Raw genomic sequence first — 115343 nt, 5'->3', positions numbered from 1 at the left:
GGCTCCCTGGTCCAGTGCCACGTTGAAGGTGGTGGCCGGGGCTGTCCCGGAGAGGGTCAGGGTGACGTCCTTGACCACGTCTTCGATGGTGTTGGAGGGCCGGTGGATTCCCTGGACCCCGTCCACGGAGATGATGGCATCCTTGGCTTCCTGGGTCACGGAAAAGGCCTTGTCTCCGGCTCCTTCCCCTTCTTCGTCTCCGTAGGCCACCAGGGCGGAGAGCCCGGCGTTATCCCCTGTGTCCCCGTCTTCGTCTTCGATCACGTCAACGGAGATGGTGTTGGCCGCTCCGGTGTCGTTGGCCGACAGGGTCAGGAAATGATGGGTGCCGTCAAAGATCACCCCGGCCGTCACAGCGCCTTTTTCGGCGTTGATGGCGTTGGCCAGGTCGTGGAGGGAGAAGTTGGCCCCTGCTGTGATCTCCATGGGATCGCCGTCGCCCACCTGGATGCTCAGGGTCCCGCCACCGGGAAGCGCGTCTTCCGTGAAGGGCCCGGCAGCCAGCTTCTGGCTCGTGGCCAGCTGATGGACTTCCAGGCTGTAGGTACCGGTCCGGGCAAAGGATCCGGCGGAGACGGTGTAGCTCTCGGGGTCGGGGCTGGTGGCCGTGCGGGCGGTGTAGGCGCTGGGGTACCGGAGGGAGCGGGCAGCGTTGCTGAGGCCGGAGAGCTCCTTCGACAGGTTGGCGTAGGCGGAGATCAGGACCTTGAAGTCCTCTTTCTTCGCTTCCAACGCTTTGACGGGTCTCTTTTCCACTTCGGTAATCTGTTCGACGATGCCGTCGAGATCGATCCCCGAAACGATGCCGCCTACCGACACTCCCATGATCCTGCTCCTTTGGCATCCGCCGTGGGGCGGCCCGATGCCTTTGTGAACGTTTTTCGGTGAACACGGTTCCTGCAAAAGCTGTCGGGAAAGCCCCCGGGCGATTGGGATCGCCCAGGGGCTTATTTGACTATGCAGGTTCCCTGTGCACTCGTTTTATCCTGAACAACCGGATAAAGGCAAACCTTCTCTTACTGAGGGTGAGACGGTTCCTTATTGTTACCCGATCAGGCTGAGAACGGACTGCGGCAGCTGGTTCGCCTGTGCAAGCATGGCGGTACCGGCCTGCTGCATGACCTGGAGTTTGGTCATGTTGGCCGTCTCGGAGGCGAAGTCCGTATCAAGGATACGGGAACGTGACGCACTCAGGTTCTCAGAAACGTTGGAGAGGTTCTGGATGGTGGAGTCAAAACGGTTCTGGACCGCACCCAGGTTGGCGCGCATGTCGTCCACCTGGCGGATGGCACTGTCCACAGACTTGATGGTTTCGTTGGCCGCTTCCACCGTGGAGACGTCGGCGTTGGCAATGGAGCCCTTGGCCTGGACGTTGTCCTCGGAGAGGGTTGCGAAACCGGCGTCCGTGGCGTTGGTGCCGGACAGGCTCAGGGTGTCTGAGGCCGTCAGGGAGACAGAACCGGTGATGCGCAGGTCGTTGAAGTTAGAGTCAAAGGAGGTGGACTTCACGCCGCCGCCGAAGACGAGGTTGGTGACTTCCGCGTTGGTGGTGCTCAGCACGATGTCACGGCCGTCGTCGGCAGACAGGGTCAGCTCGCCGTCGTCATCCACGCTTGCGGTAACACCGGTGAGGTGACTCTTGGCGTTGATGGCGTTGGTGAGGCTGCCGTCGGCGTCGTTCTCTTTGAAGTCTGCAGGGCCCACGCCCACACCGTTGATCATCAGGTCGCTGTTGCCGATGCGGCCGACGCCGACGTTGCTGGGGCCATCCCCTGCCACGGCAGAGCCGGAGTAGTCAGCGGCGTCCATGTCGGATGCCTGGAAGCTGGTGGATGCCTTGGCGTATACGCCCTCAAGGCTGGTGCCTTCCATGCCTTCGCCGGGATCTTCCTCGTTCATCTCGCGGATGTTGTTGATTCGATCGGCAATGGCCTTTGCACTACCGCTGCCGTAGTTGGCTGCGTTGGTGTCCTTGAGGTCGGCCGTGGAGGCGGAGGTGATGTCGCCGCCGTACTTGGCCTGGGCAATGTCCACAGAGGAGGCACCGTCCACCTGGACGCTGACGTCCCCGGCGGTGAGGGTGCTGCCTACGGCCCCTTCCTGGATACCGATGCTGCCGGCGTCGGCGGCGTCGTTGGTCAGGGAGACGCGGGAGGCGGTGGACTGTACGATGCCGGGCTGCTGACCCAGGGCGTTGGCCTTGACGTTGACCAGGTCCACACCAATGGTCTCGTTGGCGTTGGCGCCCACCTGGAAGGTGAAGGTGCCGGAGCTGCCGTTGAGGATGTTTTTGTTGTTGAAGGTGGTGGCTTCTGCGATTCGGTCGATCTCGGAAACCAGCTGGTCGATCTCGAGCTGGATGGATGCCCGGTCTTCAGCGGTGTTGGTGTCGTTGGCCGCCTGTACGGACAGTTCGCGGATTCGCTGGAGTCCGTTGGTGGTCTCCTGGAGGGCCCCTTCAGCGGTCTGGGCCAGGGAGATACCGTCGTTGGCGTTTCGAACCGCCTGGTTCAGACCACGGATCTGGGAGGTCATACGGTCGGTAATGGCCAGGCCGGCGGCGTCGTCTTTTGCAGAGTTGATTCTCAGGCCGGAAGAGAGTCGCTGGAGCGATTTATTGAGGCCTGACGCGGTGTTACCCAGGTTACGCTGGGCGGTGAGAGAGGTGACGTTGGTGTTGATTGAAAGTGCCATGTGATTTCCTCCGTGAAATAAACTTTCAATGGTCGGCATCCGTGCCGTGAAGTCAACTTGTCGTATACCGTTTGGGGCGCCCTGTGTGGTTTTGGAAAATCCTTTTTCCAAAGGCTGGTGCCGGGTCACCTGCGGTATAAAAAACATATCGGAGGATTTTTCGTATTCTTTAAATAAAAATGACGATGGGCTGTTGAAAAACAAGGAAGGAATAGGGCGGGATGACGGGGCTGGGATCCGAAAGAATAGAAATTCAATGTTTTGGGGCGCCCCGGTCCTGTTGGGCCGGGGCATTTTTTTGGGCCCTTATTGACTTAAGAGTGTGGGATATCTGCGGGGCGATCCGGCTTTTTCGTGGGAGTGGAGAGCTCTTTGAGGTTGCGGATCAGCCAGCTTACCTCGTTGATGGGGTCGATGCCGAGGCCCGAGTGGCTGATGGAGAGGCGGTCAATCATGTAACCGAACAGGGCCGAAAGGTCGGTACCGTCCTCTCCCTGGGAGGGGGCGTGTTCCCGTGCCTCCTTGAGGTGGTTTAGGATCTTGACCACGGTGGAGATGTTTTTTTTCTGGTCCTCGGCTCCGCTGCAACGGGCAAGGGTGAGGTGGTCCATGGCGTCGTCGTACATGCGGACAAGCTCTTCCCGCCCAAGGGGCGAAGAGGGGTCGGGGGTTCGGTACAGGGGATGGGTGGATGGCATGGTGTCCTCCCTAATATAAGAAAACGATCAGATCTTGCGATCAACGGGTTGTTCGGGGGGTGCTGGTGTTCGGGCGGTGCGTCAGCGGGCAAGGGGGTGCGGGGAAGGGCTCCGTCCAGGGAGAGTGGGAACGATGTCAGAATGTGTTTCGATGCGGCGTTTTAGTAAACAACGTACTGATATAGATAATACAACAGCTTGTATGTAAAAGCCATTACAAATAAACAACAGGTACATGCGGTCATCTCTGTTCAGATTGCACGGAAGCGTGGCTCATGTTTCGGATCATTGTCTTTTGTGCGCATAAATCGATCATGGAAATGCGTGTTTGAGGTGGCTCACCTCGCCGTCGGAGGCACGGACTTTGGCCATGGAAGGCTGCTATTGACGATGGGCCCTGAAGTGCCATATCGTCGGGGGTATACGTTTATTGTAAATGAAAACCTGCGCCCCTTGGCGTTGCTTCGGGTTATGCCGCGGTGCAGGCAATGTTTAAGAGCGGGGAGAGTTGTGCATCGTTTATCGGCATTGACGGAAGATCAGGTTGTCGCCTTGAGCGTGCTGGCGTTTGTGAGGTCCCATATCCATGAGTCCGTTCTTGCCGAATGGACGGGGAGCACCATCCGGGAGACGTCCCTTGCCCTTCGGGGGCTCCACGGGGCCGGGCTCGCACACGCCTGTGGGTCAGCGTGCTGGCAGCTGGACCCGGATGGGCTGGGTCGAGCTGAGATCAGGGCCCACCTCCCGACCCTGGAGGCCCGGGCCTACCGAGGAGGGCTTCTCTCCGAGATAGACCGGCTCCGCGGCCCTGACGAGATCGCTGTGTTTGAAGCCCTGGTGGCCGATATCTCCAACCGGCTGGAGGTATCGGTCACGGCCGGGCTCCGGGTGCTCCTCACCGAGACTCTGGAGCAGATGCTGGCTTTCTGCGACGAAGAGCGCACCCTGGAAAAATCCCGGGAAGAACTCTCCCGGTTTCTGGAGCTTGCCATTGCCATTCTCGGGCTCAGCCTTTATCTGGCCCGGAACCTCTCCCTTTCCATTCGCCTCTTCTTCTTTGCCAACGAAATCGCCATCCGCATCGGCGACATGCGCAAGCGCATTATCCTCAAGCTCAGCGAGGTCCTTCTGGATCACTTTACCGGGCGCTCTTCCCTCCAGGCCCTGCCGTCGCTCATGGAGAGCCAGGAGGCCATTGACGAGCTCGGGGACAACGATATCCTCTGTATCGCCGCCATGTTTCTCTCCTCCCTGCACTTCAATCAGGGGGACATGAAAAAGACCCTGCACTACTACAACGAGGTGGATCCGGCCTCCTATGTCTGGAACCTTAGGTACTACAAGGATCTTTCCGGCATTTACCCCTCGTCGGCGGCCCATTTTCTGGGGAAATTTCACCTGGCCATCGGCATTGCCAAATCCGCGTGCCGCACGGCTCACCTGAAGGGCAACGAGCTTACCGAAGGGTGGTGGTGCCTCCAGCTCACCATGGTTCTGGGGGACGCAGGTTGTGATCGCGGTGAGGTGGAAAAGTACCTGAACCGGGCCAGGAGTCTTCTGGATCCCCGGCTCCACGAGATGGCCTATGTCTTTTATCTCCATGTGACGGCCTGTACCCACAGCCGCTACGGTGAGATGGACAAGGCCTATGAAGCCCTGAAGGCGTACCATGCATTTTTCACGTCCTGTGAATTTGAGCAGACCCTCTTTGGTCGCTCCCGCAGCTACGAGCTCAGTGTTGATTTTTTCAGGCGGGGGTATCCCCCCATCCCTTCGGTGGATGTGGAGGCAGAGACCCGGAAGAACCTCAACGGCGGGGACAAGATGATGCGCGGAGCCGCCCTGCGCCAGAAGGCCCTGCTGGCCTATGACGCCGGAAAACCCCTGCCCGTTGTGCGGCAGCTGCTTACGGAGAGCATGGCGGTGTTCCATGAGGCGGGTGGGGCCATTCGTATTCCCCAAACCCGGCAGCTCCTGGAGCGGGTGGGGTGCCTGGAAAAAGAGGGCGCGGGCGGGCAGCGGCCTCCACTGTTCCTGGAAGAGATTGCCTGGCCCCAGGCAAAGACCTCGGACCCGGAGCCGGGTGCCGGAAGCCTGACGCAGCGGTGCACCCGGCGGTTCAAGAAGCTCACGTCCCATAAGGACCCGTCGATTTTCTACCGCCAGCTTGTCACCATTATTCAAGAGGAGTTTGAGGCCGAGCGGGTCATACTGGTTCAGGGGGGCGACGAGGGGGCGGTGACCGGCATCGCCGCATGCAATGTCTCCCGGGAGGAGCTGGACCACGGGGTGTGTACCTCCCTTCTTCCCCTGGCATCCCAGGCCATTGAGCCCAGGGTGAACCTGGAGTCCTTTGCCGCGGTTGCCATTCCCGTGAGCGTCCAGGGGGCGTCCACCTGGGTTCTGTATGCCGAGAGCCAGGAGACCTCCGGGCGGCTGGGGCGCCTGCTCGGGGAGATGGATGAACACCTGGCCCTGCTCATCACATCGGAGGTCCGCTCGGCGGTGATCCTGGAGGCTTCGCAGCAGCAGCCCCGGTATTACCCCGTGCCCGGAGAGTCCTCCCACGAGCCTTTTTACGGCGTCTCCATGGCACCCCTGTTGAAGAAGTCGGCCCAGGCGGCCCGCACCGATGCCACCATCCTCATCCTGGGGGAGACCGGGGTGGGCAAGGAGCTTTTTGCCCGGCACATCCACTCGGAGAGCGGGCGCAAGGGCCCGTTTATCCCAGTGCACCCGGCGAGCATGGCAGAGTCTCTCATCGAAAGTGAGCTCTTTGGTCACGAAAAAGGGGCCTTTACCGGGGCGACCTCCCAGAAGGTGGGCTTTTTTGAGCTGGCCAACCAGGGGACCCTTTTTATCGATGAGGTGGGGGAGATCTCCCTGTCCCTTCAGGTCAAGCTCTTGCGGGTGCTCCAGAACCACAAGTTCACCCGGGTGGGGGGGACCAAGGAACACCTCTCCGATTTCCGGCTGATAGCCGCCACAAACAGGGATTTGAAACAGGACGTCATCGACGGAACCTTCCGGGAAGACCTTTTCTATCGCCTCTTTGTCCTGCCCTTTACCATTCCCCCTTTAAGGGAACGCTCAGAAGACATTGTCTATCTTGCCCAGATGTTTTTGACCCATTTTGCCAGGCGCTACGGAAAAACAGTGCTGAGTCTCACCCCGGGACAGATCGCCGACCTTCAGTCCCGCCCCTGGCAGGGGAACATCCGGGAGCTGAAAGGGATTATGGAAAGGGCCGTGATCCTCTCCTCCGGGGACCGGCTTGAGCTGTTCCCCGAGGCCCATGAGTCGTCTCCGTCTTTGCCTGCCCCTGTGGCAGGACCCGGTACGGAGCTCTTTGAGGGGCTGCCGACCTTAAAAGAGCTGGAAAAAAAGTACCTCGCCTATGTTCTGGGGCTTACGGACGGCAAGGTGGCCGGTCCCGACGGCCTGGAAGGGGTGCTGCAAACCAAGCGCTCCACCATCTACGCAAAGCTCAAGCGCCACGGCCTGATTTGAATGCCATGGGTCGGCACCCTCTCTTTTGGGTGGCGTCTAAAAATCAAGACATGTGCTCATGGGCGTCCCGTTTTTTGGATCCAAAAAACGGGACGCTTCTTCCTCTTGTCCGGGCCTCCTCGCCGCGCCATGCCTGCTTTCCTCCCGCTGAGCTGTTCCGTGTCTTTTCTGCTTGATACCAAATATAGATGATGTGCCGCAGTGTTTGCACATGATGTGGTGTGTCTGGCCCGCGTGTGTCGATGGGGCCCGAGGGGCCTTGTCCGGCATGTGGCATGGTTTGTGCCTTGATACCACGGCAAGAACAGGCCTTCGGTGGCCAATTCTCTGTGGAAGAATGATGTCAATATGATGATCCCAGACTTTGTTAGGAGGAAACGTGATGAAGAAAGTGGCTTTATGTGTGGCGATGCTGTTTCTGATGGCGGCGTTCAGTGCTCCGGCCTCAGCCAAGGTGGTCATGAACCTGGGGTGGCAGACAGCCGATGACAGCGCTTACGGCGAGCTGGTCACCATCTTTTCCGGGCTGGTGGATGAGTACACCGGGGGCGAGGTGGTGGTCAAGCGTCGTTGCTGCGGACAGATCGGGGGGGAGGAAGACGGGTTTAAATCCCTTCAGATCGGCATCGTGGACGGGTTTATCATCACCATGAACAACGTCTCTCCCCACTACCCCCTCATGGACGTGTTTGTCCTGCCGTATATCTTCAACAGCCTTGAGCATGCCTCCCAGGTGCTGGAAGGTCCCATCGGGGACCGGTTCCGGGATCAGCTCTACGCCAAGACCGGCGTCTACCTTCTCTCCTACAACGCGGTGGAGCCCCGGGACATGTACAACACCAAGCGCCCCATTCGCAGCATGGAGGACATGAAGGGGCTCAAGCTCAGGGTTCCCAAGAACAAGATCATGATCAGCACCTTCCAGGCCTTCGGCGCAGAGCCTGTGCCCCTGGCGTGGTCGGAAATGTCCACGGCCCTTCAGACCGGCACGGTGGAAGGGGGCGACAACGGCACCTTCGTCATCCGCTCCCAGAAGTTTTTCGACTTGGCCGACAACCTCACCATCCTGGATCACTTCACCTCTTTTTCTCCTCTTTTCTGCAGCAAGCGGTTCCTGGGGAAACTCACCGATGCCCAGCGTGAGGCCGTGATCAAGGCAGGCCGTGACGCCGGAAGGATTCACCGGGCCAACATGCTCAAGAAGATCGAAGAGTGCCGCACCTACCTTGAGGCAAACGGGATGAAGATCACCCGACCGGACCGCACGCCGTTTATCGAAGCGGCTCGTAAGCTCCAGGATGAAATCCTCTCCAAACGATCGGCCGAGTTCCGGGAGATTGTCGATCAGATCCGCGCGTCCTCCGGCAGCAAAACCGACGCATAGCCCCTCGCCAGGGCAATGATCGCGTCCACCTGCTGTTACCCGCTGCCCCGGGCCTTCCTGAACGCCCGGGGTAGCCCTTGAATTAAAAAATCCGGCTCTGTGCCATGAGTCAAGGAGCGTTTGATGTCCCCGTCAACCCTGATGCGCTGGTTCAACACGAAGTTCGAAAGCACCTTGTGCGTGATCTCCCTTGTGGTGATGTCCTGCTGTGTCTTTCTTCAGGTGATCCTGCGATACGTTTTTCATCAGTCTGCCCCGTGGGCAGAGGAGCTGGCCATTTACGGCATGGTGTTTTCCGTTTACTTCGGCACGGCCCTGGCCGTCACCGAAAAGAGCCATGTGCGTATCCTGAACCTGGTCCAGCTGTTCCCCAGAAAAATCGCCGTGGGCCTTATCGTGGCAGGCGATGCCGTCTGGTGCGCGTTTAATGTTTTTATGGTGTTTCACGGCGTGGAGTACGTGAAGGTCCTCTGGGGCACCCATTTTATCTCCCCGTCCCTGGGCATCGAGCAGCGGTGGCCCCAGGCCGTGGTGCCCTTTTGTTTTGCGCTGATGACTTTCCGGATCCTTCAGTTCTATTACCGATGGCTCCGCACCGGGACCTGTGAGCTGACCTGCGTCCTGCCCGGTGACGAACCCGTAAAGTGAGGTCCGTCCGGGCGGCATGAAAAAAAAAGACCACGCGCACCCCTTCGTGCATGATGTTTTAAGGAGTATGAATTATGAACGGACCTTTGTGGATGTCCATCGCCTTTGTGGGCTGCATGCTCATCGGCGTGCCCATTCCCTGGGCGGCCGGTGTCGCCACCGTCATCGGCCTGCACATTATCGATATCCCCTTTGCCCTGCTCAGCCAGACCGCTTACAATGCCTTTGAATCCTTTCCCCTGATGACCATCCCGCTGTTTGTGCTGGCCGGAAAGCTCATGGAAAAGGGGGGGATGTCCGAGCACCTCATCCACATCGCCCGTAAGATGGTCGGTTCCCTTCGGGGCGGGACCTCCCTTGTGACCATCGTGAGTTGCGGGCTCTTTGCTTCCCTTACGGGGTCCGGCCCCGCCACCACGGCGGCCATCGGCTCCATCACCATTCCGGCCATGGTGGACGAGGGGTACCCGAAAAAATTCGCCTCGGGGATCTCCGCCTCATCCGGGGCCCTGGGAAGCATCATCCCTCCCAGCAATCTGTTGATCATTTATGCCCTCATTGCCGAGGAGTCGGTGCCCAAGCTGTTCCTGGCCGGCTTGGTGCCGGGGTTTATGGTGATCCTTTTTCTGATCCTGACCTCCACCACCGTCTGCCGCGTGAGCGGGTTTGGCGGGAGGGTGGACGGCGACTTTTCCTTTGCCCCTCTCTTTCGGGCCCTCTGGGAAGGGAAGTGGGCCATCGGCGCGCCCCTGATCATCCTCAGCAGTCTGCCCGGCGGACACTACCCCCACCGAGGCCTCGGCCGTGGCGGTGTTTTACGGGCTCTTCGTGGGCACCGTGATCTACAGGAAGCTTACGGTGGGCCACGTCATCGAGAGCCTGAAGTTCACCACGACCATGGTGGGCACGGTGCTGGTGATCCTGGGCTCCACCAAGGCCTTTGGCCAGCTGGTAGCCTTTTATGACATTCCCCTTGCGGTCCAGGCCTTTTTTACCGGGTTTACCGACAATCCCTTCCTTGTGCTGATGATGATCAGCTTCCTTTACATCCTGGCCGGGATGTGGATGGAGTCCATCCCCCAGGTGGTTATCTTTACAGCCGTTCTTCTGCCCGTGGTGAAAAGCATGGGGGTGGACCCCATCTTTTTCGGGGTGTTGACCGTTTTGACGTGTGAGGTGGGCTTTCTGACACCGCCCATCGGGGTCAACCTGTTTGTCTCCTCACGCATTGCGGGGATCTCGTTGGAAGAGTCCTCTGTTGGGGTGCTTCCCTTTGTTGTCCCGTACCTGGCCACCATCACCATCCTGTGTGCCATGCCCTGGCTGACCACGGGCGTGGTGGACATGTTTTTTAAGTAGCCGTTCACCTGATGATCTAACGGAGTGTAACCATGATTGACGTACTCATTAAAAACGGCGTGGTGATTGACGGAGAGGGCGGAGCGTCCTTTAAAGCGGATGTGGCGGTCAAAGACAGCTGCATACTTCCAGCAGTAGCGATTCGAGGGCGACAAAGCCGCCCTGGTCATCGACGCCCGGGGGCAGATGGTCTGCCCGGGGTTCATCGACCTGCATACCCATTCGGATTTTACCTTTCTGGTGGACGGCAGGGCCCAGAGCTCTCTGCATCAGGGGGTCACCACCGAGGTGGTGGGGCAGTGCGGCTACAGCTGCGCCCCGTGTACCAATGCTTCGGACCTCAAGGGGCTCCTGGGCTACCAGCCGGGGGTGGCCGTGGACTGGCGCAGCGCCGGCGAGTACCTGGACCGCCTGAAGCGGGGCGGTGTTGGCGTGAACGTGGCGGCCCTTGTGGGCCACGGGTCCCTTCGGCGTTGCGTGATCCCCGAGGGCAGGGGCCAGGCCACGGACGAGCAGCTCCAGGCCATGTGTGCCCTGCTGGATGACTCCATGGCGCAAGGGTTCCACGGCCTCTCCCTGGGGCTGGAGTATGAGCCGGGCATCCATGCCGATACCCGGGAGCTGGTGGCCCTGGCCAGGGTGGTGGCCGACCGGGGCGGGATCCTGTCGGCCCATGTGCGGAACCGGGACGTGCACTACGACATGGCCTTCAGCGAGGTCCTGTCTGTGGCCCGCATTACCGGGGTGCGCCTCCAGATCTCCCATATCAGCCCCAAGTTCGGAGCCCCGGACGATGCCGTGGCAAACAGTCTGGCCATGATCGACCGGCTCAACGCCACCGGTGGGGACGTGGCCTTTGACCTGATCCCCGACAACTGGGGACCGACCCTCATGGCCTCGGTGCTTCCCTCCTGGGCACATGTGGGTGGGATCGAGGCCACCCTGGGCTATCTTTCCGACCCGGAGGCCAGGGCAAAGATGAAGGCTTCTCCCAACCCCATCTGGCAGCTGGTGCTCCAGAAACGCTGGGACCTCATCACTCTGTTCTTTTCTCCGACACACCCGGAGCTGGTGGGGAAAACCATGGCGGAGATCGGAACCATCATGGGGTGCGATCCCCATGACGCCGCCTTTGACCTCCTGCGCGCCTCGGGGCAGGAGATGGCCCAGGTGATCTGGGCCGGGTGGAACTTTGACGAGTCCATGCAGCGGGAGCTTCTGGCCCACCGGCTGTGCGGGGTGATCTCCGATGCCCAGACGGTGGCCCCGGACGGCCCCCTGTCCGGCAACACCGGCGCGCCCACCGTCTACGGATGGGTGGGGCAGTTCTTCCAGCGCTACGTGAAGCAGGCGGGGCTCCTCTCCTGGGAGGAGGCGGTGAGGCGGATCACCAGCCTTCCGGCCGACCGCATGCGCATGGCGGACCGGGGACGCATCCACCCCGGACTGAAGGCGGATATCACGGTGATGTCTCCTGGAGCCATCGCCTGCCGGGCCACCCTCCATGAACCCAACAGGTACCCGGACGGCATCTGCCATGTGCTGGTCAACGGTGAGGTTGTCATCGAAGGCGGAAAACGGGTTACCGGGAACCATGGCTGGGTGATCCGGCACCGGGAGCCCTGAATGGGTTAAAAACCATGGTCCGGGGACGTTCCCCCGGGCCATGCTCCATGGTTGTCAGGCGCAAGGGTGGGGGAACCGGCTCCGTGGTCATTGGCCGGGGTGTTGTTTGGGGAAACGGTTCTGGCGACGTCCTGATGAAAACCCCGGCTTTGTTTTCGGCTGTGCTGCAAAAACGTTCCATGTGGTCATTCGTTTGACCTCGGCTGGCGAATCGGCTATGACATAGCGATATATTGCAGGCGTTTTTCCATGCAACCTCCTGAAGGCTATGGAGAATAACGCACGTGCTGCCGTTTTACGGGCCAGCCGCAACCCACCACCCGCCCTGCGGGTGTCTTTGTTGGTGGCTGCCGTAAGGGCTCATCGGTGCCTTGACGGCACCGGGTCTGTTTGAGGACAGGCCGGAGGGGGGCGACGGCGCGCGGGGGGGAAATGCCGAAACCAATGAGATCAGGAGATACTGCTTGAAGATCGTTATTGTAGGAGCCGGTGAGGTGGGTTTTCACATCGCCAGTCGCCTCTCCCTTGAAAATAAAGATGTCGTGGTGGTGGACACCAGTGACGAGGCCCTGAAACGGGTCTCTGAGAATCTGGACGTGCAGGTTGTGAAGGGGTCGGGCAGCAGCCCCGAGGTCCTCATTGACGCCGGAGTGAAAAAGGCGGATATCATGCTGGCGGTTACCGACAGCGATGAGACCAACCTGGTGGCCTGCCTTACCTGCGATATCCTTTCGCCCGCCACCAAAAAACTGGCCCGTATCCGCCTGGGCGATTACGACGCCTACCATGAGCACTTCAGGACCAGTGCGCCCCATATCGACACCATCATTAACCCCGAGATCGAGGTGGTGAAGACCATCTATCGCCTGATGCGGGTGCCCGGGGCCGTGGACGTGGGTGAGTTCGAAGGCGGCCGGGTGAAGATCGTGGGCATGCGGCTGGAGGAGGGGAGCCCCCTGGACGGCCTCAGGCTGGCCGAGTTTTCTTCCCGGCTCGGAGGCGTGCGTCCTCTGATTGCCGCCATCGTGCGCAAGGGGCAACTCATTGTGCCCCACGGCAACGATGTCCTCCAAGTGGGGGACCTGGTCTATTTTATCAGTGAAGACACCAAGCTCAATGATGTCCTGCGATTTTTCAACCGCCGTATGAAACCCGTGAATCGGGTGCTTATCGTGGGGGGCGGGCTCATCGGGACGCGCCTGGCCGACCTCCTGGAGAGCAAGAACATCCACACCAAGATCGTGGAGAGGAGCCCGGAGCGCTGCCGGTACCTTGCCGAGCGCATGAACCGCGCCGTGGTCCTCTGTGGGGATGGCTCCGATCAGAGCCTGCTCCTGGAAGAAAACATCAAGGACATGGACTTTGTGGTCTCCCTGACCGACGACGAAGAGACCAACATCCTTGTCTCTCTGCTTGCCCGGAGCGTGGGGGCGGACAACACCATCACCAAGATCAGCCGGTTCAGCTATATGCCACTCATGGCAAGCATCGGCGTGGAGCAGGTGGTGAGCCCGCGGCTCTCGGCCATTAACTCCATTCTGCAGCATATCCGAAAAGGCAAGGTGCTTTCGGCCATGAGCGTTCATGGCGAGCAGGCCGAGGTCATCGAGGCCGTTGCCCTGCAGACCTCGGACATCGTGGACACCCCCATCAGCAAGGTCTCCTTCCCCCGGGGCGCGCTACTTATCTGTATCATCCGCGACGACGAGGTGATCATTCCGTCCGGGGACAGCGTCATCAAGCCCGAAGACCGGGTGATTATCTTTGCCACGCGCGAAGCCGTTCCCCGCATTGAAAAAATGCTCACCGTCAAGCTGGAGTTCTTCTGATGCGCTGGCCTGTCGTGACCTACATTACCGGGTTCCTTCTCTTTGCGCTGGGGCTCTGCATGCTCCTGCCCGTGATCTGTTCCGTGATTTACGGAGGCGGGGACCTTGCCGCCCTGGCAGTCTCCGCGGGCTTTACCACCGTCTCTGGTGCCATTGCCATCCTGATTTGCCGGGACACCAGCTTCGACAACATCAGCCAGCGGGAAGGCATGGCCATCGTGGCCGTGGGCTGGACCGTGGTGGGGCTTTACGGGGCTCTTCCCTTTTATATAAGCGGGGCCTTTCCCCATTTTGTGGATGCCTTTTTCGAGTCGGTGTCCGGTTTCACCACCACGGGTTCATCCGTGCTGACCAACATCGAGGCGGTGCCCAAGGGGCTCCTCTTCTGGAGGAGCCTGATCCAGTGGCTCGGCGGCATGGGGATTATCGTCCTCTCCCTGGCCATCCTTCCGTTTCTGGGGGTGGGGGGGATGCAGCTTTACAAGGCTGAGGTGCCGAGCCCGGTGCCGGATAAGCTGAAACCCCGGCTCTCGGAGACCGCCTCCATCCTCTGGAAGGTGTATGCCATGATCTCCGTGGTGGAGGTGGTGCTTCTTCTCTTCGGGGGTATGGATCTCTATGACGCCCTCTGCCACACTTTCACCACCATGCCCACGGGGGGGTTTTCCACGAAGAACGCCTCGGTGGCGGGCTTTAACAGCGCCTATCTCGACGGGGTGATCATCGTCTTTATGGTGCTTGCCGGGATCAACTTTTCCCTTCATTACCAGATGCTGCGGGGGCGGACCCTGATCTTCTGGCGGGATTCCGAATGCCGATGGTTCCTTATTATTGTGCTGGGGCTTTCGGTTGCGGTGACCTTCGATATCTACGGCACCGTCTATCAGAGCCTTCCCGAGGCCTTTCGTTACGGCTCCTTTCAGGTGGTCTCCATCATCACCACCACGGGCTATGCCACCGCCGATTACGAGCTCTGGCCGGGCCTGAGCCAGGTGCTGATCTTTCTGTGTATGTTCATCGGGGCCTCGGCAGGGTCCACCGGGGGCGGCATGAAGATCGTGCGGGTGATGCTTTGCCTGAAGTACTGCTATCGGGAGCTTTACATGCTGATCCATCCCCGGGCCGTGGCCACCATCAAGCTGGGTGGCAAGGCGGTCTCCGAGGACGTCATGCGCAGCATCATCGGCTTTGTGTGCATCTATGTGGGCCTGTTTGCCCTCTGCTCTGCGGTGCTGGCGGGCATGGGCGTGGATTTTGTCACGGCGTTTACCGCTGTGGGTTCCTGCATCGGTAACATCGGGCCCGGTTTCGGCCTGGTGGGGCCTGCGGAAAACTTCGCCCTGATCCCCCAGGGGGGGAAGTGGCTCCTTATCTGGTGCATGCTCCTTGGGCGCCTTGAAATCTATACGGTCATCATTTTTCTGGTGCCGGAGTTCTGGCGCAAATAAAAGGGGTGTGCCTCTATCTGGGGTGAATGCACCGGTTTAGACCGGTGCTGTGTCGCGTGCCTGCACGAATCGTCATTTTTATGTGACTTTCGGCTTGACACCTGCGTCACAAGTTGAGTATAAGCTTCGAGTCTTTGAGACGCAGCGGGTCGTTAACTCAGTCGGTAGAGTATCTGCCTTTTAAGCAGAGAGTCACTGGTTCGAGCCCAGTACGACCCACCATGCGTCCCCATCGTCTAGCCTGGTCCAGGACACCGGCCTTTCACGCCGGCGACAGGGGTTCAAATCCCCTTGGGGACGCCACACTGCATTTTAGAGTCTTTTAAGGCGCATTACGGGTCGTTAACTCAGTCGGTAGAGTATCTGCCTTTTAAGCAGAGAGTCACTGGTTCGAGCCCAGTACGACCCACCATGTGTCCCCATCGTCTAGCCTGGTCCAGGACACCGGCCTTTCACGCCGGCGACAGGGGTTCAAATCCCCTTGGGGACGCCATTTCGCCTTAAGACCCGATCAAAGAACATATGGGTCGTTAACTCAGTTGGTAGAGTATCTGCCTTTTAAGCAGAGAGTCACTGGTTCGAGCCCAGTACGACCCACCACGATGTCCCCATCGTCTAGCCTGGTCCAGGACACCGGCCTTTCACGCCGGCGACAGGGGTTCAAATCCCCTTGGGGACGCCACTTGATTTCACGAGGGGCTGACTGAAAATCCAGTCAGCCCCTTTTTTGTGTGGGGAAAACCGGGTTGGGCAGCTCCTTTCCAGTTGGAAAAGGGTGACATGTTCCATGCAACCCTGTATGTTCAATTCAGGCGCCCGCGCCGGTACCCTCCCAGATTAATTCCATACGGACAAGACCCATGAAACCCATCGTCGCCATCATTGGACGCCCCAATGTGGGCAAATCCACCCTGTTCAACCGCATCACACGAAGCCGGACGGCCCTCGTGGACAACATGCCCGGTGTCACCCGGGACCGCCACTACGGCGAAGCCCTCTGGAACGACGCCCCGTTTCTGCTGGTGGACACGGGCGGATACCTCATCGACGACGAAGACGCCTTTGCGGGCGCCATTCGGGACCAGGTGACCCAGGCTGTGGCCGAGGCCGACGCCGTGGTCATGGTCCTGGACGGAAAAGGGGGAATCTCTCCTTACGACCGCGACCTGGTGACCATCCTTCGGGAGTCCCATCCCAAGGTGTTTTATGTGGTCAACAAGATCGACGGAGAGAAGCAGGAGGAGAACCTCTACGACTTCTATTCTCTGGGCATCGACCATCCCTATCCGGTTTCCGGCGAGCATGGCTACGGCGTGCCTGATTTCCTCGACGACCTGGTGGCCTCCTTTCCCGAGGCGGCAGCCTACCCCAAAGAGGAAGAGGAGATCGTCAACGTGGCCGTGGTGGGACGCCCCAACGCCGGGAAATCATCCCTTATCAACCGCCTCACCGGGCAGAAGCGCCTGGTGGTGAGCGACGTGGCCGGTACTACCCGGGATGCCGTGGACACCATGCTCAAGCGCGACGGCCAGCTCTACCGGTTCATCGACACCGCGGGCATCCGGAGAAAAGGCAAGGTCAAGGACAAGCTGGAGAAGTTCTCCGTCTTAAAGGCCATCAAGAGCATGGACCGCTGTGACGTGGCCTTGATCCTCATCGACTCCTCCGAAGGGGTCACCGACCAGGATGTCACCGTGGCCGGATACGCCCATGAAAAAGGGTGCGGGGTGATCTTCGTCTTCAACAAGTGGGACCTGGTTCCCGAGCGGGAGAAGAACCCCAAACTGTTCAAGGAACGCCTGGACATGGGCGCCAAGTTCCTCTCCTTTGCCCCCTTTACCACCATCTCGGCCCTCACCGGCCAGCGCGTGGAGAAGATCTTCGGGCAGATCCGAAGCGTGTACGATCAGTACAACACCCGCGTCTCCACCGGGGACGCAAACCGCATCATCGAGTGGGCAACAGAGCGGACCCCGCCCCCCCTTCACAAGGGCAAGCGGCTGAAGTTCTTCTACAACACCCAGGTGTCTGTGAAGCCCCCCACCTTTGTCTCCTTTGTGAACTACCCGGACGCGGTGCACTTCTCGTACCGCCGGTTCCTCATGGAACCAGATTCGTGATTTCCTCTGCCGCCCATCAAACACATCTTCCGGGAAAAGACCGGGCGCATGGAGTTCGGGCCCAAGCCCGAGGAGAACACCAACACTCGGAACAAAGGGCACAAGGACAAGGAGAGCCGCAACAAGATCCAGAAGAAAAAAGAGCGGGAAAAGCAACGGCTCAAGAAATTGAAACGCGACGGGCAGTGATAAGCCCTTTGTCCCCTCGGTTTCCGCTTTTACGGCGGAAGCTGCGAGGGGCCCGGCGGTGGTGCCGCCGATATAGCCCGGATATTTCATGAGAAAACAACCAGTCAAAAAGAAAACATCATTATGTCGAATGGCTACAATAAAAAAACAGCTATTTTGAAAATGCAAAATGTAAATCGACGTTTGCGGTTTGATTTGCGCAGCGCACCCATCTTCTGCGTTATCAGAGCTTTGAGGTAAACAACTACATCTGCAGCTCTGATGCCTTGAATATGGGTGCACTCGACTCGTGAAATATCCGGGATAGGGGTTTCAGGTGCCCCCTCCTGGTCGCCGAGGAGAGGCCGGTTAAACCTGATAAGCAACGGGTTACGATAACGAGTCCTAACCCTTCAGGGCTTGTCGTGTCGCTCGTATAAACCACCAGCATATGTTTCGGGCGAAGCCCGAGCCGAAGGCCGTTGCGATTTGGCCCGAGGAACGAGGGGCAAAGCGCAGCGGCAATAAGCTTTCGAGGTGGCTCACCTCGCCGCCGGAGGCATTCGTTTTCTTGCGACTTTGGCCATAGAAGGCATACTTCTAACGAAAAACACGTCCGACATCGGGAAAGCCATTTGGGTGGGTATGGATCTGTTTGAATACAGAAATGAGGAACACGGCAACTTAAACGCGCCGCTGGCCGAGCGCATGCGTCCCCGGACCCTTGCGGCAGTCGTCTTGGCGGAGGAGCATCCCCCGACGGGGCAGGCTTATATTTCAAGCGCCCTTGCCACGGACCACATCTTCCCCATGATCATGTGGGGCCCTCCCGGCTGCGGTAAAACCACCCTGGCCTCCATCATTGCCTCGGAGACCAAGTGCCGCTTCATCAAGATCTCGGCGGTACTCTCCGGTGTCAAGGACGTGCGGGCTGTGATCGACGAGGCCAAGAAGGAGCGCAATCTCAAAGGGCGTCAGACCGTTCTGTTCGTGGACGAGATCCACCGATTCAACAAAGCCCAGCAGGACGCCTTTCTCTACCATGTGGAGAGCGGGCTCATCACCTTGCTGGGCGCCACCACGGAAAATCCTTCCTTTGAAGTGATCCCCGCCCTTTTGTCCCGTGTCCGCGTGGTGACCCTGAAACCCTTGTCCCACGAGACCATCTTCAAGGTGCTGAAACGTGCCATGGAGGACAAGGACCGCGGGTTGGCCCGCATGGACGTGGCCGTGGACGACGAGGCCCTGGACCACCTGGTGCGCATGGCCGACGGCGATGTACGAACGGCCCTCAACACCCTGGAGATCATGGTGGAGCAAAGGCGCATGGAGGCGGGTAAAGGCTGCCGTGTGGTGCTGGCCGACGCCGAGACCCTCCTGGAGCGCAAGGCCGTCCGCTACGACAAGAGCGGCGACGAGCACTACAACCTCATCTCCGCTTTCCACAAGAGCCTGCGGGGCAGCGACCCGGATGCGGCCCTCTACTGGATGGTGCGCATGCTCAAGGCCGGGGAAGATCCCTTCTATATCGCCCGTCGCATGGCTGCCGTGGCCACCGAAGACATCGGCATGGCCGACCCTGCCGCCCTGTCCATGGCCCTGCACGCCATGGAAGCCTACAAATTTTTGGGTGCCGCCGAAGGGGAGCGCGCCCTGGCCCAGGCCGCGGTCTACCTTGCCACCGCTCCCAAGAGCAACAGCGTCTACACCGCCCTTGCCGCCGTGCGGGAAGAGGTGGACAGAGGCGGCTCCCTTCCCGTTCCCAAGCACATCCGCAACGCCCCCACCCAACTCATGAAGAACCTGGGCTACAAAGAGGGCTATCGCTACGCCCACGACTACCCCGGAGGCTTCGTCCCCCAGCAGTACCTCCCCGACGAGATCAGCGATAAGAGCTGGTACACCCCCACCGATCGAGGCTATGAGTCCGTGGTCGGTCCCCGCCTTTCCGCCTGGAAAGAGATGATTTCAAGGACAAAAAAGAAACGCTAAGAGAAGATGCCTTCTATGGTTAAAGTGACCGGTAAAAAGCGTGCCTCCGGCGGCGAGGTGAGCCACCTCGAAAGCATATAGCCCTTGCGCTTTGTCCCTCGTTCCTCGGGCCAAAGCGCAAGGGCCTTCGGCTCGGGCTTCGCCCGACATAAACGCCGATGGTTTATGCTGGCTGGTTCACAAGCTTCGACGTAACAGGATACGTTGTTGCCACTTGTCCCTTGTGGATTTAACCGCATTGCCGGCGGCAAGGTGTGCCACCTTGAAAGCAGGTTGCAAATGCGCTTTCCCCTTCGTTCCTCAGGGAAAATCACATTCGCCATTGTTTCAACGGTTAGCCCTCGGTGCCCTTTTTTGTCTGAGAGACCCATGTCTGTTTTTCGAAGAATAAAAAAGGTCTCTTTTCGCCACCCTCGCCGCCGGAGTCATTCCGCTTAAAGTCAAGCAAACCCCAAAGTTCTTCATCGTGTTTTTAGAAGAATGAAATGGGCCTCTCTTGCAACGGCGGTTGCTGGATGTCACACATCACGCGAATGCCCCGATAACGCAAGCTGAATGGCTGCCTTCATGCATTCGCCATAGGGTTTCCAGGTGCCCCCACCTGGCCGCCGGAGGCTTGCATTTTTCTTATACCGAGAACTGAAACCGTCGCTCGCCGTTGATGTCGGCGGGACCGGCGGGGGTGTAGGTGCGCTCCGTGGCAGTGAGGGTGCGGTCTGTGTCCAGGGTGACAAGGCAGCTGGAGCGGGTGCCGTAGACCTCGCTGTGGATGAACAGGGGCCCTAAGATGCGTTCCCATTCCAGGGTCATGCCGGTGTCGGGGAGGAGGGCGTCCTCGGGCACGGCCTGGTCGGCAAGAAGGGAAAAGAGGGCCTCTTCGTCTGGGTGTTCAAGGGCGCCCAGCTCTTTTTTTCCGGTCTGCACCTTGGGCCAGGGGGTGTTGAGCAGGGCGTTGCTGACGCCGTGGACCCCGGGGGGCAGCTCGGTGAGGGTGTCGGAGATATTGCTGTAGTGGTAGAGGCGGTCCACGGTGCCGAAGAGGAGGTTGAAACCGTTGTAGTTTTGCCGGGTCCGGCTCAGGGCTTCGGCAAAGGCCGGTGCGTCGTCTGTCCCTTTCAGGAACTCGGAGACGATCCAGCCCCTGGAGGCTGCGTCCGGCTTGATGCGGGAGGGGTCCCGGTGGTTGGTGAGGGCTGCGAAACGGCCGGTCTCGGTAACCCCCATCCAGGTGCCTCCCTCTTTGAGGTCGGTGCCGCAGAGGACGGGCGGAGCACTGTCGTGCCAGGCCATGGGGGCGGTTTCGCGTGCATAGAACTCATCGCGGTTGGCGGCGATAATAAGAGGAAAGGACGGGTGGCTCTTTAGAGAAACAAGGATCAGGCACATGACGTATGTTGTCTTTTGTTAGCGGTTCTGTTACATCTTGGTGCGATAAAACAGGCCGTTGCGACGCTTGTTTTCGCACGTGATCATCAAGCTTTTCATCATAGCAGAAACGTTCGCAGAGTCATGACAAAATATACAAACGGGAGGAATCCATGAAAAATGTTGTGATTGTCAGCGGTTCACGGACCGCCGTCGGCACCTTTGGTGCCGGACTCAAGAGTGTCGGTGTGGCCGATCTGGGGGCCGTGGTCATGAAAGAGACCCTGAAGAAGGCGGGCCTCCGCCCCGACCTGAGCGATGAGATGCGCGCAGCCTGTCCCGACGCGTTGAAAGATCAGGGCATCACGGAACTGGAAGCCAAGGGTCGCGACTGGGATGAGTCCGCCACCCCGGTTGTGGTGGACGAGGTGATCATGGGCAATGTACTCCAGGCGGGCCAGGGGCAGAACCCTGCGCGCCAGTCCATGATCCGTGCCGGGTTTCCCAAGGAGACCCCCACCTTTTCCCTGAACAAGGTATGCGGCTCCGGCCTGAAGGCCATTGCCCTTGCTGCCCAGTCCATCATGTGCGGCCAGGCCGAGGTGGTGCTGGCAGGCGGCATGGAGTCCATGAGCAACGCCCCCATGGCCCTGCCCAAGGCGCGATGGGGTCATCGCATGGAGCTCACCGGCGTGGGCCAGGTTACGGACCTCATGGTCTTTGACGGCCTCTACGAGATCTTCTACGGCTACCACATGGGAATCACGGCCGAGAACATCGTTGAAAAATACGGCATCACCCGCCAGGAGCAGGACGAGCTGGCCCTGCTCTCCCACAACAGGGCCCTGGGCGCCATCAAGACCGGCGTGTTCAAACCCGAGATCGCCGATGTGGTCATCAAGGGCCGCAAGGGGGACACGATTTTCAACGTGGACGAGCGGCCCATGGAGACCTCCATGGAAAAACTGGCCCGCATGCGCCCTGCCTTTAAAAAAGACGGGTCGGTCACAGCGGGCAACGCCTCGGGCATCAACGACGGCGCGGCATCGGTTCTTCTGATGACCGAAGAGAAGGCAAAAGAGCTTGAGCTCACCCCCATCGTCAGGATCAAGGGGTTTGCCTCCGGCGGCCTTGATCCCGCGTACATGGGCCTGGGGCCCATCCCGGCTGTAAGGAAGGTCATGGGGCGCCTGGGTATGAGCGTTTCCGACATCGAGATGATTGAACTCAACGAGGCCTTTGCCTCCCAGGCCATCGGCTGCATGCGGGAGCTGAACATTCCCGTGGACAAGCCCAATCAGCTGGGCAGCGGTATTTCCCTGGGGCACCCCATCGGAGCCACCGGGGCCCGCCAGATGGTCACCGGCATGTACCAGATGCAGAGGGAAAATCTTGCCACCGGCATGATCTCCATGTGCATCGGCGGCGGCATGGGCATGGCCATGGTGATCGAGCGGTAAGTTCGTGAGCAACAAAAATCGCCCTGGCGTTCTGTGCACTGCGGTGCGGCGCTCGGCCTGCTTCACAGGCCGGACGCGCCCCGGCGTTTGTGTGTGGGCGTCCCTGCAGGTATCTGCCCTTTTTTTCAGGCGGTTTTCTTGTGTGTCAGCGGCCGCTGGCCGTCGGCAAGGGATGCGCACCCCTTTTTGCCCTTCTGACATCTCGTCAAGATCCCTTGCCCGGGGCTTTTTTGCTTTACTTGGGAGGGCGTTGTTGTTACATGTAAATCACTCGATTTAAGGGAAAATCGATTGATTTTGCGATATGCTGCTTAAACCAAGGAGGCTTTTGATACGATGGACAAGGCACAGAAGGCTGGTATCATGATCTTTTCCGGTGTTCCCGCCATTATGGGCGGCGGCATCGTCTTTGCCCTTTTCGGTCACGCATTACTTCCCGTTGTGATCTATGAAACCCTGCTCTTTGCGGGTGTGTTCTCGATCCTTCGGAAGTAGCCCATTTCAGCCGGGGGGCGGCAAGGCCGGATATGTCGGCCCCGCCCCTTTTCGGCCCATGACACCCCGATGAGCCCTTTAGCCGGGGCCATGCCCGGGGGTGTGGATCTTTATTTCTATGCTGGACAAAACACCCCGCGACCTGATTCTCTGGTTTTTCCTGATCCTTTTTCTTATTTCGCTGTTTCTGCTTGGAAAACTGCTCTGGCCCTTTGTCTCCGTGCTTGTCATGGGGGCCGTGGTCAGCGGTATTTTTTTTCCCGTGTACACCCTTTTCAAACGCCGGGTGCCTCCCGGGTACGCCTCGTTTTTTACCTGTGTTCTTATTTTTCTGGTGCTGTTTGTCCCCATCGTGTTGTTCGTGGGGGTTCTGGCCAACGAGGTCCACAACTTTTATATCAGGGCCGTGAGCCCGGAGGTGGTGGATGCGGTCAAGCAGTTTTTCGTTTCCCGGAACATCCTGGGGCGGATCAACAGCATCCTGGCCAACTTCGACCTGAGCCTCACCTTTGACGAGCTCATCCAGCCCATCACGGACATGGGCAAGTCCGTGGGGCTGACGCTTTTGAACCAGGCCAACGCCGTTGCTTCCAACCTGTTGAAGTTCGTCATCAATTTTATCCTGATGCTGATCATCATCTATTACCTGCTTCTGGACGGTCACCGTCTGCTTCAGTACATCATCGACCTGTCTCCGCTGCCCGACGACCAGGACACCAAATTGTTCGTGAAGTTCAAGGACATGGCAGGGGCCGTGCTGGTGGTCAACGGTATCAGCGGCATGATCCAGGGCGTGGTCGGGGGGGTGGTGTTTGCGTTTCTGGGCTTTCGCTCCCCGGTTCTCTGGGGCGTGCTCATGGCCTTTTTCGCCTTTCTGCCCATCGTGGGCATCGGGATCATCTTTCTGCCCGTGGCTGTCTGGCTCATGGTCATAGGGCGCATGGGGGCGGGGATTGCCGTCCTGGTGATCTACGGGGTTCTCTCCGGGGGGGTGGAGTACCTGTTTAAACCGGCGGTGGTGGGCAAGCGCATCAAGATGCATACCCTCCTGGTCTTTCTGGGGATTATCGGCGGACTCCAGCTTTTCGGGATTCTCGGGATCATCTACGGCCCTCTTGTGGTCACCTTTTTTTTGACCTTATCGGATATATATAATAAGAGTTACAAAAGCCTTGTGGAGCCCGAGGGACAAACCCGGATCCACCTTGATGAGGTCTCGGAAGAAAACCTTGACGAGTAGCCATCCCCCACAGGATGGCTTCTTCCTGTATAGCCCGTGAAACCGGGCGCTTCGGGTCCCCGAGGCGATGAATTTTAAATGCAAGGGACTTCAGGAAAAAAACGGGTCGGCCATTCGTGACGTGTGCCGGCCAGGCGGGCAGGGGTGTACTCTCCGGCCCGACATACACCGATCAGCGGGCCGGCCCCAAAGGCCGGTTTCCCTGCATGGGGTTTTTTCCCGAAGGTCCCCAACGTTTGCGAGGCCGTCACGAATTTCCGATTGTCGGTTTTTTCGGATACAGGTGCCATTGCGACTTTGGACATGCACGTTAGCAGATGAAGGTAGTGAACCCTATGACTCAACTGGAAAGCTCTCCTCATATCAGCCTCGAGACCGAGACGACTCAGATTTGAGTATGCCATGAGCGTCATCATCGGCCGGGCCCTTCCCGATGTCCGGGATGGACTCAAACCGGTACACCGCAGGTCTCTGTTTGCCATGCGGGAGTTGAAAAACGACTGGAACAAGCCTTACAAGAAATCGGCGCGTATCGTCGGTGATGTCATCGGTAAGTATCACCCCCACGGCGATACGGCCGTGTATGACACCATCGTACGTATGGCCCAGGACTTTTCCCTTCGGTACACCCTGGTGGACGGCCAGGGCAACTTCGGCAGCATCGACGGCGACTCGGCCGCGGCCATGCGATACACGGAAGTGCGCATGCGGCAGATTGCCCATGAGATGCTGGCGGATCTCGACAAAGAGACCGTGGACTGGGTTCCCAACTACGACGAATCCCTTCTTGAACCCGCGGTGCTTCCCGCCAAGTTTCCCAACCTTCTGGTGAACGGCTCCTCAGGGATTGCCGTGGGCATGACCACCAACATCCCCCCCCACAACCTGGGGGAGGTGATCGACGGTGTGTGTGCCTTAATCGAAAACCCGGCGCTCACCAGCGAAGAGCTCATGGAGTATATCCCCGGGCCGGACTTTCCCACCCGCGGTATTATCTACGGCCGCAAGGGGATCCGCGAAGCCTACACAAACGGCAAGGGGATCATCAAGATCCGCGCCAAGGTGGAGATTGAAAAGGCCAAGAAAGACGACAGCGAGACCATCGTTGTCCACGAGCTTCCCTACCAGGTGAACAAGGCGCGCCTTATCGAAAAGATCGCCGAGCTGGTGAAGGCCAAGGTCATCGAAGGCATCCGCTATGTGCGGGACGAGTCCGACCGAAAGGGCATGCGCATCGCCATGGGGGTCAAGCGGGACCACATGGGAGAGGTGGTGATCAACCAGCTCTTCAAACACACCCAGATGCAGAGCAGCTTCGGGGTGATCATGCTGGCGGTTGTGAACAACCGGCCCGAGCTCCTCACCCTTCGCGAGCTCCTCGATCACTTCCTGCTGCACCGAAAAGAGGTGGTGGTCCGAAGGACGGTCTACGACCTTCGGAAAGCAGAAGCCCGCGCCCATATATTAGAAGGCCTCAAGATCGCCCTGGATAACCTTGACGAGGTGGTGGCCCTGATCCGCAAGTCCAAGAACCCGGTGGAAGCCAAAGAGGGGCTGAAAAGCCGCTTCGGCCTTTCCGACCTCCAGGCCCAGGCCATTTTGGACATGCGACTGCAGCGCCTTACCGGTCTGGAGCGCGAAAAGATCCTGGAAGAGTACGAAGGGGTCTTGAAGGACATCGCCTGGTTCAAGGAGATCCTGGGCAGCGAGCGCATCGTGCTCAACATCATCAAAGACGAGCTGACCACCATCCGGGAAGAGTTTGCCGACGAACGCCGCACCAAGATCGTGGAAGCCACCGGCGATATTTCCCTGGAAGACCTCATCGAAGAAGAGGACATGGTGGTGACCGTCTCCACCCGCGGGTACATCAAGCGAACGCCCATCAGTGTTTACGAGAGCCAGCGCCGGGGCGGCAAGGGCCGCGTGGGCATGGCCACCCGTGATGACGATTTCGTGGAGAAGCTCTTTGTGGCTTCCACCCACCATATGTTCCTTTTCTTCACCAACCTCGGCCGGGTCTACTGGAGCAAGGTCTACGAGCTTCCCCAGGCGAGCCGGACGAGCAAGGGGCGGGCCATCGTCAACTTCCTCAACTTTGTGGAAGGCGAGAGGCTCACCACGGTGCTTGCCGTGCCCGAGTTCAAAGATGGCCAGTTTGTGGTGGTCGCCACCCGCAACGGCACGGTGAAGAAGACCGACCTCATGGCCTACAGCCGTCCCCGACAGGGGGGCATCATTGCCGTGGGCCTTGCCGACGGCGACGAACTGGTCTCTGCCCGTCTCTCCGACGGTGCCATGGATGTTCTCATGGCCACCCGTGAGGGCAAGGCGGTGCGGTTCAAAGAGACCGATGTTCGCGCCTCCGGTCGAAGCGCCAAGGGTGTCCGCGGGGTGCGGCTCGTGGATGACGACTACCTGGTGAGCATGGAGGTCCTCCATCCCGGGGAGAAGGTGCTGATGGTCACGGAAAACGGCTACGGAAAGCGTACGCCCGTCGAGGAGTACCCCTTGAGGGGCCGAGGCGGCAAAGGGGTTATCTCCATTAAGACCTCCGCGCGGAACGGTAACGTGGCCTCCCTCCTCCTCGTGGACGACGAGGACGACGTCATGATGATGACCAACAGCGGCAAACTCATCCGCATCAAGGTCAAAGACGTCTCCGTGGTGGGCCGAAACACCCAGGGTGTCAAGCTCTTCCGTCTGGACGACGGGGAGCATGTGGCCGGGGCGGTTCGCCTGCCGTGGCAGGAAGAGGAAGAAGAAGACGAGGCCGAGGCCCTAGAGGGGGCCGGGGGCGAAGCCCCCGAGGCCGATGCTTCCGAGGAGGGCTCGCCCCACGAGCCCGATGCCCCGGAAGAGGATTCGGGGGAGGCCCAAGGGCCCACCGATGATGCATAGATTATGATAAAGATGGCGGGGCTTGCCCCGCCATTTTTCGTTTAAGGACATTTTTTCTTTAACCATCCTGCGAACTGTTCGTAAACCATCATGGGCACCAAAGCCCTCCGGCCACCGCACCACGGCTGGCTTTTTGGATGCCCCGTCCGCATGAAAACGCGGGCGACGACGGGTCGACGGGACGATACAAGCAACAGACAAGGATTGTATGGACAACAAGACAATGAAGATCGGGGTTGTCGGCGGCGGAAGCTGGGGAACGGCCCTGGCGTTTCTGCTGGCGGAAAATGGATTTGAGCTGGACCTCTGGGTGTTTGAAGAGGAGGTGAGTACGGTATCTGAACGGGCATCCGGTGAGAACAAGGTGTTCCTGCCCGGTGCCACGCTTCCCGACATCATCACCCCCACCTGCGACCTCAAGCAGGCCGTGGGCGGCAAGGACCTGGTCCTTGTGGTGGTGCCCTCCCATCACATGCGGAACATCGCCACGGAGATGGCGCCCTTCATGGATGAAAAGACCATTGTGGTGAGCGCCTCCAAGGGCATTGAGAACAAGACCCACCTCACCATGACAGGGGTTCTGGCCGAGTGCCTCCCCCAGATCCCCGAAGGGCAGATCACCGTGCTTTCCGGCCCCAGCTTTGCCAAAGAGGTGGCCGCCAAGGTTCCCACGGTGGTGGCCGTGGCCGGTAAGGACCCCGAGGTGGCTCGGACTGTCCAGAGCGTTTTTGCCTCCCCCGTGTTCCGGGTCTACGCCAACAACGACCCCATCGGCGTGGAGATCGGCGGGGCCATGAAGAACATCATCGCCATTGCCGCGGGCATGTGCGACGGCATGGACGCAGGCCTGAACCCCCGGGCCGCCCTGATCACCCGGGGGCTCACCGAGATGAAGCGCCTGGGCCTGACCATGGGTGCCGAGCCCCTGACCTTTTCCGGCCTTGCCGGGGTGGGGGACCTGATCCTCACCTGCACGGGGAATCTCAGCCGTAACCACACCGTGGGCATGAAGATCGCCCAGGGCATGAGCCTGGACCAGATCCTGGATGAGATGCGCATGGTGGCCGAAGGGGTGAAGACCACCCGTTCGGTCTACAACCTCTCCCACAAACTGGGGGTGGAGCTGCCCATCTGCAACGAGGTGTACCATATCCTCTTTGACGGCCGGGATCCGGCGGAGTCCATCCGTCGCCTCATGACCCGGGACCTGAAAAACGAGATGGATCTGTAAGACGATGCCTTTGGCTGCAAGGTGAGCCACCTTTAAAGCAGAATCCATTCGAAACGGATGTTGAAACCTGTTTGTTAAACTTTTTAAAAGTTGAGCCCCCGGCAGGGCCGCCGGAGGCTTACACGGGCGCAGCCCGTCAGCACATGTGACAAGCCCAAGGGACGAGAGCCCTTGAGCATGTGCGGACTTGAGGAGGGGTTTAAGATGGCGACGGGGGAGACGGATGACCGGCAGGGGCATCGGCAGAGGTTGCGGGAGCGCTTTCTTGCAGGTGGCCTTGAAGGCTTTCACGACTACGAGGTGGTGGAGCTGCTTCTGACCCTGGCAACGCCCCGGAGGGACTGCAAGGGGCCTGCCAAGGCGGCCCTTACGCGCTTCGGGTCCCTTCAGGCGGTGTTCGAGGCCGAGGACAGGGAGCTCATGGAGATACCCGGCATCGGTGCCACGAACCTCTTCGGCCTGCGCCTCATCAAGGAGGTGGCGGGCCGTTACCTGGAGGAGCGGATGGTCCACCAGCCCCGGATTCTCAACTCCCGGGAGCTCATGGACTACCTGACCCTTACCATCGGTCATCGGCGGCGGGAGTGTTTTGTGGCGGTGTACCTGAACGCCAAGAACCGCGTGGTGGCATCGGACGTGCTCTTTGAAGGGAGCCTTACTTCCAGCGCGGTCTACCCGCGGGAGGTGGTGAGCTCGGCCCTTTCCCACAAAGCGGCGGCCGTGATCTTCGCCCACAATCATCCCTCCGGGGAGCCGGACCCGTCCGGCGAAGACATCCGCGTGACCAAAAAGCTGGTGGGCGCCTTGCAGGTCATGGGCATCACGGTCCATGAACACCTGGTCATCGGCGCTTCCGGCCATTACAGTTTTGCCGAACACGGCTACATTGACCGCTTCGTCCGTGAGGCCGAGGCGGTGGCCTCCGGGCCCTGAACCATAAGGAGTTGCCTGTAGTGAGCGACGAACCCAAAAAGCCGGTGTGTTACGGGGTGATGGAGGAGGTGTTTCCCCTTAGCGAGGACGGCCTGCGCCACTCCCCGGAGCGCTGCATGGCCTGCCCCCATAAAACCCAGTGCCTGCGGTCTGCCCTGTCGTCCGACCCTGATGCGGACACCGTGCGTGAAGAGCGCATCGACAGGGCCTACGATGCGGGGAACCTCTCCTTTCTGGCGCGTTGGTCCAGGAAGAAGGCCCTGGCCGGTAAAGGGAAAAAAGGAAAAGTATAAAGCACCTTTTCGGCGACGCAACGGTTCGCCGGGTCGTTTTTCCACTCAATTTCTATTTAAGGACAAAAATCGATGAAGACAATCAAGGAACTGGACATTACAGGAAAACGGGTCTTTATCCGTGTGGATTTTAACGTGCCCATGGACGCTGGGCTGAACATCACCGACGACATCCGCGTGCGCACCTCCCTGCCCACCATCACCTACGCCCTGGAGCAGGGTGCCAAGGTGATCCTGGCCTCCCACCTCGGCCGTCCCAAGGGCAAGCGCGTTCCCGAGATGAGCCTGGCTCCTGTGGCCAAGCACCTCTCCGGCCTTCTGGGTCGTGAGGTGACCATGGCCCCGGATTGCGTGGGAGACGAGGTGGAGTCCATGGTGGCGTCCATGAAGGGCGGTGAGGTGCTGCTCCTTGAAAACCTGCGCTACTACGACGAAGAGCAGGCCAACGACGCGGCCTTTGCCGCCAAGCTCGCCCGCCTTTGCGATGTGTATATCAACAATGGTTTTTCTGTCTCCCACAGGGTCCATGCTTCGGTGGCCGCCATCACCGAGCAGGTGGCCGAGAAGGCCGCAGGTCTCCTTCTGGAAAAGGAGATTGATTTCTACAACAAAGCCATGGGGGAGCCGGTGCGTCCCCTGGTGGCCATCATCGGCGGTGCCAAGATTTCCAGCAAGCTGGGGGCCCTCACCAACATGCTCAACGTTGTGGACAAGGTGATCGTCGGCGGTGCCATGGCCAACACCTTCCTCAAGGCCCAGGGCCTCTCCGTGGGCAACTCCCTGGTGGGGAGCGAGATGCTGGAAAATGCCCGCGCCGTCGCCTGGCGAGGGGATTCCTCTGTACCTGCCCGAGGATGGTCGTACGAGTTCAGCGCCGAGGCCGACTTCGAGGCGGTGCCTGTGGATTCCATCCCCGACGGCACCATGATGCTGGACATTGGTCCGGAAACCGTCAAAACCTACGCCCAGGTGGTGGCCCAGGCCAAGACCATCGTCTGGAACGGTCCCATGGGGGCCTTTGAGATGGCGCCCTTCAGCAAGGGGACCCTGGGGCTGGTGGCCGCTGTTGCCGAGGCTGAAGCTCTTACCGTGGTGGGCGGGGGGGATACCGACGTGGCCCTTCACATGGCCGGTGCCGTGGATAAGGTCTCCTATGTCTCCACCGGTGGCGGTGCTTTTTTGACCCTTATGGAGGGCAAGCCCCTGCCCGGCGTGACCTACCTTGAGGGATAAAGGTGGCATTTGTCTGCCATGTCTGTCGCTGAAAAACACCATTTTTAAGCGATAATGCGCGAAAATAAACGGTCCCGATGCTTCCTTGCTGAAGCCGGGGCCGTTTTTGTTGGACGGAAAGGGCTTTAAAACACGCTGAAATAGCAGCCTATACGTTCAGTTCTGTGCGCAATCCGGTTGACCCTCCCCAGGAAACATGGTACAAGATGTTGTGATGTGTCCAGCCATGAACCGCTAAAACTTCGGATCACAGGACTTGCTCCGGCACTTCAAGGGCTCTGAACGCGCGTTGCGTACCTGCAGGGGCTTCCCTACACAGAAAGAATTCAGCAGGTTAGGCCAGGGGGCAACAGACGCGCCGAGTGGGCGATCTGCCTTTTCGCCTCCCTTGCGTTCCCTTCGTTTCCGGCCTCTTAGTCTGCCGTGTTGACAAGTCGCTGACACCACTGCCACCTCAATTATGCTTATGCGTCCGGGGACGTGTCCGTTTCGCTTTGCCGAGTCACAGGCGTTCGGACAACACGTTGTCGCGGATCACTACATGAACGACGCTCACCCTGCAACGAGGCGGGGTCGGGCGATACACCTTTGACGGGGGGTCCTTTGGGATACTGGGGCTACAGGGAAGAGCTCAGCCGCGCCCATAAACTGAGGCGCGTCTATTACGAAGTGCTGCGGGACGATCTGGATGAGTTTGTCCTGCAATACGGCTTGGTGGAGTCGTACGATAATTTTAAGAAAAACAACATGGATTACCCCTTTGTCGAGCGGCGAGAGCTCAAACCGAGGGCGCGTATTCCCGGCCAGGAGTATGAGGAGCACAACGCTTTTCTCATCATCTTCATCGAGGACACCCTTCCCGCGTCCTATAAAAAGTACATCCGGTTTTTCGATGTCAACAAGACGGTGAAGAGCAACCTCATCGCCTCGGGGGTCCTGGACCTTTCGGACGAGTTCGACCGCGGCTGGAAGTACCTGGACTCCATCGGATTCAGCGGGTTTCTTCGCAAGATGCTCCCCGTGGATTATGCCCTGCTTATCCAAAGGGACCCGGTCTCCCGTGCCACGGACCGGTACGCCCTTTCCCACTACCACGTGCGCATCGACTGGCCCATTTCCGAGGCTGCCGAAGAGATGGGCAAGGACCTACGCTATATCATCAAGGATCTGTACGAGCGCGGCGACAAGACCGCCGAGGATATCCAGAAGAAGTTTTTTGAGATGTACGGCCTGCCCATCATGGCGGGTGGGCGGCGTACGGCGGCCAGTGTGGCGGCCCAGTACCTGAAGCGGCTCAACTCCATCTCAACGGTTTACGTCTCCAGCAGCGAGTCACGCTCCGTGCTGCGATTCTCCGAGCGGGGTATTTCCCGGTACATTCTGGTGCGGTTCACCCTCCAGGAGATGCTCGAGGTGTCCGAAGAGAACTCCATGAACCTGGAGACCTTCACCAGCAATTATGTCATCGATTACGAGGAGAAGGACGGGGTCTGCATCCTCCGCGTGGACTACGACCACACACCGCCGGCCAGGCCTCCCCAGGACGGAAAGATCCGTGCCATCAAGGCGGAGACGGCCTGGACCACCATCTGCAATCAGCTGATCATGCCCAAGCCCGGTGTGTGGAAATATCCCCTGTTGAGTGTGAACGTCAGTTACACCTGATCCAGCCGAAAAGGTTCGGTTTCCGACACCCACAAACAAAAAACGCCCCGTTGACAAAGGTTGTCGACGGGGCGTTTTTTTTTGTTTTATAGAAAACGGCTTCTTGCTGCCGGTTTTAAATCAGGTGGCGGCGCATGGCGATCTCATCGCAGTCCGGGAACTTCACGCAGGTGATGCAGTCACTCCAGATTTTTAAGGGAAGTTCCGATCGGTCGATGATGCCGAAACCCATCTTTTCAAAGAATCCCGGTCGGTAGGTGAGGGTGAAGATATCCTTGATACCGAAGGCCACGGCCTCGTCCAGAGCACTCTGGGCCAGCATCTTGCCGATGCCCTTGCCGGTGTGATCGGGGTGGACGGCAAGGGAGCGCACCTCGGCGAGGTCTTCCCAGCAGAACTGCAGGGCCCCGCATCCGATGATTCCCGCTTCCCGGTCCTCGTACACAAAAAAATCCCTCACATGGTCGTAGAGCTCGCTCAAGGGGCGGGAGAGGAGTTCCCCGCGGTTTCCGTATTCCGAGAGGAGGGCGTGAATCTGTTTGATGTCCTGAATGGTGGCTTTTCGTATCATGGGTCGCTATCCAAGGATAATAAAGGTGGTGCGCTGATCCAAAAACGTGTCGGGGCGCGTAAACAAAGCGTTGGGAAGGGGGGCGGTCTCTATGGAAACGTCCCCGGGTTCCTGTCCGCTTCTGCGGCGCGGTGCCATGGCCTTAAGGGGTGTCGAAGACTGGGCTTCGGGTCCCTTTTGCCCCGGGTCCTACGCTGGCAACAGGTTGAATGTATAACCGATGGAGCCTCCAAAGGCAATACGCATGCGCGCATAAAAAATCAGCCGGAATCCCTATCCCGGGCCTTGGGTGTGCCCCAGGGGCCAATCAGTCCGGACTAGCCCCGTGACTCCCGGAAGGTTTGGCATGGTTTCCTGTCTGCCGGGGGACCTTGGATGGGTCCTTTTTTCGAGACTTTTTCCGGGCGGTGCCGTGGCGGATTGATGGGGTGTGTGATTTTAAAGGTCTGTTTTCTTATGGTGTTTGTTGGATGTGTGGGCGGGTGGCACCATGCTTGCATAGGCTCTCGTTAATGCCTTTGGGAGGATGACTCCGTACGATTCCCCCCTCGGAGCCCGAGGGCTGGTTGAAGGCAATGGCCCCAAGGCTTATTTACGACAACCCGCAGACGAAAAGGACGCTTTATGGACACATGGATGCTTTATTTCTCCGTGGGGCTTTTTACCCTGGGCTGCATGCACCGGGTCTCGGCCTGGTTTACCCGTGATGTCTGGTTCCTTTCACGGGCAAGGGACGATGGCTCGGGGCCGTTTGCGCGCCTCAAGACCTTTGCCAGGGGTGTCGGCGGGCTCAGGAGGGGGCGGGTTCTGCTCCAGGTGATCTGGCAGTGCCTCAGGCACGGGGTGATGCAGCTCCAGGTCCTCAAGGCCGATGGGTACCGGTGGTCCATGCACATGCTTATTTTCGTCGGATTCATGGGGCTGACCCTGATGCACGGCTTTGAAGAGGCCGTCAGTGAGCGCTTTTTTCCGGACTACTATGCCACGGTGAACCCCTACTTTTTCCTGCGGGATGCCTTCGGGCTCCTGGTGCTGGCAGGGCTTGCCATGGCCGTGGGACGCCGGGTGATGATGCGCCGCAAGGGGCTGGTTTCAAACGGCATGGACTACGGTGCCATTGCAATTCTTGCGGGTATCGTTGTTTCGGGGATGCTCCTTGAGGCAGTGAAGATCTCGTCCCACACCGTGTTCGGAGAGATGGTGGATGAGTACGGCATGCTGGACGATGAGCAGGACATTGCCGCCCTTGAGGCCTATTGGGAGAAAGAGTTCGGTGTGGCTGTTCCCGGGCACAGGGGGGCCCCGGATCCCTTGCAGCTTGAGCGAGGGCAGGCCATTCACGAAGAGAGCTGCATGGAGTGCCATGCAGACTCAAGGTGGGCGGTGGCCGGCTATCCCCTGGCCACGGGCCTCGGCACGGAGACGGCCGTTCGCCTGGACCGGGCCGGAGCCGTGACCTTTTTCTGGTGGGTTCATTACGTAAGCTGCGTGCTCTTTCTGGCATGGATTCCCTACGGAAAGATGTTCCATATGTTTTCCACGCCCATGGCGCTTATCGTCAACGCCGTCACCGGAAAAAAGGGCGGCAAAGAGGCCCTTGCCATCCGGCGGGCCCTGGCCCTGGATGCCTGCACCCGGTGCGGCACCTGCAGCCAGCACTGCTCGGTGCGCCCGGCCTATGAGATCACGGGCAACCCCCTGGTGCTCCCTTCTGAGAAACTTGCCTTTTTCAAGGGCCGGGCCGGGCACAGAGAGCTCTCCGGGGAGGAGTTTGACCGGGCACGGCAGGGGGTAACCCTCTGTACGGACTGCGGCAACTGCGGTCGGGTCTGCACCGCAGGCATTGATCTGCCGAGTCTCTGGCAGCACATGAAAGGGGACCTGCTCCACGCGGGCAAGGGCGACCCCATGTTTCTCTCCCCCCTGGCCTTTGGCTCCTGCATGGAAGAGGGCGGGGTGGACAGCCAACAGCTTGAACCGACCAAAAAGCGCCTTGCCGGTCGATTTGAGGACCTTGCGAACCCGGCCCGGGTGATCCGTGTGGGGGGACAGCCCGCGGACCGGTCCCTGGCCTCCTTTGGTATTGACGCCTGCTTTCAGTGCGGGGGCTGCTCCAGCGTCTGCCCTGTGGCCGGTGCGGTGGCAGACCCCCGCAAGGAGCTGGGGTTGTTGCCTCACCAGGTGGTGCAGGCCTTGAAACTCGGGGAGGAGGAGATGGCCGAAGGGGCGCCCATGCTCTGGAATTGCCTCACCTGTTACGAGTGCCAGGAGTCGTGTCCCCAGGGGGTTTGCGTGACGGACCTTTTTTATGAATTGAAAAACCGGGCCTACCGGCGAACCGGCGAGGGCCGGTCCCTTGCGTCGGGCCATCGCTCGGGTTTGAGGAGATAGAGAATCATGGGCTATGCACTTTTTTCGGGATGCACCATCCCTTCACGCCTACCCGAATATCGGGACGCCACCATAGCGGTCCTGGATGCCTTTGGTGTGGACTATACCGACTCTGCGGGGTTCAACTGCTGCGGGTACCCGCTTCGCAACACCGACAGGGAGATCTACCTGTTGTCCTCGGCACGGAACCTGGCCCTGGCGGAGAAGGCGGGACGCGATATCCTGGTGATGTGCAAGTGCTGCTACGGCAGCTTCAAGCATGCCCAGAACGCCTTGAATCAGGACCTGCGCTTAAGGGACGAGGTCAACGCTATTTTGCGGCGTGAGGGGCTGGTCTATCGGGGCGTGGTGCGCGTTTCTCACCTTCTCTCCTTTTTGCGCCACGAGGTGGGACTGGATGCCATTCGCCAGCGGGTGGTTGCTCCCCTCACCGGGGTACGGGCAGGGGTTCAGTACGGGTGCCACCTGCTGAGGCCGAGCAACATCAATGAGTTCAACGAAACCGGTGTGCCGGAGTTTTTTGATCTGCTTGTCAAGGCCATTGGCATGGAGAGCGTCGATTACGCGAGGAAGTACGACTGTTGCGGCGCCCCCCTCAACGGGATCAACTCGGCTCTCTCCATAAAAATGACGGTGAACAAGCTCCGGGCCATCGGCGAGGCGAAGGGTGAACTCGTTGCCACGGGGTGCCCGTATTGCCACCTGCAGTTTGCCGGAGCGGCCGACGCGGAAGAGGGGCTGCCCCGTCCGGTGGTCTATCCCCAGCTGCTGGGGCTGGCCATGGGGCTGTCCCCGGAAACGCTGGGCATGGCTGCCGATGACAGCCTGATCCTGGCCCGGGCATGTCACGGGTCGAGGGTGCCTTCAATGGCCATACCGGGTAACGCCCGTATCCCGGTGGGACGGGGTGGCAGAGGGCATGCCGGGGATACCCGAATGATCGATCTCTCTTGAAATAACCTGTCTCATATGCCATACCTTTTCAGGTAAGTTTTCTTTGATCAGCGTCCGCAGGGCAGGCGGATCCTTCCGGGGTCTGCATGTCAACACACCTCCTGTGAACGAGCTTTGCTGCCGCGTACCGCGTGACGGGCAGGCGTCTGACCACGCCATGGGCAGAACTGCGGACGCGTGAGTGACTTTCCGATGTTCCCATCGTTTCTTTTTCGTGTCCGGCGGAGGTGTGGCCGGGTTGCCTGGGATGGTCAATGTTCATGGGTCGGTGCCTTCGCACGCTTTTATGAAACTGGTTGTTCTCCCGGGGTTCCGGTGCCTTCCGGAATTCAGCTAAAACAGTGGCTGCATGAAAGTAAATCCCATTACCCTTACATTTTCCGGCGAGGACGCCCAGCTTGAAGAGGCTTACCTGGCCAGGGATCACGAGAAGTACATCTGGCAGGTTCGCATTGTCCTGGTCCTTGCCGCCATCTTCTATATCCTCTTCGGGTTTATGGATGTGGTGCAGGTGCCGGAGCTGCTGCCGACGTTTCTCATGATCCGGTTTGCGTTTTTTCTGCCGGTGGTGGTGCTGGTGCTCTGTGTCTCCTTTACCCGGCTTTTTGCACGCATTCAGCAGCCGCTCCTGGTGGCGGTTCTCCTGACCGGGGGCACGGGAATCATCATGATGCTGATCCGGGCCCCTTCCCCGGTGGGGTACACCTACTTCCCCGGCTTGATCCTGGTTTTCATGTTCGGTTACGGCTTCGGCCGCCTTTCGTTTTTCTGGGCCAGCCTCTCCTGCTGGTTCCTCACGGGGCGTACACGGCAGCCGCCCTCTTCTTTTCGGATGTCCCGGTCAAAGTGGTGATCAACAACAACTTTTTTTTCGTCACCGCCAATGTTGTGGGGATGGCCTCCAGCTACATGTTCGAGTACTTCAACCGCAAGAACTTCTGCATCTCCTGCCAGCTTGAAAACGAACGATGGAAGGCGCGTCAGGCCAATCTGGAGCTGGAGCACCGGGTCCAGGAGCGCACCGCCCAGCTGGCCACCATCAACAAAAACCTTCGCGCCGAGATCGAGGAACGGAAAAAGGTGGCCCGGGAACTCCGGGAGATCCACGGCGAGCTTGAGCTTCGGGTGGACGCCAGGACCCGGGAGCTTGTTCGCATGAACGACGAACTCTCCCAGGCCAAGGAGGCGGCGGACCAGTCCGCCCGGGTGAAGACCGAGTTCCTGGCCAACATGAGCCATGAGATACGGACCCCCATGAACGCCATCATCGGCATGAGCGACCTGGCGCTGAACGAAGAGATCACCCGGGACCAGCGGCGTGAGTACCTGGATATCATCCGCACCTCGGCCCGCTCGCTTTTGGGGATCATCAACGACATCCTCGACCTGTCCAAGATCGAGGCGGGCAAGCTGGACCTTGAAGCCACTCCCTTTGATATCAGCAGCCTGGTGGAGAACATCTCCTCCATGTTCCTGGACCAGATCAATGAAAAGGGGCTCGAGTTCATCATCGACCTCGGTGAAGGGCTTCCCGATCGCCTGGTGGGGGATCCCCTTCGTCTTCAGCAGGTGCTGGTGAACCTCACCAGCAACGCCGTGAAGTTCACCGAAGAAGGGGAGATCACCCTGCGCATCACCGTGACCCGGGAGAGCGAGACGGAGGTGACCCTGATTTTTGAGGTGGCCGACACGGGCATCGGCCTGGACGCAGGGACCAGCGCGGTCCTCTTCGACGCCTTTGCCCAGGCAGACGGCTCCACCACCCGGAAGTACGGGGGCACGGGCCTGGGGTTGGCCATCTGCAAGCGCCTCGTGGAGATGATGGGGGGAAGCATCAAGGTTGCCAGCACCCCGGGGGAGGGCAGCTCCTTTGCCTTTACGGCTCCCATGGCCCGGGATACGTCCGCGCCCGCGGCATCCTCCTTTGACATGCCGAGCCACCTTCAGACCATGCAGGTGCTGGTGGCCGAAGGCAACATGACCTTGAAAGGGGTGCTGGAGCGGATGCTGGGCTCCTTCGGGTTCGGGGTGGAGAGCTGTGAGACCGGCGAGGAGACCCTCAGTCGACTGGGGGGCACCCACGGTATCGATCTTCTCATCGTGGACATGAACCTGCCCGATACGGACGGGGTGGCCCTGGCCCGGACCCTGGCCCGCCAGGAAGGCAGGCGTCCCCGGGTGATTCTTCTCGATGCCTTCAGTGTCGGGGCCAGCCTTGACGGAAAAATCCGGTACGGCATCGACCGGGTGGTGACCAAGCCCCTGAGGCCTTCCACCCTGTTTGACGCCATCATGGAGACCTTTGGGGAGGCCGTGGTCTCCCGCAACCTCTCCTTTGCCGAGTCATCGGGGCTCTCCGGTCACTTCGGTGGGGTGGAAGGGGCCACGGTCCTTTTGGTGGAGGACAACCGCATCAACCAGATGGTGGCCACCGAGATCCTCACCTTTTCCGGTATCCGGGTGGAGATCGCCGAAAACGGCCTCCAGGCCATCGAACGGGTCAAGGAGAAGACCTACGACGCCATCCTCATGGATATGCAGATGCCCCAGCTTGACGGCATGGAGGCCACGCGGATCATCCGCAACGAGCTTAAGTTTACACGGGTGCCCATCATCGCCATGACCGCCCATGCCATGGAGGGGGACCGTGAAGCGTGCCTGGAGGCGGGCATGGACGATTACATTCCCAAGCCCATCGACCGGGAGCGGTTGATGGAGGTCCTCTCCCTGCACATGAACCGTGCCTCCGGTGACGCGGTGCACGAGGCCGTCTCGTCCTATGACCCCACGCCTCAAAAGGCTTCCGGGACTTCCGGGGACACGGGTTCCCTGCCGGTCCTGAATGTCGAAGAGGGGGTTGAGCGCATCGGCGGCAGCCATGAGATCTATCGCTCCATCGTGGAGAAGTTCGTGGCCCTCTACACCGACCGTCTGGTGGAGATCCGTGCCATGGTCAGCACCGGGGATTACTCCCGGGCCGCCCATGAAGTGCATGCCATCAAGGGGGCGTCGTCCAACATCTCCGCCACCTTTCTGTTCGCCATGGCCCGGGAGCTGGAGTTTGTCCTGAAGACGGGCCATGAAGCCGAGGCCCTTGCGGGGGTGGATGCCCTGGAGGAGGCTTTTCTGGGGGTTCGGGAGGCCGTGGACGGGCTCTGATACCTGGGGACGCTCGACCCACGGGTCGGTTTCAAGGTACTGAAAAAATCGAAGAATCTTTTGTGACCCCGGTTGGGGTATGGTATACTTTCTTCCATAGAGGCAGGTGTGCGACAGGACAGACACATCCCCTTTTCTATGGGTTTGATCCCGCCTGATTCACTTACGTTACATATGACGGTTTTCCCCTGGCTTTGTTTTTTCCGGCAGGTCCCCCACGATGATCCCTTGACCCTGCGTGTGCGCGTTTCCCATGCGCTCCTATCATGATGTCGCACCCTATGCGACTTCCCATGCACGTCGAACACGGCGGGGACCCTTACGCCCACTCGGGATAAGGTGACCACGGCAGATGATGCGACGGATGAAAAATCCCTGCATTCGGCCGTTATGCATGGAGTACAGGTGTGATGGATACGGTCTGCAGCGTTAAGCCCGGCCCGCAGAGGTTGCGGGCGAAGACGGTCCCCACTGACGGCGACTCCCCTTGCTGTCCGGTATACCTGCCTTTTCTATGAGGAGGACGGAGGTGTTGTATGAATGTCTTCACGGATGAGAGGCACAACAAACGCATGCACATTCCAGGAACGATTCAGTACTCCAGGCCCCCGGCCGGTGACTACATGGATGCCGATCTTCTGGACTGCACGGACAGGGGGCTCTGCTTTCGGAGCACCTGCCCCTACCTTCCCGAGACGCCCCTGGTGATTCGGTCAACCAACCGGAAGGCCCCACAGATGCAGAACGCCAAGGTGGTGGACAGCCGTGAGTGAAGAACCACTCGGGAGAACCCCGCATACAGCGTGGGGGTGATCTTTACCAGCTGACCTGTGAGACGGTTGGTTTTACGGCAAGGATGAAAAAAGGCCCGCGGACCCGAGGAAGGCTCCCGGCCCCATGCCCCTTGAACGGGGGAGACGATGAAAGACGGCTTGTGATATGAAGATCGGCCCGCCGCCCGCTGCAAGGGAGGCGGGGCTTTTTTTTATCGGTCAGGACACGGTCTGGACGAATTCCCTGTTCAGGTCCGCGTGGATTTTTTCCGGCGTCTTGGTTTTGTATTTTTTCAGCAGGCGGCTGTATTTTTTCATGTCCGGCTCTCCGCCCTGGCTTTTGCCTTCCAGGATCAGGGGGAAGAAGACGGCGCACAAGAGGTGCTGGATGGTGTGCTCGTCGAGCCCCTGTTTTTTCATGGCGTTGGTGAACGCAACGATTTCCAACGGGTCCTTGCGGACCACCTGGACCTGAACAAGGCCGTGGAGGAGGATGTGAAGGTAGGGGTTCACGCCCTGGCCCGGTTGGTACTCATGGGTCTCGGGGTGATCCACCCCGTCCACCTCCTTGGCGAACATTGCTTCGTGATCCCGGATGATCTCGGCATAGAAGCGTTTCATGCCGGTGAGTTCATCGAGCCTCTCGTCTTTGACCAGCGCCCAGAGGGCGCACATCTCTTCCCGCGAGGGTTGGAAATCCTCGGTGCCTGCCTGTGTCGTGTCCATCTGTCACCTCAATTGCCGGAGTCGGGTTTGCGGCTGTTTTAGACCGAATGTAAAAAAAGGCAGGCTACCTTGTTTGCTCAAGCCGTGTCAACCGGGGAGTCGCCACGTGGAGGAGACCGGTGTCCGCGGCCCGCAGGCAAGATGGATGCCTGCGGGCACCGTTTCCTGCCCATGCTCCGGGCCGTGGGGTGGTGAGGGGCCTTAGGCGCTTTTGGCGATGATGCCGTATTTGTCGATTTTTTTGTAGAGAAGGGTGCGGTGGATTCCCAGGCGACGGGCGGCCTTTGCCTTGTTAAAGCTCTCCTCCCGCAGGGTGGCGGAGATGATGTTTTTTTCCGCGTCGTTTAAGGCCTCTTTCAGGGAGGAGTGGCGCAGGGTCTCTTTGCGCTCGCTGTACTGCTGCATGCAGAAGGGCAGGTCGTCCTCGGTGAGAGAGCGCTCCCCATGGAGGCCACGGCACGTTCCAGGCAGTTGGAGAGTTCCCGCACGTTGCCCGGCCAGGTGTAGCCGGAGAGGAGCTTTTCAGCGTCCGGCGAGAGGTTCACGCCGTGGAGGCCTTCCTTGTCGGCGATGATGGCCAGCAGGTGGCGGCTGAGCAGGGGGATGTCTTCACGCCGCTTGCGCAAAGGGGGCAGATGCAGGTGGATAGTGGGTTGGATCCGGTAGTAGAGATCGCTTCGGAAGCTTCCGTCGCTGACCATCTGGGCCAGGTTGCGGTTGGTGGCGGCGATGAGCCGGAAGTCCGAGCGGATCACCCGGGTGCCCCCCACGCGTTCGAACTCTTTTTCCTCTAAGACCCGCAGCAGCTTGGGCTGCATCTCAAGGGGAAGCTCCCCGATCTCGTCAAGGAAAATGGTGCCCCGGTGGGCCATCTCGAATTTTCCGGGCTTGCCGTCGTTGCGGGCCCCGGTAAAGGCCCCTTTCTCGTAGCCGAAGAGTTCGGACTCCATGAGCTCCCGGGGGATGGCCGCGCAGTTGATGCGTATAAAAGGGTGGACGCTTCGCCTGCTCTCATGGTGGATGGCTTGGGCGAAGATCTCTTTGCCGGTGCCGCTCTCCCCTGTGATGAGCACTGGGAAACTGTTGGAGGTGGCGGTCAAGGCTTCTTTTTTAATGCGGTGCATGGGCTTGCTCTCCCCCACGATACTCTCAAAGGAGTAGCGGGTGGAGCGCAGGTGGCGAAGCTCCTGCTCGTAGTGCTTTACCTTGGACTCCAGAAGGGAGTACTTGCGGGCAAGGCTTGCGATCTGGCGGATGTCCTCAAAGATGACCTGCCCCACGGCAGCCACCACTTTGCCGTCTCGTTTGACGGGGATGCGCCGTGCCAGAACCTGCTGGTTGTTGATGGTCTGGACCTGGTTCATCTCGGCTTTGCCGGTCTGGGCGACGATATGCAGGCGGGAATCCCCCAGGATCTTGGTGCAGTGGGTCCCGATGATGGCGTCGTAGGACACGTCCAGGAAATCCAGATAGGGCTTGTTGATGTCGATGATGTAGCCGTCCGGGTCCACCACCACGGTGGCACCGTAGGTGTAATCGAAAATCAGCTGGTAGTGGTCGATCTCTTCCTGGAGCTCTTCAATGATTCGGTCGTTATCGCGTTGCATAGGCCTTTCAAACCTTGTGGGGACCCTTGCCGGATCCCATCTGTATCTTTTTTACGACACTTTTGGGTGTATCATGGATGCTATATGTCGCATTTTTGATACAGTGTAAAGCTCTTTTTCCTGTTATGATGCCATGGGCGGGGTTAACTGCCCGGTATTGCGTCTGTTCCCGGTGTGTTGTGCCTTTCGGGAGGCGCCGGTTCCCCCCATGGGGCAGGGGACGATGTTTTTCGAAGAATCATCGGGTTTTACCACAGGCGAGGGAAGGATACCACAGGAATTCGCTGATTTTACTGGCGTATCGGTGTCTTTGTGAGGATTGTCCTGTGGTATCGATGGGTTGATACGTGGTATCGCCGTCGCTACAGGCCCATGATAGCGGGGAATTCGTGTATTCTATGGAAAATTGCGTTAAGTAATTGATAACACGGCCGAGGGGAGGAAGTTTGGCTGATATGGCACGACAATTGCTTTGACCTCAGGACTGTAATGCACGTGCGCCGGCCGGGGGGAAGACCCCGAAGGTACCCGGCGGGGAGGAGCTGCTCCCCGGCCAATTGTCAGGCCAGGTCGCACGGGTGGTTCGGGACGCAACGGAGCGCCCCGGACAGATATTCGCACCATGGCCCCCTTGGACGGCCCGTGCGGATGCGAGGCATAGAATCATTCGTACACGGTGATGTGCACTGGCGCTTTTGTTTTCCGGACTCCCACGTGCCGGCGAAAGCAGCAGGGCGCATGCGTCACATCAGGTGGCAGCCGGTGCGGATCCAGTGATGGCCCCTTATTTTTGCGAAAGCGGTGGGGTGCCATGTAAGGAGTAAGTGAGATTTATGAAAAACGCAGTGATTGTTTGTGGAGCGCGTTCCGCTGTCGGGACCTTCGGTGCCGGTCTCAAGAGTGTCAAGGTTGCCGATCTCGGAGCCGCGGTCATGAAAGACCTGTTCAAGAAGGCGGGGCTTCGTCCGGTTGCCAGTGATGAGATGCGGGCCTGTTGTCCTGATGCGCTGAAGGATCAGGGGTTCACCGAACTGGAAGCCAAAGGGTGTGACTGGGACGAGGGTGCTATTCCCGTTGAGGTGGACGAAGTGATCATGGGTAACGTGCTCCAGGCCGCCCAGGGGCAGAACCCTGCGCGCCAGGCCATGATTCGCGCCGGATTTCCCAAGGAGATTCCCACCTTCTCCCTGAACAAGGTGTGCGGTTCAGGCCTCAAGGCCATCGCCCTTGCCGCCCAGTCCATCATGACCGGTCAGGCCGATGTGGTCATGGCAGGCGGCATGGAGTCCATGAGCAACGCCCCCCTGGCCCTTCCCAAAGCTCGCTGGGGACACCGCATGGAGCTCACCGGCGTCGGTGAAGTGACCGACCTCATGGTCTTTGACGGGCTGTATGAGATTTTTTACGGCTACCACATGGGGATTACTGCTGAAAATATCGTGGAGAAATACGGGATCACCCGTAAAGAGCAGGATGAGCTTGCTCTTCTCTCCCATAACCGTGCCCGCAAGGCCATCAAGGACGGGGTCTTCAAAGACGAGATCACCGACATCGTGATCAAGTCCCGCAAAGGAGATACCATCTTCAATGTGGATGAACGACCCATGGAGACGTCCATGGAGGTTCTCTCCAAGATGCGCCCCGCCTTCAAGAAGGACGGCACGGTCACCGCAGGCAACGCCTCGGGAATCAACGACGGCGCGGCTGCCGTCCTCGTCATGAGCGAGGAGAAAGCCAAGGAACTGGGGCTCACCCCCATCGTCAAAATCAAGGGATTTGCCTCCGGCGGCCTCGACCCGGCGTACATGGGCTTAGGGCCCATCCCCGCCGTAAGAAAGGCTCTCGGCCGCCTGAACATGGGCATTGCCGATATTGACATGATTGAACTCAACGAAGCATTTGCTTCCCAGGCCATCGCCTGCATGAGAGAGCTGAACATTCCCATTGAAAAGCCCAACCAGCTGGGCAGCGGGATCTCTCTCGGGCACCCCATCGGGTGCACAGGCGCCCGTCAGATGGTCACCGGTATGAACCTCATGAAGAGGGAAGGTCTGTCCACGGGCCTGATCTCCATGTGTATCGGTGGCGGCATGGGCATGGCCATGGTGATTGAATCGTAACAAGTCATACGTTCGTGTTGGGATCGGGTGTGTTGACGCAGGCACCCCCGGTTAGCCCGGCAGGAGAAGCTTGGCCCCCCGCTCCGAGCGACGGGTCCCTTTGGGGACCCGACGCAAGGGGTGGGGGCCACAGCCTTACGAACACGTGATCTGACCCGGACAGTTCGCACTGAAATAACGCAGTCGGTGGTTCAATTTCCGGTGACACAATTATTCGATTTAGATTGGGTGAGATTATGAAGATTATGGTTATTGGCGCCGGTACCATGGGCGCAGAAATTGCTCAGGCTTTTGCACAGAAAAACTTTGACGTGGTGTTAAGGGATATCAACGAAGAGGCCGTCGCCAAAGGGCTCGCAGGCATGACCAAGCGCCTTGATCGCCTGGTGTCCAAGGGCAAGATCGAGGCCTCTTTCAAAGACGAGGTGCTCTCCAGGGTGACGGGCTCTGTGGATATCGCAGACGCCGCCTCCTGCGGCCTCATCGTGGAAGCGGCCGTGGAGAACATGGAGATCAAAAAGGCGATCTTCAAGGAGTTGGACGGGGTCTGCCCGGCAGAGACCATCTTTGCCACCAACACCTCGTCGCTCTCCATCACCGAGGTCGCCTCTGCCACGGGACGGCCCGACAAGGTGATCGGGATGCACTTTTTCAACCCCGCCACCATCATGAAGCTGGTGGAGATCATCCGGGGCATGACCACCTCCGATGAGACCTATGCCATCATCAAGGAGGTGACCGAAAAGATCGGCAAGACTCCGGTGGAGGTTGCCGAAGCCCCCGGGTTTGTGGTGAACCGCATCCTGATCCCCATGATCAACGAAGCCATCGGGATCTACGCAGAGGGCGTGGCCTCCGTTGAGGACATTGACAGCGCCATGAAGCTCGGGGCGAATCATCCCATGGGGCCCCTGGCCCTTGGTGACCTTATCGGTCTGGATGTCTGCCTGGCCATCATGGATGTCCTGACGGTTGAAACCGGCGATCCCAAATACCGTGCTCACACCCTGCTCAAGAAGTATGTGCGTGCCGGCTGGCTGGGACGAAAGAGCGGGCGCGGCTTTTACGACTAGGCGAGAGCACCACCCGCAAGGGCATAGGCAAGCTGTCGACGGCCTGTACGGCGGGCTGGGTTTCCCCCGTATAAGGCACCATGGACCGTGTTGTGTCGCTTTTGCAGGCGGGCATCCTTTTGCTTGGTGGGCAAGGGCGGCATAGCTCCATGGATTGTTAGAAAAAATAGAGGTGTAACCATAGAAAAGGCTTGAATTCTATGAGTAAACCGTGATAAAAGACCTTCTCTACAAGCAGTAACGCTCACAACGATGTGTGGCGCTGTAAAGGCGATGAAGCTTGCTGAAGGGACTTAAGACTGACGATTCCTTCTGCGGGCTTTTTTTGTCTTGATATATACCGGTGGGGAAACTCTCCTCCACGCTTTGGGAAGGGCGTGGGGAGGCGGTTCCGACGTCACCGAAGACGGACGACTGAAAAGACCAGAACAAAAAAAGTGATCCTTCGCATGCGATGCATCGGCGATGCACCGAGAGGTGGCGTTCGTCCTGAATGGGGTGAAGGTAGAAATTAAGCGGTGCAGGCCGGCGCCTTATCCGACGGGAAGCTTCGGAGACGGTATTTCGCGACGATTTTTGGTCGCGTGACAGCCGCCCCGGGGAAAGGGGTAAGATGCTGAACATGTTGGATGCGGGCCTTTGTCAGCCTGCAAGGAAGGGACAATCCAATGCAAGGTTCCGGCTCCGTTCGGCCGGTCCCCGTAAGGTGACGCTTCGGGGCGCTTTGTTGGGTTGAGAATCACAGGTCCGGTGTTCCCGGTCGAGATGGGAAATCGCCCTTGGGCGCTTTCAATGGAGCATTCGGATAAAAATACGAGCACCGTCGGGGCAAGGGTCCCGGGTGCTGCCAGATACTCGGGGGGTCGTGCCTGGCATGATGTTTCGGGAAAAGAGGTCAGCAACGATGAACAGTACAGAACCCATTCGCATAGAGGCGGGCTTCATGAATGAAGTCACGGAAAGAAGTGGACAGATGTTCAGCTCCTGCTTTCAATGCCGCAGCTGTTCGGGTGGATGTCCCATGGCTGAGGAGATGGATTACCTGCCCAACGAAATCATTCGCATGGTCCAGTTGGGTTTGAAGCAAGAGGTCCTGGAGAGCCGGTCGGTATGGCTCTGCGTCGGGTGCCTTGCCTGTGTGTCCGAATGCCCCAACGGGATCAGTCTTCCGGAAATGATGGATACCCTGCGCCAGATCGCCCTTGAAGAAAAGGCGGAGGTCAGGGAGCCCGAAGTCGTTGCGTTTCATCAGGAGTTTCTTGGTCAGGTCAAGCGCTACGGCAGGTTGTACGAGCTGGGCTTCATGGCGCGCTACCGCATGAAATCTTTGCCGGCCTTACGGGATATCCCCAACTATATGAAGTTTATGTTTTCAGGGCGCTTGAGCCTTCTGCCCGAGCGTATCCACAAGCGCGTGGACATGAAAAAACTCAATGAGGTGTGTCATGTCTAAGGCGGTTAAGCGCACGATTCCCGTGGGGAAAAGACGGATCTGTATCTACCCGGGCTGTTCTCTGACGGCCAGCTCCCGGGACTTTGCCGACGCCCTGTTCCAGATGGCCAAAATGGCCGGGATGTGGGTTGAGGAGCTCAAGGACTGGAACTGCTGCGGCGCTTCACCTGCCCACAGCGTCAATCCCGAGTACGCCACCCTTCTGTCCGGTCGTAACCTCATCCTTGCCCAGAAGCAGGGGGTGGAAGACCTGTATGTGGTGTGTCCCAGCTGTTACATCCGACTCAAGGAGTCCATGCACAAGCTGGCCAACGACGAAGCCCTGCGCGACAAGCTCTTTCAAGCCTACGGAACCCGGTACACCGGCGAGGTAAGGGTGCGCTTTTTCCTTGAGGCCCTGGAGCCCGGGGACGAAGCCATCTTCAAAGACCGGATGAACCACTCCCTGGAGGGGCTCAACGCCGTCATCTACTACGGCTGCCTCATGTCCCGCCCCGAGCGTGTCACCGGCTTCGACCTCAAGACCTACGAGTCCAGCATCATCAAGTTCGTTGAAAACACCGGGGCCAAGGTGCAGGACTGGGGCGCTTCCAGCCGCTGCTGCGGGTCTCACCTGGCCGTCTCCCGGCCGGACCTGGCCGATCGCCTCGTGGACCGCATCCTGGAGCAGGCCAACCAGGCCAAGGCCAACTGCGTGGTGACATTCTGTCCCCTGTGCCAGGTCAACCTGGAGATGCGCGGCACCGCCAAGAACAGGCTCCCTGTCTTTTTTATCCCCGAACTGGCCGGATTTGCCTCGGGGGAGGAAAAAGCGGAAAAATGGGCCCGTCGCCACCTGGTGAACCCCATGCCCCTGCTCAAGACCAACCGGATCCTCTGATCCGGCGTGAAACATAACTCTGAAAGAAGATGCCGCCTGCGCGGCACCTTCTTTTAGGTGCTCTGGTTTGAAAGAGACAGACTAAGGAACGCTCGTGCCTTGTTCGGATGCCGCCAGGGCTCCGGAAGGCCTCTTGCGATTTTCTCACCCACCCACGCATGCAGCGCCTTTGTCTGTTTTTTTTAAAAAAGCCCCCGGTTTTTTACCGGGGGCTTTTTTGCGTTTGGGCCAAGGGTGTGACGGTTCCATGGTGGCGTTGTATGTGGCCTGAATAAGAGAGGGTTTTACTTGTGCGATAAGCGGTTAAATGTTGCGAAACTGTGATACCGCTCAGAAAACATCGATGAATTACAAGGGGATTTGCCGGTTTTTGATGCTGCTTGTTCTTAATGCTCAGTATTAAGTTTTGCGGCGCGATGCCGATACATAAGACATACGACGGGTTTGTTGACGACGACGCAGTGTTTACTGTCCCCGTTTCATTTTTCTGTGATCGATGTTGTGGTGCCTGAACGGTGGTTCAGTGCGGAGTGCGCGCGTTGACAGGGGCATCAGGAGACCGGTGATGCGCCGTCAGCCGACAACCCACCTTGAGAACGCTGCAATGGAGGATCGTGGATGTTTGTGACAGTCGGGCTTAAGAAGAAGTTGATGGCAGGGTTTACGCTGGTTGTCGGGGTGCTGCTGCTGGTGGGCCTCACGGGGTATTTCAGTTTGAACCGGGTGATCCACAAGGCGCGTGAAGGGAGCATGACCCTGGAACTGGATGTGGCCATGAATGCCCTGAGCGGCAAGCAGAGTGCCTATACGGCAGAGGGCAGCCCCGAACAGTACGATGCCCTGAGTCGGGGGATCGAAAACACCGGGGAAAAGGTGTCCGAGCTGGAGGAGGCTCTCGGCCAGACAGAAGCGGTCAAAAATCTCAAGGACGGCGGGGATGCCTACGTCGCCCATCTTGCGTCCCTGAAAAAGGCCAAGGAGACCAAGGCGGCCCTGCTCCTGGAGCTCCAGAAGAGTGCCGGTGAGGTCCACGCCGTGGTCACCGATGAGGCGGTGGCTGCCCAGGAAGCCATCCGGAAGGAGGTGCTGGAGAGCAGCTCGTATTATCTGAAAAAAATGGCCTTCTCGTCGGTGCGAAACCTGGTGGACGTGGCCCACGGGGCCGTGGAAAACATGCTTATTTCGGGTCGTCCCAAAAAAGAGGCCCTGGCCATGATCCGCAACATGCGCTTTGACGGCAACAACTATTTTTTCGTTGTGGACTCCTCGTACACCCTGGTCACCCACGGGGGCAACCGGGCCCTGGAGGGCATGGACTACTCCAAGATTACCGATCCAAAGACCGGCAAGGCCTTTGTGGTGACCTCCGTGGACGGGGCCGTGGAAAAAGGGGTTTCGGTAACCGAGTACCATTTCACAAAGCCTGGCATGGGGGAGGCGGTGTTTCCCAAGGTGACGGTGGCCAAATATTTTAAGCCCTGGGACATCGTGATCTGCGCCGGGGTGTACGTGGACGACATCGAGACCGCCGGAAAAGAGCTGGGCGGGGTCATTGGCGATGGCTTTCAAAAGCTCCAGGAGATCGACCGGGTGGGATCCGTGCTCAACGAGGCGCGCCTGGCCGTTCTTTACTATATCGTGGGCGGTGGGTCTGCCGACAGGGTCAATGCGCTTCTCTCGGAACTCACGGGGCTTCCTTCGGCCACGGAGCTCATGAAAACCGCGGTGCAGGGCTACATGGCGCACTGGGACGATTATGTGGCGGAAGATCATCTGGAGGCAACGGTGGGCAGTGACGCCCGGGACGTCATCGAAGAGCTCTCGGACAAGATGGGCGCCATGGCTGCGGAGGCCGGAACCGATTTTGCGGACACGGCCGCCAGGGGCAAGATGGTCATCGCGTTGTTCATCGTCCTGGGGGTGGGCCTGGCCGTGGGGGCAGCCGCGTTTCTCATCGTATCCATCACCACCCCGTTGCGACAGGCCAGCGCCATGCTGCGGGATATCGCCGAAGGGGAAGGGGACCTCACCCAGCGCCTCTCCGTTTCAAGTAACGATGAGCTGGGAGACATGGCCCACTGGTTCAACGCCTTTGTGTCCCGGCTTCAGGCCATGATCGGAGAGGTGGCCGCCAACTCCGGAACCCTGGCACTCTCTTCCGAGAGCCTGACGGGCCTGGCTGCCCAGATGGCAGGGGGTGCCGAAGCCACCTCCGGGAAGTCCCACGCCGTGGCCGCGGCCGCCGAGCAGATGAGCGCCAACATGGAAGATGTCTCCAGGGAGACCGTGCAGTCCGCCTCGGCCATCAACTCCATGGCCTCGGCAACCGAGGAGATGACCTCCACCATCGGAGAAATCGCCCAGAACTCGGAGTCGGCCCGCACCATCACCGGAGAGGCCGTTACCCAGGCCAGGCGAACCAAAGAGAAGGTCGGGGCGTTAGGGGAGGCGGCCCTGGAAATCGGCAAGGTCACCGAGGCCATCGCCGAGATCTCCGAGCAGATCAATTTGCTGGCCTTGAACGCCACCATTGAGGCGGCCCGGGCAGGGGAGGCGGGCAAGGGCTTTGCCGTGGTGGCCGACGAGATCAAGGAGCTGGCACGGCAGACCGCCGCCTCCAGCCAGGAGATCAAGGAGCGCATCGGCGGGGTCCAGGCCTCCACCGACGACACGGTGAACGAGATCGACGCCATCGCAGGGGTCATCGACAGCGTCAACCAGATCGTCATCACCATCGCCGCGGCCATTGAAGAGCAGTCCGCCACCACCGTGGAGATCTCGGGCAACGTCAACCAGACCTCCACCGGCATCCAGGCCATGACCGAGAAGGTGCAGGAGAGCTCCGGCGTGTCCCGGGACATGGCCCGTGAGATCGCCGAGGTCAACCACACCGCAGGCGAGATGACCGAGGTGAGCGCCAGGGTCAACACCAACGCCGAAGAGCTCAAGGGGCTTTCTGATGAGCTGAAGGCACTGGTGGGGCGGTTTAAGGTGTGATGTAAGGGGGAGGCTTAAAGGCTAAAGGGCTAAAGGCAAAAGGCTGAAGGGCAAAAGGCGAAGGGATGCTCTTCGCCTTTTGCTTTTTGGGAAAAACAGTTGACCCGTGAGGGACCTTGAAAATAAAGTGGCTGCCATGGGATGAAGCATGGCGAAACAGCCTGTATATAAGGGGATGTTTCACCTGATAGCGATGATATGGAAGCGGAGTGATAGCGATAACGATGGGTTCGATGTTAACACTGGCCGTCATGCCCGACGGGGGGCTTCTCCCGGAGTGGGCCGAGGCGAAACGATCTGTCCCCAAGGCCGTGGAACGGTTCCAGAAGGACCTTTACCGGCGCTTTGTCGAGGCAAAGGAGAGCTGGCTCTTTACACTGGGGTGCCTTGAGGTCCCGGCCGGCGCCGACCCCTCCCTTTCCTGGGGGGCTGCCGTGGCCAAAGATTATGTGGGAGGGCTGGTGCGCCTCTCCGATCTGGAGACTCTCCGCGGCTCGGCCCGGGTCCCCGCAGAGGCCCATCGCATGGCCGCCCACCTTGCCTCGGTTCCCATGATGGTGGGGGCGGACCGGGTGGACGGCGACCTGCTGGCGTCCATGTGGGACGAGCTGGAGACCGGTTTTTCCTCACTGATGGCTGATCACAAGGGAAGCGTGGCAGAGTTGTTCGCGACCCTCAACCCCGGGATTCATCTTGCCGGACGGGTCTTTTTCCACCTTGTGGAGAACCGCAATGGCGACGAACCCTTTGCCTTTATGGCCACCTATTCCCAGGCCGGTGAAAACGGCACCCGCCACCTGCCCATGTCCCGCGCCCTGGATGAGTTCGAGGACGACGAACTGGTCTCCCTTCTGACAACCGTCTACCGGGCCTCGGACAAAAGCGAGCTGGTGGCGGACCTCGTGGACAGCGGGGAGCTTTTTTACCCCCTGGCCTGGGGACCGGACGAGGCTTTCGCGTTTTTAAAAGAGGTCCCCGTATGCGAATCCTGCGGGGTGATCTGCCGCATCCCGGACTGGTGGAAGCCGTCGTCGTCCCGCGTGGGGGTTCGCCTCTCCCTGGGGGACAAGGCCCCGCCCATGGTAGGGAAGGGGGCGCTCCTTGCCTTTTCACCGGGCATCATGATGGGCGAGCTTGCCCTCACCGAGGAGGAGGCACGGGAGATCCTCGCCGAGAGCGAAGGCCTGGCTTTCTTGAAAAACCGCTGGGTGGCCGTGGATCATGCCAGGCTGGCCCAGGCCATTGACGCCTGCGAGCGTGCCCGGGACCTCGTGGAGAGCGGGCTCACCATGTCCGAGGCCATGCGCCTCCAGCTTCGGCCCGACAGCCTCCTGGGCGACGCCCTGGGCCAGGTGCCCTGCGAGGTCTCCCGGGGGGAGTGGCTGGACGCCACCCTGACCAGGTTGGAACATCCGGGCCGGGCCCCTGAGACCCCGGTGGCCAATGGGTTCAAAGCCACCTTGAGGGGCTACCAGCAGCAGGGCCTCAACTGGCTGGGGTTTCTGGATCAGCTTGCCTTTGGCGCCTGCCTTGCCGATGACATGGGCCTGGGAAAGACGGTTCAGCTCCTGGCCTTTCTGAGCAGCCGAAAAGAGAAAACCGGGCCGTCTCTCCTTGTGCTTCCAGCCTCCCTTGTCACCAACTGGCTGAACGAGATCCGCACCTTTGCCCCGGACCTCCGGGTGTTCACGGCCCACCCCGATTACGTAACCGCGCAGGAGGGCCGCACCCTGGCCTCCGAGAAAAAACGGCTGGCCGCAGAAGGACCGGAGGCTCTCAACGGCCTGGACCTTGTGATCACCACCTACACCCTGGTGCAGAAGTATGCCTGGCTCAAAGAGCACGCCTGGGACTGCCTGATTTTAGACGAGGCCCAGGCCATCAAGAACCCGGCCACCCGTCAGACCCGGTCCGTCAAAGAGCTCAACGCCCGCCAGCGCGTGGCCATGACCGGTACCCCGGTGGAGAACCGCCTGGGGGATCTCTGGTCCCTCTTTGATTTTTTGAACCCCGGCCTTTTGGGTACGCGCACCGAGTTCGCCGAGTTTTCCAAAAGCCTGAAATCAGACCCCGAGGGCTACGCCCGGCTGAGAAAGCTTATTTCCCCCTTTGTCCTGCGCCGCCTCAAGACCGATACCTCCATTATCTCTGACCTTCCCGACAAGGTGGTGATGAAGAGCTACGCAGGTCTTTCCAAAAAACAGGTGGTGCTCTATCGCAAACGCGTGGCGGATCTGGCCCATCACCTGGAGACAGCCACGGGCATCGCCAAGCGAGGCCTGGTGCTCTCTTCCCTCATGAAATTCAAGCAGCTCTGCAACCACCCGGACCAGTACGTGGGCGAGGGGGCCTTTAAGGAGAGCGAGAGTGGCAAGTTCCAGCGGCTCCGTGAGATCTGCGAGACCATCCTGGAGAAGCGGGAGCGGGTGCTGGTCTTTACCCAGTTCAAAGAGATGACCGAACCCCTTCGGGCCTTTTTGGAAGGGGTCTTCGGCCATCCGGGCCTGGTGCTCCACGGCGGGGTGCCCGTGGGCAGGCGGGCCGAGCTCATCGACACCTTCCAGGCCGACGCCTACTGCCCCTTTATGGTGCTCTCCCTCAAAGCCGGGGGCGTGGGCCTTAACCTTACCCGGGCCAACCACGTGGTCCACTTTGATCGGTGGTGGAACCCGGCCGTGGAGAACCAGGCCACAGACAGAGCCTTCCGCATCGGCCAGACCAAAAAGGTGGTGGTGCACACCTTTGTCACCAAAGGCACCGTGGAAGAGAAAATCGACGCCATGCTTGAAGCCAAGCGCGACCTCGCGGATCAGGTGGTCTCTGCGTCGGGCGAGGCCCTGGTGACGGAGATGTCCCGCGAGGAGCTGGTGGCGCTTTTTACATTGGCATCGTAATCTGAACAAAATGGGTACAAGGCAGCTACTCAGCTTGCCTTCTATGGCTAACGCAGGGTTAAGAGGGCTCAGGAAAAACAAAAACAATGCCTCCGGCGGCGAGGTGCCCGCTTCGAAAGCAGGTTGCGAATGTGATGAAACCGAACTTGTTCTTGAAGCCTGTTTATTGAACTTTTTAAGGGCTTAGCCCCCGGCAGGGACGCCGGAGGCAACAGTGACGTGAATAATTACACAAGGGGTCCCCATGGGATACTACGGATTTCCAAAATACGTGTCGGTGGCCGAGAAACGGGCCAAGGCCGAAAAGAAACTCAAGCAGCTGAAGCGCAAGCATCCGGATATCTCCCCTGTGGTCATTCAAGGAAAGGCCCTGGCGTCGAGCTGGTGGGGCAAGGCGTGGAACCAAAACCTGGAAGGGTACGCCGACTTTGCCAATCGCCTGGGGCGAGGCAGGAGCTACGCTCGGCACGGGGCGGTACTGGACCTAAAGGTTGAGGCCGGCAAGGTGACGGCCCTGGTCATCGGCAGCGAGCCCTATCCGTATAAAGTGAGCGTCCGTATTCGGGCCATCTCCGTGCCGAACTGGCTGGCCCTGAAGGAGGCCGCCGTGGGCACCATGGACTCGGTGCAGGACCTCATGGCAGGGCGCATGCCAAAGGCTGTAGGGGAACTGCTCACCCAGAAGGGCAAAGGGCTTTTTCCCACCCCCAAAGAGATCTCCTTTACCTGCAGCTGCCCGGACAGCGCCTCCATGTGCAAGCATGTGGCCGCCTGCCTCTACGGGGTAGGGGCTCGCCTGGACGAGGATCCTTCCCTTTTGTTTCTGCTCAGAAAGGTGGAGCTGCAGGAACTCATCACCGAAAAGATGAACCGGGCCAGGGGCACCCTGCGTCGCAAAGTCGTGAAAAAGAGCGACAAGGCCCTTAAAAAGACCGAAGGGCTCTCGGAGCTCTTTGGTATTGATCTGGGGGGCGGGGAGGATCCTCCGGCAGTGAGCAAAAAAACAGCCGTTTCCAAGGCCGGGGCCAGGGCCCAAAAACTCCGGGCCGCCTCCGGGAAAAAGACTGCACCCAAAAAACGCCCGGCCAAAAAGGCCACGCTGCCCGACGGCATGACCGCCCCCATGAAGAAGCTCGCAACACTCTTGCAAAAAAAGACGAACGGCGTGCCCGTGGCCGAGATGATCGCCGCCTCGAAGATGGAGCCTCAGAAAGTGCGCAACACCTTGTATCAGATGAAACAGAAAGGGTGGGTGACGTGCCCGTCCCGCGGGGTGTATCGGCTGGTGTAGGGTGGGATTGATAAAAACAAAAAAGGCCCGGAAGAATCATCTTCCGGGCCTTTGTATTTTTTAGTGGTAGCGGGAAGCGGATTTGAACCACTGACCTTCGGGTTATGAGCCCGACGAGCTACCAGACTGCTCCATCCCGCAACAACGAGGCAGACACTACATGGGGGGCTCTTTGAAGTCAAGGCATTTCGTGGGAACACGGAAAAAAAGGTTATCACCCTGGTCGTGGGGTGTGCCACCCGTAGGATGGGCAAAGCGGAGCGTGCCCATCTTTTTCACGGAGACCCCGTAGCTTCCCACCCCACAGACCCTTTTCGGCACACGTGATGGGCACGGCACGAAAGACGTCGTACCCCCAACAGGTGCGGGCTTGCCTTTGCCCATCCTACGCCCCCCGGTTTATTATCCTCATTTGCCGAGTGCCACCCGTAGGGTGGGCAAAGCGGAGCGTGCCCATCATTTTCACGGAGAACCCGTAGCTTCCCACCCCAGAGAACCTTTTCGGCACACGTGATGGGCACGGCACGAAAGGCGTTGTAAACCCAACGGGTGCGGGCTTGCCTTTGCCCATCCTACGCCCCCCAGGTTATTATCCTCATTTGCCGAGACCCACCCGTAGGATGGGCAAAGCGGAGCGTGCCCATCTTTTTTACGAAGAGCCCGTACCTTCCCACTCCACAGACCCTTTTCGGCACACGTGATGGGCACGGCACGAAAGGCGTCGTAATTCCAACAGGTACGGGCTTGCCTTTGCCCATCCTACGCCCCCCGGGTTATTATCCTCATTTGCCGAGTGCCACCCGTAGGATGGGCAAAGCGGAGCGTGCTCATCATTTTCACGGAGAGCCCGTACCTTCCCACCCCACAGACCCTTTTCGGCACACGTGATGGGCACGGCACGAAAGGCGTCGTAATCCCAACAGGTGCGAGCTTGCCTATGCCCATCCTACGCCCCCCGGGTTATGCCACCCGTAGGATGGGCAAAGCGGAGCGTGCCCATCATTTTCACGGAGAACCCGTAGCTTCCCACCCCAGAGAACCTTTTCGGCACACGTGATGGGCACGGCACGAAAGGCGTTGTAAACCCAACGGGTGCGGGCTTGCCTTTGCCCATCCTACGTTCCCCCGGTTATCGCTCCCGGTGGCTGTGTGCTATTGGCCCTAATGGGCTGTGAGGTAACTGCTGCACCCCAAACCGTAGGCAACGCTGGTGAAGGCGTCCTGGCTGTCGATTTTTTGGGTACCGAAGCGGCGCACGAAGAGGTCCCGGATCTTGAGGATATGGGAGGACCCACCGGTGAGGAAGACGGTGTCGATGTCGTCGGGGCCGAGGCCTGCCTGGGTCATGACGGAATCCACGCAGGCTTCGATTTTTTCCACGTCCCCGTGGATGATCTCATCAAACTCGCCGCGGGCAAGGGGCTCGGAGATGGCCAGCTGGCCTTCCTTGAACCGGATCAGGGCGGCCTCGTCCGTGGAGAGGCTGCACTTGGTCTTTTCGATGGCTCGGAAAAGCAAATAGCCGTAGTTGTCCTCGATGAGGTTCTGGAGGTTTTCGATGAGCCGGGGATTGTCCGCCCTGTGGTGGATATCCTTTAAGATGGCCTCGATTTTGGGGTGCCTCAGGTGGGGGATCTGGTGCCACTGTCTGAGCTGGAGACGATGTCAGCGGGCAGGGTGAAGTCGTCGTAGAGGGCTTTGACACGCACTTCTTTGCCGAAATAGGGGGCCACCTTGTGCCACATGATGGCCGAGTCAAAGGTGTCGCCGCCGATATAAACCCCGCCCAGGCCCAGCACGTCGTCGCGCCGGTTTTTGTTTTTTCCGGTGTTGCCGCCCCTGGCCCTGATGATGGTAAAATCCGAGGTACCGCCCCCGAAGTCACCGACCAGCACGGTTTTTTCCTCGCCGTCTGCCAGGGTGTTCTCGTAGGCAAGGGCCGCTGCAATGGGCTCCAGCTGGAAGCGCACGTCCGTAAACCCGGCCAGCTCTGCGGCCTTTAAGAGCCTGCGGTTGGCCAGCTCCTCGCACTCTGGGTCTTCGGAAAAGACCACCGGGCGTCCCAGCACCAGGCTGTCGGCGGGTTTGCCCACGGCTTTTTCGCCCCGCTCCCGGATGGTGCGCAGGATCATGCCGATGAGCTGCTCCAGGGTGTAGGTCTTGTTGCCCACCTCGGTTTTTTCAAAGCTGGCGTCGGGTAAAAAGCTTTTGATGGACTGGATGTAGCGGCCGAAGGCGTCGTTTTCGATGTACTGGTTCACCGCCTCCTGGCCAGAGAAGAACTGGCGTTCTTCGTCATCGTAGTAGATGACCGATTTCAAGGTGTTGCCGGTTTCGTTGTACCGGTCGATGTCGATCATTGAGACCTTGCCGTCGACATTGGCCGAAAGGGCCGAGTTGCTGGTTCCAAAATCCAGTCCGAATACCACAGACGTCATACGCTTCACCTCGAAACATAGGCGCGGGGCTGCCCTGGGGGACGTGCCGCAGGCCTTATCACAAAAAACCGGTGCGCAAGGGAACTTGTGCACCGGCCGGGGGCTTCTTCTTAAATTGAAGATCGGGAATTTACACCAAGCCATGGCAAATGGCAAGCCTTCCGGGGCAAACGCATTTAGATTTTGCCTCCGGCGGCCCTGCCGGGGGCCAAACTTTTGAAAAGTTTGACAAACAGGTTTCGTTTTTACCGAAACGTTTTTGCGGAGCTTTTTTCAAAAAGCGACCCGCCGGAGGCAACTGAATTGTTACATGCGTTGGCCCTGACAAGTCTTCCCTTGTGTGTGCGATACATTACAAGCCCTGTGGCGGGGAACGTGATATGGTGATTCCTCGTATGTGCCTTGTTTCGGACCCTATTGAAAAAATTCATGGAGCCCCCTATGAGACGTGTCAGCCTCGTTGTCTGTCTGTTGTGCCTGTTGATCTGCTTTCCGGCCCTTTGCCTTTCCGCCCCGCCCGGGGATTTGACCGGTCAGGAGAAGGCCGAACGCCTGGCCGGTGTCATGGCCCCTGTGTTTGATATCCATTTGAGCCAGGATTATTCCACCATTGAAAAGGGCGAGGTGTTTTCAGACCTTGTCCTGGACGAGGAGAACGAAGAGGCCCGGTTCGAGGCCCGTGAATTTTTCGAGGCCACGGGCTTGAAGCTCTCCTGCACGGTGGGGCGGGAAGAAGCGTTCCTCCACCTGTCCGAGACCTGGGACGGTGCCGACCGGGACGTGGTGAAGGCTATCCACAAAGGCCTGGCGTTTTACCACAGGGAAAAGACCATTGACGGCGGCGTGCGCGTCCTCTTTCGCCACGCACGCTTAGAATCCAAAGACGCTTATTATGTGGTGCAGCTGGACATCCGCAATCGGGACAACGCCACGCCGTCCCTAACCCTTGGCTGCTACCGAAAAGAGCGGAGCAGGGCCACCTCCATGTTTACGGTGCCCGACGCCGCCTGGAAGTCCTGGAAGCCGGAGGTCAAAGAAGGGGAGACTGAGGCCAAGACCCGTGTGGCGGTGGCCATGTATCGTGCCAAGGACGCTGAAGGGGATGTCTTCGGCACCCACCTGCTGGAGGTATCCTTTCTCAAGGGGATGCCCTGGCTCTCCTTTCGGCCCCGGCTTTATCCCATGTGGGAAAAGGCAAATCCCGAATCCGCCCAAAAAGGATTTATCAGGGAGCTCACCGGGGTCTTTGTGGACGATACACCCTTTGCAGCCTTTGTCCGGGCCAAAGAGCGAAGGTTTCTTGTCACATTTATCGGGGACCCACGGCAGCCCTTTTTTCCCTGGGCCCCGAGGATTTTGCCGCTTTGAAACAAGGCAGTTTTATCCAGTTTGACCTGGTGAGCGTCCTCGGCGAAAAGATGCAGGTGCGCTTTCCCCTCAACGGCTCCATGGAGGCCCTCACCCTTTTGGAGAACCTGCCGGAAAACAAGGGCAAGCCCACTTTGGACGGGCTGGTCCTGGCCGGGGACCTTTCCGGGGTGGAGGCGGCCATGGCCTCTGGGGCGTCTGTCAACACCAAGCCGTCAGGCGGCATGTCCCCCCTGGCCCTTGCCGTGAAGATGGACGACACGGCCATGGTTCGACTCCTGGGGAAGGCGCCGGACCTTGATACCGAAGAGAAAAACAGCGAAGGCGACGGGTTCCTCCACATTGCGGCCCACTACAAACACGGTAACGCCATGCTTGATGCCCTTTTGGCCATCGGTTGCGACACCGAAATTCGGGACGAAAACGGCCGTACCCCCTTAAGCCGAACGGTCTGTTACGACGGCATGGGCAAGGTCGACAGCCTCCTTGGGGCCGGTGCGCGTATCGACGCCCCGGACGAGGACGGGTACACCGCCCTGCACCACACCGTGAGAAACCGATTCTCTTCCGAGGAGGAGACCGAGTACCTCATCAAGCACGGAGCCGACAAAAACCGGCGAACCGGCGACGGGCATACCCCCCTCATGGTGGCCATTGAGAATCAGTGCTGGGGACATATCCAGAAACTCCTGGCCTTGGACGTCGCCCTTTCTCCCACAAACAACAAAGGCCAGACCGCCCTGGCCATGGCCGAGGCGTACCGGGACAGCAGCGACCTCACCGAGATGATCCCCACCCTGATCCTGGCAGGGGAGGAGGCCGTAAAAAAGACCCATGAGGCCTACGCCAACCTGGCCACGATCCTCGAAAACAAGGGGCTCTACCACATCGGGTTCCACAACACCACGAGCGAGACCGTCATGGTGGCCGTGCGCATCAAGGACACGGACGGAGACTGGGTGACCCGATCCTGGGCCAAATACACCCCAGGGGAAAAGGGGATTATGACCCGCAGCCCCAACAGCATCTTTTACTTTTTTGCAGAATCCGAGAGCTGGGTGTGGAAGGGCACGGACAACTATCGGACCATCTCGGGGAAAAAGGTGGGCATGCGTGAGGTGAAGCTGAAGTCCCGGTACAAGGGCGAATCGTACTATTATACGCTCAAATAAAGGCCCCTCAGCCAGGGGTGCCGGCCAGGGCATTTCCATCTATTTCAATTGAAAATCAACGGAATTTAATATAGAATTTCTTCCACATATCTTGGGAATACGACCTGCGTACCCGTCACCGCAACGGTGACCCCGACAAGCATCCGCAAGACGGCGGACTGCTTATGCCCATCTTTTATGGAGGACACTATGATTGAACGAAACCAGATTTTTAAATGTGATTTGTGTGGAAATATCGTTGAAGTGATGGTGGGGGGCGGACCCATCCCCGTCTGCTGCGGTCAGGACATGGCCCTGCTTACGGAAAATACCGAAGACGCTGCCGTTGAAAAGCATGTCCCCGTGGTTGAAAAAATCGCCGGTGGCTTTCGCGTGGTCGTAGGCGAAGTGGCCCACCCCATGCTGGACGCCCATTACATTCAGTGGATCGAGATCCTTGCCGACGGCAAGGTCTACCGCCAGTACCTGAACCCCGGTGACGCCCCTGAGGCGACCTTCATGATCGACGCAGACACCGTCACCGCCCGGGAGTACTGCAACCTCCACGGCCTCTGGAAGAAGTAGGCGGCCGTGACCTTTGGCGGGGGACGTCGCCTGGCTGTCCCCCGCATCAGTATCCCACCCGTTACAAAGGGAGGATGACCCATGGAAAAAAGCTGGAAATGCACGGCATGTGGCTACAGCCTGAAAGACAAGGAGCCCCCTGAGGAGTGTCCGGCGTGCAAGGAAAAATGCACGTTTGTGGACAACATCGACTACACCCAGAACATCGGAGACAAACGACCCGACGAGCGGATTTGATGCGGAGGCATTGGAAGGAGCGAGGATGAGAAGGGTTGGGAGTGTGCTGGCAGCCGTTCTGCTGGTTGGTGTATGCTGCGCGTTTGCCGGACAGGGGAGTGAGTCCCTTGTTCTGCCTGTGGAGGGGAAATACGGAGAGGTGGCCTTCCCGCATTGGAACCATCAGGCAACCCTGGGGGACTGCAACACCTGCCATGGGATGTTTCCCCAGGAGACCGGCGCCATTGATCGACTCATTGCCGATAACGGCCTGAAGAAAAAACAGGTGATGAACAATTGTCGCGCATGCCATCGCACGACGGCAAAAACAGGGAACCCCAGCGGCCCGGTCAAGTGTTTTGACTGCCACGCCAAGGGGTAGACAATTTTGAAGACGAAAAACCGCAGTGCCACGCGCTGCGGTTTTTTTTGTAGCTATTCAGTTGCCTCCGACGGCCAGGTGGGGGCACAGGGGAACCCCCCTGTTGCGAATGCTTGAAGGCAGAGATCAATCGATGACGTTCGAGTGAACATAGTTTGGAGGGTAAGCCCTCACCTGGGGGGCCTCGCCACGTTTGACAGTTCCACCGGTCGACGTAGATAACATCTCACATATATTAACGGTTCATCACACGAAGCGAGACACACTGAAACGGAGCGCCGCACTCCTGTGCGGCTTTTTAGTCCGTTGTTACCCATGCCGCACCGGAGTGCGGCGCTCCAGGGATCAAGGGGGACTAAATGGTGACGAAACACGCTGATGGCCGAAACGATGACCAAGGCCAAAAAGAAACCGGACCGTTTTGAGCGGTTAACATTCAAGCCTCCCGTTGGACGGGAGGGGATGATCCGTTCGTAAGACCTGTTTGTCAAACTTTATAAAAGTTTGGCCCCCGGCAGTGCCGCCGGAGGCTATTTTTATGCAAAAACAGATGGGGGAGAGACCATGGTATTTGAGAGCCTGCACGCCGGAGGCGTCGCCTTGCCCGTCCCTGCCTGGATCGTTCGGGGACTTCACCTTGCAACCCTCACCGCCCACGTGGCGGTTATGACCCTTCTTCTTGGAGGCGCCCTCATCTATGCCGTCGGTTTTTTCAGCGGTAACGGCGAGGCACCGGAGGCGCCTCGCCTGCCTGTGTGGACAGCCTTTGCCGTCAACACAGGGGTCGCGCCCCTGCTCTTCTGTCAGGCTCTTTTCGCCCATTTTATCTACACCAGCTCCATTCTCATGGCCGGGTGGTGGATCGGCGTGCCGGTGGTGGTCATGGCCGCCTACGCCCTCTCGTACCTGGCGGTCTCCCCCGGAACAGCCTTCCAGGTCCGGGCATGGGCCGCCGTATCCGTGGCCCTGCTTCTTCTTTTTGTCTCCTTTGTCTTTGTCTGCAACATCGACCTCATGGCAAAGCCGGAACAGTGGGCACGCTATGCGGACTCCCCCCACGGGTGGATTCTTTTTGTGGGCGGGGCAGACACCCTGCTGCGATGGGGCCACGTGGTGCTGGCGGCCCTGTTCCACGCCTTGCTCCTCAGCCGGTTGCTGGGCAAGGCGGGCTCTTTGAACGGGCGCCCGGGGCTTTACCTTGGGGTCGGAGTTTTTATCTTATTGGCGGCAACGGGTCTTTTCCATTTTGTCTCTCTGCCCGAGGCCGTGAGGCAGGGGGCGGAAAGCGGCGTGCTCTCCGTTTATTATTTGGCGGCCTCGGCCCTTGTGCTGGCAGGACTCCTCCTTGCGGGCCGGTTAAAGATCTGCGTCGCCTGGGCCCTGGGGAACCTCACCCTCATGATCTGCTACCGCGAGCAGGTGCGCACCGGGTTCTTGGCGCCCGTCACCACAACAGGGCCCGCCGACTACGGCTCCCTGATGATGTTTGCCCTGGCCCTGCTTGCTGGGGGCGCTGCCTTTGCTTACATGCTGAGCCTTCTCGGCAAAGGGGGTGAGGCATGAGCTATCCGGTGCTCGATTTTTTTACTGGGGGCGGAGGCCTTCTTATCGCCATTATAGCCGTAACCCATGTCTACGTGGCCCATTTTGCCGTGGGGGGAGGGCTTTTCCTGGTGCTTACCGAAGCCCGGGCACGAAAACGCCAGAGCGCGCCCCTTTTGGCCTATGTGAAAGGGCATACAAAGTTTTTCCTCCTGCTCACCATGGTCTTTGGCGGTCTCTCCGGGGTGGCCATCTGGTTCACCATCGGCATCCTGAGCCCGGATGCCACGGGCAAGCTCATCGAGGTGTTTCTCTTTGCCTGGGCCGCCGAGTGGGTCTTCTTCTCCGTGGAGATCACGGCCCTTCTCATCTATTGGTACCGCTTCGACTCCCTGTCGCCTACAGATCATCTCCGGGTGGGGTGGATCTATTTCGGGGCAGCCTGGCTTTCCCTTTTCATCATTAACGGGGTGATCAGCTTCATGCTCACCCCCGGGGCCTGGGCCGCCACCGGCCGGTTCATGGACGCCTTCTTCAACCCCAGCTTTTGGCCCTCCACCCTGTTCCGAACCTTTCTGGCAATCTGGGCCGCAGGGCTTTTCGGCTTTGTCACCGCATCCTTTTCTAAGGTAGACGAGGTGCGGGAAGAGGTGCTGGGTTTTTACACCCTCTGGGTGGTGGGCATGGGGCTTGCCGTGCTCGGCTCAGGGCGTCTCTACCTTGCCTGGGTGCCCGAGGCGCACCTTCAAGGGCGCTATGAATTTGCCGCTGCCGTTCCCGGCCTTATTTCGGGGTTCACCGGCCTGACCCTTGTCATCATGGCCCTTGCCGCCTGCATGTGGATTCTGAAACATCGGGGCTTAAGAAAGCCCCTGGCATTGGGCGTTCTGGCCCTGGGCCTTCTCCACATGGGCCTGTTTGAGATGGTGCGGGAGCACGCGCGCAAACCCTGGATCATCCCCGGGGTGCTCTACGCCAACAACCTCTCGCCCCAACATGCAAGCGAGCTGAACCAAAGCGGGCTCCGAAGCCGCTCCCCCTGGCTTGCCGGTGACCAGCTCACCGGCCGGAACCTCTTTAAGGCTCAGTGCCTCTCCTGCCACAGCGTGGGTGGCCCCATCAACGACATCCGGCCCCTCACCGAACGCTATACCCCCCAAGGCCTGAGCCAGGCCCTGGCAGGCCAGGGGGTGCTTCACACTTACATGCCCCCGTTTTTTGGGGATGCCCGGGAGCGGCAGCTCCTGGCGGACTGGCTGACCCAGGGGCTGCACGGACCAAAAACAGTTGCGCCTGCGCCCCAAAATCCTGTAATGGCTATTGCCCCTCAACCCGACCCCCAAACCCGGAAAGAGCCCGTGCTCCTGGCCTGGCGCGGGACCCAGGGCAACGGGCGTCTGCAAAGCCCCCTTTTTGCCTCGGCAAAACCCGTGCCCCAGCGCATCCAGGCTGCCATGGTGATGCCGGGAGAGTTTCCGGAGGTGGTCATGGACGGGGCCGAACTCTCCGTGGCATCGGGTGGGGATGCCTATCCCATGACTTTTGACGACGACCTCGGCACCTGGGTGGCCGAAGCAGGGCAGGGGCGCTTCAATGATTCCTGCCAGGTGACGGCCACCGCTGACGGCCAGGAGCTGAACACTGTCCTGTTGCCCCCGGAACCCGATGCCCCCCGGGGCTGCTACCATTGCCACGGAGGTCCCCCCGACCCGGCGGGCATTGGAGAAGAGACCGCCGCGCAGATCCTGGCCGCCCACGACAAAAACAGCGGCACGTCTCTGGCGACATGGGCCGCGAAAGGTACATCCATAACCTGCCGAAGCTGCCGCGGGGCGGGGGATTCCGCCTCACCTTCGGCTGCCCTCCACGGCTGGCACAACCCCTACATGGCCGACAAAGGCGAGGCCTCCTGCCGCTTCTGCCACGACAGCGGCCCTGAGCATGTCCCCGCCTTTTTCTCCGGTCGTCACAGGGAGCCCCTTGACTGCACCCGGTGTCACGGCACCCTCACGGTTCATACGGCCCGGCTTCTCAAGGAGGTGAGTGCCGATGAAGTCGTTCCCTTAAAGGCGCCCCTGCATGCCACCCTGGAGATGGTTTCTCCACGGCAGGCCCATGCTCAGCTTCCCGACTGTCTCTCCTGTCATCAGGATTTTGAACCGCCCTCGGCAGACGCCACCGCCTCCATGACCTCATCCCCGGATGCGCGGTTCAGCGTCATGAAAGACGAGATGGAGGCCCTCTCCTGTGCTGCCTGCCACAGCAGGGCCCATGAACTGCTCCCCGCATCCCGCGAGGGCACCAACAACCAGTCCATCGCATACATGGGCGAACCGGGCGTCATCGGGCGCATCACCTGCACGGTCTGTCACGCCGAAGAACCCGAAGATGAAGGCCATCATCCGGGGATGTTGAAAAACAGATAATTTTTTTGGTAGAAATAGTACCTGCGATTCGGTTATGAACTCTGTGGTCAAAGAGAAAGAAAAAAGGCCTCCGGCGCCAGGGTGTGTGCTCCCTGAAACCCTACGGCGAATGCATGGAAGCTCTCCTTTTTCGAACGTTATCGAAGCATTCGCGTGATGTGTGACATCTTGCAATGCTCTTTGCCGGAGAGGCCTGTTTCACTTTTCTTGAAAAACGAAGCACGGGTGCGAAAATGTCGGAATTGTTTCGGCGGAGCCTGTGAATGATTACTTGAGACCTGTTTATCAAACTTTTTAAAAGTTTGGCCCCCGGCAGGGCCGCCGGAGGCTTTTTTGATCTGAATAGTTACAAAAAATGTAACCCATTCGAGAAAACTGGCTCCCCAAGCCCGGATATTTCACGAATCGAGTGAACCCATATTCAAGGCATCAGAGCTGCAGAAGTCGTGGCTTTATAAAAGCTCTGATAACGCGGAAGATGGGTGCACTCGGCTCGCCCGAAGGGAGAGACAATCGAGCAGAATACAGTGGATGACATGTTGTATTTTGAATTGTCTCGAATTTCCTTGGTAACCCATTGTAATGAGAAAATATATATTTGGTATGGTCGTTTTCTCATGAAATAGTCGGGCAAGGAGTCCACAAGGATACTTATTTAATAACAATACCAATATTGGGAGATACAGATGCAGAGAATCGTCATTGTCGGAGGAGTTGCAGGGGGTGCCACGGCTGCGGCCAGAGCACGCCGCCTGGAAGAAGACGCGGAGATCATTATTTTTGAACGGGGTGAGTACATCTCCTTTGCCAACTGCGGGCTGCCGTATTACATCGGCGGGGTGATCACCGAGCGGGACGCCCTGCTGGTAACCACCGAAGAGTCCTTCTCCAGTCGCTACAACGTGGATATCCGCAGCATGACCGAGGTCACGGACATCGACCGTGAGAAGAAAGAGGTAACGGTCCGGGACGTCAGGACCGGCAAGACCTCTGTAGAAAGCTACGATCGCCTGATCCTCTCCCCCGGTGCCGAGCCGTTTCGTCCGGCCATCAAGGGCATCGACCTGCCCGGGGTCTTTACCCTGAGGAACATCCCAGACACCGACCGCATCAAGCGCTACGTGGACGCCAAGGCTCCCAAGACCGCCCTGGTGGCAGGGGCCGGGTTCATCGGCCTGGAGATGGCAGAAAACCTTGTGGAGCGTGGGGTCGAGACCACCGTGGTGGAACTCACCGACCAGATCATGCCCCCCCTGGACGTGGAGATGGCCGCCGCCGTTGAAACCCACGTAAAGAGCAAGGGCACCACGGTCTTTACCTCCACATCGGTCCAGGGCATCGAGGCCACAGACGGTGCTTACGATGTGGTTCTCCAGAACGGAAAAGGTTCTGAAACAAGGCGATACGACCTGGTGCTCCTGGCCACGGGCGTGCGCCCGGAAACAAGCCTTGCCAAGGCCGCCGACCTGGCCATGTCCGACAAGGGCGGGGTGCGCGTGGACGCCTCCATGATGACCTCGGATCCCGCCATCCTTGCCACTGGCGACGCCGTCACCACCCTGGATTACGTCTCCGGGGCCGAAGTGGTGATCCCCCTGGCCGGTCCCGCCAACCGCCAGGGCCGTATCGCTGCCGACAACGCTTCCGGCAGGCGCTCTGTCTACAAAGGCACCCTCGGCACCTCCATTGCCAAGATTTTCGACATGAACGCTGCTTCCACCGGCATGAGCGAAAAGCGCCTGAAAGCCGACAATATTCCCTACAAAGCCAGCTGGACCCACTCCGGCTCCCACGCAGGCTACTACCCCGGCGCCGAGATGATGGCCATCAAGCTTCTCTTCGCCCCCAACGACGGCAAGGTCCTGGGCGCCCAGATCGTGGGCGGCAAAGGCGTGGACAAGCGCATCGACGTCATCGCAACGGCCATCAAGGCAGGCATGACCGTCTTCGATCTCCAGGAACTCGAACTGGCCTACGCTCCTCCCTTCTCCTCAGCCAAAGACCCCGTGAACATCGCAGGCTACGTGGCCGGCAACATCCTCATGGGTGACGTGGAGATGATCGACTACACGGAAACCCTCGCAGCAGATCCGGAAAAAGACCTCATCCTCGATGTGCGCACCGACGAAGAGATCCAGGAAAACGGCACCCTGGACCACGTCCTCCACATCCCCGTGGACCAGATCCGAAACCGCTGCGACGAAATCGACAAGTCCAAGCGTATCCTGGTTCTCTGTGCCATCGGCCTCCGCGGTTACCTCGGCTACCGTATCCTCAAGCACCGAGGCTACGACGTCAAAGCCGTGGCAGGCGGATACGCCACCTTGCGGCACATGAGATAAGGTGAAAGGAAATAGATAAAAGCAAAAAAAAGCCTCCGGCGGCAAGGTGTGCCACCTTGAAAGCAGGTTACCGCTGGGCTTTGCCCCTCATTCCTCGGGTCAAAGCCCAGCGGTATTCTGGCGAACTATTGTATGATTATTTATTTCCACGAAATCTAAAACGGCAATGGGCACCCCGATTCGGGGTGCCTATTTTGTTTTGGAAAGGGTCGTAGTTAGTGAAAAAGTTATTAAATAAATAGGATATTGGTCGATGCTTCTGAAGTTCCCTGACCCATTTCCGTGCGGCTTTTTTCCGTGAGCCCCCACAGCTTCACTACCCCCACGTGAACCAAACACCGGCACTCCTTAGGAGCGCCGCACTCCTGTGCGGCTTTCTTCCGCCTCCCCACGAGATACTGGCTCCGGCATAATCAAATCAAGCAAAACCGAACCAAAACCCGCCTCACAGCGAAGATACCCTGGCCTCATTCGTCGTTTTTTCCGCTCCTTCATCCTTTCCTTCTCTTCCCTGTAAATGGCCATCATGCGGCCGATCCTGGCGTACTTCCGGGCCAGAAGGTCCTCGGTGATGGTCCGGACTCCCCACCACTTGATGTCCAGTTGCAGGCCGTTTCCGCCCGGACCCTCGGCTCCCTCCAACTCCATAAAAAAATCACCCACCGATTAGGGCAATCGGTGAATTTACGGACTGACTCAATGCCAGTGACTATTTATTTGTTGAAAGTGTTCTTTCCTACGTATCACTAAGTTTTTTCAAATTGAAAAAAAATAATTTCAGGCGTATGAGAAATCAATGCATGGCTTCTTGGCCCGTAGTGGTGGCCTCTGTAGCCTATAGATGAAGTAAATATAAATGACTTATAAGTATGGTAGAGACTCGACACGTCTCGTATTAGGTAATTACTTTGTTTTGATCTTGTGAGTAGGCTGTCAATGTTGGGTAGAAGACTGGCTTATCTGCCACTTGAGAGTTCTGAACTGCTTCGGGTGGGTCAACCTACAAGCCGTTTTTTTGCACCCGTAGGCATGTAGCTTATCGACGGGTTTGTTGTTGGGTGTTCGAAATCCAAGCATGGGTTGGTAACGCCAAATGTTTTGGGACGTATATTGAGGGGAAATAGATGGATAAGATTTTGAGTTTGTTAACGTTGTGGGTCGTTCGTTTTGTTTTTGTCAAGGAAGGAACCAATGTTGTTATCACAAGGTTCGGAAAATACGTCAAAACGTTGACACCGGGGATGCAGTCTTTTGTTTCATTGTGGGGATTGCTGGGGAATGTGTACACTTTTAAGATTACCGATCCGATGACCTCAAATGTGATTTCAACCAATGAGGTTGATATCAAGGAAATTGTTTATGATTATCCCAAAGAGCGTGTTATTTCGAAGGATAATGTTCAGTTTGAGGTTAATGCCATTATCTATTTCAACGTTTTTGATCCTTACAAAGCCCTGTTCAAGGTGACGGATTATACCAGTTCACTGCGCAAGTTGGTCCAATCGATTTTACGGGCGGAAATCGGAAACCATGTTCTCGAAGAAACGTATTCCAACAGGGCTCTTATTTCCGAGTCGCTCACACGGGAAGCCGATAAGGCCACCGACGAATGGGGGATTCGAGTTGTCAGGCTTGAGATTAAAGAATTTGAGCTGGGCGCCTTTGCTGAACAATTGTTGCACCAGAAACAGCAAGATATCGAGAAGAGACAGCAAATCCTCCATGCCGAAGGGTTGCGTGAAGCAAAGATCAAAGAAGCCGAGGGCCAACGGGAGTATGAGATAACCATTGCAGATGGTAAGAAAGTTGCCGCTGCCGCCGAGGCGGAGGCCATCATCATTAAGGCAAAAGCAGATGCGGATGCTAAAAAGATGGAGTTTGAAGCGGAATCTTATGGGTATGAGGTTATCGCCAAGGTGATCCAGGAGCACCCGGACATCGCCTATTATCTCAAACTGCATGCTGGCAATACGATCAGCAAGAATTTGAGTGAAGGCAAAGCCACTAAGATATTCCTTCCAAATTCATCGGAACATCTCATTAGTTCGTTTTCATCTATTTCAGAAGCGCTGGATGCAGGCAAAAACACCCTTAAAAAAGATGTATAAGCTGTTGGGATGAGCAGACGGCTCTCTCGTCATTAAATAAGCATGCGGGAAAAACTATCAGAATACGCCCTCGCCGGCGAATTTAATGTTTACCCTGCTTAGAGATAGAGAATTGTTTTTCAGGTCGACCTGCCCCTGAACAAAACCATCTTCTCCTCTACGTCTTTATGTAGGAGACATTTATGAAACGAGCGCTCTTTATCATTTTTGTTTTTATAGTGCTTGGCATCATCATTGCGGCTGATTGCCACCCTGCATCGTTTTCTGGCTCAGAAAAAGAGAAACAAAAAGTTATTGCGTATATTCAGGAAACCGTTAAACAAGAATATTCGGCAATCGGTATGGGGGATGCCTCGACTCTGCGCATGATGGAGAACCAAGAGCTTAAATCCTTTAAGCAATTGACGAAGGTGACGGATACCTCATTATTGGATCACGTCATAGACCAATACTGCGGGATCGGGATGTGTAATTACCAGACTCTTCTCTTGATGTATAACCAGGAAAAGAAAGCGGCAAGTCAGTCCCTTACCTGGTAAATTTCAGGTCATCTCGAGAGGCATGCTTGAAAGGGGGCGTTTTTCTCACCCTTTGAACGAGCCGAGACAGGGACAGTGCTTTTTTGTTCGTCCGAAGCGGTTTTATGGCATAGCCGAATAAAAGCCTGTTCCCTTGTCGGCCGCTTATCCTTATCGCTCAATTGTTTTAATAAGCGCTCTGTTAATTAATAATATTCTGCCAGTTTGAGCATCCGATCCAGGCGATCCATGAAGCTTTCATTGACCTCGGGATAGTGAGCCAGACCCTTGAAGTATTCTTTGCCGCCCACTGTGGCCATGGGGCACGTCACTTCAAAACCCTGGGTTTCCAGGGCGCTGCGCCAGCTGTCCTCCTCACCCATAAGGTCCTCTTCGACATGGAGCCCGGCAAAATACATCATGGGAATGATTTTGATCCGCTTGTATCGGCCTGCAAAATCTTCACGAGCCATCCGGGCAAACACGGCTTCATGGTCGGGGAGGCCTTCCACAGAGGCCGCTCCCACGTTGGGATACCTGTCTGCCAGCAGCTTTTCAAGTCCCATATACACGATATTTACCGGATCGGCCGCCAGGGGGGTGCCGTGGACGGCCAGCAGGTTGTATCCCTCGTCCGGGCTTAAAAATTCGGGTTCAACGGCCTCCAGGATCTCTTTGACAAAGTCCCAGCGGTGGAGCAGGGTTTCACCAAGGAAGACCCGCAATCCCGGGAAATAGTTACAGGTTTCAGCCAGATGTTGGTACTCGGTCCCCGGAAACACATGGATGGCCTGGACCACGGCCTTGCGGTAGCCGTCGGCCTCTACCTTGGCGAGGGTTTCGTGGAGGCTTGGGAGACCGAGTTTTTTGCGTATGATTTCTGATGTGTAGGCCCAGTAAATATCTTCGTCCGGGTATTTCTCAGCGAGTTTCTGCTTGAAAAGGTCAAGGGCGATTTTTGCCCGATTGGTACTTCCGAAGGCGGCAATGACAATGGCGGGTTTGGTCTTCAGCTTGGGCAGCCGCATTTTCCGTGCAATATATCCGTTCTCGTGCATTCGGGTATCCTCCTCAAATCCTGGTTTTACTGTTGCCGGCCATGCCGGTTGCTCTGGACAGCCCGCAGCTGGCCCTGATCATGGCCAGGGTAGCCGGGTGGCGTGCCTCGTTTGCAATATTGCTGCTGGTCAAGGTTTCGACGATGGCGCCGTCATCCATGACATGAATGGTATCACAGAGCTGCTCTGCGAGGGCCAGGTCATGGGTAATAAACAAGTTGGCAAATCCGATATCTTTACTCAACTTCTGAAACAACGTGATGATCTGGGCCTGGATGGTTGCATCAAGGGCCGAGGTGGATACATCACAGATGACAAGGCTGGGGTTTAATCCCGTGGCTCTGGTAATGACGATGCGCTGGAGCTGGCCGCCGGAAATCTGATGGATCTGGGATCTGGACGGGATCAGGGGACAGGCTCTCTTTACATGCTATTTGGCTACAACGAAAAGACCAATACGGTACTTCGAGGGTGAGGTGCGAAGGAATAAAGAGTCTGGCCACAGAATTCCAGAGTTCCACGGTGCCTATGGCAACTCCGCCGATGAATGACGGACTGCCCAGGCGCCCCACCACGGCGGTATCCACCGCACCTAAGGGTGGTTGGGTCACCGTTGAAAGGGTATAAGGGGCGGCAAGTTTAAGATAGGCTTTGTGTGAAACAGTTTCCATTTGCGCAACGCCTGAAAAATGGAGCGAACTGGTTTAAAGACGGCCTGAGCTCCATGGATGCGGGGAAACCGTATTTCTTCCCGGTATGGTGTGCAAACCATCTTTTACCCTAGATGTTCTGCTGTCTTTCAGGCAGGTCTTCTGACTCCCGGATCATCCTATTTGCTGCGCCTTCCCGACAGATGTCAGTGACATAAAGCAGCGTTCGTCTCCGATTACAGCGGCGGGCCCGTTCCGGAATTCAACCGGATTCCCTTTTCATCTCCCGTAGGAAACACCTGAATACATTCGGCGGTATATAAAATGCACCAACACGTTTGTCAAGCATATGCATGGGATTAGCAAAGGATAGCGCATGTAACATACCTTTCTTAGCATTGGGCGTTTGGGTTGATGTGTATAAAAAATCTCGCTCCTGATCAATGGCACCATACGAGTCAGGAACGGGCCTGAATGGGCAGGTCGCATGGGGTTTCTTTCAGGTATATAAAGACACAAAATTGACATCAGACGTGGGCTTCCAACATGGCTCTCCCGTCGTTCGCGTATGCCGCCGGTGCCATGGCGAGAGGCTGTGTCTTTGCTCCTGTCTGTTCGGTTTACTCGAACAGCCGGGGAAGACGAAAACCAGAGAGACGTGATATTCACAGGCGAAGCCTTGAAGGAAAAAGGCACATGTGCAGGTGCTCCAGCCCGGTGCCCGAAGTCTAAAAAAGAGCCTGTCCCCGATAGTCCCCCGTCATTCAATTTTCCCATTCCCCCTATCCACCTTCGGTCGAGTCGCCATGGCTGGTAAGGCCAAAACATGAGAAAAGAGCAAACTTAAAAAGATATACCAGGAAAGGAACTATGTCATTTTTAGGTTGAAAATTAGTTGCTTAACACCGTGTCTTTAGGCTAAAGAGATTTTTCCATCATGTACTTGACTGATCTGAGGCATGGCTGAAATGGACGGTGCTGGCTTATACTACAATCTATACAGTGAAGGGGTGAGAAATTGAGTCTTGACTTGAAATCTATAGCTTCAAAACTCGTAATAGGAGGGCTTTTTGTTGTCATTACACCACTTATGGTGATTAATATTTTGTCGTATAATCAGACAAAAAAATCCATAAGCCAAATTTCTTACCAGAATGCCGAGAATACAGCTTCTGATCTTGCAGAGCTCACCAATCATATTCTTTTGTCGCTAAAAGCTAGAGCGGAACTACTATCCGTCCAGAAAAATGTCACAGATCTTGCAGACTCTGTTGAAAAAAATGGCGAAGAGAATTCAGCGACTCACATAGCGCATGTGTTTTCGTCTTTAGGGCAACAGTTTAAAAGCATTGGGAAGAATTATCAGGGTATTTTTATTGCCGATACACATGGAAAACTCATCACAGGTATTCTGGAAAACGGCAAGGAGTATAAAGGGTCGAATATTTCTGATCGGTCATACTTCAAGAAAGCCATGAGCACCGGAAAGACTGTTCTCAGCCAAATAGTCATATCCAAGAAGACAGGCCGCCCCATTGTTGTTGCCTGTGCACCTGTGAAAAACGAAGACAACGTTATCGTAGGAGCGCTTGCGACTGTCATAAAGGCAGACATTATCGCAGAGAAAATTTCGGGGCGCATGATCGGAAAGACAGGGTACTGCTTTATGGTTGATACAAACGGTGTCATGCTCGCACACCCCGAAAAGGAATATGTCTTAGACCTCGATATTTCCGATATCGATGGTATGGGTGCGTTGTTTCAAACGATGTCCCGACAGGAACAGGGAGCCATTGATTATGTGTTCAATGGTGCTCGAGAGAAAATTGAGAAGTCGCACCATTAGAATCAACGGGTGGTCGGTGTGCGCAACACAAAATAAAAAAGAGTTCCTTGCTGCGTCGGTTAAACTTAGAAATACCAATTTTGTCATACTGCTGGTGTCGCTTGTTATTTCTGTCTCACTGGTTCTTTTCTCTGCAAAATCCATCGTTAAACCGATAAATTCGGTGGTGCTGGGGCTCAAGGAGATTGCGACAGGAGACGGTGATCTGACAAGGAGGCTGGATATAAACACTGGGGACGAAGCGGAAAAGCTTGCAAAATGGTTTAATATTTTTATGGATAACCTCCAGGAGATGATAGCAGGCATCAAAACCAACGTTGATAGCCTTACCAGGGCATCAGAGTCGCTTTCTATTATTTCAGATGAAATGTCCTCAATTTCCGCCGATTCTGCTGAGAAAACAAAACGCGTCACTGATTCTGTTTCAACCATGAACAGTGATATTCAAAACGCAGTCAGGGAGATGGACAAGTCATCTGCCAACTCTCACATGATAGCAACGGCTTCTGAGCAGATAACCTCAACAATCGAAGGGATTGCGAAAAACTCTGGAAGTGCGGACGAAATTACAACCAGAGCCTTGAATGAAGTTGAATTTTCATCTCAAAAAATAAAGTCTTTAAGAGGTGAGGTGCAAGATATTGACCAGGTTACAAGCCTTATAACCGATATCGCTCAACAGGTGAACCTTCTTGCCCTCAATGCGACAATCGAAGCCGCAAGGGCCGGAGAGGCGGGGAAAGGCTTTGCCGTTGTTGCCAATGAGATCAAGGAGCTTTCCAATGAGACTTCAGATGCTGCAAAGAGCATCAAGTTTAAGATTGAATCCATCCAATCGACATCCTCTTCTCTTGTCGAGAACATATCTGCCACATTCTCAACAATAAAAGCTTCAAACGATGCGGTATCCGATATAGCTGCCGCGGTTGAAGAGCAGTCTCTTACAATCTCTGAAATCTCCTCAAATATTGTTGAGTCGGCGTCAAGCTTGAAAAGCATCAACTCTGAATTGACCAAGAGTTCCATGAACCTTTCAGACATTGATCAGGAACTTAAGCTCTTGGATAATGACGCTGAAAAAATCATGGGCACAGGGGACACGGTAAAGAAAAGTTCCATGGAACTTGAAGTTATTTCCAAGGATCTTCAGGAAAGGGTCGGAAGGTTTATCATGTAAAATAAAGAACAGAGGAGACAGGTTCTTTTTCTATGTGCTTCCAGCATTTTCATGGTGCCCGGGGGATCAAAAGAGCCTGTTGCCACAATCGGCTCCACTATTCATACCAGCACTCACTACCACCCCTACCAATGGATTGTGATGGGATGTAGAGTGACGTTAAATTTCGAATACTTCCTGCCATCCCCAGAGTTGAAAAGGGCTGACCTCTTGCTACTTAAGCTGTTTTTTTCAGTTCACTTGGATTTATCCCAAACAGCCTTTTAAATTCTCTGCTGAATTGCGACTGGCTCCCATACCCTGAATCAAAAGCTGCGTCACTCGCGCTTTTCCCTTCAAGAAGCAGGCCATGTGCATTATGCAGCCTTATTTTTTTTATAAACTGCATAGGTGATAATGACGTGGCTTTCTTAAATTGCTCATGGAGTCCAGAAGTGCTCATTCCTGCATACGTTGCGATCTGTTTTATGCTCTATCGGTTCCTTAAAGTGGCTCTCTTGGGATAAATCTATTGTAAATCCAAGAAATTCCATGCGCCTGTAATTATTAAAGCACTGTTTCGAAGCAAATAGCCGCGCTCTCCCTTAAGAATGTAATAATAGACCTCCCTGAGTAACCCCCTTCCAAGGACCTTTGTTTTTTCAGGGTCGCCAACAATGTTGAGCAGCCTTGCAAGGCTTTCTTTAACATCATTGTCTAAAGCTGAAGAGGTAATGATCAGGTCCGTTTTATTGTGTTCCGGCCAGAGGCTGAATTCATCCATCTCCAGGAGCAGGTCGTTTATAATGATTTGGTCGATATGTATGATTACACCGAAATAGGGCCTTTCAGGGGATGCGGCAATCAGCTCCGATTCAAGCGGGATTTTTGCCGTTCCAATCAAATAATTATTTTCGTCATAGACAATGTCTTTTTTACCTATGAACAAGCTTTTGCTTCCCTGAACGATGAAACAGATCGCAGGAATAGAGACTGAGGCCGTTCTTCCGGAGGGTTTCTCCATACGAAAAAGTTCAAGTCCATCGATCCCCGTCTTGGTCAGCCCCTCATTTAGAGACAGTTCGGATACGATTGATTTTAAGTCCATCACCATCACCTTCTATCCAATGATAAAATCGCCACGCCGTTTTGAAAATAGATGAATTTTATATTTTGGAGTTTTGTGCAAACAATACAGATGAATCATATATGAATCCACATCACATGTCGTTATTATTCAAATCAAACATCAAGTTTCACCGCTAACCAATCTATTTGAAGAAAAAGATCAACACTATTTATCTTGTGGTTCCTGCTTTTCACCCTTCATATGTGTTGGCAAAAGACAAACAAACCTACAAACGAGGTTCCCAAATGAAACACGCAATCCATTCTGGAATAAATAATGTTACATTCAAAAGCCAGGGACACACCCTTGCTGGGCTTATATTCGCACCTGAACATTTTGACGAAACCAAAAAATACCCAACCGTGATTTTTACAGGCCCCTTCAACCAGATTAAGGAGCAGACGGGTTCCGTATACGGAAGAAAGTTGGCTGAGAAGGGATACATAACCCTTGTTTTTGACCACCTGGGTTATGGTGACAGCGAGGGTGAGATTAGAAACTATGAGAATGCTGCATGGAAAATGGAAGGCGTTCGAGACGGTATCAGCTACCTTGGAACCCTACCTTTTGTCGACCGTGAAAATTTATATGGCCTTGGTGTTTGCGCCGGAGGCGGATACATGGCCATTGTTGCAACGACCGATAAGCGCCTCAAGGCCATTGCATCGATTAGCGGCATGATGGACAACACCATGAGTTACTTCGGCGTGATGACAAAAGAGCAAATACTGCCCATTTTCAAGCATGCAAATGCTGCAAGGCAGCGAATGTATGAAACAGGTGAGGTTGAATACGCCGATATCTTGGGCCTGGAGTCCCTTGACCTTGAAAAACTCGGTAAAGAGTCAGCCATGTATGAAGGGTATGATTATTACATGACAAAAAGGGCCGGTGCCGAAACCTACCCGAACTATACCCACAAAAGCCTCGCGAATTTACTGGAGAGCGCCCCCCTTACAAGCGCAACGGCACTTGCTCCTTACCTTTATACCCCTTATATCGGGATTTACAGAAAAAGCAATCAGGAAAACGCCGCCCCTTTTAACGGTTTTCGAAATGCAGTGAACCCAAAGCGTTGTATGAGGTCAAAGGCGCAAGTCATGTAAGCCTCTATGATATTGACACAGATGTTCAGCGGGCTGTTGACAAAATGGTCGAGTTTTTCAAAAAGCACAGCTGATTTTTTCTTAACCCGACGGGTAGGCACATGATTGCGGTGCAACTGTTTCAAGGCAAGACAGCTGTCAGTTCCTCATCATGTTTTTAAACGTATCTATGTGCCGGGGTCACCTGGAGAAAGGCCCTGTTTACGTATTAGGTAAACAGGGCCTGACTGGTAAAAAAAACAATGCGTATCACAGATATAAAAAGACAAATTCAGCTTTTACCCCCCGATTTGAGTAGTGAAAAATCGCTCATGACTGCCTTCAAAAACAGGCGGTCCACAAGGGGCTTTTCCGAGAAGGCGATCCCGTTGCAAATCATTTCAGATATTGCTTGGATCGCATGCGGTATCAACAGAGAAGACGGAAAAAGGACGGTTCCGTTACTTTGGGATAACCTTCTTTTGTATTTCGCCATGGAACGTGGCGTCTATTTATTTGACCCGAAAAAGAACATCCTGAATGTGGTGATTGATGAGGACATCAGAAGTCGCATACCAGACCAGAACTTTGCGAAAAAAGCACCTGTTATCCTCTTGTTGGGCCTTGATGACTCTGACTTGAGCCAAATGACGGAGGCGGTTTTAACCGACGGCGGGGGAGTCACACTGTATTCCGGGATGCAGATTGCTTATGCATCCCAAAGTATTTATCTTTACGCTGCTGCCAACAACCTCAATACGGTCGCATTGGGCTGGTTTGATCAGGTTTTTTTAAAAGAAAAACTTGAGTCCTCAGAAAAAACCAATTTCTTTTTGGCCCATCCCATCGGATACAACGAATAGACACATACGGTACGTCGACTGTGGGGCGCGAAAAAATAAAGGGCTTGTGGTGACCATCGAGCTCAAGCTTGTCTCCGGCTGCCTTGCCGGAGGCAAGGCGTCTCTTTACCCCTGTATACCCTCTCCATACTCCATAAAAAGAGCCTGTCTCCAATATTTCTGTTTTTACATGTTCTAGTGTTTTTAAAAATTTGGTGTTTAAGAGCCTTCGGTTTGGCAGAGGTAGCATCGAAAGTCGGTAGCCACGCGTAACGTTATTTTGGTACGGGAGCCGAATCCCGGGCTTCGCGATTTCGGTGAGATTGAGTGCGCGTATGGCAATGGGAATCCAAGGTGGAGTCTCACGGGCAAAGCCCGTAAGGGAATGCTTCGAACCCGAGGAACGAGGGCACGAAGCATTCCCGAAACTGTTAGGCTCCGTAGCTGTGCAAGCCGGGAAGCAGGTTCACGCCGAAGTAGGTGAACATGACGGCGGCAAACCCGATGATGGAGAGGACGGCTGTTTTTTTGCCGCTCCAGCCGCGGACCAGGCGCACATGGATGAGGGAGGCGTAGATGAACCAGGTGATGAGGGACCAGGTCTCCTTGGGGTCCCAGCCCCAGTAACGGCCCCAGGCGGAGTTGGCCCATACCGCGCCGGTGATGATGCCGATGGACAGGAAGAGAAAGCCCAGGAGGATCATCTGGTGGGAGGCCTCGTCGATGTCGAAGGAAGCCTCCTCGGACCGGGCCGCGTCGGGGCGGAATAGGAAGAGAAGGCTCAGGGCAAAGGAGAGAGCAAAGGCGGCATAGCCCACAAAGCAGGTCATGACGTGGGCGCTGAGCCAGTTGCTCTTCAGGGCAGGCATCAGGGGGCGGATCTGGGATCCCACGCTGGGGGAGAGGGAGGCGTAGGCCAGGGCCAGAAAGGAGAAGGTGAGGGCAAAGCCGCCTGCGATACGGATGTTCATGAGCCGCTCCAGCACCAGGTAGAGGGCGGCGATGGCCAGGCCGTAAAAGACAAGGGACTCATAGAGGTTGGATAGCGGAATGCGCCCGATGCCCAGGGCATAGGACTCGGACCACCGCAGCAGGAATCCCGCCGTGTTGATCCCAAGGCCCACGGCTGCCGTGGCCGTGGCAGGCAGGTTCAGCCGGGTTGACTTGAAAATCCACGCACAAAAGTAGAGGAGGCCGGATAGGCCGTAGACAAAGGTTGCAATGGATATGAGCAGGGAGCTTGTCATCTCTGTTCTCCGAATCTGTTAAGTGTCATACATGATCACCCCATGCGCCAAGGCAAGGGGTGATCTTAATCGTGTTAACCCAGCCTGTTTAAAAGCTGCCGGGCGTAGCGTGTGGCCCACACCTTGTTTTTCGGGGCTGCCCCTGAGACGGTGACGGTGCTGCCCAGGGCCGCCGGGGTCAGGGTGACGCGGATCTTTTTATGGCCCGTGAAAAAGGCCACGAAGCAGCCTGCAATCATGAGGATAAAACCGGTGTAGACCAGACCCACGCCGGGGTCGTACGTTACCTGAAGCCCGGTGTAGTAGGCGTGCTTATGATCTGCAATGGAAAGGACCCAGTCGCCCTTGCGCATCTTGTCAAAGTTTGAAAAACGGGAGAGGAGAACCACCTCTGTTTTTGAGCCGTTGTCTGTGAGGGTGCCGATGGCGGCCTCACCCACGGACCTGCCGTTGAAGGCGTGGTTGGATGCGTAGCGGTCGAAGGTGAAGGTCTTGCCTGGGGCAAAGGTGACGGTCTCTCCGATGTCCACCGCCTTGGTCACGGTTTGACCGGTGGCTTTTTCCATAAAAGCAAAAGAAAAGTCCTTGGCCCCCATGGTGCCGTAGCTGGACTGGTAGAAGGTCACCCCGTTGTGGGTAAGGGGCTTGTTGACGATGATGTCCCGTGTGAGGACCTCCTTGTCATCTTCAAGAACCGTGAGGCTGGACCGGTACTCCTTGACGCTGCCCGTGTCGTAATGGCTGATGCTGAAATTGTTGCAGCGCACGGAAAAGCCCAGGGGCTTTTTTTCGGTGCTGTTTCTGAGGATGATGGAATCGACGCTTTCGCCTTCGGGCACGTTGATCGCTCCGTCAAATCCGAAGAGGCTGCCCACAAGGGCCCCGGCCAGCAGCACAAGGATGCCCGCGTGGACCACGTCTGCCCCTATGCGGGTCCAGCGGCCCTTTTCCGCGTCAATGGCAACCCCATTTGGGAGGGTGACCTTCCGGGTGCTTGCAAACCGGGTGGAGAGGGCCGTTTGGACGGTCTCTTCCAGGGCCTCGGGGGATTTGGGGCTTGTACCTTCGGCCAGGGCCGGAAGAGAGGAAAAGCCTTTGAATCCTTTGCCGAAGGAGAGTTTTATCGTGGTCCGGAACCGGGTTACCGTGCAGACCAGAATATTTAAGGTCAAAAGGATAATAAGCAGGACAAACCACCAGGAACCATACATGTCCGTCAAATCCAGGATGTGAAAAATCCGGTAGAGGGGTTCTCCAAAGGCCTGGATGTAGTCGGCGGCGTGTTTGTTCTGGGGAATCAGGGTGCCCAGGACCGAGGTGGCCGCCAGCACGAGCAGCAGGGCCACGGTCAGCCGTACCGATTTGAAGTGATCCGTCACCGACGTGAGGATGCTCTGGGGTGCGCGCATCAGTTTGTCCCTTTTTGGTCGTGGCCCTCTTTAAAGTGGGCGATGAGTTCATCAATGGACTGGTTGCCCGCCATGGCCAGGGGGTTGATTTCGCGCAAGGCTTCCCAGGTGGCGATGGCCTCGTCGCGCCTGTTCAGGTCGTAGACCAGGACGATTCCTTTGTTGAGGTAGGCGTTTTCAAGGGTTTTGTCCGCGGCAATGGCGGCGTCAAAGGACTGAACAGCTTTTTCCGGCTGTTTGTTCCTTCGGTACATGATGCCCAGGTCGGTGAGGACGTGGGGATTGCCCGGGGTAAGGGCAAGGGCGCGGTTGTACGCGTCGATGGACTTGGCGTACTGGTCCGTATCAAAGTAGGTGTTGCCCAGGCGGATAAGCAGGTCCGCGTTGTCCGGGTTCTCGGCAAGCTGCTGCTCCAGGGCCTGGGCCATTTTTGCCAGCTTGGCGTTGCCCTGGGGCGCGGTGGTGGCGTAGCCCGGGGCTTTCATTTTCCAGGCCGATAAGGCGACCCCGGCGAAAAAACCGATGGCAAGGGCCAGAATGAGAAGAAGAGGCGAGGTGCGGGTGACGACCTTGCCTTCTGGTCTGTCAAGTTTATCCGTCATGGGATACGTTCCTGTTTTTTGGGTCCGGGATACGGGTGTCTGTAAGGTGGTACGACCGAGACGGAACGGATACCTGTGTTGATGCGTCACCTGAGTATGATGTCCTTGAATGTGTCAATTCCATCGCGTTAGCCGTGTTCCGTCTCGACCGCGTTCGTACCATAGCGAAGTCGTGTTGCCGAAACCTTTCCGGGACATTACAATGCTGAAAGGAACCCCCGCCCCGTTGACAGGGGAAGGGGGCTTTTTTAGGGTACGCAGTAAAGAAGGGCTTTTTTAGATAACCTCACGTCGGGGATGTACATGCGGATACTCATCATTGAAGATGACAAAGAGATTGCAGGCTTTATCGCCAAGGGATTCAGGCAGGAGGGCTTTGCCGTGGACACGGCCCATCGGGGGGACGACGGCCTGGTGCTTGCCCTGGAGGAGTCTTACGATGCGGCTGTCATCGACATCATGCTGCCCGGATGCAACGGCCTGGAGATCATCGAGGCCATGCGGGAAAAGCGGGTCAACACCCCGGTGCTCATCTTGAGGCAAGCATTTGCATGGACGACCGGGTGCGGGAAGGGGCGTCCGACGCGGCGGGGACGACTACATGGTCAAGCCCTTTGCCTTTTCAGAGCTTTTGGTGCGGATCCAGGCCCTGATCCGGCGCTCCGGTGGGGTGGCCGAGGCCTCCACCCTCACCGTGGGGGACCTGTTCATGGACCTGTTGGAACGGGCGGTGGGCGGGGCTGATGGAGCTTCAGCCCAGGGAGTTCTCTCTTCTGGAATACCTCATGCGAAACGCCGAGAGGCCTGTCTCCAAAACCATGATCTTGGAGCATGTGTGGGACCTTCATTTTGACCCCCAGACCAATGTGGTGGACGTCCTGGTCTGCCGCCTGAGAAACAAAGTGGACAAAGCCTTTGACGCCAAGATGATCCACACCATCCGAGGGGTGGGCTATGTCCTTAAAGCGCCTGCGTAACATCACCCGTACCCTGGGGTTCCGCGTGGGGGCCTGGTATTCGGCGATCTTTATCGGAAGCTCGGCTTTGATGTTTATCCTGGCTTACCTCTTTCTCGGGGCCACCCTCAGGTCCCAGGATTACGAGGAGATTCGCCTGGAGCTCCGGGAGGTGCAGACCCTCTACGACATCGGCGGCGTCTCCGCCCTCAACCGGTACGTGGACCAGCTCGGAAGCGAGCGCAGGTCGCGTCCCCTGTTTATCCGGGTGGCGGATCGGGAGAACCACACCCGGCATATCTTCTCCCAGGGCAGCTGGGAAGATTTCGACCTCACCCTTCTTTCCCACGGCTGCCGTGATTGCCAGGGCTGGCAGACCCTCTCCTGCCGAAAAGGAACCTACGTGCTGGACGTGCTCTCCGGCCCCTTGACCAAAAGGGGCAACCGCGTGCAGGTGGGCATGAGCAGCCAGCGTCGCCAGGAGATCCTCAGCCAGTTTCGAAGGATCTTTCTTGTGGTGATGATTCCCCTTTTTGCCCTGGGGCTCGGTGGCGGCCTCTTTCTTTCACGCCGGACCCTTCGGCCCATCCGCGATATCATCAAAACGGTCCGATCCATCGACGCCGGGACCATGGAAGCCCGGGTCCCGCGTACCCGCACCGGTGACGAACTCGACGAACTGGCCGGGCTCTTCAACAGCATGCTGGACAGCATCCACGGGCTTATCATCCGTATGGAGAACTCCCTGGACGACGTGGCCCATGATCTCATGTCCTGATGGTCGCGCCTGCGGATGCTCGGAAATGGCCTTGCGGGAAGGGGACGACCCCGAGCTTCTCCGTCAGGCCCTTGAAAAGGGCATCGAAGAGTCCGACCGTATCCTGAGTCTTCTCACCACCCTCATGGACGTCTCCGAAGCCGAGACTGGCATGCTTCGCATCACTCCCCGTGAAACCGATCTCACCGAGCTTATCGAGACCATCGTGGAGATGTACCGGTTCGTGGCCGAAGAAAAGGCTGTAGAAATCGACGCCACCATCGAACAGGGGCTTGTGGCCTCTGTGGATCCCCATCGCCTAAGCCAGGCCCTTGCCAACATTCTCGATAACGCCGTCAAATTCACTCCCGAAGGCAAGAGCGTTGGCATCACCGCCCGAAGGGACGCCGATACCGTGCGCATCGACATCCTCGACGCCGGACCCGGCATCCCCCCCGAAGACATCCCCCGGATCTGGGACCGCCTCTTCCGCGGAGACAGAAGCCGTTCGGAAAAAGGCCTGGGCCTTGGGCTCAGCCTGGTCAGGGGCATTGTGGCCGCCCACCACGGCGAGATCCATGTGGAGAGCCGGGAGGGCGAAGGTCCCCGGTTGCCTGGTTCTTCATCCATAAACATCATGGGTGTTGCCTCGCAGGGCGCGCCGTGTGTACCGTTAATTTCTCTAAAAAGTGGATTGGTTGTGGTCGCTCGGGATGGTGTGGGCTGCGGCCGAAGCCGTTGGCCTCGCGTAACGTTTGCGGTGCGGGGGCCGCACCCTACGCTTCGCCGGCCTGGTGGTGTTGGGAAGGCTGTGGAAATCGTTTTCATGCCATGGCGGTAAAAGGCCGATGCCTCGCAGGGCGCGCCGTGTGTACCGTTAACTTCTCTAAAAAGAGGATTGGTTGTGGTCGCTCGGGATGGTGTGGGCTGCGGCCGAAGCCCTTGGCCTCGCGTAACGTTTGCGGTGCGGGATCCGCACCCTACGCTTCGCCGTCCGGGCGGTGTTGGGAAGGCCGTGGAAATTGTTTTCATGCCATGGCGACAAAAGGCCGATGCCTCGTAGGGTGCGCCGTGCGCACCGTCAACTCCCCAAAAAAGTGGATTAGTTAAGGCCGTTCGGGATGATGTTGGCTGCGGCCAAAGCCGTTGGCCTCGCGTAACGTTTGCGGTGCGGGGGCCGCACCCTACGCTTCGCCGGCCGTGCGGTGTTGGGAAGGCCGTGGAAATCGTTTTCATGCCATGGAAGCCAAAGGCCGATGCCTCGAAGGGCGCGCCGTGTGTACCGTTAACTTATCTAAAAAGTGGATTGGTTGTGGTCGCTCGGGATGGTGTGGGCTGCGGCCGAAGCCCTTGGCCTCGCGTAACGTTTGCGGTGCGGGAGCCGCACCCTACGCTTCGCCGTCCGGGCGGTGTTGGGAAGGCCGTGGAAAACGTTTTCATGCCATGGCGGCAAAAGGCCGATGCCTCGTAGGGTGCGCCGTGCGCACCGTCAATTCCCCAAAAAAGTGGATTGGTTAAGGCCGTTCGGGATGATGTGGGCTGCGGCCAGAGCCGTTGGCCTCGCGTAACGTTTTGTGGTGCAGGAGCCGCAGCCTACGCTTCGCGAGCCCGGCGTTTTTTATATGTGGGCGCGCATTTAACCCTTTGGCTTTGCTCGCTCCATGAGGAGAAGGGTCTCCTGGTTTCGCTCTTTGTTGGTGAATTCGTAGGAGGCGATGCGGAATTCGTCGTAGGGGACGGCTGCGGCCCAGGCTTTGAGCTCTTTCTGTTCAACCTGTCCCTGGGGGTGTCCTCCGTAGATGGCTATGGAGATGACGCCCCGCCTGTGGAGAAGGTCCATGGCGGTGCGGATGGCGGTAAGGGAGGTCTCGACCTGGGTGGTGACGGGTGATTCGCTTGCCGGGAGGTAGCCCAGGTTGAAGCTCACGGCCTTGATCATGCCGTGGGTGTCGGCGGGCAGGTGGTCGGCCATGGTTTCGTGCCCGGCGTGGAAGAGGGTGACCCTGTCCATGAGATCGGCTTTGGTGAGGTTTTTCGTTGCTCTGCCCAGGGCTTCTTGCTGGACGTCAAAGCCGTAAACACGGCCCTTTGGACCCACGGAGCGGGCAAGGAAACCGGTGTCGTAACCCGCTCCCACGGTGGCGTCCACAGCGATGTCGCCGGGGCTGAGAAAACGTTGCATGGTCTGTTGGGCGATATGGACAATGCCTTGAAGGGACATGGGACTCTCCGGACTGGTGGTACATCAAGGGGGACAGGCTCCAAAAAAAGAGAGCTGATCCACCCACACATTCTGACTGCTGGGTTGGGCTTATCACGGGCTGGCGGCACAGTAAACCATGAAGGCGCATTCCATTCGGATGCGCCTTTTTAACTGTTCAGGTGCTTACGGCGGGTTGTTTTTTTACAAAAGCTCCGCAAAAACGTTTCGATTACATGCCCGATACGTTCACAAGACCTGTTTGTCAAACTTTTTAAAAGTTTGGCCCCCGGCAGGGCCGCCGGAGGCTTTTTTTGATTACCCTTTTGTATCCATCCATCGTGCCACGGCATCGGCCACATTCAGGCCGTCCATGGCCGCGGAGACAATACCGCCCGCGTACCCGGCCCCTTCGCCGGTGGGGAACAGGCCCGGGGTGTCCGGGTGCATGAAGCTCCCTTTGTCCCTGGGGATGCGCACCGGGGAGCTGGTGCGGGACTCCACGGCGATGAGGGTGGCGTCCGGATGAGCAAAGCCTCTGTACTTTGTCCCGAAGGTCTGAAGGCCTTGGGCGAGGCTCTCCGCCACAAAGGATGGCAGGAGCCCGTGAAGGTCTGCCGGGTAGAGTCCGGGGATGTAGGAGGATGCCTTTAAGGTTGTGGAGGGGCGCTTTTCAAGGAAATCCTCCAATCGCTGTGCCGGTGCTTTTTGTGTGATGCCGTCTCCTGCGCTGAAGATTTTTTTCTCCACCGCTTCCTGGAACTCAAGGGCCGCCAGGGGGTTGGCCTTGGCGTTTTCAGCGAGGTCGTCCAGCCGCACCTCGGCCACGAGGCCGGCGTTGGCGTATTCCGCGCTTCGGTAGGAGAGGCTCATGCCGTTTAAGACCAGCTCGCCGGGGGCGGTGGCCGCGGGCACCACAAAGCCGCCGGGGCACATGCAAAAAGAGAACACACCCCGGCCGTTGGCCTGGCAGGCGATACGGTAGCTTGCCGCAGGCAGGTTGGGGTGACGGGTTTCCGTGCCGTAGAAAATGTTGTCGATGAGGGCCTGGGGATGTTCGATGCGAACACCCATGGCAAAGGGCTTGGCCTCAACCCGGATGTGTTGGGCGTGGAGCTGTCGGTAGATGTCCCGTGCCGAATGGCCGGTGGCAAGGACCACGGCGTCAGCGGTGAGGCTCTGGCCGTTTGCCAGGCCAACCCCTGTCATGCGCCCTTGGTCCACCGTAAAGGAGGTGACGTGGGATTCAAAGCGAATTTCGCCCCCGGCGTCTAGGATGCTCTCCCGCATGGCCCGGACAATCTTGGGCAGGACGTTGGAACCCAGGTGGGGATGTGCATCCACTCGGATGGATTCGGCGGCCCCGTGGCCAATGAACAGGTCCAAAACGCGGCCCACGTCCCCCCGTTTGCTGGAGCGGGTGTAGAGCTTGCCGTCGGAGTAGGTGCCTGCCCCGCCTTCCCCGAAACAGTAGTTGGAGTGGGGATCGACTTTGCCTTCGGAGTAGATTTTTTTGAGGTCGAAGCGCCGTGAGCGCACATCTTTTCCCCGGTCCAGCACCACCGGCCGGATGCCCAGCTCAAGCAGGCGAAGGGCGGCAACGGCCCGGCTCCCACCACGATGACCTCTTTGCCGGTGGGGGCACAAGGGGCAAAGGGGCGCAGGGATGGCTCGGCAAGGGGGCCTTCTCCTGCCTCGGCGCGGACGGAAAACCGGGGCGTGCGCCCCCTGCCGTCAATGGAGCGTTTCAACACCCGGTAGCAGAATGTTTTTTCATTGCACGGCCCGTAGGCTTCCATGAGCTTTTTTTTGACGGCCTCGGGGCTGTCGATTTCGTCCGGCGTGAGGCGAATGTCGATGATTTTTGAATCCATGGGGCTCCATATGGTCAGCAGCGGGAAAAAGTTCTGTCCTGCCTGCCGCTTGGTTGAGTAAGAATCAATGGGGTTATCAGGGTTTTGGAACCGATTGTCAAGGGTGGGGTGAACGCATGTGTTTTTTGTCTTTTACGGTCAATGAGGGTTAGAACATAAGCCCCCGGATTCACCATCGCCACCGGTCTTTATCCTCCAAGCCGACCACATTCGCTCAAGGGCTGGGCTTTTGGCTGTTCTGCGGCTGCCCGCTTGCTTAAAACAAAGGGGCATGCTTGTATGTCCCAAGTGTGCGTGTTTGCTTGATGAGCCGAACTGTTGCGAGGGATTCTTTCTTATGATGAGGCAAAAGATCACATGGGCGATGGCGATGGCGGTGGGTATGGTGTGGCTGTTGGCGCTGACCGGATGTGCAGGGAAGTCTGCGACCTACCCTGAGGGGCACCCCTGTGCCGGAACGGGCCAGCCCCGGCCCACCTGGATGCATGACGGCGGTACCCTTGACGGGACCTTCGTGGGGATAGGGAAGTCAGGACCCATGGAGGGCAATTTTTTTCTGCAGAAGATGAGTGCGCGGCAGATGGCCCTTGTGAACCTGCTCGATCAGGTCCAGGTGACGGTAGAGAGCAGCATGGAGCTCATGGAGAGTCAGGCGCAAACCACGGGCGGAGACCTCTCGGCCACCCGTCTTGCCACCCGTCGTCTTCGGGTGGCTTCCTCCCTAACCATGAACGACGTGACCTTCGCCGGAAGTTACATGGATCCTTCTTCCTGTACCTTGTGGGTGCGCTACACGATCCGGCGGGACACGGCGGAGAACCTGGTGGCGTTGAAGCAGGCCAAGGCCCTTCATCAGATGACCTATGACGAAGAGGCAGCCACACCGGCCCAGAAGCTTCGCTGGATCACCGACGCCCAGGCCAGGCTCCATGACGTCGATTTCTCCGTGTTGCCCAAAGATGCTGGCAACAGCAACCATCTCACCTCCCTTTTTGCGGCGCGAAAAACAGAGTTGGAACAGTACGTGAACCCGGGCATGGTCTGGATGCTCTCGGCCCCGGAGCCGCTCCGTTCCACCCTTGCCCCCCGTATTTCCAGCCTTGCCGAAGCCCACGGCGCCGTTTTTGTGGGTGCGCCCTGCCGTGAAGTCCATGCTTGCCTGGGCCAGGCCCGGGAGTATGCCGGGGACAGGCTCCTTTTAATCAAGGCCGCGTCCCGGATGCGCTCAGGAACCCTCGGGATGATTCAAGGAACGTTGCGCCTGGGGTGCACGCGTTTTGATGTCGGCACCGGTGCCCTTGTGGCCGCCCATACAACCGAAGGGAATGTGTTTGGTTTTCATGGCAAGGTGTTGGATTGGGCTGGCCTTGTGGAGAGGCTTCTTGATGACGAGGACATGGAGAATGTTGTGAAATAGCCGTGCTTTGCCCCCAGACGATATGATACGCCATGATGATCACGGAGGACCGGTGTTTCGTAGGGTGCGCCGTGCGCAACAAGAATCGCCCGAAGCGCCCGAAAAGCTGGTATCGGTTATGATGATGCGAAATTTTGTTGGACGCAAAAGCCGGTGGTTCGCGTTACGCCAAGCGGGCAGTGGGGTAAGCCATGATGGTGACGGAGGCCAGGTGTTTCGTAGGGTGCGCCGTGCGCACCGGAGAAGGTTACGAACACCGCCACCATCAACATAAACATTGGTTGTGATAAGACGAACGAGGTTGCGTATGCCCAATTACCGACGCGTATCAACCGCTGGCGCATCGTTTTTCTTTACGGTTGTTACCCACCACAGACAGCCCGTTCTCTGCGATGAGCCGGTACGGGTTGCCCTTCGAAACAGCATTGAGCGTGTCCGTGCCGTGGCCCCGTTTTCCATTGACGCGTGGGTGCTTTTACCGGACCACCTCCATTGCATCTGGACGCTTCCCGAGGGTGACGCCGATTACAGCAGCCGGTGGTCCCGCATCAAGCGGCATGTGACGACCTCCCGCGGAGATCGGTTTTCCCGCGAAGGCTTTTCCACAGAGTCCCGCAAGGCCCGCCAGGAAGGTACCTTGTGGCAACGGCGATTTTGGGAACATCGGATCCGGGATGAGCTCGACTTTGAAACGCATATGGATTACATCCATTACAACCCGGTAAAGCATGGGGTTGTTGAGCGGGTTGCGGACTGGCCGTGGTCTACATTTCATCGGCTTGTGGTCCATGGGGTCTACGATGGCGACTGGGGCGGGTGCGGGGAAGTCTCCGGCAATTTTGGGGAATGGTAGGGGCGCCGTGCGTGTTGAGGTCAGCCCGATAAGCCGGTGGTTTGCGTTATGCCAGGCGGTGCGGGAGCCAGTGGTTCCGCTTCGCGCCCCGGACGGTGGGGCAATCCATGATGGTGACGAGTGACCGGTGTTTAGTGGGGTACCATGGGAAACAAAATCCGGTGGACCGCGATACGCCGGGCGGTGAGGGGAAACCATGATGATAGCGAAGGATCGGTGTTTCGTAGGGTGCGCCGTGCGCACCGCAGATCGGTCAAAAAGCCGGTATCGGTTATGGTGATGTGAGATTCCATGGGAAATGAAAGCCGATGGTTCGCGTTGCGCCATGCGGTGCGGGAGCCGCACCCTACGCTTCGCATCCCCGGTCGGTGGGGTAAGCCGTGAAGGTAACGAAGGCCCGGTGTTGCGTAGGGTGCGCCGTGCGCACCGAAGATTTTTGATAAGGAGACAAGGTATGATGATTACGATTCTCGCACCGGCAAAACGGATGGAGTCTGGCGCACCGGTGTGGGCGGGTGAGGCGAAATCCTCTTTTTATGGGGAGATGACCCGGCAGCTCGTTGAGGCGTTGCGCGGTTATTCCGTGGACGAGATGAAATCGCTTATGAAGGTAAGCGACGGAATTGCCGAGAACACGGTGCAGCGGTTTCAGGGCTTTACCTTTGGTACCGAAGCGACCCCGGCACTTTTTGCCTACCAGGGGGACGCCTATCAGGGGCTGGATGCGGGGAGTCTGTCAGCCGAGGCCGTGGCCTGGGCCCAAGGACGGCTGCGGATTCTCTCCGGCCTTTACGGGGCCCTGTCCCCCATGACCGGCGTGGAACCGTATCGCCTGGAGATGGGGCTTTCCCTTCCGGGGTTCGGTGTGCTCTCCGGGTGGTGGAAAGAGGTCGTCACCGACCACCTTGCGGCGCTGATGCCCTCGGGCGGGGCGTTGTTGAACCTTGCTTCCGGGGAGTACGCCAAAGCCGTGGACAAAAAGGCAATTGGTAAAAAGGGCCGGTTTGTGGACGTGGCGTTTAAAGAGAAGACCGGAGAGACCTTGAAGGCCGTTGCCATCCACGCCAAACGGGCCAGGGGAGCCATGGCCCGGTGGATCATCGAAAACCGTATTGCCGACGTGGCGGAGGTCAAGGGGTTTGATGGAGGCGGGTACCGGCTTGACCCGGGAATCTCAACGGAGAACAGTTTGGTGTTTGTGCGGGATGCTGGCTGCAAGGAGTGATGAGCACCGGGGATCATTTGAAAAACCGGCAGCCCGCGTTACGCCGGACGGTGCGGGAGCCGCACCCTACGCTTCGCGAGCCCGGTGGATGCCGGTTGGGCTGAAAGCAAAGGTTCCCATGCCATGATGGTAGCGAAGGACCGGTGTTTCGTAGGGTGCGCCGTGCGCACCGATGGGCGCTCGAAAGGCCGGTATCGGTTAAGGTGACGCGAGGTGGCATGGGAAGCAACAGCCGGTGGCTCGCGTTATGATGTCTGGCGGTGCGGGAGCCGCACCCTGATATGTTTACCCCTCGGCTCGCTCCTCTTCCGCCGCAAAGATCGGGTGCTTGTGGGGGTAGCGGTCATCTGTGACCACCAGCTGCACAGCTTCGTTGACGCCGGTGTGGACGAGAAGGGGGCCTGCCAGGTTGGCGGTGATTTCCTCGGGGCGGTCGCTGCTGGCGTTGATGATGGTGTAGAGGAAGAGCTCTTCGGGTTTTTCCACTGCCCAGGCCATGTCCCGGACGGCGGCGTCCAGGTCGACGGTGTAGTCCCCCATAAAGAGGAAGGGGTCCATGAGGGCGAAGGCCAGGTCGGGGTCGTCCACGCACTGAAAGGAGAGGATGGGGTCGATCTCTTCGTGGGAGAGGAGGATAAACCTCTCTTTTCCAGGGAAGCCGGGCATGCCTTTGGGCATGGAGATGATTTTTTCTTCCTCGATGTCAACGGAACCGAATTGCAGGGTAGGAATGATCAACGTGTTACTCCTTGTTTGAGTCGCCCTTCAGCGGTTGCTTGGGGGTTACCACTCTTCGTCTTCTTGCCGCGGGCTTGCCCGTGGGCACGTCTCCGCTCTTTATCATCGTTTTGTTTTTCAGCAGGGACGCCGCATGGACCAGGGTGTTCCTGTTTCGCTTGGCGGCCTGTAAGTTCTCTTCTTCAATGCGTTCCACCACCTCATCGCGCATGATGGACACGTCCTTGGGCGCTTCCACCCCGATGCGGACGTTTCCTTTGCCGATTTCCACCACGTGGATGATGATGTCGTCACCGATACGGACTTTCTCGCCCGGTTTTCGTGTCAGTATGAGCATCCGGTGTTTCCTAATCTTGGGTCTCGATCGTTTCCGTTATTTTAGGTAGTTCAACAGACTCGTGTTGAGGAGCCGTGAAGTCGAGGCCAGGGCCGATTCATACCCGAACTGCTTGAGCTTGAGATCGGAGATGGCCCGCACCACGTCGGTGTCTTCCAACTTGGAGCGGGTGGCATCCTGGCTGATGTTGAGATCCTTGATAAGGTCGTGCCTTGTGTCCAGGCGACCGGCCCGTACCCCGGCTTCCGAGATGGAGCTCAGGATGTTGTTGTGGTCTGCGGCCAGCCGGGAGATGGACTGGTGGAGACCCTCTTTGTCGTTGCTGTTCAGGGCGGCTCGGAGCTCGAACAGGGAGTTGAAGACACCCCATTGGACGCCCCGCCTGCTCACCAGGGGCTGGCGGGAGGGCTCGGTGGCGATGTCGTCGGTGGAAAATCCCATGAAGGCCCCCACGGACTGGTGCCGGTTTTCACCGGTGCGGAACAGGACGGAGACCCTGTCGAGCTTGGCCGGGTCCAGGCCCTCTTCTTCGGCGATGGTGAAGGTCTGTTCGGACTCGTTCCAGGAGACGCGGTAATCGGCACCTTCGCCTTTGTCTGCCGAGGCCCGCTCCATGGCCATCTCCACGGCGTGGGCCAGGCCCTGGCGAGAGTAGGTGCCCGGGTCAACGAGGGCGGTGAGGACGGTCTCTTCACCGACCGCTGCCCCGGCTCGTTTTTCGGTGAAATCGAGGCAGTTGTTGGTCTCGTCGATGGTGGCCGTGTCTGAGGAGAAGACCTCTTCCCCGGCAAAGCCCACCACCATGTCGGACTGTGGCCCGATCTTGACGCGAAAGGGGGTGGCGTTGCCACGGTAGGCGATGGTGTTGGGCGAGTCCTCGTTGTCTGCCCGGAAGGGCCGTGTGTCGCTTCGGGTCCCGGAGAAGATGTACTGGCCGTCGATGCGGGTGTTGGACTGGTCCAGCACGCCTTTGATGAGTCCATCCACCTCCAGGGCCGAGGTCTGCAGATCGTCGTGGTTGGCGATGCCGTTGACCATGGAAATGGCGATTTCCTTGGCCCTGTCGATCTTGTCCCGCACCCGCACCAGAGACTCCTCACTGGCCTCCAGCCACAGGGTTCCCACACCCACGTTTCGCTGGAGTTGAGAGAGGTCGCTCATGTTGGTCTTCAGGGCGGCCACACGGCTGGCATCCACGGGGGCGTCGGAGAGCTTTCGGATCCGCTTGCCCGAGGAGATCAGGGAGTTTTTGTCGAGCACCTCCCGGTTCTTCCGGCTGATGTGCTCTTTGGACTGGTTGTACAGGGTCGAGGTCGCTACCCGCATGCATCACACTCATCACAAATGGGCCCTGCCGCCGGACGGAAGCTCGTCTCCCGTGTAAAGCCGCACAAGGCGAAGGAACTCTGGTTTGACCATATCAAGTACAGTTGGTATCGGCAAAGGGGGCCTGAAACCTGAGATTTGGTAAAGGCAAAAGGGTTCAAGGGCAAAAGGCGAATGGCCGTGGAGTCGCTTCGCTCCATTTGACTGAAAGGTTCTGTAACAATGAAATTTGGTTGACGCCACTCTTTCATCTTTGCATGTTTCCTTAGCCCTTAGCCCTTAGCCCTTAACCCTAGCCCTTAGCCCTTAGCCCTTAGCCCTTAGCCCCTCTTATCTCATATTCAACAACGTCTGCAGCATCTCATCGCTGGTGGTGATGAGCTTGGACGCCGCCTGGTAAGCCTGCTGGTGAGCGAGCATGCGCACCAGCTCTTCGTCCACGGAGACCCCGGAGACCGAATCCCGGATATCCGAGAGCTTTTCCACCATCATGCCCCCCATCTCCTTTTCTTTCCTGAAGCTCGACGCCCTCACCCCGATGGAGCCCAGCATGTCCCGGTAGAAGCCGTCCGGGGTGGTGGTGAGGCTTTCGGCCACGGCCCCGCGGTCCCGGGAGTAGGCGTAGTGGGGCATGGTGTTCTCCACGTGCTGCATGTCTGCCATGATCAGGGCGTTTTCGTTGTTGATCTTGCCGTAGTCCCCGGCAGCGGGCACAAAGGTCTCGGGCTCGGGGCGGAACCCGGTGAGCTCGGCCAGGGCAGGGGAACGGTCCCACCTCAGGGTGAGCTGCTGCAGGGGCGATCCGTCGTTTTCCGAGAATTCAAAGCGGTTTTCATTCTCCACGTAGCGCACCTTGTAGGGGCTGCTTAAGTTCGATGCGGCGTTCATGGCCTCTTCCATGTCGTGGGCCAGGGTGTGGAGGTCCCCCCGGGAGGTGAGGATGCGCGGATCCACGGTGATGGCTTTGGGGACGTCGTCTTCTTCGAAGTAGAGGACGGCCGGTCCGCCCGTGGTGCCGATTTCGATGGGGCGCACCTCCGGGTTGGTGATGTGTACTTTCGCTGGACATGGGCATCGGCCCCGGCGCCCGGACCCGTGCCGCGAGGGTCCTTCACCAGCTCGGCGATGTCGATGGTGGCCGCGTCCTGGCCCTTGAAGAAGGTGTTGAGGCCCAGGGCCGCTGCCACGCCGCCGTCCCGGGCCGTGCTGTCCGAGAAGGCAAAGGCCACGCCGAAGTCGGGCCGAAGCTCAAAGTTGCCCGTGTGGCTGATAAAGGCCTTAAGGCCCACGCCCGCGTCCATGGCCTGGCGGTTGAACTGATCGGCCAGGGAATCGGTGGTCCAGTGCCAGGAGGACTTCTGTTCCGAGGTGGTGTTTCCGTCGAGGTCCAGGGGCTGGCCTTCGGGGCCGGTCTTGATGACGAAGCTGTCCCCGTTCATCAGGGTGCCCTTGTCGATGGACAGGGTCATGCCGTCCACGTCAAATCGGGCCTCTTCGGGCTCTTGGATGCGAATGGTGCCTATGCCGGTGCTGTTTTTCCACTCCAGGACCATGGGGTTGTCCCGGGAGACGTTTTCGATGGAGCCGCCCCCTTCGATAACCGTTAAGGTGTAGCGGTCTTCGGCGCAGCGGGCCCGGCCTTCGGGAACGCCCCGCAACTCCACGGGGTTGGGGGCGCCGGTCTCCGAGGTGTTGAACTCAAAGACGTTGCCCCCAGGCGCCCTTTGCCGATGTCAAAGCCGATGCCCTCCACCGGGGGCGTGGTGGTGAAGCTGTTGGAATCGGTGACGGCAAACCGGCCCATGGCCACGGGGGTGTTGCCTTCCCCCAGGCGTTCCCACCGGAGGATGGGGTCGTCGGAGCCCGGGCCCTCCACGGTGATGCGGTAGCGGCTCATGGGCATGGCGCTTCCCGTAAAATTGGACGGGGTGGTGGTGGAGATACCGGTGTCCAGCTCCACGGCCGTTGCTGGATCGGGGCTGTTGAGTTTTTTTGTCCAGACCTTCATGCCCCCGTCGTAGTCGATGCGGTCGCCGTAGGCCAGGTTGTAAAGCTTGCCGCCGGACGGGGCCTCGGAGGAGGTCACGGCGGTCTCGTGGTAGCTTGTGCCCACGCCCTGGCTGTGGACCTTGTTGACGCGCCAGACCACCTCCTTGGCCAGGGCGTCCAGGTTCTGGTTCACCTCGGCGAGGATGTCGTCCTTCACCATGAGCCATCCCCCCAGCTTGCCGTGGGTGATGGCCCGGGAAACGTCCACGATGCCCCCGGCCGAGGTCTCCCAGCCCACGCTTCCCCGGTTGCTGGTGAGGTCGTAGGAGCGGTTGCCCACCACCAGGGGGTAGCCGTTGCTCGTCATGATGGAGAGGTAGCCCGTGGGCTGCTCCACGGTGTTGACGTTGAGGAACTCGGAGAGCTCGGTGACGAGCTGGCCCCGCACGTCCCGCTGGTCGTTGGCCGGGCGGGTGGATTCGGTGATGAAGATCTCCGTGTTGAGCTTGGCGATCTTGCCCAGGATGGTGTTTACCCGATCCACGGCGGCGTCGATGTCCTGGCCGACGTTTGTCTCCAGGCGGGTGAGGTCGTTGGACAGGGTGTTGAACTGGCCGGCAAGGTTGGTGGCGGACTCCAGCAGCACGGAACGGGCCGATGGGTCGTCCGGGTGGTTGGCCACTTCGTGCCACCCCTGCCAGAACTCGCTCATGAGGCTGCCCAGGTGGTGGTCCGAGTCCACGTTGAAGAGGGCCTCTAAGTTGTCGATGTAGACAATGGCCTCGTCGTAGGTGGCAAATTTGGACTTCTGGTCGGCCAGGCGCTCTTCCAGGCGCTGGTCGCAGTGGCGGTTGACGTGCTCTAAGGTGGCGCCGGTGCCGAGCTGGGTGCTGCCGATGGTGTAAGGCCGGTTGGTGGTGATGGTCTCGGTCTGTCGGCTGTAGCCCGGGGTGTCCACGTTGGCGATGTTGTGGCCGTTGACCGACATGCCCCGTCCGGCGGTTGCCAAGGCACCCTTGGCGATATCCATGGTGATGCGAAAGCCCATGCTTTAGGCCTCCCCGTGGATGAGCAGGGAGCCGCCGGGCTCCATGAGGTGGCGGTCCATGCCGTAGATCTTGGTGGCGGAGGTAGACGAGGTGAGCATCTGGATGATCTCCTCCACGGTCTCCAGGTAGTTCTCCACGAAGGAGACGCTGGTCTCGGCTATTTTCCGGATTTTGCCTTTGATGAAGATGATGGACTCCACGGAGCGGGCCACCATGGGCTCGTGTTCAGAGAAGAGCCGGGGGAGCTCTCGAAGGTGCATGGGCACGCTGCCCGTCTGGATGCCCAGGCGGGCGGAGGCCATCTCAAGGATCTCATCCCGCAGGGCCTCGATCTCCATGGAGAGGCGGCTCTTCTCTTCGGTGAAGGCCCAGAGGCGGTCCAGGGCGATGGAGGAGAGGCTGCGGCTCTCTTCGTCCACGATGGCGAGGAGCTCAGTGTACAGGGCTTCTTTTTTTGTTAGCAGGTCAATGATGGAGTGTTGTTCTGCCATGATGTCCCCCGTGACTCAGGTGGTGATGCATTCTAACGTCAAATCCGGTTCGGCAGGGCCTTTGAGAAAGGCGGTGCCTGCATGTATCGGGTGGCGCGGGGTGGGAAACTTTTTCCCGTCTGCGACCCGTATAGATATAAAGTGCATGTACCATGCCAGTTCATGTTCTTTTTGCTGCCTGTGGCCGTGGCCCGGCTATGGGGCTGGTTTTGCCGAAGATAGCCGGTGGGCCAGGGGCTCTCCCTGGGCGGCTGTGCGTTTACCGCCCAGGCGGGGCGCTGCGTCGGCGCTTTTTTCCGTGGCATCGAGTTTTTCCACCAGCTGGCGGTAGAGGAGGTCCCCCACGCCCAGGGGGCTCCGCTGGCTGGTTAAGTGTTCGGCCATCTGTTCGTCCTGCATGGACTCGTAGATTTTGCGGCCGTGGCTTCCGCCGAAGATGGGGTCGTCCCCCTGGGGACGCATCTCCTTGAGCATCTGGGAGACGAAGATGGCCTCAAAGTTCTGGTACGTCCTTCAGTCTGGTTGCTGGGTGCCGGGGCCGTTGGTCGGGCGGTGTGTGCTGAAAGGGATGAAACGGGCATGACGGCTCCTTATTAGATAATCACGAGGTCGGCCTGCAGGGCCCCTGCGGCTTTGATGCTCTGGAAAATACTGATCATGTCCCTGGGGCTGACGCCGATGGCGTTCAAGGCGTTGACCAGTTCCTGGATGGTGGTGCCCTTGGGCATAAGCATCACCTGGGCCTCCTCCTCGGTCATGTCCGTGTTCTTCTCTTTGGTGACCACGGTGTCGCCCCCTGCCAGGGCATTGGGCTGGGAGACGTTCTTTGTCTCGGTGACGGTGAGGGTAAGGTTGCCGTGGGCCAGGGCCACGGTGCCGATGCGCACGTTCTCCCCGATGATGACGGTGCCGGTTTTTTCGTTGACCACGATGCGGGCCGGGATATCCGGGGTGACGGTGAGGTTCTCGATCTTGGCGATAAACTCGGTGACGCGTCCCTGCATGTAGGAGGGCATGGTGAGCTGCACCGCACCGGAGTCCAGGGTCTTGGCCGTGTGCTTGCCGAAGGTGTCGTTGATCTTCAAGGCCACCCGGCTGCAGGTGGTGAAATCGGGGTTGTTCAGGTTCAGGATCATGCGGTGCTTGCGGGAGAAGCCGGTGTCGCGTTCCCGTTCCACGCTGGCCCCGTTTGAGATGCGGCCCACCAGCAGGTGGTTCTTCTTGGCCTTGGCCGTGCCTGCCCCGCCGATGGCAATGGCTCCCTGGGCCAGGGCCCGGGTCTCTCCGTTGACGGTCCTGAGGGCCGTGGGCAACAGGGTGCCGCCCCCTAAGCTCTTGGCGTTGCCGATGGACGAGACGGTGATGTCCAACCGGGTCCCTTTACGGGCAAAGGCGGGCATGGAGGCGCTGACCATGACGGCGGCGGCGTTGCTCAGTTTCAGGGAGTCCTTGTCCACCGTCACCCCCATGCGGGTCATCATGTTGGCCAGGGACTCCTGGTAGTTGTTCTTCTATCGCCGGTGCCGGCAAGGCCCACCACGATGCCGTAGCCGGTGAGCTGGATGGGAGCGGCTCCCTGGATGGAGGCGATGTCCTTGAGGCGCTCGGCCCGGGCCGATAAGGGTGCGGCCAGGAGCAGCAGGGCGGTGAGGATGACAGGGATGGTGAGCAGGTGTTTCTTCATGGTCTTCATTGATCCGGGCTATAGGGTAAATGGGCAGACTATAAAAAGGGCTCCACGCGGCGCTGGCCGATGATACGGCAGGTGACGGCTTTGCCGGAGCGGCTGTTCTTGACTTTGATGAAATCCCCCAGGCCGCCGGTCTCTTTGGCGATGCCTGTGGCGGTGATGACAAGGCCCCCTAAGCTGTACCGGATGCGGACGCCGTCGCCCCGCTCCACAAGGGGTTTGGCTTTGACCAGCCGGGCGGTGAGGCCGGTGCCGGAGGCAATGCCTCGGGTGGCGGTTCGTCCCACGGCCAGGGCCGGGTCCGTGAGGAGGTTTCCGCCCGAAGGGGGCACGGGCATAAGGGCCAGGGATACCTGGGAGGCGGTGAGGGTCTCGCCGCGTTGGATGTCCGAGGCGGCCACCACCACGTGTTGCATGGTGTGGGCTTCGCCGGAGAGGGTGAGCCGCCCTGTGGCAGCTCCGTCCACCGTGACGGAGACAGGCAGTTCGATGCGGTTCTTGCGGATACGGACCCGCTTTGTGTCCGGGGCAAAGGTCAGAATGCCCAGGGGCAGGGTGCGGCGTCCGGCGACCCGGAGCCCGGAGACGGAAACAGGGTCCTCCCAGGTGGACCGGGCCACGGCCTCCAGAAAGGGGAGGAGGCGCTTGTCGCTGATGCGCTGGCCTTTTCTGGCCAGGCAGACGCGGGCAGGGGCGGTGAGCCCAAGGTCCTGGACTCCGGCAAGCAGGGAGAGCTTTCGGGTCAGGAAGGTGCCCGGGACCACACGCTCTTTGCCGGGCATGGGCGCGTTGAACACGGTGGCGCTCCCATGGCGTTTCAGGGCAGCAGGGAGAGTGCCTGAAAAGAGGTCCGACACCCGCACGGTCGAGCCTGTCACCTCTACCCGGGGGCGCACGGCAGGGCCGCTTTGGGCGCACAGGGGCTGGGCAAGGGCCAGGAGCAGGGCCATGACCAGCAGGCACCAGGGCATCAGGTGCCCGCCGGTTACGGGGCGTGTATGGGAAAAGCAGATCACGATGGGGCCGCGTCCTTACCGTTTGAGGTTGTTGGCGGTTTCCAGCATGCGGTCGCCGGTCTGGAGGGCCTTGGAGTTGGCCTCGTAGGCGCGCTGCCCAACGATCATGGCCACCATCTCGTCGACGATGTTCACGTTGGACATCTCCAGGGACTGGTTGGTGAGGGAACCGAAGCCGTCGGCGCTGGCGATGCCCTCGATGGGCTCACCCGAGCCTTCGGTGGGGCGAAGCAGGTTGGCGCCCATGGCAAAGAGGCCTGCGGGGTTGGCAAAGTTGTAAAGGGGAATCTGGGATGTCATGAGCACGGTGTCCTCCTGGCCGTGGGCCGTGAGGGTGCCGTCGGCAGTGACGGTGACAAGGACCGTATCCGTGGGGATGGCGATTTCGGGCTGCAGCCGGTCCCCTGCAGGGGTGGTGATGAAGCCTTCGCTGTCCAGGGTGAAGTTGCCTGCCCGGGTGAAGACCTCCTGCTCGCCGTGGAGGATCTTAAAAAAGCCGTCCCCTTCGATGGCCATGTCCAGGTCGTTGCCTGTGTGGACGTAGTCCCCCTGGGTGAAGACCTTCTGCACGCTGGAGGGCTTGACCCCCATGCCCACCTGGATGCCCGTGGGGACCTGGCCGCCCGAGGGGGTGGGGGCCCCTGCGATGAGCTGGGTCTGGTACATGAGGTCCTGAAAGTTGGCACGGCTCTTCTTGAAACCCGTGGTGTTGGCGTTGGCCAGGTTGTTGGAGACGGTGTCGATGTGCATCTGCTGCGCGCCCATGCCCGATGCTGCTGTCCAGAGTCCTCTCATCATGATGTCTGCTCCCTTGCTGCTGGTTGGTCCGTGGTATCTGTGGCTATGCCCTTAAGCCCGTTTACGCCGGGCGGCCCATCTGGTTGGCTCGTGCGTCGGTTTCGTCGCTGGTTCGCATCACCTTGCCCGACGACTCAAACATGCGCTGGGCGTCGATGAGGTGGGTCATCTCGGTGACGGTGGAGATGTTGGCGCCCTCCAGGGCGCCCTGGTGGAGCCGGGCCTCGTAGGCCGGGATCTCGGCTCCCTTTTGCGGGTCCAGGGTGAAGAGGTTTCCCCCTTCCTTGATAAAGGCCCGCATATCGTTTGCGGTGACCAGGTCCAGGCTGTCGAAGACCATGGAGTCCAGGATCACTTCCCCTTTCTCCCCAAAGGCGATGTCGTCGCCGGTGAGGGTGATCGGGCCGTTTTTTCCCATGACGGGGTGACCGTCCTGGGTCACCATGCGCCCGATGGGGTCCACGGTGAAGTTGCCGTCCCGGGTGTACCGGGTGCCTGCCGGGGTGTTGATTTTGAAAAACCCTTCCCCTTCGATGGCCAGGTCCAGGGGGTTGCCGGTCTCCATGAGGTTGCCCTGGCTGAAATCCGTGGTAAGGATGGGGTTCAGGGTCCTGTCAAACGAGAGGATGTCTTTTTTGAACCCCGTGGTGTTGGCGTTGGCCAGGTGGTTCGAAATCAGCTCGTGTTGTCTCTCTTTTCTGAGGCCCGCCTGGGCGGATCGTGTCATCTCAAACAGCATGTGTCTCTCCTTGGTCGGTTGCTGTGGGTAAGAATAAGCAAGATGAATGCCAGTGGGTAGGTGGTCTGGGGCGGGGCGGGAAGCTTTGGAGGATTTTCTTTTTATAACGGCGGCCTGTGGGGTGAAAATTTTTTCAGGTGACGTGGCTGTGGGGGCTGGTGTCGGCAATTCATACCGGGTGCGTCGGGATGCCGACGCCGGAAACCGTGACGGTGACGCCTTTGTGACGGGCGCATGGGCACCGGACGTGCCGCCGGAAAAAATTTCCCCTCCGGCGGGGTGAAAGGGTGGGCGCCCCTGTTGTCGTAATGCATCTGGCGGGTAACATGCTTTGCGACATCCCCGCGATGGTGCCATTCTCCTTGAACTTTGACCAGAATTCTTATAATTAGATGGAGACTTCTTTGAATATGTATGGATACATAAAGGTTGGAAGTCGCGTTTATTTTTGAGATGACTCTGCAAAGCCGGTCCTGCGGTCGCATAAAGCGGCGCACCCGATATGACTTGACTTAGGAAGCTATATCCCCCATCGGAGGACGGAACGAACGGGCGCAATGCCGGGTGTTGCGGGTTCATCATGGTTTTTTTTAGACGGACAACAAGTGAAAATACGATGCGCCCCTCGGCGCTGAACGGATGAGAGGAACGTATGCGACGACAGATTTCCGGATCTTCTTCCGAAGACGGGTTTACGCTGATTGAAATGATTGTGGTTATTTTTATTCTCGGACTTCTTGCCACTTACGTGGCTCCCAGGGTGATCGGCAAGTCCGACGACGCCAAAATCGTCAAGGCCCAGGCCGATATCCGCAGCTTTGAAACCGCCCTGGATATGTACAAGCTGGACAACGGCTCGTACCCCACCACCGATCAGGGCTTGCAGGCCCTGGTCGAGAAACCTGCCTCGGGCAACCTCTCCAGGTGGCGCGAAGGCGGTTACCTCACCAAGCGAAAGATTTCCAAAGACCCCTGGGGGAACGAGTACATCTATGTCTCCCCGGGATCCAACGGGGATGTGGACATCTCCTCCAACGGGGGTGACGGCCTCCCGGGCGGTGACGGAACCGCCAAAGACATCAACAACTGGGATATCGACTAACAGATCGCGGCTTCACCATACGCAGACGGGGGTGAAAAACGATGTGCAATGTCCGCATCGGAAACGAACCGTGCGAAAGGTGGGAGGGTGGTTCGGCAGGGGTGCTCCCGGGCCGGGCTGATGCCGGGTTCACGTTTTTGGAGCTTGTGGTGGTGATGACCATCCTGTCTCTTCTCTTCTTTTTTTCCCTTCCCAGCCTGGACTCCTATATTTTTACCGACCCATCCAAGAAGGTGGCACGCCTCATCGCCTCGACGGTCCGGGATCTGAAGCAGCGTGCCCTTGCAGACCATAAAGAGTATCGCCTCCATATCGCCACGGATGCCGGAGAAATCTGGGTGGCCGATGCCGCCATGGATAAAAAGGCTGCGGCCGAAGCACGAAAAAGCGGGCTGACCCTTCCCGACGACATGAGCGTTGACCTGCCCGGGTTTGTGGGGGACGACGGCAAGCGGTCGTCTGAGGCGATGCTGCGATTTTATCCCAAGGGGTACTCGGACGGAGCGGAGATTCTCCTCATGCGCGACGGTCGCACCCTGCGGCTGTTCATCGAGCCCTTTCTCTCCAAGGTGGAGATTGTGGAGGACCATGCGAACGGTTTTTGACAGGTTGCATGCGGCACGGAACCCCAGGGGCTTTACCCTGCTGGAGGTGATGGTCTCCGTGTCCATCCTCGCCATCGGTTTTTTTGCCATCTACAGCCTCTTCATGCAGGCCGTGGCCGCCTCCGGGGAGGCGCGCTTCAGGCAGCAGGCCGCGTTCCTTGCCACATTAAAAGAGAACACCCTGGTGGGGGATGTCTCCGAGATCTCCACGGACGAGGGGGACTTCGGGGAGGACTATCCCGGCTGGCGGTGGCGCCTGACACCTTCCAAGGTGGAGCACAAGGAGTTCGAGGAGGAGGCCAAGCTGTTGAAGAAAGTGCGGCTCGAAGTGTTCCGGGAGGGCAGTGACCGCGTCTACGGGACCACCCATTACCTGTTTGTGACGGAGGAGTCGTGACCGGGCCTTCTGGCGATAAAGGCTTTACCCTGATGGAGGTCGTGGTGGCCGTGGCCATCATGGGCCTTGTGATGGCCACCATCGGAACGGCCTTCAGGCAGCTCTCCAACGGCGCCCATCGCCTTGAGGAGACCGGGGACGACAACCTGGCCCTTGGGGAGGCGATTCGCTGGATCGGCCGGGACCTGGAAGGGCTTTACGTGGATCAGGCCCCCCTGTTTACCCCCGGGGAGACCACCGATGATCCGGATCCCTACCGGTTTACCCTGTCCCGGGAGACCGTGGGGGGCGAAGAGATGAGCATCCTCCGGTTTACCACCCTGAACCATCTGCCCTTTGGGGGGAGCTCCCTGGGGGGAATTGCCGAGGTGGTCTACTTTGTCACGGAAGAGAAGGGCGAGACACGGCTCCGGCGTTCCGACCGCCTCTTTTTTCACGACCCCTTTGAGCCGGCTGAGGGCCACCCGGTGATGATGAACCGCCTTACCGCCTTTACCGTGGTCTGCATCGACACCGAGGGGCAGGAGCAGGAGACCTGGGATTCCGACAACGACGCTTTCGAACGGGCCACGCCCGTGGCCGTGAAGGTCACCCTCTCCCGGGAAGGGGCATCCGGGGGGGCGGGGCACACCGCAGAGGTCCTTATACCTTTGCGCAGCCGCCGAAAGGAGGCCCTGGATGGGTAAGCAAAGGGCCATCACCAATGAAAAGGGCGTGGTGCTCCTGGCCACCCTCGCCATGATGCTGGCGCTTTTTGTGCTGGTGTCCGAGGCCGCCAGGCTCGCACGGCAGGAGCTGGCCGCCGCAGGCCATGCCTCCGTTGCCTCGGAGCTACGGGCAACGGCCGTGTCCGGGGTGCATATCGGCATGGCCTTTCTCTCGGCAGACGGCAAAAAAGGGGGCACCGACACTGTACAGGAGGAGTGGGCCGATGAGGAGAAACTTAAGGCCTTTATCTCCGGGCTCTCCTTTGACCGGGGCCAGCTGGACCTCACCATCACCGATGAGCTGGGCAAGGTACAGGTCAACGCTCTTGTGACCTACCCCGAGGCCAAAAATTTCAACACAGACCAGAAAAGACTCTGGGAGCGGTTCTTTGAGGTGGTCAACAAAGAGGACGAGTCCCTGGATAGCCTGGGGGAGAACACGGCCATCATCGACGCCATGAAAGATTGGCTTGATGACGGGGACGGGGATGCGACCTCAGGGTTCTCCGGCGCCGAAGACGACTACTATCTCAACCTCGAAGAGCCTTACCCCTGCGGCAACGGCCCCCTGCGGCACCTGGACGAGATGGCCCGTATCAAGGGCATTGACGAGGAGTTGCTCACCCGGGAAGAGGCGGGGTACCGGTTGAAGGACCTTTTGACGGTCCACGGGGAAGAGCCTGCCAACGTCAAGGACGACGGAGAGACGGTGCGGCGGTTCAGCTTTCCGGGGCGGGTTAACATCAACACCGCCGAGTTTCCCGTGCTCTTTGCCCTGATGCCCAAAACCCTGTCTCCCATGGAGCGGGAGATGATTGCCACCTCCATGGTGGAGTACCGGTCGGAGAAAGGCGAGGAAGAGTTTTCCCACCCCCTGGACGGGGAGTGGTACAACACCTGCCCGGGGTGTGAGAACAACGGGATCAAAAAAGCGATGATCCGCACCGACTCCAATGTGTTTGCCATCACGGCCACGGCCGTGAACGAGGGCACCCGGGTGGGGATACGTGCCGTGGTGAGGCGCGAAGGCACCACCTTCGTGGTGTTGTCCTGGCAGGAGACGGACGCGTGATGGGCGGGCTCTCCATTGCCCGCAACGGACATGGCAGAGATCAACAGGCTCCGGTCGCCCCACGGGCGGTCCGGCATGCATAACAAAAGGATCGGCAACACGTGAAATTAACGGGAATAGAGATCACCGAGGAGGGCGCCACCGCCGTGACGGTGGACCGGCAGGCCGGCGCCATGCGGGTGACGGCCTGCAGCCGCATGGCCCGCAGGGACCTCGCCTCCTCCGATGCGGCGGCTTCCGTGGACGACGGCGAGCTCCTGGCCGCGTTGAACCGGTCCCTGGCCGATTGCGGGGAGAAGGTGGCCGTTGTGCTGCCGGCCCATGAGATGGTGATTCGTCGCGTGCGCCTGCCCTTTCGGGAGCCCAAGACCATCGACAAGGCCCTGCCCTTTGAGTTGGAGCCTACCCTCATCGAGCCCCTGGAGGGCTTGCGCATCATCTGGGAGAGTCGCGTGGCCGGGGAAAGCGACTCCGACATCCTGGCCCTTGTGGGAGAGGAGGAGATCCTCGAAAACCGACGGACCCAGCTGAAGGCCCTTGGCATGGATCCTATGGTCCTGGCACCGTCGGCCGTGTCATCGGCCCTGATCCTGGCCCGTAACGAAGACGGTTTTTTCTTTACCCTGAGGCGGGTTCATTCCATCTGCACCCTTGCGGTGGTTTTTGAACGCAAGCTGATGTTTTTACGATTCTTTGCCCTGCCCGAGGAGGGCGACGGCCTCGATGTCCTGAACAGCGAGGTGTGGCAGACCCTTGTGGCCCTGGCCGAATGCGAGGCGCAGTGGATGGCACCTGAAAAGATCCTGGTGGCGGGGTGGGACGAGATCCCCGAGTCCCTGTCCACCCCCCTGGGGGAGCTGCCCGTTGAACACGCCCGCCTCCTTGCCGCCACGGGTGCTGTCCTGGACGAAGGGGTCAAGCCCCAATGGGAGGAGGGGCCTTACAACGGGGCCCTTGCCGTGGCCTGTTCGGCCCTCTCCGGCTGGAAGCACCCTGTCTTCTGGCGACAGGGGTTTGCACCGGCCGAGTTCATCGCCAAACACAAAGGGCAGGTCATCTCATCGGGCGTTCTTGCCCTGGTGCTGCTCCTGCTTCTGGTGACCCGGTCCGTCATGGGCATCCACGACACGCGTCGCCAGCTGGCGGCCGTGGAACAGCAGATGGCTTCTCGGTCCCGCCTCCGACCTTCACCGAGGAGAAACGGTCGCCTGCTGCCTCGGTGCTCCTCAGGTCCATGGAAGGCAAGGTCCGGGTGGCCAAGGAAGAAGCCCTCTACGCCGGACAGGGGGCCGTCCGCGTGCGGATCATTGAAATGCTCAAAGCCATCTCCGTGAGCCTGCCCAAGGACCTGAAGGTGACCGTCACCCGCTTGACCCTGGTGAAGGGCAATCTCACGGTTTCAGGGCTTGCCGAAGATTTCAGCGCCATCGACACCATGAAGGGCGCCCTGGAAAAGAACGCCTTGATCTCCGGGGTAACCATCGCTTCGTCCAGCAAGGAGAGCGGGGGCGACCGGTTCCAATTCAAGGTGGTGATTACCCTTTCGGGTGAGGAGGCCTTATGATGGCGTGGTTTGAACGATTGAGCACCCGGGAAAAAGGGGCCGTTGTCCTGGCCCTGGCCCTGGTTCTGATCCTTGGGGGCAAGGCCCTGGTGGGGGCGGTGTTCGGGGACTCCTCAGGCGCGCGTCGCCTTCTGGAGCTGAGAAGAGACGAACTCACGAAGATGGAGGCCCTGGCCAAAGAGTACCGCAGCGCCAAAGGGGCGGCTACCGCAGGGGCCTCGGCTTTGAAACCCGGGGAAACACTCTACGCCTTCCTCGACGAAGTGGCCGGAAGTGTGGGGATTCGTTCCAAAGTGAGCTACATGAAACCTTCATCCATCAAGAGCAGGGACGGCAAGGTGAGTCTCTCCGTGGTGGAGATGAAGGTGGTGGACCTGCCCGCCGCAGAGCTGACCTCTTTTCTCCATCGGGTCGAGGGCGCGGGGGACCTGGTCCGGGTCCGGGCGATTTCCCTGACCCGCATTGAAAAGAGCAAACTGCTGACGGCGGTGATATCCATCGAAACCGTGATTTTATAACAATGGAATCCTGATGAAGACTTTTTTTCTCTACGCCCTCTGGACCCTGGCGTCCCTCTTTGTGTTTCTCTGGGTGCTGTTTCCGGGCGAGTTTGCCGAGAACCTGATGGAGGCCCATGCCCGCCAACGGTTTGCCCCGGCCACCGTCAACGTGGAGGGCGTCTCTCCGGCGTTTCCCCTGGGGCTAAAGGTCAAGGGCGCGGCCCTGACCCTGCCGGGAAAAGCTCCGGTGACGGTCCGGGATATCCGGGTGACCCCCTCGCTGTTTACCCTGGTCACCTCACAGCCGGGGGCCGGGATGAAGGCGACGGTTTTCGGTGGAAAGGTTACAGGCGATGGACGCGTCAAGCTGGGCACCGGCAGATGGACCCGTGTTGCGGGGCGCCTGGAGGGGATGGACCTTTCAACGGTCCTGCCGCTGCTGAAAGACCGGATTCCCATTGAGTTTGCCGTAACAGGGCGGGGAGACGGTACCCTGGATCTTTCCCGCGACAAGGCGGCCAAGGGCACGGGTCAGCTGACCCTGTCCAATGTGACGGTTGAATTGAAAGATCCCCTCATTCCCCTGGATAAATTGGAATTTGCCTCCGTTGAGGTGGATGTGGAGGTGGCCGGACCCAAGGTCACCTTCAGCCGGATCCACGTGGATGGCACTGAGGTGGACGCCGAACTCAAAGGGACCGTGAGCCTTTCGAGCCGACCGGCATCGAGTCGCATCAATATCAGCGGCACCCTGAACCCCGACCCCGGGTTTGTCAAGGAACTCTCCGATCGCCTGCCCGTGTCCATGCTCGTGGACCCCAACATGTTGAAGCGGGGGCGTATCCCCCTTCGAATCAGCGGGACCCTTGCAAATCCCAGGGTCTCCCTAAGATAAGGTAGTGTTATGACGGACAGAGCATTTACAGCCGTGCACCTTTTTCTCCTGTCGGCCATCGCGGCCGTAAGCGTGAGCCTGTTTTACCAGGGCGTCACAGCGCGGGTCGGCATGCCGGAGGCCCAGGGCCGTGGCGGGGGCATCGTCTCCACGGGGCCCGCTGTCCAGCAGCAGAGAAAGCCCCTGTCGTTTTACGAGGATATCCTGACCCGCAACCTCTTCGACCTGGTGGTGCCCGGCAAGGATGACAAGCCAGGGCCCGCGGCCATTGATGTGGAGAGCCTCTCCGAGACGCGGCTGCGGCTGAAGCTCTGGGGGACCATCTCCGGGGGCGGCGATGCCGTGACCCGGGCCATCATCGAGGACGAGGTCACACGAAAGCAGGACCTGTTCAAGGTGGGAGACCGGGTGCAGGAGGCTGTGATCAAGCTTGTGTTGCGGGACCGCGTGGTGGTGAGCTACAAGGGGCGGGACGAGGTGCTGATGATGGAGACGGCCAAGGGGGCGGGGCAATCTACCCGGAACGGGGCTTCCGGCCGCAACGGCAGGAACCTGCCCCCTGCATCCATCACCAAGAAGGTGAACTTGAGACGGGACACCATCGACGACGCCATGATGAACATCAGCAGCCTCATGAAAGATGTCCGTATCAAACCCCATTTTCGCAACGGACAGCCCGAAGGGATGGCCATCAGCGGCATCAAGAGCGATTCGATTTTTCGTAAGATGGGCATTCGAAACGGGGATGTCATCATGGGGGTGGACGGACAGAAGATCGAGTCGGTGGATGACGCCATGTCCCTTTACGGGAACCTCAAGTCGGCCAGCGAAGTCAAAATAGAGATCAAGCGGATGGGTCAGATACAGACCATTGAATATACCATTGAATAGAAGCGCCAAAAGGACCGGACAAGGATGAGTATGAAAAGGGCAATGAGATGTGTTGCGGCATATGCACTGGCAGGAATTCTTCTGGCCTGGTGTCCGTCGGCTCAAGCCCAGGAGGCTCCGGCCCCTGCGGAAGAGACCGTCTCCATCGATTTCAACGATGTGGATATCCGTGTCTTCATTAAATACGTCAGTGAGATGACCGGGAAGAACTTCATTATCGACCGCAAGGTCACCGGCAAGGTGACGGTGATCTCTCCGGGACAGATCTCCGTGGACGAGGCCTACCACGTGTTTGAATCCGTGCTGGATGTTTACGGGTTCTCCGCGGTGCCCTCCGGGACCCTGGTGAAGATCATCCCGGCCCGGGACGCCCAGAAAAAGAGCGTGGCAACGCGTCTGAAGTCCGAAGCCACGGACCGCTCCGACAACATCGTCACCCAGCTGGTGCCCCTGAAGTACGCGGACCCTACGGAGCTCAAAAAACTCCTGGCCCCGCTGATCTCCCGCAACAGCTCCATCATGGCCTACAAGCCCACAAACACGTTGATCATTACGGATCTTGCCTCCAACATCAGCCGGCTCATGAAGATCGTCAACAGCGTGGACATCACCGGGGTGGGCCAGGAGATCTCCATCCTGCCTCTGGAGTACGCCGATGCCGGGCAGCTCACCACCCTTCTCGGCAACGTTTTCAAACAGGATTCCAAGAACAAGGCCTCGTCCAAGGCCTCCTTTGTGGCCGATGAGCGTACCAACACCATCATCATCCTGGCGGGCAAGGGCTCCACGGAGAAGATCATCCAGCTCGTGAAGATGCTGGACCGCGAAGTGCCCCGGGGCAAGGAGCGCATCCACGTGATCTATCTGGAAAATGCCCTGGCCGAGGACATGGCCAAGGTGCTCCAGAACCTCTCCAGCAAGGCCACCAACGGAGACAAGGGCAAAAAGGCGGCCATCGCCTCGGATCGGGTGAACATCATCGCGGACAAGGCCACCAACAGCCTCATCATCATGGCGGAAAAGAGCGACTTCGTGATTCTGGAGGAGATCATCCAGAAACTCGATATCCCACGGAAGATGGTCTACATTGAGTGCCTTATCATGGAGGTGAACGTGGACGCGGACCGCGCCCTGGGTGTGGAGTGGACCGTGGGCAACGATACCACCATCAACGGGCGGGATGCTGCTTACGGCGGCGGATTTGACGGGGGCAGCGGCTTCTCCAACCTGGGGAACCTTGCCGGGGCGTCCACCGATGGGGTGAGCAAGTTTCCCAACGGGTTTTCCCTGGGGGTCTTCAGCGAAGCCATTGAGGTGGGCGGGGTGAAGTTTCCCTCCCTCGGTGCCCTGATCACTGCCTACAAAAAGGACTCCAACGTCCAGATCCTCTCTACCCCCCAGGTCCTGACCCTGGACAACGAAGAAGCCAGCATCGTGGTGGGGGCCAAGATTCCGTACCTTACCCAGTCCAGCAGCGGGGACAGCGAGTACAACCAGTTTGAATACAAGGACGTGGGCATCACCCTGAAGATCACCCCCCAGGTGAGCGAGGACAAAAGGGTGAGGCTCAAGATTTACCAGGAAACCAGCCGGGTCCTGGGCGACTTGACGTCCCAGCCCAGCACTCTGCAGCGGAAGGTGGACACCACCGTGGTGGTGGAAGACAGCAGCACCATCGTCATCGGCGGCCTCATCGACAAGAGCCTGAACTCCACCGAATACAGGGTGCCGTGCCTGGGAGACATCCCGGTGATCCGGTACCTCTTCTCGGCCATGTCCGATACGGACAGCCGGACCAACCTCTACGTCTTTCTCACCCCCCGGGTGGTGAGCAGCCGTCATGATGCCGAGAGCATCATGGTGGACAAGCGTGAGCGTATCGACGACCTGCGCGAGGGCAACATCAAGCTTTACAACGATGCGGAAGAACGGGCCCTGGAGGAGAAGTCCCGCCGCTCCGATATTCCGCCTGAGGCTGAGCCCGCCGAAGAGAAGGCCCAAGCCGAGGAGGCAGAGGTTCCCAAGGAAACATCGCCGGCTCAAATGGACCGAACCGAGGCGGTGATTACCCTGGGTGCAGACCATGAAGGAGCCTTTGACCAGCCGGAGGGCAACGGAGTCAAGCCTCCCGAGGAGGCACCCCAGGTGGACGCGCCTTCGGATGACCAAGGGGGCGAGTGATGGTGTCCATTGTGCCTGTGAGCCCCTTCCGCAAGGTGGTGGCCGAGCTTATCCATTCCAAGTACAACGTGGAGGAGGACCTCCTTGATGAGGTGTTCCTCTACGCCGAAACCCAGGGCATCCATTACGGAGAGGCGCTGCTGAAGCGAAAGGTCCTGAGCGAGACGAAGTTCCTGTCGGTCCTTGCCGAGGTGTACGCCATGGAGATGCTCGAAACCCTGGATACCGCAGGCATGGACGCAGGGTTCACCGAGACCGTTCCCATTCAATTTTTAAAAAAGCACTACATGGTTCCCCTGATGCCGGAGGGCGGGGAGGGCGATATCCGCCTGGTGATGAACGATCCCTGCGCGCTTCAGGCTGCCGATGACCTGGTGCAGCGCCTTGCCTGCGGGCCTGTCACAAAGGTGATGGCCCCACGCGGCCAGATCCTGTCGGCCATCAACACTTTTTATGACATGAGCCGGGGCTCGGCCGAAGAGCTGGTCCAGGATATTGAGGAGAGCGGCAGCGACATCCTGGCCGACATGGAAGAGACCGCCGACCTCTTGGACGACACCAGCGAGTCTCAGATCATCCGGCTGGTGAACCACGTGATCTCCCAGTCCATCAAGGCACGGGCCAGCGATATCCACATCGAGCCTTACCAGGACAGCTTCAAGATCAGGTACCGTGTGGACGGCATCCTCTACGACCTGCTGACGCCGCCGCGCTGGATCCAGTCGGCCCTGGTCTCCCGTATCAAGGTCATGGCCAAGCTGAACATCGCGGAGAAACGGCTTCCCCAGGACGGGCGCATTGACGTGCGCATCGGCGAGCATGACGTTGATATCCGTGTCTCCACCGTGCCCACCACCTACGGTGAGCGCGTGGTCATGCGACTGTTGAACAAGTCGGGTTCCCTTCTGACCCTTTCCGAATTCGGCATGGGCGAGGAGACCTACGAGGCCATCGGGCGCCTGATCAAGAACCCCAACGGCATTATCCTGGTCACAGGGCCCACGGGCAGCGGCAAGACCACGAGCCTTTACGCCATCATCTCGGCCATCAACTCGCCGGACAAGAACATCATCACCATCGAAGATCCCATCGAGTACCAGGGATCGGGAGGATCCAGGTGAACCGGAAGATCGACCTCACCTTTGCCCGGGGCCTCCGGTCCATTGTCCGCCAGGACCCGGACGTGATCCTGGTGGGGGAGATCAGGGACCGGGAGACAGCCGAGATCGCCGTACAGTCAGCCTTAACCGGCCACCTGGTGTTCTCCACCCTCCACACCAACGACTCGGCCAGCGCCATTACCCGCCTGGTGGACATCGGCATCGAACCCTTTCTCCTGTCCTCGGCCATCAAGGCCGTCATCGCCCAGCGCCTGGTGCGAAAGCTCTGCCCCTTGTGCAAAGAGCCCTTTCACCCCGCCCCTGAGCTGTTGAAACGGGCCGGGATCGACGCGGAGAGCGCCGCAGCGGGCAATTTTTACCGTGCCGTGGGGTGCGAAGCGTGCTTCCAGACCGGGTACAAGGGCCGTATGGCCATCTTTGAGATCCTTGAAGTGGACGAGCACCTCAAGGGCATCATGGTCAAGACCTCCGACGCCAACCTCATCAAGGGCGAGGCCGTGAACCTGGGGATGGTTACCCTGAGGCGGGACGGCATCGACCGGGCCCTGAAGGGGGAGACCACCCTCGAAGAGGTGCTGCGGGTGACCCATGCTTAGGGGGAGATACCTGATAGCCCTGGCGGCAATCTGCCTGCTCGTGCCGGGAGTGGCCGTTGCCGACAGCGGGGAGAGTCCCCTGATCTATTCGCTGTTCAAGTCGGTGATTTCGTCGGCGGACGGCAACCGGTGCAGCCACGTGCCATCCTGCGCTCGTTATGCCAGAGAGGCCGTGGAAAAGCACGGTCCCCTCAAAGGCGCCATGCTCAGCTGTGATCGGTTGATACGGTGCGGGGGAAACGATACCAAGCGGCTGCCCCAGGTGGTGGTGGGGGGACACCGACACGCCTGGGACCCGGTGTCGGCCAATGATTTCTGGTGGAAGGACGGGGGAGAAGAGAAAAAAGAGCCTGTGCTGCCCATGCACTTTGAGGGGTGGGATTAAACGGAAAGGTGGTACCCCTTGCCGCCGGATGCAGTGTTTGTCTTTTTCTGAGCCCGGCTGTAACAATAGACGTCATGCCGTTGCCCGTTCTTGAACCGAACCCATGGACAAAGGAGCCATGTAACCCCATGAAGTACCCTGTTGTTTGGGCAGGCCTCCTCGGCCTGTTGTTTGTCTGCCTCACCGCTGCCGCTTCGGTGGCAGGCACCCTCACCATCGATGAAGACGCCCAATTCTCTTACGCCCGCAGCCTGTTTGAGCAAGGGGACTACCCCCAGGCCGCTGCGGAATTCTCCCGGTTCATCCATTTTTTCCCAAAGGCCGATCACCAGGCCGCCGCCCATTACGGCAGGGCTCTTTCCCTCTACGAAGGCGGGCAGTACCCGCAGGCCCGAAAAGCCTTTGCCGATTTTCGTACCCGGTTTGACGCCTCTCCCCTGGCCCTGGCAGCAGGGGTGATGGAAGCCCAGTGCCACACACGGTCAGGGGACCCTTCGGCCGGGGTGATCCTCCTCAACAACCTTCGGATTGAAACCCAGGGAGATGAAGACGCCCAGCGCCTGATCCTTACCCGCATGGCCTGGACCCGTCTGGAAATGGGGGACCTGCCCCGGGCGGAAGCCGCCTTTAAAGCCACCGCGGGCCATGTGGACGGGGAGTGCGGGTACCACGGCATCCTGAACAGCCTGGAACAGTTCAAGGCCCTGCCCGAAAAATCACCTGTCCTGGCAGGGGGCCTCGCCCTGATCCCCGGGGGCGGTTACCTCTATCTCGGCCGCTATCAAGATGCTGCCGTGGCCTTTCTTCTCAATGTCACCCTGGGGCTGGCCGCTGCCGAGAGTTTTGACGACGGCAACAACGCCCTGGGGGCACTCATCGCCTTTGTGGGCTTCGGGTTCTACTCCGGAAGCATCCACGGCTCATACACAGGGGCCTTGAAAGAGAACCGCCAGAGCCGCGAAAGCCTCTGGAACGAAATGCGCCACTGGGGTGGCGAACTCGAACGCAAAGGCGCCGATTCCTGCCTCGGCCTGACCCTGTCCATTCCCTATTAATCCCATCTGAAAAGTTTGGTTAGAGCGTCAGCTCGGCTTCCGGTTGTTTCTGGGCGGAGACGGTGAAATCGGGGCGGCACACATGGATGCGCCCCGGTGCGATGCCCTCTCTGGCCAGGATGTGGCGGATGGCCCTGCCGCGCTGCTGTGCCAGGTCCATGTAGCGTTCCCGGGCCGGAGGCGCCGGGGCCTCAGACGCGTCGGCATTTTCCGGTGTTTCCCCGTTGGGTGCCTCGGGGGCGGCGAGGTCGTCTGCCACGGCGTTGGCGCAGACGGTGAGGTTCAGGAACTCTTTTTTCTTCATAAGCCCGGCCACCACCTTGAGGTATTCGAGGCCCTCCGGGTTGGGCTCCGTTGCTCCCAGGGCATAGCCCACGGAGTCCAGGTGGATTTCCGTGACCATCTCTCCTGCTTTTTCAGCCACCATGAGCAAGGCCCCGTAGGGCTGGAGCAGGAAGGAGAGGTAGGAGACCGAGGCCGTGGTGATGGCCTTGGTCATGGCCACCTGAATGATGCTGTTCAGGCTGATATCCGGGTTGTGGATGTCTCCGTGGACCGGGATGGAGAGGCTGATGGTGCCGTTGCCGTCCTCCAGGATGGAGAGGGCGTAGTCCAGGGGCATGGAGAGATTTTTCATGGTCTGGTGGGCGGTATCTTCGTCGTCCGGGACCAGCTTGAGGTTGCGCAGGGTCAGCTGGTTTCTGACATCAAGGATGCCCGCGTCGATATCCAGGGTGGAGTCCGCGGTAAAGCTTCCCCGTTTGATGAGGTAGCCCAGTGTCTGGGAGCTGTAAGGCGACAGCGAGGAGAGGTTGATGTTGGCAACCCGGGCTTCCAGGTGCGCCGAGACATCATGTGCCAGGGGCCTCACGGTTCCGGTGACCGAGAGGGTTTCGTAGGTGTCAAGCTCGGCAACGAGGCTCAAGGGGAGGTCCTTGTCCGGGTCTGCCGTGTCAATGTTCTGAATCTCCAGCCGCTTGAGGGTGACCCCCTTTTCAAAAACGGGCCTGACGCTGCGGTCCGTCAGGTGCAGGAAAGGGGAGCCTGAGATGCGGAAGGTGTTGATTTTTGCGGTCACGATGGGCCTGGGGGCCGGGGGTGGGGTGTCCGGGACCTCGGCCTCGGACGGAGCGGGGGCGGAGTCGCCCCAGTGGAACGCCGTCAGGCTGTTGAGGGTATTGAAGAAGGTGAGCCGTCCCGACGGGTCCCTTACCAGGGTGGTGACCACATCGTCGATGATAAAGGTCTCGGCCCGCAGGTGGCTGAGCTCTTCCAGGGCCATGCCGGTGATGTCCACGGAGCCGATCTCGGACAAGGGAGGCAGGGCCGCGAGTTTTTTCAGGGAAATATGGGGGACCCGGATGTCGGCAAGGCCCTTTGCCTTGATATCGTAGGCGAAAAAGTGGGCCAGGGAGGCGATCTTCACGTCGGTTTCACTGTCTGAGGCAAGGGCTTGCCTGACGCTCAGGTTGCCACGGGCGGCAAGGCCGTCCTTGCGTGATGGGTCAGCTTGTACCACTGTCCCAGACAATGCCT

Annotated in this window: 98 protein-coding genes, 7 tRNA genes, 3 pseudogenes and 1 riboswitch (3 of these 109 only partly in view); of the genes and pseudogenes, 73 read left to right on the top strand and 35 right to left on the bottom strand. The window is 58.6% G+C overall.

The features are described from left to right. From fliD to fliS, 3 genes are all read right to left on the bottom strand, one after another. Window positions 1–825, bottom strand: the 5' portion of a protein-coding gene (gene fliD / locus ACOYW2_RS17660; protein WP_482417387.1) for a flagellar filament capping protein FliD. The gene continues 618 nt to the left of window position 1, outside the view; 825 of the gene's 1443 nt are visible here — the first part of the coding sequence; it begins with the start codon at window positions 823–825; the stop codon falls past the left edge of the window. Between the two features lie 219 nt (window positions 826–1044). Continuing rightward, on the bottom strand, window positions 1045–2694 hold the full coding sequence (locus tag ACOYW2_RS17655; RefSeq protein ID WP_482417386.1) for a flagellin N-terminal helical domain-containing protein: 1650 nt from the start codon (window positions 2692–2694) through the stop codon (window positions 1045–1047). Window positions 2695–3008: 314 nt separating this feature from the next. Then, complete coding sequence (gene fliS / locus ACOYW2_RS17650; protein WP_482417385.1) at window positions 3009–3392, bottom strand: flagellar export chaperone FliS; 384 nt, start codon at window positions 3390–3392, stop codon at window positions 3009–3011. A gap of 510 nt (window positions 3393–3902) precedes the next feature. Here fliS and ACOYW2_RS17645 point away from each other — a divergent pair. The 17 genes and pseudogenes from ACOYW2_RS17645 to ACOYW2_RS17565 all read left to right on the top strand — a co-directional run bounded on the left by ACOYW2_RS17645 (window position 3903) and on the right by ACOYW2_RS17565 (window position 19476). After that, a complete protein-coding gene (locus ACOYW2_RS17645) occupies window positions 3903–6902 on the top strand; it encodes a sigma-54 interaction domain-containing protein (protein ID WP_482767385.1) in 3000 nt (999 codons plus the stop codon). A 382-nt stretch (window positions 6903–7284) separates the two neighbouring features. Next, window positions 7285–8286, top strand: a complete 1002-nt coding sequence (locus ACOYW2_RS17640; RefSeq protein WP_482771049.1) for a TRAP transporter substrate-binding protein — start codon at window positions 7285–7287, stop codon at window positions 8284–8286. A 123-nt stretch (window positions 8287–8409) separates the two neighbouring features. Then, complete coding sequence (locus tag ACOYW2_RS17635) at window positions 8410–8934, top strand: TRAP transporter small permease (RefSeq protein ID WP_180140518.1); 525 nt, start codon at window positions 8410–8412, stop codon at window positions 8932–8934. A 74-nt stretch (window positions 8935–9008) separates the two neighbouring features. Next, a pseudogene (locus ACOYW2_RS17630) lies at window positions 9009–9689 on the top strand (TRAP transporter large permease subunit); the annotation flags it as partial. Between the two features lie 49 nt (window positions 9690–9738). Further along, window positions 9739–10293, top strand: coding sequence for a TRAP transporter large permease subunit (locus ACOYW2_RS17625; protein WP_482419307.1), 555 nt, complete (start codon window positions 9739–9741; stop codon window positions 10291–10293). Window positions 10294–10455: 162 nt separating this feature from the next. Next, on the top strand, window positions 10456–11919 hold the full coding sequence (locus tag ACOYW2_RS17620; RefSeq protein WP_482423767.1) for an N-acyl-D-amino-acid deacylase family protein: 1464 nt from the start codon (window positions 10456–10458) through the stop codon (window positions 11917–11919). A gap of 464 nt (window positions 11920–12383) precedes the next feature. Then, a complete protein-coding gene (gene trkA, locus ACOYW2_RS17615) occupies window positions 12384–13748 on the top strand; it encodes a Trk system potassium transporter TrkA (protein ID WP_482417382.1) in 1365 nt (454 codons plus the stop codon). Beyond that, window positions 13748–15196: a TrkH family potassium uptake protein gene (locus ACOYW2_RS17610; RefSeq protein WP_482419306.1), complete on the top strand. Its 1449-nt coding sequence runs from the start codon at window positions 13748–13750 to the stop codon at window positions 15194–15196. Before trkA ends, ACOYW2_RS17610 begins: the two co-directional genes overlap by 1 nt. A 146-nt stretch (window positions 15197–15342) precedes the next feature. Beyond that, window positions 15343–15418 (top strand) — tRNA-Lys (locus ACOYW2_RS17605). Window positions 15419–15421: 3 nt separating this feature from the next. After that, window positions 15422–15499, top strand: a tRNA-Glu gene (locus tag ACOYW2_RS17600). Between the two features lie 33 nt (window positions 15500–15532). Then, a tRNA-Lys gene (locus tag ACOYW2_RS17595) sits at window positions 15533–15608 on the top strand. A 3-nt stretch (window positions 15609–15611) separates the two neighbouring features. After that, a tRNA-Glu gene (locus tag ACOYW2_RS17590) sits at window positions 15612–15689 on the top strand. Between the two features lie 31 nt (window positions 15690–15720). Beyond that, window positions 15721–15796, top strand: a tRNA-Lys gene (locus ACOYW2_RS17585). Window positions 15797–15800: 4 nt separating this feature from the next. Continuing rightward, window positions 15801–15878, top strand: a tRNA-Glu gene (locus tag ACOYW2_RS17580). A gap of 178 nt (window positions 15879–16056) precedes the next feature. Then, a complete protein-coding gene (gene der, locus ACOYW2_RS17575) occupies window positions 16057–17316 on the top strand; it encodes a ribosome biogenesis GTPase Der (RefSeq protein ID WP_482767384.1) in 1260 nt (419 codons plus the stop codon). A gap of 48 nt (window positions 17317–17364) precedes the next feature. Further along, window positions 17365–17505 (top strand): hypothetical protein, encoded by a 141-nt coding sequence (locus tag ACOYW2_RS17570; RefSeq protein WP_482767383.1) that lies wholly within the window; start codon window positions 17365–17367, stop codon window positions 17503–17505. A 624-nt stretch (window positions 17506–18129) separates the two neighbouring features. Beyond that, a complete protein-coding gene (locus ACOYW2_RS17565; RefSeq protein ID WP_482767382.1) occupies window positions 18130–19476 on the top strand; it encodes a replication-associated recombination protein A in 1347 nt (448 codons plus the stop codon). 627 nt (window positions 19477–20103) lie between these two features. On the opposite strand, the gene ACOYW2_RS17560 is transcribed toward ACOYW2_RS17565, so the two are convergent. Further along, entirely contained in the window at window positions 20104–20862 is a 759-nt protein-coding gene (locus ACOYW2_RS17560) for an NRDE family protein (RefSeq protein WP_482767381.1), read from the bottom strand. Between the two features lie 152 nt (window positions 20863–21014). Between ACOYW2_RS17560 and ACOYW2_RS17555 the strand changes: the two genes are divergently transcribed. From ACOYW2_RS17555 to ACOYW2_RS17515, 9 genes are all read left to right on the top strand, one after another. After that, entirely contained in the window at window positions 21015–22301 is a 1287-nt protein-coding gene (locus ACOYW2_RS17555; RefSeq protein ID WP_482417379.1) for a thiolase family protein, read from the top strand. A 336-nt stretch (window positions 22302–22637) separates the two neighbouring features. Further along, window positions 22638–22796 (top strand): hypothetical protein, encoded by a 159-nt coding sequence (locus ACOYW2_RS17550; RefSeq protein WP_180140537.1) that lies wholly within the window; start codon window positions 22638–22640, stop codon window positions 22794–22796. A gap of 118 nt (window positions 22797–22914) precedes the next feature. Beyond that, complete coding sequence (locus ACOYW2_RS17545; RefSeq protein WP_482417378.1) at window positions 22915–24036, top strand: AI-2E family transporter; 1122 nt, start codon at window positions 22915–22917, stop codon at window positions 24034–24036. Window positions 24037–24438: 402 nt separating this feature from the next. Then, window positions 24439–26937 carry a DNA gyrase subunit A gene (gene gyrA, locus ACOYW2_RS17540; RefSeq protein WP_482767380.1) on the top strand — a complete coding sequence of 833 codons (2499 nt, stop codon included), beginning with the start codon at window positions 24439–24441 and terminating at the stop codon, window positions 26935–26937. Between the two features lie 208 nt (window positions 26938–27145). Next, the gene (locus ACOYW2_RS17535; protein WP_482419301.1) at window positions 27146–28168 is read left to right on the top strand and encodes an NAD(P)H-dependent glycerol-3-phosphate dehydrogenase; all 1023 of its coding nucleotides are present in this window, start codon (window positions 27146–27148) and stop codon (window positions 28166–28168) included. A gap of 204 nt (window positions 28169–28372) precedes the next feature. Further along, window positions 28373–29101, top strand: a complete 729-nt coding sequence (radC, locus tag ACOYW2_RS17530) for a RadC family protein (RefSeq protein WP_482419300.1) — start codon at window positions 28373–28375, stop codon at window positions 29099–29101. 20 nt (window positions 29102–29121) lie between these two features. Beyond that, window positions 29122–29394: a hypothetical protein gene (locus tag ACOYW2_RS17525; protein WP_482417374.1), complete on the top strand. Its 273-nt coding sequence runs from the start codon at window positions 29122–29124 to the stop codon at window positions 29392–29394. 72 nt (window positions 29395–29466) lie between these two features. Continuing rightward, window positions 29467–30627 carry a phosphoglycerate kinase gene (locus ACOYW2_RS17520; protein ID WP_482767379.1) on the top strand — a complete coding sequence of 387 codons (1161 nt, stop codon included), beginning with the start codon at window positions 29467–29469 and terminating at the stop codon, window positions 30625–30627. A 603-nt stretch (window positions 30628–31230) separates the two neighbouring features. Then, complete coding sequence (locus ACOYW2_RS17515) at window positions 31231–32292, top strand: hypothetical protein (RefSeq protein ID WP_482419298.1); 1062 nt, start codon at window positions 31231–31233, stop codon at window positions 32290–32292. 115 nt (window positions 32293–32407) lie between these two features. Here the strand turns inward: ACOYW2_RS17515 and ACOYW2_RS17510 are convergent, their stop codons facing one another. Then, on the bottom strand, window positions 32408–32863 hold the full coding sequence (locus tag ACOYW2_RS17510; RefSeq protein WP_482417371.1) for an N-acetyltransferase: 456 nt from the start codon (window positions 32861–32863) through the stop codon (window positions 32408–32410). Between the two features lie 624 nt (window positions 32864–33487). Between ACOYW2_RS17510 and ACOYW2_RS17505 the strand changes: the two genes are divergently transcribed. The 5 genes from ACOYW2_RS17505 (at window position 33488) to ACOYW2_RS17485 (ending at window position 40140) form a co-directional block, all read left to right on the top strand. After that, window positions 33488–35254 (top strand): 4Fe-4S dicluster domain-containing protein, encoded by a 1767-nt coding sequence (locus ACOYW2_RS17505; protein WP_482767378.1) that lies wholly within the window; start codon window positions 33488–33490, stop codon window positions 35252–35254. Window positions 35255–35260: 6 nt separating this feature from the next. Beyond that, complete coding sequence (locus ACOYW2_RS17500) at window positions 35261–36208, top strand: CoB--CoM heterodisulfide reductase iron-sulfur subunit B family protein (RefSeq protein WP_482767377.1); 948 nt, start codon at window positions 35261–35263, stop codon at window positions 36206–36208. A 349-nt stretch (window positions 36209–36557) separates the two neighbouring features. Further along, on the top strand, window positions 36558–37061 hold the full coding sequence (locus ACOYW2_RS17495) for a hypothetical protein (protein ID WP_482419295.1): 504 nt from the start codon (window positions 36558–36560) through the stop codon (window positions 37059–37061). Then, window positions 37055–39367, top strand: a complete 2313-nt coding sequence (locus tag ACOYW2_RS17490; RefSeq protein ID WP_482767376.1) for a hybrid sensor histidine kinase/response regulator — start codon at window positions 37055–37057, stop codon at window positions 39365–39367. The genes ACOYW2_RS17495 and ACOYW2_RS17490 overlap by 7 nt, the downstream gene beginning before the upstream one ends. A 536-nt stretch (window positions 39368–39903) precedes the next feature. Continuing rightward, window positions 39904–40140 carry a hypothetical protein gene (locus ACOYW2_RS17485; RefSeq protein WP_482419293.1) on the top strand — a complete coding sequence of 79 codons (237 nt, stop codon included), beginning with the start codon at window positions 39904–39906 and terminating at the stop codon, window positions 40138–40140. Between the two features lie 219 nt (window positions 40141–40359). Here ACOYW2_RS17485 and ACOYW2_RS17480 read toward each other — a convergent pair whose 3' ends face one another. The 3 genes from ACOYW2_RS17480 to ACOYW2_RS17470 all read right to left on the bottom strand — a co-directional run bounded on the left by ACOYW2_RS17480 (window position 40360) and on the right by ACOYW2_RS17470 (window position 42473). Further along, window positions 40360–40866, bottom strand: a complete 507-nt coding sequence (locus ACOYW2_RS17480) for a DUF1841 family protein (RefSeq protein ID WP_482767375.1) — start codon at window positions 40864–40866, stop codon at window positions 40360–40362. Between the two features lie 201 nt (window positions 40867–41067). Continuing rightward, entirely contained in the window at window positions 41068–41271 is a 204-nt protein-coding gene (locus ACOYW2_RS17475) for a helix-turn-helix domain-containing protein (protein WP_482767374.1), read from the bottom strand. Then, window positions 41223–42473, bottom strand: a complete 1251-nt coding sequence (locus ACOYW2_RS17470) for a sigma-54 interaction domain-containing protein (RefSeq protein WP_482767373.1) — start codon at window positions 42471–42473, stop codon at window positions 41223–41225. Before ACOYW2_RS17470 ends, ACOYW2_RS17475 begins: the two co-directional genes overlap by 49 nt. 833 nt (window positions 42474–43306) lie before the next feature. On the opposite strand from ACOYW2_RS17470, the gene ACOYW2_RS17465 reads away from it, so the two are divergent. From ACOYW2_RS17465 to ACOYW2_RS17435, 7 genes are all read left to right on the top strand, one after another. Further along, window positions 43307–44593 (top strand): thiolase family protein, encoded by a 1287-nt coding sequence (locus tag ACOYW2_RS17465; RefSeq protein WP_482767372.1) that lies wholly within the window; start codon window positions 43307–43309, stop codon window positions 44591–44593. Between the two features lie 236 nt (window positions 44594–44829). After that, entirely contained in the window at window positions 44830–45666 is an 837-nt protein-coding gene (locus ACOYW2_RS17460; protein WP_482419290.1) for a 3-hydroxybutyryl-CoA dehydrogenase, read from the top strand. Window positions 45667–46540: 874 nt separating this feature from the next. Then, window positions 46541–47119, top strand: coding sequence for a 4Fe-4S dicluster domain-containing protein (locus ACOYW2_RS17455; protein ID WP_482417363.1), 579 nt, complete (start codon window positions 46541–46543; stop codon window positions 47117–47119). After that, window positions 47112–47999, top strand: coding sequence for a CoB--CoM heterodisulfide reductase iron-sulfur subunit B family protein (locus ACOYW2_RS17450; protein WP_482417362.1), 888 nt, complete (start codon window positions 47112–47114; stop codon window positions 47997–47999). Before ACOYW2_RS17455 ends, ACOYW2_RS17450 begins: the two co-directional genes overlap by 8 nt. 618 nt (window positions 48000–48617) lie before the next feature. Beyond that, window positions 48618–50996 (top strand): methyl-accepting chemotaxis protein, encoded by a 2379-nt coding sequence (locus ACOYW2_RS17445; protein WP_482767371.1) that lies wholly within the window; start codon window positions 48618–48620, stop codon window positions 50994–50996. Window positions 50997–51229: 233 nt separating this feature from the next. Continuing rightward, window positions 51230–53890 (top strand): DEAD/DEAH box helicase, encoded by a 2661-nt coding sequence (locus ACOYW2_RS17440; RefSeq protein ID WP_482767370.1) that lies wholly within the window; start codon window positions 51230–51232, stop codon window positions 53888–53890. Between the two features lie 244 nt (window positions 53891–54134). Then, entirely contained in the window at window positions 54135–55181 is a 1047-nt protein-coding gene (locus ACOYW2_RS17435) for an SWIM zinc finger family protein (protein ID WP_482767369.1), read from the top strand. A gap of 64 nt (window positions 55182–55245) precedes the next feature. Here ACOYW2_RS17435 and ACOYW2_RS17430 read toward each other — a convergent pair. The 3 genes from ACOYW2_RS17430 to ACOYW2_RS17420 all read right to left on the bottom strand — a co-directional run bounded on the left by ACOYW2_RS17430 (window position 55246) and on the right by ACOYW2_RS17420 (window position 57619). Then, window positions 55246–55322, bottom strand: a tRNA-Met gene (locus tag ACOYW2_RS17430). Window positions 55323–56342: 1020 nt separating this feature from the next. Beyond that, window positions 56343–56699 carry an Hsp70 family protein gene (locus ACOYW2_RS17425; RefSeq protein ID WP_482767368.1) on the bottom strand — a complete coding sequence of 119 codons (357 nt, stop codon included), beginning with the start codon at window positions 56697–56699 and terminating at the stop codon, window positions 56343–56345. 104 nt (window positions 56700–56803) lie between these two features. Continuing rightward, window positions 56804–57619 (bottom strand): Hsp70 family protein, encoded by an 816-nt coding sequence (locus ACOYW2_RS17420; protein ID WP_482767367.1) that lies wholly within the window; start codon window positions 57617–57619, stop codon window positions 56804–56806. Window positions 57620–58060: 441 nt separating this feature from the next. On the opposite strand from ACOYW2_RS17420, the gene ACOYW2_RS17415 reads away from it, so the two are divergent. The 8 genes from ACOYW2_RS17415 (at window position 58061) to ACOYW2_RS17380 (ending at window position 67631) form a co-directional block, all read left to right on the top strand. Next, the gene (locus ACOYW2_RS17415) at window positions 58061–58987 is read left to right on the top strand and encodes a hypothetical protein (protein ID WP_482767366.1); all 927 of its coding nucleotides are present in this window, start codon (window positions 58061–58063) and stop codon (window positions 58985–58987) included. Beyond that, entirely contained in the window at window positions 58984–60159 is a 1176-nt protein-coding gene (locus ACOYW2_RS17410; protein ID WP_482767365.1) for an ankyrin repeat domain-containing protein, read from the top strand. The genes ACOYW2_RS17415 and ACOYW2_RS17410 overlap by 4 nt, the downstream gene beginning before the upstream one ends. 189 nt (window positions 60160–60348) lie before the next feature. Further along, window positions 60349–60723, top strand: a complete 375-nt coding sequence (locus ACOYW2_RS17405; protein ID WP_180140580.1) for a desulfoferrodoxin — start codon at window positions 60349–60351, stop codon at window positions 60721–60723. Between the two features lie 81 nt (window positions 60724–60804). Then, on the top strand, window positions 60805–60960 hold the full coding sequence (locus ACOYW2_RS17400) for a rubredoxin-like domain-containing protein (RefSeq protein WP_175469652.1): 156 nt from the start codon (window positions 60805–60807) through the stop codon (window positions 60958–60960). Window positions 60961–60985: 25 nt separating this feature from the next. After that, window positions 60986–61321 carry a cytochrome c3 family protein gene (locus tag ACOYW2_RS17395; protein ID WP_482767364.1) on the top strand — a complete coding sequence of 112 codons (336 nt, stop codon included), beginning with the start codon at window positions 60986–60988 and terminating at the stop codon, window positions 61319–61321. Window positions 61322–61885: 564 nt separating this feature from the next. Beyond that, window positions 61886–62884 carry a hypothetical protein gene (locus tag ACOYW2_RS17390; RefSeq protein ID WP_482767363.1) on the top strand — a complete coding sequence of 333 codons (999 nt, stop codon included), beginning with the start codon at window positions 61886–61888 and terminating at the stop codon, window positions 62882–62884. Beyond that, a complete protein-coding gene (locus ACOYW2_RS17385) occupies window positions 62881–65289 on the top strand; it encodes a cytochrome ubiquinol oxidase subunit I (RefSeq protein ID WP_482767362.1) in 2409 nt (802 codons plus the stop codon). Before ACOYW2_RS17390 ends, ACOYW2_RS17385 begins: the two co-directional genes overlap by 4 nt. A 686-nt stretch (window positions 65290–65975) precedes the next feature. Further along, the gene (locus ACOYW2_RS17380; protein ID WP_482767361.1) at window positions 65976–67631 is read left to right on the top strand and encodes an FAD-dependent oxidoreductase; all 1656 of its coding nucleotides are present in this window, start codon (window positions 65976–65978) and stop codon (window positions 67629–67631) included. Window positions 67632–67979: 348 nt separating this feature from the next. On the opposite strand, the gene ACOYW2_RS17375 is transcribed toward ACOYW2_RS17380, so the two are convergent. Next, the gene (locus ACOYW2_RS17375; protein ID WP_482767360.1) at window positions 67980–68279 is read right to left on the bottom strand and encodes a hypothetical protein; all 300 of its coding nucleotides are present in this window, start codon (window positions 68277–68279) and stop codon (window positions 67980–67982) included. Between the two features lie 476 nt (window positions 68280–68755). Here ACOYW2_RS17375 and ACOYW2_RS17370 point away from each other — a divergent pair, with 476 nt between their 5' ends. Together ACOYW2_RS17370 and ACOYW2_RS17365 are read left to right on the top strand one after the other, a co-directional pair. Next, window positions 68756–69739, top strand: a complete 984-nt coding sequence (locus ACOYW2_RS17370; RefSeq protein WP_482767359.1) for an SPFH domain-containing protein — start codon at window positions 68756–68758, stop codon at window positions 69737–69739. A gap of 182 nt (window positions 69740–69921) precedes the next feature. After that, complete coding sequence (locus tag ACOYW2_RS17365) at window positions 69922–70278, top strand: hypothetical protein (RefSeq protein WP_482767358.1); 357 nt, start codon at window positions 69922–69924, stop codon at window positions 70276–70278. A gap of 185 nt (window positions 70279–70463) precedes the next feature. Here the strand turns inward: ACOYW2_RS17365 and ACOYW2_RS17360 are convergent, their stop codons facing one another. Both ACOYW2_RS17360 and ACOYW2_RS17355 read right to left on the bottom strand, forming a co-directional pair. Then, a complete protein-coding gene (locus ACOYW2_RS17360; RefSeq protein WP_482767357.1) occupies window positions 70464–71315 on the bottom strand; it encodes a sirohydrochlorin cobaltochelatase in 852 nt (283 codons plus the stop codon). A 13-nt stretch (window positions 71316–71328) separates the two neighbouring features. Continuing rightward, on the bottom strand, window positions 71329–71532 hold the full coding sequence (locus ACOYW2_RS17355; protein ID WP_482767356.1) for a hypothetical protein: 204 nt from the start codon (window positions 71530–71532) through the stop codon (window positions 71329–71331). A 568-nt stretch (window positions 71533–72100) separates the two neighbouring features. After that, window positions 72101–72282, bottom strand: a riboswitch (cobalamin riboswitch). A 701-nt stretch (window positions 72283–72983) separates the two neighbouring features. Between ACOYW2_RS17355 and ACOYW2_RS17350 the strand changes: the two genes are divergently transcribed. Then, on the top strand, window positions 72984–73811 hold the full coding sequence (locus ACOYW2_RS17350; protein WP_482767355.1) for a cache domain-containing protein: 828 nt from the start codon (window positions 72984–72986) through the stop codon (window positions 73809–73811). A gap of 16 nt (window positions 73812–73827) precedes the next feature. Beyond that, complete coding sequence (locus ACOYW2_RS17345; protein WP_482767354.1) at window positions 73828–74988, top strand: methyl-accepting chemotaxis protein; 1161 nt, start codon at window positions 73828–73830, stop codon at window positions 74986–74988. Between the two features lie 217 nt (window positions 74989–75205). Here the strand turns inward: ACOYW2_RS17345 and ACOYW2_RS17340 are convergent, their stop codons facing one another. After that, entirely contained in the window at window positions 75206–75448 is a 243-nt protein-coding gene (locus ACOYW2_RS17340) for a helix-turn-helix domain-containing protein (RefSeq protein WP_482771048.1), read from the bottom strand. A 48-nt stretch (window positions 75449–75496) separates the two neighbouring features. After that, a complete protein-coding gene (locus tag ACOYW2_RS17335) occupies window positions 75497–76075 on the bottom strand; it encodes an AraC family transcriptional regulator (RefSeq protein WP_482767353.1) in 579 nt (192 codons plus the stop codon). A gap of 266 nt (window positions 76076–76341) precedes the next feature. Between ACOYW2_RS17335 and ACOYW2_RS17330 the strand changes: the two genes are divergently transcribed. Continuing rightward, window positions 76342–77202 (top strand): alpha/beta hydrolase, encoded by an 861-nt coding sequence (locus ACOYW2_RS17330; protein ID WP_482767352.1) that lies wholly within the window; start codon window positions 76342–76344, stop codon window positions 77200–77202. A 242-nt stretch (window positions 77203–77444) separates the two neighbouring features. Then, the gene (locus tag ACOYW2_RS17325; protein WP_482767351.1) at window positions 77445–78044 is read left to right on the top strand and encodes a nitroreductase family protein; all 600 of its coding nucleotides are present in this window, start codon (window positions 77445–77447) and stop codon (window positions 78042–78044) included. Window positions 78045–78454: 410 nt separating this feature from the next. Here ACOYW2_RS17325 and ccsA read toward each other — a convergent pair whose 3' ends face one another. The 3 genes from ccsA to ACOYW2_RS17310 all read right to left on the bottom strand — a co-directional run bounded on the left by ccsA (window position 78455) and on the right by ACOYW2_RS17310 (window position 81281). After that, window positions 78455–79270, bottom strand: coding sequence for a cytochrome c biogenesis protein CcsA (gene ccsA / locus ACOYW2_RS17320; protein ID WP_482419269.1), 816 nt, complete (start codon window positions 79268–79270; stop codon window positions 78455–78457). Window positions 79271–79344: 74 nt separating this feature from the next. Further along, complete coding sequence (locus tag ACOYW2_RS17315; protein WP_482767350.1) at window positions 79345–80679, bottom strand: cytochrome c biogenesis protein ResB; 1335 nt, start codon at window positions 80677–80679, stop codon at window positions 79345–79347. Beyond that, entirely contained in the window at window positions 80679–81281 is a 603-nt protein-coding gene (locus tag ACOYW2_RS17310; RefSeq protein ID WP_482767349.1) for a tetratricopeptide repeat protein, read from the bottom strand. The genes ACOYW2_RS17315 and ACOYW2_RS17310 overlap by 1 nt, the downstream gene beginning before the upstream one ends. Before the next feature lie 303 nt (window positions 81282–81584). On the opposite strand from ACOYW2_RS17310, the gene ACOYW2_RS17305 reads away from it, so the two are divergent. From ACOYW2_RS17305 to ACOYW2_RS17290, 4 genes are read left to right on the top strand one after another with little or no spacing between them, the layout of a single operon-like run. Further along, window positions 81585–82025, top strand: a complete 441-nt coding sequence (locus ACOYW2_RS17305; protein WP_482767348.1) for a response regulator — start codon at window positions 81585–81587, stop codon at window positions 82023–82025. Then, on the top strand, window positions 82025–82258 hold the full coding sequence (locus tag ACOYW2_RS17300) for a winged helix-turn-helix domain-containing protein (protein WP_482419265.1): 234 nt from the start codon (window positions 82025–82027) through the stop codon (window positions 82256–82258). Before ACOYW2_RS17305 ends, ACOYW2_RS17300 begins: the two co-directional genes overlap by 1 nt. Further along, a complete protein-coding gene (locus tag ACOYW2_RS17295) occupies window positions 82236–83015 on the top strand; it encodes a HAMP domain-containing protein (RefSeq protein ID WP_482767347.1) in 780 nt (259 codons plus the stop codon). Before ACOYW2_RS17300 ends, ACOYW2_RS17295 begins: the two co-directional genes overlap by 23 nt. Further along, entirely contained in the window at window positions 82999–83835 is an 837-nt protein-coding gene (locus ACOYW2_RS17290; protein WP_482767346.1) for a sensor histidine kinase, read from the top strand. Before ACOYW2_RS17295 ends, ACOYW2_RS17290 begins: the two co-directional genes overlap by 17 nt. A gap of 795 nt (window positions 83836–84630) precedes the next feature. Here ACOYW2_RS17290 and mnmM read toward each other — a convergent pair. Beyond that, window positions 84631–85215, bottom strand: a complete 585-nt coding sequence (mnmM, locus tag ACOYW2_RS17285) for a tRNA 5-(aminomethyl)-2-thiouridylate-methyltransferase MnmM (protein ID WP_482767345.1) — start codon at window positions 85213–85215, stop codon at window positions 84631–84633. Between the two features lie 297 nt (window positions 85216–85512). Next, window positions 85513–86841 (bottom strand): NAD(P)/FAD-dependent oxidoreductase, encoded by a 1329-nt coding sequence (locus ACOYW2_RS17280; protein WP_482767343.1) that lies wholly within the window; start codon window positions 86839–86841, stop codon window positions 85513–85515. Window positions 86842–87450: 609 nt separating this feature from the next. Here ACOYW2_RS17280 and ACOYW2_RS17275 point away from each other — a divergent pair. The 3 genes from ACOYW2_RS17275 to ACOYW2_RS17265 all read left to right on the top strand — a co-directional run bounded on the left by ACOYW2_RS17275 (window position 87451) and on the right by ACOYW2_RS17265 (window position 90563). Further along, the gene (locus tag ACOYW2_RS17275; RefSeq protein WP_482767342.1) at window positions 87451–88485 is read left to right on the top strand and encodes a hypothetical protein; all 1035 of its coding nucleotides are present in this window, start codon (window positions 87451–87453) and stop codon (window positions 88483–88485) included. 307 nt (window positions 88486–88792) lie between these two features. Further along, window positions 88793–89338 carry an REP-associated tyrosine transposase gene (locus ACOYW2_RS17270; RefSeq protein WP_482767341.1) on the top strand — a complete coding sequence of 182 codons (546 nt, stop codon included), beginning with the start codon at window positions 88793–88795 and terminating at the stop codon, window positions 89336–89338. Window positions 89339–89792: 454 nt separating this feature from the next. Next, on the top strand, window positions 89793–90563 hold the full coding sequence (locus tag ACOYW2_RS17265) for a YaaA family protein (RefSeq protein ID WP_482767340.1): 771 nt from the start codon (window positions 89793–89795) through the stop codon (window positions 90561–90563). A gap of 285 nt (window positions 90564–90848) precedes the next feature. Here the strand turns inward: ACOYW2_RS17265 and fliW are convergent, their stop codons facing one another. The 12 genes and pseudogenes from fliW to ACOYW2_RS17205 form a co-directional block, all read right to left on the bottom strand. Further along, the gene (gene fliW / locus ACOYW2_RS17260) at window positions 90849–91301 is read right to left on the bottom strand and encodes a flagellar assembly protein FliW (RefSeq protein WP_482415350.1); all 453 of its coding nucleotides are present in this window, start codon (window positions 91299–91301) and stop codon (window positions 90849–90851) included. Window positions 91302–91305: 4 nt separating this feature from the next. Beyond that, complete coding sequence (gene csrA / locus ACOYW2_RS17255) at window positions 91306–91638, bottom strand: carbon storage regulator CsrA (RefSeq protein WP_482415351.1); 333 nt, start codon at window positions 91636–91638, stop codon at window positions 91306–91308. A gap of 36 nt (window positions 91639–91674) precedes the next feature. Continuing rightward, window positions 91675–92964, bottom strand: coding sequence for a flagellar hook-associated protein FlgL (flgL, locus tag ACOYW2_RS17250; protein WP_482767339.1), 1290 nt, complete (start codon window positions 92962–92964; stop codon window positions 91675–91677). 330 nt (window positions 92965–93294) lie between these two features. Beyond that, entirely contained in the window at window positions 93295–93918 is a 624-nt protein-coding gene (locus tag ACOYW2_RS17245; protein ID WP_482767338.1) for a flagellar basal body rod C-terminal domain-containing protein, read from the bottom strand. Then, on the bottom strand, window positions 93849–94628 hold the full coding sequence (locus tag ACOYW2_RS17240; RefSeq protein ID WP_482767337.1) for a hypothetical protein: 780 nt from the start codon (window positions 94626–94628) through the stop codon (window positions 93849–93851). Before ACOYW2_RS17240 ends, ACOYW2_RS17245 begins: the two co-directional genes overlap by 70 nt. Then, window positions 94568–96001, bottom strand: coding sequence for a flagellar hook-associated protein FlgK (gene flgK / locus ACOYW2_RS17235; RefSeq protein ID WP_482767336.1), 1434 nt, complete (start codon window positions 95999–96001; stop codon window positions 94568–94570). The genes ACOYW2_RS17240 and flgK overlap by 61 nt, the downstream gene beginning before the upstream one ends. 3 nt (window positions 96002–96004) lie before the next feature. Further along, complete coding sequence (flgN, locus tag ACOYW2_RS17230; RefSeq protein ID WP_180143960.1) at window positions 96005–96493, bottom strand: flagellar export chaperone FlgN; 489 nt, start codon at window positions 96491–96493, stop codon at window positions 96005–96007. 195 nt (window positions 96494–96688) lie between these two features. Next, complete coding sequence (locus tag ACOYW2_RS17225; protein ID WP_482767335.1) at window positions 96689–96967, bottom strand: rod-binding protein; 279 nt, start codon at window positions 96965–96967, stop codon at window positions 96689–96691. Window positions 96968–97086: 119 nt separating this feature from the next. After that, window positions 97087–98177: pseudogene (locus ACOYW2_RS17220) on the bottom strand (flagellar basal body P-ring protein FlgI). Between the two features lie 38 nt (window positions 98178–98215). After that, window positions 98216–99199 (bottom strand): flagellar basal body P-ring formation chaperone FlgA, encoded by a 984-nt coding sequence (flgA, locus tag ACOYW2_RS17215; RefSeq protein ID WP_482767334.1) that lies wholly within the window; start codon window positions 99197–99199, stop codon window positions 98216–98218. 15 nt (window positions 99200–99214) lie between these two features. Beyond that, a complete protein-coding gene (flgG, locus tag ACOYW2_RS17210; protein WP_482767333.1) occupies window positions 99215–99997 on the bottom strand; it encodes a flagellar basal-body rod protein FlgG in 783 nt (260 codons plus the stop codon). A gap of 61 nt (window positions 99998–100058) precedes the next feature. Then, window positions 100059–100736: a flagellar hook-basal body protein gene (locus ACOYW2_RS17205; protein WP_482415358.1), complete on the bottom strand. Its 678-nt coding sequence runs from the start codon at window positions 100734–100736 to the stop codon at window positions 100059–100061. A 652-nt stretch (window positions 100737–101388) separates the two neighbouring features. Between ACOYW2_RS17205 and gspG the strand changes: the two genes are divergently transcribed. The 14 genes and pseudogenes from gspG to ACOYW2_RS17135 all read left to right on the top strand — a co-directional run bounded on the left by gspG (window position 101389) and on the right by ACOYW2_RS17135 (window position 113807). Next, window positions 101389–101838, top strand: coding sequence for a type II secretion system major pseudopilin GspG (gspG, locus tag ACOYW2_RS17200; protein ID WP_482415359.1), 450 nt, complete (start codon window positions 101389–101391; stop codon window positions 101836–101838). Between the two features lie 41 nt (window positions 101839–101879). Then, window positions 101880–102443 (top strand): pilus assembly FimT family protein, encoded by a 564-nt coding sequence (locus ACOYW2_RS17195; RefSeq protein WP_482415360.1) that lies wholly within the window; start codon window positions 101880–101882, stop codon window positions 102441–102443. Next, a complete protein-coding gene (locus ACOYW2_RS17190) occupies window positions 102427–102840 on the top strand; it encodes a type IV pilus modification PilV family protein (protein ID WP_482415361.1) in 414 nt (137 codons plus the stop codon). The genes ACOYW2_RS17195 and ACOYW2_RS17190 overlap by 17 nt, the downstream gene beginning before the upstream one ends. After that, window positions 102837–103526 carry a type II secretion system protein GspJ gene (locus ACOYW2_RS17185; RefSeq protein ID WP_482767332.1) on the top strand — a complete coding sequence of 230 codons (690 nt, stop codon included), beginning with the start codon at window positions 102837–102839 and terminating at the stop codon, window positions 103524–103526. The genes ACOYW2_RS17190 and ACOYW2_RS17185 overlap by 4 nt, the downstream gene beginning before the upstream one ends. Then, window positions 103519–104619 (top strand): type II secretion system minor pseudopilin, encoded by a 1101-nt coding sequence (locus tag ACOYW2_RS17180; protein WP_482767331.1) that lies wholly within the window; start codon window positions 103519–103521, stop codon window positions 104617–104619. The genes ACOYW2_RS17185 and ACOYW2_RS17180 overlap by 8 nt, the downstream gene beginning before the upstream one ends. Before the next feature lie 101 nt (window positions 104620–104720). After that, a complete protein-coding gene (locus tag ACOYW2_RS17175; RefSeq protein ID WP_482767330.1) occupies window positions 104721–105953 on the top strand; it encodes a hypothetical protein in 1233 nt (410 codons plus the stop codon). Beyond that, window positions 105917–106183 (top strand): PilN domain-containing protein, encoded by a 267-nt coding sequence (locus ACOYW2_RS17170; protein ID WP_482419248.1) that lies wholly within the window; start codon window positions 105917–105919, stop codon window positions 106181–106183. The genes ACOYW2_RS17175 and ACOYW2_RS17170 overlap by 37 nt, the downstream gene beginning before the upstream one ends. After that, window positions 106180–106701: a hypothetical protein gene (locus tag ACOYW2_RS17165; RefSeq protein WP_482767329.1), complete on the top strand. Its 522-nt coding sequence runs from the start codon at window positions 106180–106182 to the stop codon at window positions 106699–106701. Before ACOYW2_RS17170 ends, ACOYW2_RS17165 begins: the two co-directional genes overlap by 4 nt. 13 nt (window positions 106702–106714) lie before the next feature. Then, the gene (gene gspN / locus ACOYW2_RS17160) at window positions 106715–107578 is read left to right on the top strand and encodes a type II secretion system protein GspN (protein ID WP_482767328.1); all 864 of its coding nucleotides are present in this window, start codon (window positions 106715–106717) and stop codon (window positions 107576–107578) included. A 9-nt stretch (window positions 107579–107587) separates the two neighbouring features. Then, window positions 107588–108469: a type II secretion system protein GspC gene (gene gspC / locus ACOYW2_RS17155; protein ID WP_482767327.1), complete on the top strand. Its 882-nt coding sequence runs from the start codon at window positions 107588–107590 to the stop codon at window positions 108467–108469. A gap of 30 nt (window positions 108470–108499) precedes the next feature. Beyond that, the gene (gspD, locus tag ACOYW2_RS17150) at window positions 108500–110650 is read left to right on the top strand and encodes a type II secretion system secretin GspD (protein WP_482767326.1); all 2151 of its coding nucleotides are present in this window, start codon (window positions 108500–108502) and stop codon (window positions 110648–110650) included. After that, window positions 110650–112367 (top strand): annotated as a pseudogene (gspE, locus tag ACOYW2_RS17145) (type II secretion system ATPase GspE). The gene gspD and the pseudogene gspE overlap by 1 nt, the downstream one beginning before the upstream one ends. Beyond that, the gene (yidD, locus tag ACOYW2_RS17140) at window positions 112360–112752 is read left to right on the top strand and encodes a membrane protein insertion efficiency factor YidD (protein ID WP_482767324.1); all 393 of its coding nucleotides are present in this window, start codon (window positions 112360–112362) and stop codon (window positions 112750–112752) included. The pseudogene gspE and the gene yidD overlap by 8 nt, the downstream one beginning before the upstream one ends. A gap of 128 nt (window positions 112753–112880) precedes the next feature. Beyond that, window positions 112881–113807 carry a tetratricopeptide repeat protein gene (locus ACOYW2_RS17135; protein ID WP_482767323.1) on the top strand — a complete coding sequence of 309 codons (927 nt, stop codon included), beginning with the start codon at window positions 112881–112883 and terminating at the stop codon, window positions 113805–113807. Window positions 113808–113826: 19 nt separating this feature from the next. Here the strand turns inward: ACOYW2_RS17135 and ACOYW2_RS17130 are convergent, their stop codons facing one another. Then, window positions 113827–115343: the 3' portion of a DUF748 domain-containing protein gene (locus tag ACOYW2_RS17130; protein WP_482767322.1), read on the bottom strand. Its footprint extends 4 nt past the window's final position; the window shows 1517 of its 1521 coding nt (coding positions 5–1521); the start codon falls outside the window, past its right edge — the gene reads right to left on this strand; its stop codon occupies window positions 113827–113829. Then, window positions 115313–115343, bottom strand: partial view of a hypothetical protein gene (locus ACOYW2_RS17125; protein WP_482767321.1) — the end only. Its footprint extends 491 nt past the window's final position; only the last 31 of its 522 coding nucleotides appear in the window; its start codon lies beyond the right edge, outside the window; its stop codon occupies window positions 115313–115315. Before ACOYW2_RS17125 ends, ACOYW2_RS17130 begins: the two co-directional genes overlap by 35 nt.

The organism is Desulfoluna sp. CLI2B (assembly GCF_056847375.1).
Note: the sequence above shows the minus strand (reverse complement) of the source record. Positions and strands in the feature narration are given on the sequence as shown.

What these genes read in the sequence shown, in the direction of transcription:
- ACOYW2_RS17300 (WP_482419265.1), top strand. Translation starts at nt 82,025, where the DNA reads ATGGAGCTTCAGCCCAGGGAGTTCTCTCTTCTGGAATACCTCATGCGA.
- ACOYW2_RS17290 (WP_482767346.1), top strand. Translation starts at nt 82,999, where the DNA reads ATGATCTCATGTCCTGATGGTCGCGCCTGCGGATGCTCGGAAATGGCC.
- ACOYW2_RS17445 (WP_482767371.1), top strand. Translation starts at nt 48,618, where the DNA reads ATGTTTGTGACAGTCGGGCTTAAGAAGAAGTTGATGGCAGGGTTTACG.
- gspG (WP_482415359.1), top strand. Translation starts at nt 101,389, where the DNA reads ATGCGACGACAGATTTCCGGATCTTCTTCCGAAGACGGGTTTACGCTG.
- ACOYW2_RS17370 (WP_482767359.1), top strand. Translation starts at nt 68,756, where the DNA reads ATGGATAAGATTTTGAGTTTGTTAACGTTGTGGGTCGTTCGTTTTGTT.
- flgG (WP_482767333.1), bottom strand. Translation starts at nt 99,997, where the DNA reads ATGATGAGAGGACTCTGGACAGCAGCATCGGGCATGGGCGCGCAGCAG.
- ACOYW2_RS17390 (WP_482767363.1), top strand. Translation starts at nt 61,886, where the DNA reads ATGGTATTTGAGAGCCTGCACGCCGGAGGCGTCGCCTTGCCCGTCCCT.
- fliS (WP_482417385.1), bottom strand. Translation starts at nt 3,392, where the DNA reads ATGCCATCCACCCATCCCCTGTACCGAACCCCCGACCCCTCTTCGCCC.
- ACOYW2_RS17335 (WP_482767353.1), bottom strand. Translation starts at nt 76,075, where the DNA reads ATGGACTTAAAATCAATCGTATCCGAACTGTCTCTAAATGAGGGGCTG.
- ACOYW2_RS17405 (WP_180140580.1), top strand. Translation starts at nt 60,349, where the DNA reads ATGATTGAACGAAACCAGATTTTTAAATGTGATTTGTGTGGAAATATC.
- ACOYW2_RS17505 (WP_482767378.1), top strand. Translation starts at nt 33,488, where the DNA reads ATGGACACATGGATGCTTTATTTCTCCGTGGGGCTTTTTACCCTGGGC.
- ACOYW2_RS17265 (WP_482767340.1), top strand. Translation starts at nt 89,793, where the DNA reads ATGATGATTACGATTCTCGCACCGGCAAAACGGATGGAGTCTGGCGCA.
- ACOYW2_RS17415 (WP_482767366.1), top strand. Translation starts at nt 58,061, where the DNA reads ATGAGACGTGTCAGCCTCGTTGTCTGTCTGTTGTGCCTGTTGATCTGC.
- flgN (WP_180143960.1), bottom strand. Translation starts at nt 96,493, where the DNA reads ATGGCAGAACAACACTCCATCATTGACCTGCTAACAAAAAAAGAAGCC.
- ACOYW2_RS17365 (WP_482767358.1), top strand. Translation starts at nt 69,922, where the DNA reads ATGAAACGAGCGCTCTTTATCATTTTTGTTTTTATAGTGCTTGGCATC.
- ACOYW2_RS17460 (WP_482419290.1), top strand. Translation starts at nt 44,830, where the DNA reads ATGAAGATTATGGTTATTGGCGCCGGTACCATGGGCGCAGAAATTGCT.
- ACOYW2_RS17465 (WP_482767372.1), top strand. Translation starts at nt 43,307, where the DNA reads ATGAAAAACGCAGTGATTGTTTGTGGAGCGCGTTCCGCTGTCGGGACC.
- ACOYW2_RS17395 (WP_482767364.1), top strand. Translation starts at nt 60,986, where the DNA reads ATGAGAAGGGTTGGGAGTGTGCTGGCAGCCGTTCTGCTGGTTGGTGTA.
- ACOYW2_RS17325 (WP_482767351.1), top strand. Translation starts at nt 77,445, where the DNA reads ATGCGTATCACAGATATAAAAAGACAAATTCAGCTTTTACCCCCCGAT.
- ACOYW2_RS17205 (WP_482415358.1), bottom strand. Translation starts at nt 100,736, where the DNA reads ATGCTGTTTGAGATGACACGATCCGCCCAGGCGGGCCTCAGAAAAGAG.
- gspN (WP_482767328.1), top strand. Translation starts at nt 106,715, where the DNA reads ATGAAGACTTTTTTTCTCTACGCCCTCTGGACCCTGGCGTCCCTCTTT.
- ACOYW2_RS17520 (WP_482767379.1), top strand. Translation starts at nt 29,467, where the DNA reads ATGAAGACAATCAAGGAACTGGACATTACAGGAAAACGGGTCTTTATC.
- ACOYW2_RS17455 (WP_482417363.1), top strand. Translation starts at nt 46,541, where the DNA reads ATGATGTTTCGGGAAAAGAGGTCAGCAACGATGAACAGTACAGAACCC.
- ACOYW2_RS17270 (WP_482767341.1), top strand. Translation starts at nt 88,793, where the DNA reads ATGCCCAATTACCGACGCGTATCAACCGCTGGCGCATCGTTTTTCTTT.
- ACOYW2_RS17225 (WP_482767335.1), bottom strand. Translation starts at nt 96,967, where the DNA reads ATGCTCAAGGAGATGCGTCCCCAGGGGGACGACCCCATCTTCGGCGGA.
- ACOYW2_RS17565 (WP_482767382.1), top strand. Translation starts at nt 18,130, where the DNA reads ATGGATCTGTTTGAATACAGAAATGAGGAACACGGCAACTTAAACGCG.
- ACOYW2_RS17475 (WP_482767374.1), bottom strand. Translation starts at nt 41,271, where the DNA reads ATGCAGCAGTACAGCGAGCGCAAAGAGACCCTGCGCCACTCCTCCCTG.
- ACOYW2_RS17385 (WP_482767362.1), top strand. Translation starts at nt 62,881, where the DNA reads ATGAGCTATCCGGTGCTCGATTTTTTTACTGGGGGCGGAGGCCTTCTT.
- ACOYW2_RS17655 (WP_482417386.1), bottom strand. Translation starts at nt 2,694, where the DNA reads ATGGCACTTTCAATCAACACCAACGTCACCTCTCTCACCGCCCAGCGT.
- ACOYW2_RS17165 (WP_482767329.1), top strand. Translation starts at nt 106,180, where the DNA reads ATGATGGCGTGGTTTGAACGATTGAGCACCCGGGAAAAAGGGGCCGTT.
- ACOYW2_RS17535 (WP_482419301.1), top strand. Translation starts at nt 27,146, where the DNA reads ATGGACAACAAGACAATGAAGATCGGGGTTGTCGGCGGCGGAAGCTGG.
- gspC (WP_482767327.1), top strand. Translation starts at nt 107,588, where the DNA reads ATGACGGACAGAGCATTTACAGCCGTGCACCTTTTTCTCCTGTCGGCC.
- ACOYW2_RS17310 (WP_482767349.1), bottom strand. Translation starts at nt 81,281, where the DNA reads ATGACGGATAAACTTGACAGACCAGAAGGCAAGGTCGTCACCCGCACC.
- ACOYW2_RS17180 (WP_482767331.1), top strand. Translation starts at nt 103,519, where the DNA reads ATGGGTAAGCAAAGGGCCATCACCAATGAAAAGGGCGTGGTGCTCCTG.
- mnmM (WP_482767345.1), bottom strand. Translation starts at nt 85,215, where the DNA reads ATGTCCCTTCAAGGCATTGTCCATATCGCCCAACAGACCATGCAACGT.
- ACOYW2_RS17400 (WP_175469652.1), top strand. Translation starts at nt 60,805, where the DNA reads ATGGAAAAAAGCTGGAAATGCACGGCATGTGGCTACAGCCTGAAAGAC.
- ACOYW2_RS17330 (WP_482767352.1), top strand. Translation starts at nt 76,342, where the DNA reads ATGAAACACGCAATCCATTCTGGAATAAATAATGTTACATTCAAAAGC.
- gspD (WP_482767326.1), top strand. Translation starts at nt 108,500, where the DNA reads ATGAAAAGGGCAATGAGATGTGTTGCGGCATATGCACTGGCAGGAATT.
- flgL (WP_482767339.1), bottom strand. Translation starts at nt 92,964, where the DNA reads ATGCGGGTAGCGACCTCGACCCTGTACAACCAGTCCAAAGAGCACATC.
- ACOYW2_RS17635 (WP_180140518.1), top strand. Translation starts at nt 8,410, where the DNA reads ATGTCCCCGTCAACCCTGATGCGCTGGTTCAACACGAAGTTCGAAAGC.
- ACOYW2_RS17470 (WP_482767373.1), bottom strand. Translation starts at nt 42,473, where the DNA reads ATGCAACGCGATAACGACCGAATCATTGAAGAGCTCCAGGAAGAGATC.
- ACOYW2_RS17420 (WP_482767367.1), bottom strand. Translation starts at nt 57,619, where the DNA reads ATGACGTCTGTGGTATTCGGACTGGATTTTGGAACCAGCAACTCGGCC.
- yidD (WP_482767324.1), top strand. Translation starts at nt 112,360, where the DNA reads ATGCTTAGGGGGAGATACCTGATAGCCCTGGCGGCAATCTGCCTGCTC.
- radC (WP_482419300.1), top strand. Translation starts at nt 28,373, where the DNA reads ATGGCGACGGGGGAGACGGATGACCGGCAGGGGCATCGGCAGAGGTTG.
- csrA (WP_482415351.1), bottom strand. Translation starts at nt 91,638, where the DNA reads ATGCTCATACTGACACGAAAACCGGGCGAGAAAGTCCGTATCGGTGAC.
- ACOYW2_RS17560 (WP_482767381.1), bottom strand. Translation starts at nt 20,862, where the DNA reads ATGTGCCTGATCCTTGTTTCTCTAAAGAGCCACCCGTCCTTTCCTCTT.
- ACOYW2_RS17555 (WP_482417379.1), top strand. Translation starts at nt 21,015, where the DNA reads ATGAAAAATGTTGTGATTGTCAGCGGTTCACGGACCGCCGTCGGCACC.
- ACOYW2_RS17305 (WP_482767348.1), top strand. Translation starts at nt 81,585, where the DNA reads ATGCGGATACTCATCATTGAAGATGACAAAGAGATTGCAGGCTTTATC.
- ACOYW2_RS17480 (WP_482767375.1), bottom strand. Translation starts at nt 40,866, where the DNA reads ATGGACACGACACAGGCAGGCACCGAGGATTTCCAACCCTCGCGGGAA.
- ACOYW2_RS17450 (WP_482417362.1), top strand. Translation starts at nt 47,112, where the DNA reads ATGTCTAAGGCGGTTAAGCGCACGATTCCCGTGGGGAAAAGACGGATC.
- ACOYW2_RS17380 (WP_482767361.1), top strand. Translation starts at nt 65,976, where the DNA reads ATGCAGAGAATCGTCATTGTCGGAGGAGTTGCAGGGGGTGCCACGGCT.
- ACOYW2_RS17570 (WP_482767383.1), top strand. Translation starts at nt 17,365, where the DNA reads ATGGAGTTCGGGCCCAAGCCCGAGGAGAACACCAACACTCGGAACAAA.
- ACOYW2_RS17640 (WP_482771049.1), top strand. Translation starts at nt 7,285, where the DNA reads ATGAAGAAAGTGGCTTTATGTGTGGCGATGCTGTTTCTGATGGCGGCG.
- ACOYW2_RS17435 (WP_482767369.1), top strand. Translation starts at nt 54,135, where the DNA reads ATGGGATACTACGGATTTCCAAAATACGTGTCGGTGGCCGAGAAACGG.
- ACOYW2_RS17500 (WP_482767377.1), top strand. Translation starts at nt 35,261, where the DNA reads ATGGGCTATGCACTTTTTTCGGGATGCACCATCCCTTCACGCCTACCC.
- ccsA (WP_482419269.1), bottom strand. Translation starts at nt 79,270, where the DNA reads ATGACAAGCTCCCTGCTCATATCCATTGCAACCTTTGTCTACGGCCTA.
- ACOYW2_RS17495 (WP_482419295.1), top strand. Translation starts at nt 36,558, where the DNA reads ATGAAAGTAAATCCCATTACCCTTACATTTTCCGGCGAGGACGCCCAG.
- ACOYW2_RS17545 (WP_482417378.1), top strand. Translation starts at nt 22,915, where the DNA reads ATGCTGGACAAAACACCCCGCGACCTGATTCTCTGGTTTTTCCTGATC.
- ACOYW2_RS17275 (WP_482767342.1), top strand. Translation starts at nt 87,451, where the DNA reads ATGGTGTGGCTGTTGGCGCTGACCGGATGTGCAGGGAAGTCTGCGACC.
- ACOYW2_RS17440 (WP_482767370.1), top strand. Translation starts at nt 51,230, where the DNA reads ATGTTAACACTGGCCGTCATGCCCGACGGGGGGCTTCTCCCGGAGTGG.
- ACOYW2_RS17510 (WP_482417371.1), bottom strand. Translation starts at nt 32,863, where the DNA reads ATGATACGAAAAGCCACCATTCAGGACATCAAACAGATTCACGCCCTC.
- ACOYW2_RS17375 (WP_482767360.1), bottom strand. Translation starts at nt 68,279, where the DNA reads ATGGAGTTGGAGGGAGCCGAGGGTCCGGGCGGAAACGGCCTGCAACTG.
- ACOYW2_RS17360 (WP_482767357.1), bottom strand. Translation starts at nt 71,315, where the DNA reads ATGCACGAGAACGGATATATTGCACGGAAAATGCGGCTGCCCAAGCTG.
- ACOYW2_RS17550 (WP_180140537.1), top strand. Translation starts at nt 22,638, where the DNA reads ATGGACAAGGCACAGAAGGCTGGTATCATGATCTTTTCCGGTGTTCCC.
- der (WP_482767384.1), top strand. Translation starts at nt 16,057, where the DNA reads ATGAAACCCATCGTCGCCATCATTGGACGCCCCAATGTGGGCAAATCC.
- ACOYW2_RS17135 (WP_482767323.1), top strand. Translation starts at nt 112,881, where the DNA reads ATGAAGTACCCTGTTGTTTGGGCAGGCCTCCTCGGCCTGTTGTTTGTC.
- ACOYW2_RS17315 (WP_482767350.1), bottom strand. Translation starts at nt 80,679, where the DNA reads ATGCGCGCACCCCAGAGCATCCTCACGTCGGTGACGGATCACTTCAAA.
- ACOYW2_RS17190 (WP_482415361.1), top strand. Translation starts at nt 102,427, where the DNA reads ATGCGAACGGTTTTTGACAGGTTGCATGCGGCACGGAACCCCAGGGGC.
- flgK (WP_482767336.1), bottom strand. Translation starts at nt 96,001, where the DNA reads ATGGGCTTTCGCATCACCATGGATATCGCCAAGGGTGCCTTGGCAACC.
- ACOYW2_RS17485 (WP_482419293.1), top strand. Translation starts at nt 39,904, where the DNA reads ATGAATGTCTTCACGGATGAGAGGCACAACAAACGCATGCACATTCCA.
- ACOYW2_RS17195 (WP_482415360.1), top strand. Translation starts at nt 101,880, where the DNA reads ATGTGCAATGTCCGCATCGGAAACGAACCGTGCGAAAGGTGGGAGGGT.
- ACOYW2_RS17295 (WP_482767347.1), top strand. Translation starts at nt 82,236, where the DNA reads ATGTCCTTAAAGCGCCTGCGTAACATCACCCGTACCCTGGGGTTCCGC.
- ACOYW2_RS17610 (WP_482419306.1), top strand. Translation starts at nt 13,748, where the DNA reads ATGCGCTGGCCTGTCGTGACCTACATTACCGGGTTCCTTCTCTTTGCG.
- gyrA (WP_482767380.1), top strand. Translation starts at nt 24,439, where the DNA reads ATGAGCGTCATCATCGGCCGGGCCCTTCCCGATGTCCGGGATGGACTC.